We start from the raw sequence: 115,343 nt of genomic DNA, 5'->3' as shown, positions 1-115,343 counted from the left end.
CTCCGCCTGGCTCAACAGCGCCGAGACGTGCGTGGGCCCGCCGGAGGACAGGCCGTTCGCATCGAACGTTTCGCGGTCGTCCATCGCAAGGCCGAAGCTCGCCGTCAGGGGCAGGACTTTGCCATGCGGCAGCGTCAATGCGGTGGCTTCGATACGCCCGCGCAGCAGTTCGGCGAATTGCTGCGCGCGCGACCGATCGAGCACGCGGGCCAGAATGACAAACGCATCCGCCCCCAGCCGCGCCACCACATCGCCGGGCTGACACGTATTGAGGCACACCGCACCGACGCGGCGCAGCACCTCATCGCCGACCCCATGTCCCCACGTCGCGTTGATCTGCGTGAAGTGATCGATATCGAGCTTGATCAACGCCACATGCCCCGGCGACGGTATCGCGCACAAGACCTGTGCCTGTCGCTCGAACGCACGCCAGTTGCTCAGGCGCGTCAGCGGGTCGGTCTCCGCGCTCATCTCAAGCTCGCCCAGCAACCGTGCGTGCTCGCGACGCAGATGCGTCAACTCGAGCGCGTTCTGCCTGAGCACGCCCAGCGCATCGAACACGGCGCGCACCTGCGGGCGACGTATCGGCATGCCTTCGCCCGGCACGGACGCGTCGAGGTTTCCGTGCGCGAGCGCCTCGACGAGACGCGTCGCCACCTCGAACGGCTGAACCACACTGCGTCGGAAATTTCGCAATGCAAAGACGATCGCGAGCACCAGCGCGATTTCGGCAATTGCGGTAAAGATCAACACCTTGAGCGCGCGCGACGATTGCGCGTCGACCTGACGCTGCGCCAGTGTGAGCATGCTGTCGCGAAACTCGGTGATCGGGCGCATGGTGGGCACGTAGCGGCGCGCAAATTCCGCCGTCGTGAGCGAGGCGGGATGTGGCTGGCTCGCGAGCGCGCGTACCGTCGCCACGTAACGCAATCCCGCCGCGAAGTACTGTGAATTCAAGGCATCGAGCGTCTTGAGACCGAGTTCAGGGGGTTCGGCCACGCGCGAGGCGATCATGTCGCGCAGTTGGTCGATACGCCCCAGCGTTCGCTCAATGTTGTGCTGATCCGCCTCGGTGAGCGTCTTTCCGGTGGTGAGCGACGCAGTGAACTGCGAGCCAAGCTGACCGGCATACTCGCGCAGGTCGCCCGCCAAACGAGCGAGCACGACGTAGTGAAGCGCGTCGGGCGCGCCCCGCGAAATCACGTCGATACGCGAAGACGCCACGGAAGTGAAATTTGCAATGACACGGATCATGCGATCGACGGCATCGCGCACCGCTGCGTCGCTGCGCATGTCGCGCGGGCGCTGCGCCAGCAGATCGACGTTGGCGCTCGCCGCCGCGAGATCGAGGCGCGCGCGCTCGACTGTGCGCAGACTGGCGCCACAGTGCTCGCACCCGTCGGCCGAGAGCGACGAGAGCAGGTCCTGCAAACGCGCATTGGTCGCTTCGCGGGCGTTGCGCAGTGCGATCACGGACGCGTTGGGAAGCGGGAGATCCGCACCCAGCACCGCATTGGCCGGCCCCCGTTCAGCGGACGCCTTTTCCATGGCGAGTAGCGTGGCGCGCAGGGACTCAAGCGCGAGCGAAGCGTCGCTGGCGCGCTGATAGGTTCCCCAGGCCCAGACGAGCAGGCTGCCGCAAAGGACGACGACCACGCAGACGACGGCAAGATTTTGCAACCGAAGGCGGCCGGTGAGCGAAACGGCAGTTTGTAACTTGCGCTTCATTGACGATGACACCGTCGGCCACACGGTACGGGCTCCCACGGAGGTCGCTGCGGCGCTCGCCATGACGGCAGCAATCCGCGGCGAGCCTCGGACATGTTGCGCCCGGCACATGGCACACACGCGTTGGCATCGCGACGACGCCGGCAGACGGCGAAAATCGACGAGGCGCCATTGTCGCACACAGATTTGCCACCGCCTGCGCCCCCGCGCCGCGTCACAGGTCGATGGCCAGTTCCGTGCCCTGCTTGATCGCACGCTTGGCGTCGAGTTCGGCCGCCACATCGGCCCCGCCGATCACATGCACGCGCGCCCCCGCCGTGCGAAGGGCCTCGGCCAATTCGCGCAACGGCTCCTGTCCGGCGCACAAAACGACGTTATCGACGGGCAGCACGAGCGGCTTGTCGTCGATGGTGACGTGCAGGCCTTCGTCGTCGATCCTGCGATACGTCACCCCGGGAATCATCTCCACGCCACGATGTTTGAGCGACGTGCGGTGAATCCACCCGGTAGTCTTGCCCAGGCCGTCGCCGACCTTCGAGGCCTTGCGCTGCAACAGGTACACCTTGCGGGGAGATGTCTCGGGCGTCGGCGCGCAGAGGCCTCCCGCGTGAGCGTATTCCCGATCGATGCCCCATTCCGCGTAGAACTTCGCGGGCACTCGCGTGGCGCTTTCTCCGGCTTGCGTGATGAACTCGGCCACATCGAAGCCGATGCCGCCCGCCCCGATCACGGCGACGGTCTTGCCCACTGCGGCACCGCCACGCAGCACGTCGATGTAGCTGAGTACCTTGGGATGATCGACACCGTCGATGGCCGGCGTGCGCGGCACCACGCCGGTCGCCAGCACAATGTCGTCGTACCCGCCGTCGACCAGCGATGTCGCTGTGGCTCGCGTGTTCAGTTGCACGTTGACGCCCGAGGCTTCCAACTCGTGGCGGAAGTAGCGCAGGGTCTCGAAGAACTCTTCTTTGCCGGGAATCCGCTTGGCCATGTTGAACTGGCCGCCAATCTCGGCATCGGCTTCGATGAGCGTGACGTCGTGACCGCGCCGCGCCGCAACGGTTGCCGCTGCCAGACCCGCCGGCCCGGCGCCGACGACGGCCACGCGACGCGTGCGTCCCGCCGGTTCGACGCGCAGTTCCGTCTCGTGGCACGCGCGCGGATTGACGAGACACGAGGTGATCTTGCCGCTGAACGTGTGATCGAGACACGCCTGATTGCAGCCGATACAGGTGTTGATGGACTCGGCACGGCCGGCCGCCGCCTTGTTGACGAACTCGGGGTCGGCCAGCAGCGGCCGCGCCATCGACACCATGTCGGCCTCGCCCTCGGCGAGAATGCGTTCGGCCACATCCGGCATGTTGATGCGGTTCGTCGTGATGAGCGGAATGCTCACATGCCCCTTGAGTTTGCCGGTGACCCAGGTGAATGCCGCTCGCGGCACACTGGTGGCGATCGTCGGGATCCGTGCTTCGTGCCAGCCGATCCCCGTATTGATCAGCGTGGCACCGGCCGCCTCGACGGCGCGCGCCAGTTGCACCACTTCCTCGAATGTCGAGCCGCCTTCGACCAGATCGAGCATCGAAAGCCGGTAGATGATGATGAACTCGCGCCCCACGCGCTGGCGCACGCGCCGCACGATCTCGACCGGGAAACGCATGCGGTTCTCGTAGCGGCCGCCCCAGGCGTCGGTGCGGTGGTTGGTGCGCGCAGCGACGAATTCGTTGATCAGGTAGCCCTCGGAACCCATGATTTCAACGCCGTCGTAGCCGGCGCGCTGCGCCAGCGCGGCACAGTTCACGAAGTCGTCGATGGTGGCCTCGACCTCGTCGCTCGTGAGTTCGCGCGGCTTGGCGGGCGTGATGGGCGCCTGCAAGGCGCTGGGGGCGACCAGATCGGGATGGTAGGCGTAGCGCCCGAAATGGAGAATCTGCATGGCGATTTTGCCGCCTGCCGCATGCACGGCCTGCGTCACGCCCCGGTGCTTGTCGGCCTCCTCCTCGGTGCTGAGCTTCGCACCGCCCGCGTAGGGCCGGCCAGCGTCGTTCGGCGCGATGCCGCCCGTGACCATCAACGCCACACCGCCGCGCGCACGTTCCGCGTAAAACTCGGCCATGCGAGCAAAACCATTGCGGGCCTCTTCGAGCCCGACATGCATCGAACCCATCAGCACACGGTTGCGCAACGTCGTGAAGCCCAAGTCCAGGGGCTGCATCAAGTGGGGATAGCCGCTCATCGTTGTCTCTCTCATTGTCCGGCGTGGACCTTCGGGTTTCGGGGGCATTTTCCAGTCGGCACGGGACCCGCTGCGTGCGTGTCACCGGGCAATGCAACCGGTTGCATAGTTTGTTGGCGATTCTAAGCGGCCGTCGCCGACTATGCAACGGGTTGCATAGTGGAATTAGAGTGCCTACACTGCCGGTCATGCCGCTCGCCCACGCCTTGATGACCTCGTTGCTGGAGAAATCCTCTTCCGGGTATGACCTTGCCCGCCGTTTCGACAAGTCGATCGGCTACTTCTGGCACGCCACGCATCAACAGATCTACCGCGAACTGGCCCGTATGGAGGCGTCCGGCTGGATCGACTCCAAGGCCGCGCCCGACGGCGGACGCACGCGCAAACGCGTCTACGAGGTACTCGACGCGGGGCGCGACGAACTGCTCGCGTGGGCGGCCACGCCTACGGCACCGTCCGATCTGCGTGACGACCTGATGGTCAGGCTGCGCGCCGATGCGGCCATCGGTCCGCTCGGCCTGCGGCCCGAATTTCGCCGCCGCGCCGCGCTCCACGCCCAGAAGCTCGCGGCGTACCGGGCGATCGAAGCGCGCGATTTTCCGTCCGGCGACGTACCGACACGCGAAGCCGCACTGCAACGGCACATCCTCCGGCTTGGCGTGCGTTATGAGCAAGGCTGGCTCGACTGGACGCACGAGGCGCTGGCCCTGCTGGAACAGTGGGATGGCGTCGATGGCGTCGATGGCGTCGACGTAGCGCATGGACCGCCGGTCTGAGCGCCCGCGTCGCCGTCAAGCGCCCTGAGTATTCAAACCACGGCGAATGGCGGCCCTGGCGTCCCATTTTCTTGTCAACGGGCGGGGCAGGTGGCGCGTTTAACGAAGGAATCGACGTACGGCTTACCGGCATGCGTCGCCGTTTTTCGCCCCACCCTAGGCATTCATGGTGTTTTCTATCAAGCCCTCCAAGCTTTTCTGGCTGAGCCGTCGTGTGCGCGCTCTCGCGACACTTTCGGTACTGGCCGCCGCCGGACTCCCGCTCTCGCCCGCCCATGCCGGCACGGTCATCGTGCTCGATTCCGGCGCCGCGCAGCTTTCTCTGATCGATCAAGCCACGCACAAGGTCGTGGGCACGATGCCGACCGGCAAAGAGCCGCATCACCTGATGATTACGCCGGACAAGCGCTCGCTGATCGTCGCGAACTCGGTCTCGAACAGTCTGATGTTCCTCGACCCGCGCACCGGCAAGCTGCAACGCGAGGTCGCGCACATCGACGATCCGTATCAGCTCGGCTTCTCGCCCGACCACAAATGGTTCGTGACGGCGGCGCTGCGGCTCGACCGCGTCGACGTCTATCATTACGACGGTGAGAACGTCTCGGTCGCCAAGCGCATTCCGCTGGCCAAAACGCCCAGCCATATGACCTTTACGTCCGACAGCAAGACGGTGTTCGTCACGCTGCAGAACTCGGGCGAACTGGCTGCCATCGACCTCGCGACGCAGACGGTGAAATGGCGCATGCCGGTTGGCAAGACGCCCGCCGGTCTGTGGATGACGCCGGGCGACAAGTACCTGCTCGTCGGCATGACGGGCGAAGACGACGTGGCCGTGGTGGACTGGCGCGCGCAGAAGGTCGTCAAGCGTATCCCGACCGGGCGCGGCGCACACAACTTCCGCTCGCTCGCCGACGGCCGTCACGTCGCGGTGAGCAATCGCGTCGATAGCACGATCAGCATTCTCGATTACGATTCGCTCACCAAGGTCGCCGACATCACCGGCCTGATGCCCGGACCGGACGATATGGAACTTTCCGCCGACAAGCGCTATCTTTGGGTTACGTTCCGGTTCGCGCGCCACGTGGGTGTGATCGACCTGACGACGCGCCAACTGGTTGACCGGATTGCCGTCAACCGGTCGCCGCACGGTATTTTCTTTGCCGACCGTGCGCCCGTACTCTCGCCGAATCCGGACTGAAAAGGCCGCCCGATGATCCAGGAAGCCATCAACGTCGTAGACAGCGGCATCTCCGCCGCACAGACACTCGTCTACGTCGACGTGGTACAGCCGCTGCTGTTCCACTTCAACCTGATGGGCTATGACGACGACATCTATGACGCGCTGTACTGGGTGCTCGTCGGTGTCTTCCAGATCGGCGTGACGTACGCGCTGTTGCGCCCGCTCGAAGCGCTACGACCGATCGAGCAGTGGCAGGATCGCCGGCAGGTGCGCGCGGATGTGATCTATACATGGATCGCCAAGCTCGGCCTTCTGAACCTGTTCTTCTTCCTGGTACTGCAACCGGTCTTCAACGCGTTGCAGAGTCAGATGGTGATTCACGGGCTGCCGAGCTTCGAACTCGACGGCCTGTACCCGGGCGTGACGGACCAACCGCTGGTGTCGTTCCTGCTCTATCTGATCGTGCTCGACTTCGCCGGCTATTGGTATCACCGCTGGCAGCATCGCTTCGGGGTGTGGTGGGAGCTTCACGCAGTGCATCACAGCCAGCAGCAGATGTCGATGTGGTGCGATGACCGCAACCACTTCCTCGACACCCTCCTGCAAGCCGCTTTTTTTGCCGCCATTGCCCTCTTCATCGGCGTGCAACCGGCGCAGTATGTCGTTCTCGTGGCGGTCGGCAACTTCCTGCAAAGCGTACAGCACGTCAATGCGCGTCTGCCCTTCGGTCCGGTACTCGAACGCCTGATCGTGAGCCCGACGTTTCACCGTCGTCATCATGCCATTGGCTACGGACACGAAGGCACCCGGTACGGCTGCAACTTCGGCGTGCTCTTTCCGTGGTGGGATGTACTGTTCCGCACCGCGTCGTGGGTGCGCGCAGTGGAGCCGACCGGCATTCGCGACCAGCTTCCCGCGCCGGAAGGCCGCGCGCGCCGTTATGGCACGGGTGTGGTTGCGCAGCAAATCCGCGCATTTGGGCGCATCGCCCGGCGCCTCGCCGTGCCGCGCCCGCGCCAGCGACTTCGCTCCGACGCGTCGTAAAGCGGGTCGGCGCTGGCCTGCGCATGGGGACCCGCGGCCCCCGTTGCCGGGCAGCATGCGCGGTCCGCTTGACATCGGACAACGATGACCGGCACGGCGCCCCCTCGCAGGCCTGACTTGCGCTATGCTGCCCGAGAATCACCATCGACTGGTCGAGCCACGCGCCATGCCGTGATCCCGTTCGTGGCTGTCGCCGCACCGAGGGCCCATGATGCATCGCGACGACAACACGCCCCCACAGAGCGACTGGCACACCTTTTCCGTTGAACAGACGCAGCGTGAGCTCGTGACCCGCGCCAACGGGCTGACACTCACCGAAGCGCAATCGCGCATCTCCCGGTACGGTCCGAACCGTCTGGCCGAACCGGCCCGGCGAGGTCCGCTCACGCGCCTGCTCCACCAATTCCACAACGTCCTGCTCTACGCCATGATGGGCGCGGCCGCCATTACCGCGCTGCTCGGTCACTGGCTCGATACCGCCGTGCTCATGACCGCCGTGCTCGTCAACGCGCTCATCGGCTTCGTGCAGGAAGGCAAGGCCGAATCGGCGCTGGCCGCCATTCGCGCCATGCTCGCGCCCCACGCCACCGTCGTGCGCGGCGGCACGCGAAGCGAGATCGATGCGGCCACACTCGTGCCCGGCGACGTCGTCGTGCTCGCGTCTGGCGATCGGGTACCCGCCGACGTTCGCCTCATGGCCTCGCGCGAACTGCGTGTCGACGAATCGGCCCTCACCGGGGAATCCGAGCCGGTGCAAAAAACGCTGGAGACGGTCGCGCAAGACGCCGTGCTCGGCGAGCGCTGGTGTATGGCCTATGCGGGCACGGTGGTGGTCCACGGACAGGCCGAGGGCATCGTGGTCGCCACCGGCACGCGCACCGAACTCGGCCGGATCAACCGCCTGCTCACCGGCGTGGAGAACGGCACGACCCCGCTGCTGCGGCAGATCGAACGCTTCGGACATGGCCTGGCGGGCGTTATCGCCGTCGTGTCCGTGCTGACGTTCATCCTCGGTTGGCTATGGCGCGGCGAACCGGCGGGCGACATGTTCATGGTGGTCGTCGCGCTCGTGGCGTCGGCCATTCCCGAAGGGCTGCCCGCGATCATGACGGTCATTCTGGCCCGCGGAGTACAGCGCATGGCGCGGGAAAAGGCCATTGTGCGACGCTTGCCCGCCGTCGAAACGCTCGGTGCCGTGACCGTCATCTGCACCGACAAGACCGGCACGCTCACCCGTAACGAAATGACTGTGCTGCGCGTCGTTACAGCCGGCCGCCGGTACGACGTCAGCGGCGCGGGCTACTCGCCCGGGGGGAAATTCTCGCTCGACGGGACCGGTGTCGACCCGCACACCGATCCCGAATTGCTGCTGGCGGTGCGGGCGGGCGCGCTTTGCAACGACGCACGCGTGTTGCAGGACGACAATGGGGGGTGGCGCGTCGAAGGCGACCCGACCGAAGGGGCGTTGTTGGTGCTCGGTGCCAAGGCCGGGCTCTCGCAAGAAGCGCTGCACGCCCAATGGCCGCGCAAAGATGCGATCCCGTTCGAATCGCAGCATCGCTTCATGTCGACCTATCACGTCGACCCTGCCGGCACGCCCTGGCTCTTCGTCAAAGGCGCTCCAGAGCGCATTTTCGAGATGTGCAGCGATCAGATCGCCGAACCGGGCGGCCAAGCGGGCGACCAAGCGGTCGCCGCCGTCGACATCGATGGCTGGCGGCGCAAGGTCACCGACGCAGCCGCGCAAGGCCTGCGCGTGCTTGCGCTTGCGTTCAGACAGGCCGCTCCGTCTGGCGCGCGGCTCGAATTCAGTGACGTCGAGCGCGGCTTCACGCTGTTGGCCCTGGTCGGGATGATCGATCCGCCACGCACCGAGGCGATTGCCGCCGTCGCCGAGTGCCACCGGGCGGGTATTCGCGTGAAGATGATTACCGGCGACCACGCTGAGACGGCCAAGGCCATCGGCGCAAAGCTCGATATCGGCGTTGGCAAACCTGCGGTGACCGGCGCCGAACTCGCGCTCATGGGCGAGGCCGAATTGCGGCGCGTGGCGCTGGAGATCGATGTCTTCGCCCGCGCAAGTCCCGAGCATAAACTGCGTCTCGTGCAGGCGTTGCAGGATGACGGGCAGGTCGTGGCCATGACCGGCGACGGCGTGAACGACGCCCCCGCCCTCAAGCGCGCCGACGTGGGCGTAGCCATGGGATTCAAGGGCACCGAGGCCGCCAAGGAGGCCGCCGACATCGTGCTGACGGACGATAACTTTGCCAGCATTGCGAAGGCTGTGCGACAGGGGCGCGGCGTCTACGACAACCTCAAGAAGTTCATTCTCTTCATGCTGCCGGCCGACGGCGGCGAGGCGCTGGTGGTTGTCGCAGGGGTCGTGCTTGCCCTCGGTGTCGCGCCACTCACGCCCGCGCAAGTCCTGTGGATCAACATGGTGACGTCCAGCACGCTGGGCATTGCGCTGGCATTCGAGCGCGCCGAACCGGGCATCATGGAGCGCATGCCCCGACCGTCCGGGGCGCCGCTGCTGTCATGGTACTTCGCATGGCGGGTCGCGTTCGTCTCGGTGCTGATGATGATCGGCACGCTCGGACTGTTTTATCTCGAATGGCGAAACGGCGCGAGCCTGGCGTCTGCGCGCACGATGGCAGTCAACGCGCTGGTCGCGGCAGAAATGTTCTATCTGCTCAATAGCCGGTCGATCTTTCGCACCGCGCTCAGCCGGCAGGGGCTATTCGGCAATCGCATTGCGTTGCTGACCATTGGCGTGTGCTTCCTTCTCCAGATGATCTTCACCTACACGCCGTTCATGCAACGCACCTTCGGTTCCGCCCCGTTGAACCTGCGCGAGTGGTTGGAGGTGCTCGCGGCGGGGCTGCTGGTATTCATCGGCGCCGAGCTTGAAAAATGGGCGGTACGCCGCGCCGGATGGGCCGAGCGGCTGACGATGCAGTAGCGCGCTCGCCCTCAGTCGGGCGACGTCGCACCGATGGCTGACCGACTCACGATACCGCGTTGACCTGAATGTGATAAACGCCCCACGGGCAGAGGGTGAAGCGCTCCTTGAGCGATTTGCCGGCCAGCGCAGGGATCGCTGCCGGATCGTAGACCGCCCAGAGCGGCCCGAGGCCGCCGAGCGCGAGCGGCTTGTCGTCCAGATGCGTGGCAAGCAGGAAGCGGTACTCACGCAATTGCCCGAGGGTGGTCGCGACGACATACCCGTCAATGGCACGCAACAACACCTGCGTCAACGCATCGGTCGGAGCGCCCGTCTGGGCGAGCACGTCGCTCAGGCTTGGGCCACGCAGCGTGTGCGGCCTGGCATCGTATTCCAGCGTCGGACGAATGGACTGCGCGGGCATACGCGTGAGCATGCCGAAGTCGAATGCATACGCGGCGTCGAACCGCACCAGTTGCTTGTGAAAGAGTTGATCGAGCGCGGGGTCGACCGGGCCGCGATTGTGACGCCGGATGTCGCCGCTGATCGTCACCAGCGGTGTTGTGACCGGCGATGCCGACATCGCACCCGCCTTGGCGAACACCGGCATCGACGCACCAAGTGCCGCCGCACCGGCAAGGAATTCTCTTTTTTTCATAACTCTGCAGGACAAAAACAGTTGCACATGCGGACGCAGACACCGCAGCGTCGCACGAGCGTATCACGAAGGCTGCGTAGTCCCGCCCCTACCCACCGAAGTTCGGCGTGTGCCACCGCCCGATCATGAATAAAATTATCGTTAATCGAAAATAAGACCATTTTCATTCATGAAGCGTTCTCTCTATGATCGTCGTCACTGTTTTCATTCATCTGGCGGCGAGCGTCATTAGCGAACATGGCAAAGACACATAACTTGGGATTTCCGCGCATCGGCGCGAAGCGAGAACTGAAGTTCGGTCAGGAGGCGTATTGGAAGGGGCAATCGTCACGCGAAGAACTGAAGGCGCTGGGTGCTTCGCTGCGGCTGCGTCACTGGCAAGACCAAGCCGCATTGGATCTTGTGCCGGTCGGGGACTTCGCGTTCTACGACCAGGTCCTGGACATGAGCTTCACGCTGGGCAATCTTCCCGAGCGCGTGCAGGGCTTTCACGGCGACGTGCTGGACAACTACTTCCGCGTTGCGCGAGGCCGGTCGGCCCAGAGCGCCGAAGCACACGACGGCTGCTGCGGCGGGGTCGCGGCAGGGGAAATGACCAAGTGGTTCGACACCAACTACCACTACATCGTGCCGGAATTCACCGCCGCGACGCACTTCGCGCTCGACCCATCGCGTCTGGTCGAACAGCTCGGCCAAGCCCGCGCCGCCGGGGTGAAGGCCAAGGCGGTCATCATCGGTCCGCTCACGTATCTGTGGCTGGGCAAGGCCAAGGACGACAGCGACAAGCTGGCGCTGCTGCCGCGCCTGTTGCCGGTTTACGTGAAGCTTCTCGAGACGCTCGCCGCGCAAGGCGTGGAATGGGTACAGATCGACGAGCCGATCCTCGTCACCGAACTGAGCGCCGAATGGCAGAATGCCTTTGAGACGGCCTACGCCGCGCTCGCCGCCGTGCCGGTCAAGCGTTTGCTCGCCACCTACTTCGGCGAGTTGCAAGAGAACCTGCCGCTGGCTTGCCGACTGCCCGTCGACGGCCTGCATCTCGACGCGGTGAACGCGCGCAGCGAAGTCGCCAAGGTGATCGACGCACTGCCGGTCGACAAAGTCGTATCGCTGGGCGTGGTCAACGGCCGCAACATTTGGAAGTCGGATCTGGTCGCCCTGCTCGACTGGCTGGCGCCGCTTGCCGAGACGCTGGGCGATCGCCTGTGGGTCGCACCGTCGTGCTCGCTGCTGCACGTGCCGGTCGATCTCGATAGCGAACAGAAGCTCGATGCCGAAGTCAAGTCGTGGCTGGCCTTCGCCAAGCAAAAACTGGCGGAGGTAGATGTCGTGGCGCGCGCCATCAACGAAGGCCGGGAAGCCGTGCGCGCCGAGTTGGCCGCCAATGCCGCCGCCATCGCCAGCCGTCGTGCGTCACCGCGCGTGCACAACCCGGCGGTCAAAGCCGCAGTTGCCGCGATCGACGCCTCGATGGGCCGCCGGCAGAATCCCTACGCAACGCGCGCCGAGAAGCAAGCCGTCAGGCTGAACCTGCCGCGCTACCCGACCACGACCATCGGGTCGTTCCCGCAAACACCCGAAATCCGTACTGCCCGCAGCCAATTCAAGGCGGGCGAACTGGATCGGGCGGGCTATGTCGCCGCGATGCAAGCCGAAATCGCCCGCAGCGTGCGCGAGCAGGAGGCGTTGGGGCTGGACGTGCTGGTGCACGGCGAAGCCGAGCGCAACGACATGGTGGAGTATTTCGGCGAGCAGCTCGAAGGCTATGCCTTCAGCCAGTTCGGCTGGGTGCAGTCGTATGGTTCGCGTTGTGTGAAGCCGCCCATCATGTTCGGCGACATCCGCCGCCCGAATGCGATGACCGTCGATTGGATCAAGTACGCACAGTCTCTGACCCGCAAGCCGATGAAGGGCATGCTGACCGGCCCGGTCACGATCCTGAACTGGTCGTTCGTGCGCGACGATCAGCCGCGCTCGGTGTCGTGCTTCCAACTGGCACTGGCGATCCGTGACGAAGTGCTGGACCTGGAACGCGCCGGTGTGCGCGTCATTCAGATCGACGAAGCGGCCCTGCGCGAAGGTCTGCCGCTGCGCCGCGCGCAATGGCAGAGCTACCTGGACTGGGCCGTCGAGTCGTTCCGTATCACCGCGAACGGCGTGCAGGACGATACGCAGATCCACACGCACATGTGCTATTCGGAGTTCAACGACATCATCGCGGCCATCGCGGAGATGGATGCCGACGTCATCACCATCGAGACGTCTCGCTCGGCGATGGAACTGCTCGACGCGTTCGATGCCTTCCAATACCCGAACGAAATCGGACCGGGAGTGTACGACATCCACTCGCCGAATATTCCGACGCAAGCGCACATCGTTGCGCTCATGCGCAAGGCGGCTGAGCGTATTCCGGCCGAGCGACTGTGGGTCAATCCGGACTGCGGTCTGAAGACACGCCAGTGGGCGGAGGTCATCCCCGCCCTGCAAAACATGGTGGCCGCCGCAAAGACGCTCCGCGCCGCGTAACGGCGGCTTCAATTTGTGTTTGCCATTTTCCCCAAAGAGGCTGGCCATAGCGTGCGCGCGACGGCATTACGTTAAAAAACCCTGCCAAGTCATTGATTAAATGCCTTATTTCATGGCATAGTCGCGCGGGCGTACGCTATCGCGAGCTAAGTTTCTCCTAATTCTCACGCGCTATCGTGCGCCCGTGCCGTCCTCCGTGACTGGCAGGGTCTGGGTGCGCGCCTTGGCGGCCGCACCGAAAAGCGTTCGGGGAACCATGCGGATATTGCTCGTAGAAGACGACACCATGATCGGTGAAGCCATGATGCAGGCGCTCAAAGACGCCTCGTACGCGGCCGACTGGTGTCGTGACGGCGACGCCGCGCTGGCGGCCTTGGCCGCGCACGCCTACGACCTCATGCTGCTCGACCTCGGTCTGCCCGGTCGCGACGGCTGGGAGGTGCTGCGTGCGCACCGAGGCGCGGGTGGACGCACACCGATCATCGTCGTGACGGCGCGCGACGGCGCAGAAGACATCATTCAAGGCCTTGACCTCGGCGCCGACGACTTCGTGGTGAAGCCCTTCGAAGTGGGCGAGCTGCTCGCCCGCATGCGCGCCGTGATCCGGCGGCAGGCGGGCGTGGCCGCGCCGGTGCTCACCAACGGCGCGCTTGCGCTCGACCCCGCGACCCATCAGGCGAGTTACGGCGAGAACCGTTGCGTGCTCTCGGCACGCGAATACGCGTTGCTGCACGCACTGATGCTGCGCCCGGGCACGATCCTCTCGCGCGACGCGCTGGAACACCGTCTGTACGGCTGGGGTGAAGAGATCGAGAGCAACATGATCGACTTTCTGATCCACTCGATTCGCAAGAAGCTCGGCGCCGATGTCATCCGCAATATCCGAGGGGCCGGCTGGCTGGTGCCCAAAACATGATGCGTTCGCTGCAGTCGCGACTGGTGGTCACGCTCTCGGCCTGTGCGCTGGGACTGGCCTTCGTCGCGGGTTTCGTGTCGTATGCGGCCGCCTTTCGCGAGGCCTATCGCTTTCAGGACGACCAACTGCTGCAACTCGCCGCACTCGTCGACACCCGCAATCTCTCGGCCGCCGACAGCGCCATGCACGGCCTGCCGATCGAGGACCACGACTACCGCCTCACGGTGCAGCGGCTAGGCGGCACCTTCCCGATCACCCTGGCCGACGGCTTTCACACGGTCAACACGGGCGACCACACATGGCGTGCGTTCGTGCGCACCATCGCGCCGACATTGCGCATCGTCGTCGCGCAGCCGACGGAAGGCCGTAACGAGATCGCCCGGAACAGCGGTCTGCGGACCGCGCTGCCCTTCGTGGTCTTCGTGCCGCTGCTCATCGGCGCCATCGTGTGGACGGTGCGCCGTGCGTGGCGACCGGTACAGCGGCTGGCCGACGACGTCGACATTCGGCGCGATACCGATTTGCGCGCCCTCGACACGCAAGGCGCGCCTACGGAAATCGAGCCTTTCGTCGTGTCGATCAACCGTCTGCTGGCGCGGCTGGCCAAGGCGCTCGACGAGCAACGCCGGTTCGTCGCCGATGCGGCGCACGAATTGCGCTCGCCGGTCACCGCGTTGGTGATTCAGTCCGAAAACCTCGGCCGGGCGCTCGCCCCGGCGGCCCTCGATCTCGAGACGCGCAACCGCCTGACCAAGCTCAAGAGCGGTCTGCATCGCACGCGCGCACTGCTCGAACAACTGCTCACGCTTGCACGGGTCCAGAGTGCACCGACGGTCGCGGCGACCCCGCTCATGCTGCTGCCCGCCGTGCACGAAGCGCTGGAGGACGTATTCGTCCTGGCCGACCGCAAGCAGATCGTGCTCGATCTGATGGATACGCTCTCGGGCGTGTCCGGCCGAACGGGCTTGCGGGTGACGGGATCGAGACGCGATATTGTCACGCTGCTGAGCAATCTTGTCGGCAATGCCGTACGCTACACGCCAGCGGGCGGCACCGTCTGCGTGCGCCTGTCGGCCACGGGGACCGATGTGGCCATCGACGTGATCGACTCAGGCCCGGGCATCGACGCCGACAAGCGCGAACGGGTATTCGACGCGTTTTACCGTGCCGGCGACCAACGCGAGTCGCGCGATCACGGCAGCGAAGGCACTGGCTTGGGCCTCGCCATCGTGCGGGCGATCGTCGACCGTCTCGGCGGCCAGGTGAGCCTGAACGACGCTCGCCCGACAACACCGCGCGGCCTTCACGTGCGCGTAACATTGCCCAACCCCGACGTGGGCGCCGACGCCTGATTGTCATCCAACCGATTCACGATTTCACCTCCTTCATCAAGACTGGAAGCCTCCCATTCATGTCCACACGCCCTCAACGTGACGCCGAGTTGGAACCCTGGCCGATCTCTACCACCGCCCTGCTCTGGCTACTCGCCGTGTTCGCGCTGGTCTGGTTCGGTGTATTGAACCTGCGCCACCTGGTGCCGAGCGACGAAGGCCGCTACGCCGAGATGGCACGCGAAATGCTCGTCACAGGCGACTGGGTCACACCCCGCTACAACGGTTACCTGTACTTCGAGAAGCCACCGCTCCAGACCTGGATGAACGCGCTGACGTTCATGATCTTCGGCCTTGGCGACTGGCAGGCCCGTCTGTGGACGGCACTGACCGGTTTCGGCGGGGTATTGCTCGTCGGCTACACCGGGCGTCGTGTGTTCGGTGCGCGCGTAGGCTTCTTCGCCGCCCTCACGCTGGCGAGCGCCCCGCTCTGGAGCCTGCTCGGGCACTTCAACGTGCTCGATATGGGCGTGTCGTTCATGATGGCGCTGGTGCTGTGCTCGCTACTGCTCGCGCAACGCCCCGGACTCTCCGAGACGCAGACGCGCAACTGGATGTGGCTGTGCTGGGCGGCGATGGGACTGTCGATCCTGAGCAAGGGGCTGATCGGTGTGGTGTTGCCGGGCGCTGTCCTCGTGATCTACACACTGATCTCGCGCGACTGGGCCTTGTGGAAACGCCTGTACCTCGTGAGCGGTCTGATCGTGATGCTCGCCGTGACGGTGCCCTGGTTCGCGGCCGTCATGGCGCGTAACCCGTCGTTCTTCGACTTCTTCTTCATCAACGAGCATTTCAACCGCTTCCTGAAGCCGGATCACCATCGTCCGGGCGCACTTTGGTATTTCGTGCCGGTACTGATCATCGGCTTCCTGCCCTGGCTGTCGATGATCCCGCGCACCTTCTCGGCTTCGCGGGCGCTCCCGCGTCAAGCCAACGGCTTCCGGCCGGTGCTGATGCTCACGGTCTGGGCCGTGTTCATCTTCTGCTTCTTCTCGGTGTCGCACTCGAAGCTGCTCTCGTATGTACTGCCGGTCGCACCCGCCATCGCCCTGCTGATCGGGCTGGGCCTCGCGGGAATCTCGCGCGAGTCGCTGCGCAAGCATCTCGTCGTCTCCGCCGTGCTGTTCGTCGCAACGATCGTCACATGCCTGGTCTTCCTCTCGCATCACTCGGACAACCGCAATCCGGTGGAGGCGTACCGCAAGTTCTCGTACTACCTGTACGCGGCAAGCTTCGCCGGTTTGATCGGCCTGGGCATCGCGCGCTGGCTGAGCGCGCGCAGCACCAAGCAGGCGCTCGTCGCGTTTGCGGGCACCTGGCTGGCGTTTACGATGATTGGCGGCACGGGACACGAAGCGTTCGGGCGCAGCAGTTCGGGCATCGATCTGGTGCCGGCCGTGCGTGCGGAAATCAATCGCCTCGGACCGGATACGCCGTTCTACTCCGTCGGCACGCTCGATCACACGATGCCGTTCTACCTGCGTCATACGATGATCATGGTGGCGGTGCAGGACGAACTCGAGTTCGGCATCTCGCAAGCGCCCGATAGCTGGATTCCGACCCTCGACAAGTTCGCCGACGTATGGATGGCAGCGCCCAAGGCACTTGCGTTGGTCGATCCTCAGAAATTCACGGTGCTCGAAACGCTCGGCCTCCCGATGAAGGTCATCGCGCGCGACAACCGTCGCGTCATCATCGAGAAGCCGGAGAGCGGACAGCCTGCCGCCGCCGACTGATCGCGCAAATCTCACGAAAAAAGCGGCTGAGAGCGATACGTCGCACTCAGCCGCTTTTTCTTTACAATCAAATGCTTATGCGCGTTACTTCGACTTCTTTCTACGCTCCGCTGACTTGGCCGAACCGACTGAAACACCGGCCTCGGCGCTCAGCATCAGGAACGTGAAGGTCTCTTCGAGGTACAGACGAACGGTCGTCGCCGTATGGTCGAGGTAGCCGATCGAGACGTCTTGACCGATGTGCATCTCGTAGTCGCCGCCACGGGTGGAGAGGATGCACCCGCCGTCGATGGCCGGCGCCCAGATGATCTCACCGCTCACGATGTGACCGATGTGCTCGAGAATCGGATAGCCCTGATCGTTCGCTTCCATCACGGCGGTGTAAGCGTCCGCGCCCAGCAGCACGCTGTACGGGCCGTCGACGCCTTCAAGTCGCAATTGCTCCAGCGCCTTGGCGATCACGGTCGGATAGTCTGCGATATTGCCCGGCAGCGGCAGCACCGGGTTCGAGGTGCCCTCGCGCACTCCCGTGATGCGCGCGGCCTGATAACCGTCGAAAATCGCGCGGTCTTCGGCGTAGGCCAACTTGATGGCAGCGTCCTTCGCCGGTTGCCAGTCGGAGTCGTTTGCGCCACGCTCGACGTCGTCGACGGCTTCGCGCGAGAGCTCGAACGGCACGCGCAGCGCGACGAGCGGCAGCACTTCCCGTTGACGTGCGCCCACGCCGTCGAGCGGCGCGTCGATGGCCTTTTGATGCCCCGTGCCGACGCCCGCGAGGGCGAGTCCCCCCGGCCCCTTGACGTCGACCACGCGACGACCCGCGACCGTGCGCTTGAACGTGCGGGCCACCTCTTCTTCGATCTGCGCCCAGGCGGCGCTCGAAATGGGGGCCAGTTCGCGATGCAGATTATTCATGCCTGAGAAACTCCTTTGAGCGATCCGATGTGTAGCGAGCCATCCGCCAGGGCGGCACTCGGCTGTGTGGGCGACGATTGACCGGGAAACGATGCCGTGACGTCGAGCACCGGCGTTGCCGTCGACGATACGTCGATCAGGCGCGCGAGCGCCGTCGATTCGGCCACCGCCGGGGCCTCGCGCTCGGCGAGCGCTTCGAGCAGTGCCGCCGACGGCGCGAAGAACAGCCCGCCGGTCACGGCCTTGCTGAAGTCGAGCAAGCGGTCGTAGTTGCCGGGCGGGCGGCCCACGAACATGTTCTCGAGCATCTGCTCGATAGGCGCGGGCGAACGGGCGTAGCCGATGAAATAGGTGCCGAATTCGCCAGCACCGGGGCGTCCGAACGGCATGTTGTCCCGCACGATCTTGATTTCCTTGCCGTCTTCTTCTAGCGTGGTCAGCGCGCTGTGCGACCAGCTCGGCTTGACGCCTTCGTCGAGTTCGACGTCAGAGAGTTTGGTGCGCCCGATGATACGTTCCTGTGCCTCGACCGGCAGCGCGTTCCAGGCCGTCATGTCATGGAGATACTTCTGAACGAGGACGAAGCTGCCGCCCGCAAACTCGGGATCCTCGTCGCCCATCACAGTGAAGCCGAGCGCCTCCCGGCCTTCCGGGTTCTCGGTGCCGTCGACGAAGCCGACCATGCTGCGCATGTCGAAGTAGCGAAAGCCATGGACCTCGTCGACCACGCTCACGGCGTCGCCCAACTTGTTCAGCATGAGCGTGGCCAGTTCAAAACACAGGTCCATCTGATCCGCACGAATGTGCAACAGCAGATCGCCAGGGGTCGCCGGCGCAAGACGCTGGCCCGAGCCGAATTCGCGGAACGGATGCAGCTCCGCCGGTCGCGGATCGCCAAACAGGCGATCCCAGGCGTTGTCGCTGAAGGCAACAACGCACGACAAATTACCGGCCGGCACGCGCTTGCCGACGGCACGGACATAGGCGGCAGCGTCGGCGCACCAGCCTCTCACGCTGGCATGGGCAGCCTCGTCGTCGCGCACGGTGGCGACGAGAAAGATAGCACTGCGGGTGACGCTGCCCGCGACGGGCTGAGGTTCAGGGGGACACGTAGGACGTTCGATCATTGTTTTCCTGCTGGGCGCTGGATTTCTCGACGCGAGCGTCCGCAGCCCTGGATCGATGGGTGGACCGAAGGCTATCGGACGGCGACTTTTAGTATGTCAAGGTTATAACGCAACACACCGTAATATGCCACTCCCATTGTAAAAGGCACGGACAGCGCCTTGTGTGACGCGGTGCCAGACGCCAGCCGTCCGCTTTCACCCCGCGGTGCCGCTACCGGAGAATTGTCGGAATCTGGCCGGATTGCACCGGCTACGCTCCCAATTCAAGGCGCCGTCGTTCAGCCCCGCTTGTGAGCGACACCGTGAGAACGTTATCCTTGGCCCATGAACCGCCGCATTCTCATCGCTCCCGAAGACGTCGAACTCACCGCCATGCGCTCCCAGGGCGCCGGCGGCCAGAACGTCAACAAAGTCTCCAGCGCCATCCATCTGCGCTTTGACGTGATACGTTCGTCATTACCCGACGATGTCAAATTCCGCCTGCTTTCCCGTCTCGATCACCGCATCACGCAGGACGGTGTCATCGTCATCAAAGCCCAACAACATCGTTCGCAAGAACTTAACCGCGCCGATGCGCTTGCGCGCTTGCAGGCACTGATCGACGCCGCCACCGTCGCGCCCCGTCGCCGGGTCCCGACCCGACCCACGCTGGCCAGTCAGGTGCGCCGCCGAGACGCGAAGCAGGCACGCTCGCGCGTCAAAGCAACGCGCGGCAAACTGGCGGCCGGCCGCGACGAATAATGATAACTATAAATATCATCACCCAGTAAAAGCTAATTTACGTTATCTTTTACTGAATATCGTCGAAAAATATGCTAATATAAATTATCATTTTTTGAAGAAAGCTTATTGTGATGAGCTTTATCGATCCTCTTGTTGCGGCACGTAGGGCGGCGGACTTGACGCAGGCCGAACTGGCCGATCGGGCCGGGCTGTCGCGCATGACGGTGCAAAAGGTGGAGTCCGGCACGCTCGACCCGCGCATCTCCACGGTGCTCGAGATGGCGCGTGCACTTGGCTTCGAGCCGATGTTCGTTCCGGCCAGCCTGCGAAAGGAGGTCGAAGCCTTCCTTCGCTCTGGCGGGAAATACCTCGCACAGCCGAGCGGCGTCTCCGCCCCGCCTTCCATCGTCGAAACGCTCGCTGGCTAATCGGTTGCGGTCTCGGACGCCTGCCCATGAACATCAAGTATCTGCGCGCCTATCTGCACATGCCCGATGGGGCGCGTCGCGCCATCGGCTACCTGTCGCAATACGGTGACATCCTGCGCATGTCGTTCGACGAGGATTACATCGCCGACGCCCGGCGGCCGGTACTTTCGCTGGCCTTTCGCGGTGCCAACGAGACCGCCACACGCGAGATTCTCGCGTCGCCGCACGATGCCCGCCTCGTGCGCACCGACGGACGCTGGCCAGTGTATTTCGAGAACATGCTGCCCGAGGGCCATAACCGCGAACGTCTCGCCGCCGAGCGCCGCTGCAGCCCCGACGACGAGTTCGAACTGCTCGCCGCCGCCGGTCACGATCTGATGGGCGCGCTCGAAGTCGAACCCGTCCCTGCGCGCGACGGTGTACCAGACGTTGTGCACCGCTGGCACACGGCGCTTGGTTTGGAAATGGTGGAACCCGGCTTCGTCGATACACCGGTCGAAGATGCGGCATCGCTGCCTGGCGTCGTGACGAAGTTCTCGGCCATTCGGGATGGACGGCGCTATATCGTCAAGCGACAAGGGCGAGCGGGTTCCGTCATTCTCAAGTTGCCGACAACACGTCACCCGGATCTCGTGGAGAACGAATTCACGGGCTACCGGCTGTGCGAAGCGCTCGATCTGGATTGTGCAAAAGCCGAGATCATCTCGCGGCGCGATGCCGATTTGCCCGAGGAAGTACCGTTCGAACACATCCTCGCCGTGCCGCGCTTCGACCGGCTACCCGACGGACGCCGCGTGCACATGGAGGAATTCGCACAAGTGCTGCAATATCCGCCGCGCAGCAAGTACGGGCGCGGCCTCGATATCGACTACGCGACGATGCTGCGGGTGCTGGACCAGTTGTCGGGCCAGCCGGTGCGCGACGTGCGCGAGTGCCTGCGGCGTCTCGTCGCCTTCATCCTGCTCGGCAATACCGACGCGCACCTCAAGAACTGGGCCCTGACCTATCCCGACGCCCATACGCCACAGTTGGCGCCCGTGTACGACCCCGTGTGTGTCGCGGCCTTCTTTCACGACGTTCCTGCATCGCACTACGGCGTAAATCGGGCCATCGACAAGACGTTGCGGGCGTTCGACTGGCACGCTCTCGAAGGGCTGCTCAAGGGCGCGGGCCTGCTGCGCGTGAGCCGGTTGACGGCCATTGCCCGCGAGACCGTTCGCGAAGCCCAGGCCAAATGGCCCGCACGCCTCGCCGATGCTCCAGCGGCCGTACGCGCCACCGTGCTCGAGCGCCTGAACGGCGGCGTAGCCCTGACGGCCTGATCCGGCGGCTTATCTTGCCTTGCGGTGCGCGTCATGGCGCGCCCAGAGGAACATCAGCACGCCCGCGCACGACAGCAGCACCCCCACCCAGCCGGTCGACGTCCAGCCGTAACCCGCAGAAATCGCCACGCCGCCAAGCCATGCGCCGGCGGCGTTGGCCATATTGAACGCCGAATGATTGAGCGCCGCCGCGAGTGTTTGAGCGTCGCCCGCCACATCCATGAGACGAATCTGCAAGGCCGGCCCGATGATGATGATCGTGCCGATGGCGAGCACATTGATACCGGCAAGCCAGGGGCTCGACGCGGTGAACGTGAAGGCGCCGAGGAGCAGCGCGGACCAGATCAGCGTGCCGCCAATCGCATGCATGAGCGACACCCTGGCGACCAGACGCGGCCCCAGTACGGTGCCCGCGACCATGCCGACGCCAAACAGCGCCAGGTAGAACGGCACCCACGTTTCGGGAACGCCCGCGACTTGCATGAGCGTCGGCTTGATGTAACTGAACACCGCGAACATCCCGCCGAAGCCGATCGCGCCAATGCCGAGCGTAAGCCACACTTGCGAGTTGCGCAGCGCGCTCAGCTCACGCAACGGACTCGCACCGTGGGGCGCCGGCACATCCGGCACCCAGCGCCAGACCATCACGGCCGTCAACGCTCCGATGAAACCGACGAGTACGAACGCAGCACGCCAGCCAAGCCACTGCCCAAGCCCCGCCGCAAGCGGCACACCGAACAGCGTGGCGAGCGTCAGCCCGAGCATGACTTGCCCCACGGCGTGCACGCGACGATGCGGCGGCACCAGCGACGCACCGACCAACGCCGCAACACCGAAGTACGTGCCGTGCGGCAGACCGCTGAGGAAACGCAGCACAAGCAGCGCGACATCGTTCGGTGCAAGGGCGCTCGCCAGATTGCCGACGGCAAACATTGCCATGAGGGCGATCAGAAACGCGCGACGCGGCAGACGCACGCCGAGTATGGCGAGCAGCGGCGCGCCTACGACGACGCCCAGGGCATAGGTACTGATGGCATGGCCGGCTTGGGGAATGGTGATACTCAAACCGCGCGCGACGTCGGGCAGCAAGCCCATGATGACGAATTCGCCCGTCCCAATAGCAAATCCTCCCATTGCAAGCGCCACGAACGAGAGCCAGATGGGAATGGACGGCGGCGGCAACGCTTCGGTCGCCTGGGCGGACAGGATTTGGGGGGTACTCATTGAGATTCGGTCATGGCAGCCAGCGCAGCGCTGGCCAGGTTGCCGGTAACGACGTGGAAACGGGTATTGGGCGCCGCACGCTGTCGATGTCGAACCATCGTTGCAGCCCCCCCGTTCGAGGAAGCCGATTTTACGTCAACCCGTTGACTTCTGCAGAATGAATGCCGCAACGCAACATTGCCATGACTTCAATGTCGCGCATCAACCATCCGACAGGCTCAGACTCCCCATGGCATGGCGACATGTGCACACCGTCGACATTCGCTGTGTGCATCTGTGTCCCCACCTGTCGTGCGGATCACGGGATCATGGAATCCATTGCACCACCGTATCGATGTATCGATGCATCGATACGTCAATGGAGATACGGCTTTGCGTGCCACTGTCCCGACTGTTCGTCCTTCTCGTAAGTCTTCTTCACTGCGGCCCATGCGACTTTGTGCGCGGCTTCCTCGCGCGATTCGTCGGCGCGCCGCTTTCCGGGCTCACGGTACTCGTCCCAAGCCGAATTGAATGCCTTGAGATAGATCTCCTGCGCGTGGGCCGGCAGGTGATTCTTGACACTGGCCGGTAGATCGTGGGGCTGGCGATAAGGCATGGTGGTTTCTCCTCGCAAACGCCCGCACAAGACGACGCGGGACCATTCGTTGCAGCTCGGTTGACGCTCGGTTGCGCCCGGCGCATGCCGGGCACTGCATCGCCGCGTCGGATTCAGATGCGGCCCATGATGACCAGCAGCACCACGATGAGCAAGATCAAACCGATACCACCAGAGGGGTAGTAACCCCACCCTCTGCTGTGCGGCCAGGCGGGTATCGTACCGAACAACAGCAGAATCAAAACAATCAACAAGATAGTGCCAAGCATATCCTTCCTCCCTTGCCAATTCGACCTTCAGGTTCGTGGGCGTGCCGTGCCGTCATGGACCGTCGAGCGCGTCGCTCAAAGACGACATATTTGCCGGGAGGACGAACCGGGGGCTCCTCGACCGGCGGCTCCAGCGGTCTGTCGGGCGGGGGCATCGGTGTCGGTTCATCCTCGCCGGGCGGATGCTTCGGTGGCGGTGTCCCGGGTGGCTTGCCTGGGTCGTAAGGCTCAGGCAAATGCGCATACAGATGCGAAGCCCGTGTCCACCGGACGGTTTCCGTTTGATTCGACATGCGCAAGGCCCCGTCTGTCTCAATGCCAGTAGGGGTCGACGGTGTAATACGTATGCACCTGTTCGGCCCATTGCACATCGGCCATACTCGGCCAATGGTCCTTGTCGAAGCCCGGCGCCTTCTTGAGCGCGTCCTTGCCGATGTCCAGAATGAAGCGCTTGTTTTCTACGTCGAGCTGCAACGCATGCCAGGGAATGGCGAACAGTTTGTCGCCCATGCCGAGAAAGCCGCCGAACGAGAGTACCGCGTAGGCGACCGTGCCGCGCTGCACATCGAGCATGATGTGCTTGACCTTGCCAAGGCTCTCGCCTGCGGGGTTGACAACGTCGTCGGCATCGAGTGCGTCGGCAGCCATCACCGACGGGCCCGGCCCATCGGGCAGCTTGTGCGTAGCACCCACGATGCGGGCACCTGACTGGGGCGTAGGGCCCCGACCGGTTTGCATGGCCATGATTCGCTCCTTCATCATCCAGTGATGTCAAGTCGAGGCACGAGAAAGCGCGCCGTCGACGTGTCCAGCGTGCGGTTACTTGCCCATGACCTTGATGTCGTCTTTGACGTCGACGACGCCCTCAACGCCCTTGACCGTGTCGACGATGAGGGTCTTCTGAGCGGACTGCGGCACCGAACCCGTCAGATGCACCACGCCGTGACGCGTCTTCACGTGCACCTTGGTCGACGGCACGTCTTTCTTCGCGAGCAGCGCGGCCTTCACCTTGGCAGTCAGCGCCGAGTCGTCGATTTTGCGGCCCGCGTCGCTCATCATGCTGTTGGCACTCCCTTCGTCGGCAACCTTGACGATACCGCCCTGGTCAAGGGCATGCGCTGCGACGCCGATCGTTGCGAGTGCGCCAGCCATCACGAGTTTGATCAGATTGGATTGCTTCATTGTCGAGCTCCCGAAAATGCGTCGTCATAACCACGGCATCGCTGCCTTGGACGTCACCCCTGCACGTCAGACGTGCAGCACCCATGCGACGACGGAGTCATGGGCGATACATCCCCTCGCTCGGAGATGCATGGTCCTGCCTTGCCACCGACGCGCGGCAGGCCCATCTGAATGCAGTTCGCCCCGGGGCCGACTGCATGGCCTGGCGTGCGATTCGCGACAGTCAATGCCCGTCAGATCTTGTGACCTTCCTGGCTCTCGCCCGGGCGGCTCATGGCCTTGCCGCGACGTTCGTGCAAGCGATTGTCGACGCCCCTCACACCGGGCACCTTCGAGACGACCGTCTGCACCACATGCTGCATCCAGCGATCCGGCACATAGCCCGTGAGCAGCGCCAGCCCGGAAATGACGGTGACCTCGACGTGCGAGACATCGAGGTCCTGCGCGTCGACCAGCGCCTTGCGAACGTCGTCGCGCAACGCAGTGTCGGCGGGCGACGGGCCACGCGAGCGGCCCTGCACAGAGCCATGCGCCGTCGCTTGCGGCCTTCCCTGAATAGGTGGGCCCGCGCGCCCCGGTGCGTCCCCCTCGAGGCCTCGACGCCCTGCGACCGGTTCAGCCTCACCGGACAAATGCACCGCACGCGCCTCAGAATGCGCTGGCGCAGCGTCTGCCCCAATCGTTCCGTCAGGCCAGTCGATCTGGCCCGACTGCGATGGACTTCTCACCGGCACCTCAACGCCGCCGACGTCGGGGGCGACGTTGGAAGCGACGTTGGAAGCGACGTCGGAAGCGACGTTGGAGCCGCCGGAGCCACCATGGGCGTCACCTCCACCTGGGCGTCCCAACCGCGGATCCGCGCCGATCGTCTCTGCGTCACCGTCTTCGTGCATCAAAGCGTGCTTTTCCAGCTGTGCCTCACCGTTCGTCGCCCCGCTTTGCGCAGACGACTTTGGCGATGAGGGAATGCGCTTCGCCATGACAACCTCCCTGACTGCCCATTCATGCCTGCGATACATGCTTTTGCAATCGGCCCTCGGCCTGTTGATTTCGATTCTAGGCAGTCCACTCCATCGGCGGCATCAGCGAAGTCTGAAAGATTTGTAGGCGGACGCCGGTAAGCAGCGACTTGCCAAAGTCGGCACAACCTCAAGCACAGAAACAGTCATTGAAATCAACCACTTGAGACAAGATTCGAACGTCATTTGGGAAAACGGACATGACGCATACATAAAAAAGCCGTATCCTCACGCCCACGCACCATCGGACAATTCCTACGCATTGCGCCTCCCACGGCCAATGCGTCAAGCGCGCGCAGCACGCGCCGATACGGTCGGGGTGCGTCTCTCGGCACCCCGCGCAAGCGCTTGGCATCAGGCCGTCGGGCGTCACGCCCTCGCCCCGATCGCGGCTGGCGGCCCTGGCGCGATAGCATCGACACGCTTGAGACTCGGCGCACCGCGCGCGGGCATCGGCCGCTGCCCGCGCGTCCTCCCGGACAGAATCAGCGATGGGCTGTCGGTAAAATTCCGACGCGACCCTCAACTATCGGCTGCTCGGGCCGATAACCAGTTAAGCGGGACTTTTCGGTCGGTTTTCTTATGTCCAGTTCGTACAGTGGTTGGCTCGTTGCGCTATCGCTCGCGGTTGCAGTGCTGGCGTCGTTCACGGCACTCGACCTTTCGGGTCGCATCTATCTCTTGACGCACCGTGGCATGCGCCACGCGTGGCTCGCCGTGGGCGCCGCCGCAATGGGCATTGGTATCTGGTCGATGCACTTCATCGGCATGCTCGCGCTATCGCTCTCGCCCACCTGGTCGCCGCTGGACACTCACGCCACCCTTGCGCTCGGATACGCGCCGGGTATCACGGCAGGCTCGCTGGGCATCGCCATCGTCATCTCGTGGGGGGCGCTCCGGCTGGTCGCCAGCGAACGCCTCACGAAGTGGCGTCTGGCGAGCGCCGGCGTCACGCTCGGTATCGGAATCGCCGCCATGCACTACACCGGCATGGCCGCCATGAAGATGAACCCGGAAATCCAGTACGATCCGGCGATTTTCGCAGCGTCGATCCTGATCGCGATTGCGGCCGCAACGGCCGCGCTGTGGATTGCCTGGACCTTGCGCGATGGCAGCCTGCGCTACGTCATGGCCAAGCGGATCGGTGCCGCCGGCGTCATGGGACTGGCCATCACGGCGATGCACTACACGGGCATGGCCGCAGCCAACTTCGCCCCGGGCGCCATCTGCGGCGCTGCCGGCGGCGTCAGCTCACAGTGGCTGGTCACGACCGTCAGCCTGTTCACTTTCCTGATTCTCGTCACCACATTGCTCGTCTCACGCCTGGACGCGCGCACCAGCTTCCTCGCCAACTCCGTCCTGCAACTGAACACACAAATCGCACGAATGGCGACATTCGACGCACTGACCGATCTCCCCAACCGCCGCGCACTCCATGACGCTGCCGCCCGCATGCTCATCAACTCGCGTCGCGATCAACGCCGCTTCGCCGTGCTGTTCATGGATCTGGACGGTTTCAAGACCATCAACGACTCGCTCGGCCACAACGTCGGTGACGACGTCCTGCGCGCGTTCGCCAAGCGCCTTCGCAAGAACGTCAACGGCGACGACGTGGTTGCGCGGCTCGGGGGCGACGAATTCGTGGTGCTGTTGGGCGCCCTGTCGTCGGCGGCGGTCGCGGGGCGCGTAGCGCAACGGCTGCTCGACGACATGCGCGACGGGCTGCGCGTTGGGGACCAGTCGCTGCACGTCATGCCCAGCATCGGCGTGGCGCTATTCCCCGACGATGGCGACAGCATCGACGTGCTGCTCAAGCACGCCGACACGGCCATGTACGAAGCGAAACGCGCCGGCCGCGGCATCTACCGCTACTTCGAGCCCAGCATGAATGCCGCCGCCCAGCGTACGTGGGAGATCCAGCAGGCATTGCACGACGCGGAACACGAACAACATTTTTCTCTGCATTTTCAGCCGAAATACCGCGGCGACACCGAAGCGCTGGCCGGCGCCGAGGCATTGCTGCGTCTGACACATCCCACTTTCGGCGAACTGCAACCGGCCGACTTCATTCCGGTGGCGGAACGCACCGGCCAGATCGTGCAGATCGGCTACTGGGTCGTGCGCGCCACGTGCCGCCATATCAAGGATTGGGACGCCGCAGGACTCCCGCCGGTCAAGGTCGCGATCAACCTGTCACCGCGCCAGATTGCGCAGTCGTCGCTCGTGGAGAACATCGTGGATATCGTGCGTGAGGCGGGGATCGGCAGCCATCGACTCATGTTCGAAATCACCGAGACGGTGGCGATGTACGACGCCCAGCACACGATCGAAGTGATTCGCGCCTTTCACGAGCACGGCTTCGAAGTCGCCATCGACGATTTCGGCACAGGCTATTCAAGCCTCGCGTACTTGCAGCGCTTCCGGGTCAAGCAGTTGAAGATGGATCGCTTCTTCACGAGCGGGCTGGACACTTGCGGCCGCGAAGGCAGCGCGGTGGTTTCCGCCATCATCGCGCTCGCACATTCGCTCGACATGGACGTGGTGGCCGAAGGGGTCGAGACAGCGTCACAGCGCGAGGCGCTCAAGACACTCGATTGCGACGAACTGCAAGGCTTCCTGCTTGGCAAGCCCCTCACGGGCGACGCCTTCGCCCGGCTGCTCGCCTCGCTGCCCGGCATGCCCGGCATGCCCGGCATGCCAGGCACCCCCGCGATGGCCTGATTTGTCGTTCACGGATGCCGGATGCCGGGTGCAGGGTGCCGGATGCTGGCGCAACCGGGCGCTAGGCGCGAATGGATCATCAGGACACCCGCCCGACCCGCAGCGGACCGCACCGGCGCATGACCGGCGCCAGCATGAACGTTTTGCCTACTTCACCGGGGTCAATATCGGTGCACCTTTGTTCTTGAGCAGGAACACGACAAACTTGGCCGGCTGCGTATCACTGGCATTGCGCCCAACGGTATGAATGTCGTTGGGCCCTTCATAGAACGTGTCGCCAGCCTTGAGCGTCACCGTCTTACCGCCCTTGACACCCATGACGATGCTCCCCTCGAGTACGTAGACGAAAGCATGCGCGTCATGCCGGTGCACCGGGTCGACCGCACCGGGCGGATACTCAACGACAATCATCTGCGCTTCCTTGCCGGGATACTCAGGCAACGGTTCCACGCGCAGCGATTCCACGCTCGCCTCGGGCGCGGCCACGACCGGGCGGGCAACCGTCAGACATACCCCGATCAAGGTCACAGCGACGACGACCATCTTCTTCATAACATCACTCCTGACAGGCACTGTCGTGCCCGAACGTCTTGTCACGCGAGCCGGGCGCCGAGCGGCGCACCCAGCCCGACCGGTGTCGGTTTCAGTGGCCTTTGGCCTGCGCGAGCCATTGATCGAGACCGATACGCCCGATTCGCGCGTCGCCGAGCGGTACCAGCGACAGTTCGTCGACGTGGCCGCCAAAGTACCTTGCATTGCGATCCGTCACGACCGGGCGCGCGTCGCCCATCGTTTTCAGATAGCGCGCCACGATCTCCGCGAGCGGCGCACGATCCGGGCCGGCGATGTCGAGAGTGCCGTTCAGCGGCGCCGCGAGCGTGACCTGGGCAAGGATCGCCACGATGTCGTCTACGGCGATCGGCTGAAACATGCCGTCGCTCACGCGTACGGTGCCGTCTTGCGTGCTGAAATCCGCGATTCCGCCGATGAACTCCATGAATTGCGTGGCGCGCACGATCGTGTAGGGCACGCTGGCGGCTTCGATCGCCTCTTCCTGCGCGACCTTGGCGGTGAAGTACGCGTTGTCCGCCATGCGCTCGGTACCGACGATCGACAGCGCAACGTGATGGCGCACGCCCGCCGCCACCTCGGCCTTGCCCAGATTGCGCGCCGAGGTGCGGAAGAAGTCGAGCACCGCCTGCGGCTCCCAGGAGGGCGCGTTCGTTACATCCACGACCACGTCCGCACCGATGAGCGCTTTGCTCAGCCCCTCGCCCGTCACGGTGTTGACGCCCGTGCGCGGCGACGCAGCGAGCGCTTGATGGCCCGCCTCGCTGAGCAGGGTAACGAGACGTGAGCCGATCAGGCCCGAACCACCGATAACCACGATTTTCATGGCAGCTTCTCCAAATGTGTCTGTGTGAATGAACGCGAGGAACGCGTGGGGGGCGTGGTGGGCGTGGAATCGCGTCAGCGTGTCCCTGCCATGGCATTGCCTGAGAACAGTATGGTTCAAGTCATGACCCAATCAAAAGGGTCAAGAATTGTTAATATGACTAGTCCAAGATGCTCCCCTCCCGCGCCTTGCCCGCGAGACCGTCATGACCGCGCGAACACCCGCATTGGCGATCGAGATCGATCGCCGCAAGCCGTTGCCCATCTACCTTCAGATTTGCGAGCGCTTCAGAACGGCGATTGCAGCCGGGCATCTGCGCCCTGGCGACCGCGTGCCCGCACTGCGCAGCCTCTGCGCGCAGTTGAACACGGCACGGGGCACGGTCGAGCTGGCCTATACGATCCTTGTCGACGAGGGATACCTGCAGATGCGAGGCGCGGCGGGCACGTTCGTTTCTCCTTCGCTTCCGCCGTGCATCGTGCCTTCGACATCCGCAACGGGCCGCCCGCGAGCGCACGCTCACCCCGCCACGGAAGCTGGCGGCTCGACGAAGTCGCCCGATGCGTCTCAAGGTCGACCGATGTCGCATCAGGTGGCGATCACCGTTGCGATGAGCGGTGAGCCGAGGCCATTGCAGCCAGGGCTTCCGGCGCTGGACGCATTTCCGCGCAAAATCTGGAGCCGGCTCGTCTCGCTGCGCGTGCGCAGCGGCGAACGCGCGATGCTCGCCTGTCCTGATCCGATGGGCTACCGGCCGCTGCGCGAGCGGATTGCCACCTACATCGGTCTCTCGCGCGGTGTCGCGTGTGTCCCCGAGCAGGTATTTGTGACCGGCGGCTATCGCGCGACGCTTGAACTCGTGTTGCGCAGTCTCGCGCAAGCGAACGATCGCGTGTGGTTCGAGGATCCCGGCTATCTGCTTGCGCGCAATTTTCTGTCCGAGACTGGCATGCAGTTCGTACCGGTGCCGGTAGACGATGAGGGAATCGACGTGGAACGCGGCATACAAATCGATCCGGAGGCACGGTTCGCGCTCGTCACGCCATCGCATCAGAGTCCGCTCGGGCACACGCTGTCGCTCGCGAGACGCCTGGCGTTGCTGGATTGGGCGGAGAAAGCTGCTCGCTGGATCATCGAGGACGACTACGACAGCGAGTTTCGATACTCGGGCAGGCCCTTGCCGGCCTTGAAGAGCCTTGACCGGCACGATCGGGTGATTTACTGCGGCACGCTCAGCAAGCTGATGTTTCCGGGCCTGCGGCTCGCATACGCGGTGGTGCCGGAGCGGGCTGTCGAGCGCGTCGGGCGGGTGGCATGCAGCATGAACGCCGGCTCCCCGACGCTGTTGCAGGCCGCGGTGGCCGACTTCATGGAACAGGGCCATTTTGCGCGACACGTGAAGCGGATGCGAACGCTGTATGGACAGCGACGCGTGTGGATCACGCAAGCGCTGGAGCAGGCGTTCGGGGAGCGGTTGCGTCTCGATCTACCCCCCGGCGGGATCCAGTTCGCCGTGCAATTCCCGGACGGCCCCAACGGGCCGGTCGACGATGTCGCCGTTGCCTCGCGCGCCAACGAGGCGGGGCTTGCCGTATTGCCCCTATCGACCTGGTATTCGAACAGCCGTACGCCGCGCACGCCGCGTGGCCTCGTCATTGGCTTCGCGAACGTCGCCGACGCTGCGGAAGCGGCCCGTCTCGCGCGAAGGTTGCGTCTGTGCCTGAATGAGTGACTGAATGGCCGAGCTTCCACCGATCGATGACCGTCGGTGAGCCAACGCCCGACTAGCCGCGCCCACCGCGTCGCCAGGCTGTTACGAGCGGCTCTGCGTTGGCACTTGCCTCACGCTTGGGGCGAAGGAGATTGCCCGACGCCACGCCCAGACGATCGCCGCATGTCGTGACAAAGGCAAACGGATCGAATACGGACGTGACCAGGGCTTCATGGGCGGCGTGCACGGCGCAACACCGACGCTGCCGGCGCGACCGTCCTGGTCATGCGACGCTTTCTTCCCGATAGGTTGCCCCGCCCGAGCGCGGGCAACGATGCGGGCGGTGCGGCCAGCATCGACTGATACGTCGCCGCGAGCGCTTCCTGAGTACTGACCTGCTCGCGCAGGCGGGCGACAACGGCATCCTGCAGCGCCTTGGCCGCACGCATCTCATGCTGCGCTTCGGCCATTGCCGCCAACCCCGACTCGGCCTCCTGCAACTGACGCTGCGCCTGTTTGCCCGCCTGTTGCAGCGCCTTGATCGATTCCCGCGCGGCATCGAGCTCCAGCATCAAGCGACGCTCGCTCGCCTCGGCACGCTCGCCGATCCGGGCACGCTCGGCGTCCCATTGGGTGCGTTGCACCGCGTGCGCATCCTGAAGCGCCTGCGTGGCGTCGCGCGCAACACTAAGCGCCTGCCGCGACGCAACGGCGTCCGCCTGCGCCTCGATCAGCAAGGCTTCGGCACGTCGCGCCTGCGCTTGCGCCTCCTCCTTCGCCTGGCGAGCATCGGCCGCAGCCGTCTCGGCAGCGGCAATGCGCTCGTGAAGCACAGCGCGCGACTGTTCCAGCGCCTCACGATCCGCCGCCAACGCCGCTTCGCGCGCGTCCAGCACCGCACGCCGTGCCGCCTCCTCCTCGGCGAGCGCTGCCCGCCCCTCCTGCAACGCCAGCCTCCAGAGATCGTGCGCTGCGCTCGCCACCGGCGCCGACATGGGCACGCCGTCCGGCCATCCGGCCGACGGGTGCGCCGCGCCCTGCACGCGCGCCCCCAACCCGGCAAACCACGCGTCGAGATATGGGCTCACGGTATTGGGCGAACCCCGCCCCAATTGCTGACGAATGCGCTCGATGGTGGGGCGTTGCCCTGCCATCAACAGCGCGTCGGCCGCCGCCCACACGTCGTGCTCGGAAATACCACGCCCACCCTGCCGGGGCGACGGCGTGGACATGGCGTCTTTCGATGTCTGGGGGGAAGTCATCACGAATGGCTCCATAGTGTCGATGACATTGCCAAATAACCCACGATAATGGAAGATTACCGAGAGTTATTCTTTCAATGCGTTATATTTATTACATCTTACATATTAAATCATATGTCTGGTAGGAAAATTACATCCGGGGGCGTATCCGCACGCGACTCGACGCCCGGCGCCGTCGCTCGAGATGCCGCAGCGTCCGGCCTGCCCGCGCCGCTCGATCCGACCCGGCTTCACGCCGATGCCCGCGAAGCCGTTCAAGCGCTCGCCCGCGAAGGCGATTCGCCCAACACGCGCCAGAGTTATCAATCGGCAATGCGGTACTGGTTGGGCTGGTATCGGCTGCGTTACGGTGAGGCGCTCGTTGCGCCACTGCCGCCTGCCGTGATCGTGCAGTTCGTGGTGGACCATGCGCTGCATCAAAGCCAGCGCGGCCTCAGAACCGAGATGCCTGACGCGCTGGACGCCGCCCTGGTCGCACAGCGTCTCAAGGCGCGTCCAGGGCCACCTTCGCTCGCCACGTTGCGCCACCGGTTAAGCGTCATTGCGAAGCTGCATACGTCGCGGAACCTGCCGAATCCGTGTGCCGAACCGGCAGTGCGCGAACTGTTGGCAAAGACTCGCCGCGCCTATGCGAAACGCGGCGTTCGCGCGGCGAAAAAAGACGCACTGACGCGAGAACCGTTGCGCGCGATGCTGGCAACCTGCGACGAGTCCTTGCGCGGCAAGCGCGATCGCGCGCTGCTGCTGTTCGCCTGGGCGAGCGGCGGTCGCAGACGCTCCGAAGTCGTGCGTGCGACGTGCGAAAACGTGCGGCGCACAGGGCCCGACCACTACGTCTACACGCTGGCCTGGTCGAAGACGAATCAGCAGGGCGCAGACCTCCCCGAGAACGAAAAGCCGGTCACGGGGGCCGCTGCTGCAGCACTCTCGGATTGGCTGATGTCAGCCGGCATTGCGCAAGGTCCGATCTTTCGCCGCGTGCGGCGCGGCGGCCATCTGGGCGACCCCCTCTCGGAGGCCGCGGTGCGCGACATCGTGCGCGAGCGATGCGCGCTCGCCGGCCTCGACGGCAACTTCTCCGCGCACTCGCTACGCGCCGGCTTCGTCACCGAAGCCGCGCTTCAACAAGTCCCATTGGCCGAGACCATGTCGATGACGGGACACACCAGCGTGGCGACTGTCGTCGGCTACTTCCGGCGCTCAGACATGCAGCGCTCACGCGCCGCCGACCTGATGGGGACGGACAACCCGCCCGGCGTGCCCGATGAAACGCCCCGGGCGAAAGCCTGACGCCACCGCCCACGGCGAAGTGCCCCTGCCAATTCTGGGGGTAGCCGACATAAAGATGCATTTAAGTGATATCTTTTCCCGCACCGAGTGTATGCCATAGTGAATTGACGGCCTGCTGTGACTGCCACGGTTCCCCCTCCGAACACGCAAAGGTGCAGATCGACATGCCTAGCTCCACTGCCTCCCAATCCCGCCATCGCGCGCTCATGGAACGACTCGGTCTGCTCACGCCGATCGTTCAGGCCCCCATGGCGGGCACGTCCACGCCAGCGCTCGCCGCGATCGTCTCCAACGCCGGCGGGCTCGGCTCGATAGGCGTCGCCGCGATGAATGTCGAGGCCGCCCGCAAGTCCATTCAGGACACGCGTGCGCTGACCCGCAAGCCGTTCAACGTGAATGTGTTCTGTCACGCGCCCGCCACGCTCGACGCCGCGCGCGACGCCGCCTGGCTGGCCTATCTCGCCCCGGAGTTTGCGCGTTTCGACGCCGCACCGCCGGCTACGCTGAGCGAGATCTACAAGAGCTTTGTGGCCGACGACGCGATGTTCGCCATGTTGTTGGAAGAGCGTCCGGCGGTGGTCAGCTTCCACTTCGGGCTGCCACCGCAGGAAAAGATCGACGCGCTGCACGCCGCAGGCATCATGCTGTTCGCCTCGGCGACGAATCTGGCCGAAGCCAAGGCTGTCGAGGCGGCCGGGGTCGACGTCATCGTCGCGCAGGGGTATGAGGCAGGCGGTCACCGTGGCCGCTTCGAAGATCTTGGCGACCGTGTGCCGACCGACGACGAGCAACTGGGTACGCTGGCGCTCGTGCGCCTGATCGTCACGCACACATCGGTGCCGGTGATTGCCGCAGGCGGCATCATGGACGGCGCGGGTATCGCGGCAGTGCTTGCGCTCGGCGCGCAGGCGGCACAACTCGGCACCGCCTTCGTCGCCTGTCCGGAATCGGCGGCGGACGCCGCCTATCGCGAACGGCTGACCGGGCAGAATCCGCCGCGCACCGCCTTGATCCGCGCGATCTCCGGACGCCCGGCGCGCGGCTTTGTGAACCGTCTGTATGCGCTGGAGCAAACGGCGGACCGCCCGATGCTGCCCGCCTATCCCGTCACCTACGATGCGGGCAAGGCCCTCAACGCCGCAGCGAAAGCCAAGGGCAACAGCGACTACGCCGCGCAATGGGCCGGCCAGGCGGCGCCGCTCGCCCGCGCCATGCCCGCCGGCCAACTCATGGACGTGCTACGCGCGGAACTTCGCGAGACGATCGAAGCGCTGCGAGATCTGAGCGCCATGGGCTGAGCGCGGCGCAGCGAAGGCGGTCATCGACGCCAGTACATCGACGTCAGTACATCGACGTCAGTGACTGCCGCCCAGGTACGCGGCGCGCACCTTGTCGTCATTGCGCAGGTTCTCCGCCGGGCCGTGCACGGAAATGCGACCGTTCTCCAGCACGTAGCCATAGTCGGCCACGCCCAGCGCGGCTGCGGCGAACTGCTCCACGAGCAGCATCGTCACACCCTCCGACTTCAGATTGCTGATGATGCGAAAGACCTCGTCGACCAGAATCGGCGCCAGGCCCATCGACGGCTCGTCGAGCAGCACGATGTCCGGGCGCAGCATGACCGCCCGGGCCATGGCGAGCATTTGCTGCTCGCCTCCCGAAAGCGTACCGGCCAATTGATTGCGCCGCTCCTTGAGTCGCGGGAACAGATCCATGGCGCGGTCCAGATCGGCGGCGATATCGCCGCGCGGCCGGCTGCCCGTCAGGCGCGGGAATGCCCCCAGGCGCAGATTGTCCATCACCGTCATGGTGGCGAACACGCGTCGGCCTTCGGGCGAATGCGCCAGTCCAAGCTTCGCGATGCGATGCGAGTCCAGCCCGTCGATACGCTTGTCCCCGAGCGTGATTTCGCCGGAGGTCGGCTTGATCATGCCGGAGACTGCACGCATGGTGGTGGTCTTGCCCGCACCGTTCGACCCGATGAGCGTGATGACCTGACCGCTCGGCACGTCGATATCGATGCCGTGCAGCACCTGCACCTTGCCGTAGCCGGCTTGCAGATTACGAATGGAAAGCATAGTGGTTCCGTTTATCCGTCGTGGCTACGCGGCACACGGCGGCGTTCTCCGCGCCGTGTGCCGCGTGCGCGAATGTCGTCAGTGCGTCGTCGATGCGCCGCCCAGATACGCCTCGATCACCTTCGGATCGGCCTGAATCTGCGCCGGCAGACCTTCGGCGATCTTCTGTCCGAAGTCGAGCACGGAGACCGTCTGGCAGGTGCTCATCACCACGTCCATGTGGTGCTCGATCAGAATGACCGTGATGCCGTGGTCGCGAATCTTGCGAATGATCGCGAGCAGTTCCCGAATGTCGGGCGCCGTGAGGCCGGCAGCCGGCTCGTCGAGCAGCAGCAAACGCGGATCCAGCGCCAGCGCGCGCGCAATTTCCAGCAAGCGCTGTTTGCCGTACGGCAGGTTACGCGCCTCTTCGTCGGCAAGCGACGACAGTCCCACGAACTCCAGCAGTCGCATCGCGCGGGCACGCGCCCCCGCCTCCTCGCGCTTGTAACGCGGCAGACGCAGCGAGACATCGACCAACGTCGAATGGAACGTGTGATGCAAACCGACGAGCACATTCTCCAGCGCCGTCATTTCGCCGAACAGCTGCACGTTCTGGAACGTGCGTGCCACCCCGGAGAGCGCGATGTCCGCCGATGTGCGTCCGGCAATCGATTGGCCGGCGAACTCGATGCTGCCCGCCGTCGGCACGTAAATGCCGGTCAGCACGTTCATCATCGTGCTCTTGCCCGACCCGTTCGGGCCGATCAGCCCATGAATCGTGCCGCGCTTGACCGTAAGATCCACCTGATTGAGCGCCTTCAGGCCGTCGAATTGCATGAGCAACTGACGCACGTTCAGCAGTTCCTCAGGACCGCCCGCCGCTGCCGTCAGCACCGGGTCGCTGTCGCCGGCAACCGTCTCGTCGACCTGCGTGGCCGAGACGGTCGACGCGCGACGGCGATTCAGAATACGCGCGCGCACGAAGCCAATGATGCCGTCCGGCAGGTAGTACACGACGAACAGGATCATCAGGCCGAAGATCGTCAGACGCCAGTCCGTGATGTTGTCGCGCCACCAGGTCACCCCGGCCAGAGCGATCGTGCCGGCGATCGGCACGGCCGCCTTGGCAAGCGAGGTGCGCGCGCGTGCGATGGCCGTCACGGCCACGACCGTGGTCACGGCAGCGATGGCCGTGGCGACGATCCGGAAGGTACCGATGTCGTCGAGCAATTGCGGCAGCAGCACGACGATCGTCGCACCCAGCAACGCGCCGCTGCGCGTCTTGCGCCCGCCCATGATGACAGCCAGAAGGAACAGGATCGTCAGCTCGAAGTTATACGTATTCGGCGAGATGTACTGCTCCGAATACGCGTAGAGGCTACCCGCCAGGCCGGCAAAACCGGCGCTGATCACGAACGCGTATACCTTATAGCGGTACACCGACACGCCCATGCAGTCCGATGCCACGGGCGAATCGCGCAAGGCTTCGAAGGCGCGCCCAAGGTGCGACTTCAGAATCCGGTGGGCGACGACCATGCTCACCAGCAGCAACACGGCAACGAGCCAGTAGTACTCGTTCTCATCGATCGGGTGCCCGCCAATGAGCGGCTTCGTGAGCGTGATGCCCATCGGCCCGTCGGTCAGGAAGTCCATCTCGTTGATGAGAATCTGGATGATGGTGCCGAAGGCAAGCGTCACCATGGCCAGATACGGGCCGATCACGCGCAGCGCCGGTAATGCAAGCACGGCACCGAACGCCGCCGTGATGAGGATCGCGGCCGGAAGCGCCAGCCAGAGCGAGAGGCCGAGCTTGGTGAAGAACACACCCGCCACGTAGGCGCCAATGCCGAACAGGCCCGCATGGCCCAGCGACACCTGCCCGGTGTAACCCACGACGATATCCAGCCCGAAGAGCAGAATCGCGTAGATCATGATCGTCTCGATCATGTGGATGTAATAAGGATTGCCGATGGCCATCGGGAAGCCGAACAGCGCGACAATGCCCACGATGGCGGCGAGCTTCGTGGTCACTCGCAGGCCGCCGGCATCGCTGGCTCCGCGCACGGTAGAGGTCTGTGCGGTCATGGTTACACCTTCTTGATGGCGGTCTTGCCGAACAGGCCCGCCGGCTTCACGGCCAGCACAAGCAGCAGCAGCACGAGACCCGGCACGTCTTTGTAGCCGGTCGAAATGTAGAATGCGGTCGTTGTCTCGGCAATGCCGAGCAGCAGGCCGCCCACGAGCACGCCCATCCCGCTCGACAACCCGCCGATGATGGCCACGGCGAAAGCCTTGAGCCCGAGCACGGCCCCCATCGTGGCGCCGGTGAGCGTGAGCGGTGCAACGAGCACGCCCGCAAATGCGGCCGCCATGGACGACAGCGCGTACGAGAAGGTGATGACCAGGCTGGTGTTGATGCCCATGAGTCCGGCCGCGTCGCGGTCGTTGGCCGTGGCCACCACCGCCTTGCCGTAGATCGTGCGCCGGTTGAAGAACTCGACCGCCGCCATCATGAGCAGCGCGCCCACCACGACGAGCAGTTCCATCGGCAGCACGTTTGCGCCGAACAGGTGAATCGGCGACTCAGGCAGCGGCGACGGAAATTTGAGATCGTCGCGTCCCCACACGTTTTCCGCGACGTTACGAAAGATGATGCCCAGCGCAATGGTGGACATGATCCAGCCGAACTCCGACTTGATCCGCAACGCGGGCTTCACCCCGATGCGCTCGACCAATGCGCCTTGCATCAGACCGAACACGCAGACGATGGGGATCATCAGCCAATAGTTCAGCCCCAGGGTTTCGACCAGGGTAAGGCCGACCAGTGCGCCAAGCATGAGCGCTTCGCCCTGGCCGAAGTTCAGGGTGCCGGACGTCGCGAACGTCAGTTGGTAACCGAAGGCGATCACGGCGTAGATCATCCCCAGCGCGATGCCGCTGTAGATGAGTTGAATCAGGATGGTCATGCGGTCCTCTCTCGCGAGTGCGAGCCTACGAGCGATGCACGGGAGGCATTCAATGCGCGTGCCGCGCGCCGGTCCCGAGTGCCGGCGTCTGGCCCGGGTGGGCAGACGGCGCGCGCGCTGCGCCCGGACGCCCCGTTGCCAGGGACCCCGAACCCAAGCGGCACGCGCCGTCGTTCACCCGTCATGGCTGCGCAGCGCAACCAAAGTACAGTGCTGGGAGGCAGTGCAGCTTACTTCGCTGCCTTCTCACGCACCTTGCTGCCAGCCTTCAGGTCGGTGTCGTAGGCATACACGACGCGATCGCCCTTCACTTCACCCATCACCGGGATGTTCGCGCTGATAGCGTCGTGATCGTCATGCGTGAACGGATGATCGTAGGTCGTGACCACGCCGTCGACCGGGGTCTTCAGGTTCTCGAGCGCAGCACGTACCTTCGGGCCGTCCGTGGTGCCTGCCTGCTTGATGGCCGCGGCCAACAGGTAGATCGAGTCGTAGCCCTGCGCAGCCGACACTGCCGAGTCGATGCGATTGTTCTTCGGCTTGAACATGGCCAGATAAGCGTCGATGAAGGCCTTGCGCTTGGGCGTATTCGGTTCCTGAATGAACGTCTGGGGCATGCGAGCGCCCTCACCGTTCGCACCCGAGTTGTCGATGTAGTTCGCCATCGCGAGCGTCCAGCTACCGACCAGCGGCAGCTTCCAGCCGAGCTTGCCCATGCCGTTGGCGATCTGCGCCAGTTCCGGGCCGATACCGTACGTGAGGATGACGTCGGCGCCAGCCTGCTTGGCCTTGAGCAACTGGGCCGTCATGTCGACGTCCTTGATGTTGAACTTCTCTTCGGCGACCGGCTTGATGCCCTTGGCGGCGAGCGCCTTTTCCAGATCTTCGCGGCCGAGCTGACCGTAGTTGGTCGAGTCGGCGAGAATGGCGGGCTTCTTGAAGCCGCGACGGGTGATGGCCTCTTCCACGATCATCGGCGCCTGGATGCTGTCCTTGGCGGAGTTGCGGAAGACATAGTTATCGGGATACTTCGGCGCCTTGAACTGCTCGGTGATGACCGTGCCGGTCGCCACGTTGTTGAATACCGGAATCTTGGCGTCTTGATAGAAACGCTGCGAGGCCAGTGCAACGCCGGTGTTGATGAAACCGACGGTCGCGACCACGCGTTCCTTGTTGATCAGTTCCTGCGCGATCTGCACACCGCGTTCGTTTTTGGCTTCGTCGTCGCGCTCGACGAGCACGATCTGACGCCCGAGGACGCCACCGGCCTTGTTGATTTCCGACGCGGCCAGGCGCACGCCATCGCGCATGGAAACGCCCATCGACGATGAGCCGCCGGTATACGGACCGGACACGCCAATCTTGATCGGATCGGCCGCAACGGCCATCGAGGCGGATAGAGCGAACGCCACGGCGCCAGCCATGAGCTTGAATCGGAATTGCATAAAGGTCTCCTTCGGTGCGATGCGTTTCGGTATGACGCTTGTGTGCTTCAATTTCCTGATGTCGCAGGCCCTGCCGCAGAACGCGTGACTCGCGAGTAATCCTCCACCCGTCGCACCCCCCCGGTCTTGTATTTCGTGTCAGGGCGATACCGTAAAGCACGCTTCGAACGACCAACCTAGCGCGCCGATTATGTGTTCGCTGAGTTTCGCCCGCAAAGGCGGGAATACCCCTACCGGCACGCGGGTTTACGCGCCGTCATCGCGCATTGGCGCGGACTTCCAAGGTATTTGACGGCGCATGCCATGTACGGCGCATGTCCGGTTATCGACACGGACTGCCAAAGAGTTCGACTCGATGAGCGGGTCGTAAGGCAGGTGTAAGCGACGGCGGTTACCCGCCGGGTGCAATCACGTCGCGCGCGCCATTTCGCCCCATCGCGCTGACCAGTCCGGCCGTCTCCATCTGTTCGATGAGCCGGGCGGCGCGGTTGTAGCCGATGCGCAATTGCCGCTGGACCGCAGAAATCGACGCGCGACGCGAGCTCAGCACGAATGCCGCGGCTTCGTCGTAGAGCGGATCGGCCTCGGCATCGCCCGTCGTCTCGCCGAACAGATCGGCCACGGCGTCTCCCGGATCGCCCGCGAGAATCGCTTCGTCGTAGTCCGGTTCGCCATACTGCTGCCAGTGTCGGACGACGCGGTGCACCTCGTCGTCGGCAACGAAGGCCCCGTGCACCCGCTGGGGATAGCCCGTGCCCGGCGGCAGGAACAGCATGTCGCCCTGTCCCAGCAGCGATTCCGCGCCCATCTGATCGAGAATCGTGCGCGAATCGATCTTCGACGACACCTGAAATGCCACCCGCGTCGGAATATTCGCCTTGATGAGGCCGGTAATGACGTCGACCGAAGGACGTTGTGTCGCAAGAATCAGATGAATCCCTGCTGCGCGTGCCTTTTGCGCGAGCCGGGCGATCAGCTCTTCAATCTTCTTGCCCGCCACCATCATGAGATCGGCCAATTCGTCGATGACCACGACGATGAACGGCAGCCTCTCCAGCGGCTCCGGCGCGTCGGGCGTGAGCGAGAACGGATTGCTCACTTTCTCGCCCGCCGCGCGCGCGGCATCGATCTTCTCGTTGTAGCCGGCCAGATTGCGCACACCGAGCGCCGACATCAACCGGTAGCGCTTCTCCATCTCACCCACGCACCAGTTCAGGGCATGCGCGGCCAGCTTCATATCGGTCACCACGGGGGCGAGCAAATGGGGAATGCCGCCATAGACGGACAGCTCCAGCATCTTCGGATCGATCATGATGAGTCGCACGTCGTCCGGTGTTGCCTTGTAGAGCAGCGACAGGATCATGGCATTGACAGCCACCGACTTGCCCGAACCGGTCGTCCCCGCCACCAGCAGGTGGGGCGCACGCGCCAGGTCGGCGACGACGGGCTGGCCGGTGATGTCCTCGCCCATGGCGAGTGCGAGGTGCGAGCGATGGGTATCGAACGCCGGGGCCGTGAGGATTTCGGACAGGCGAATCATTTGCCGCTGCGCATTCGGCAGCTCCAGCCCCATGCAAGTCTTGCCGGGAATGGTCTCGACCACGCGGATTGACGTCACGCCCAGCGCACGCGCCAGATCCTTCACGAGACCGACTACCTGTGCGCCGCGCACACCCACCGCCGGCTCCACTTCGAAGCGCGTGATGACCGGGCCCGCCGACGCACCGACCACCGTCACAGGCACCTTGAATTCGGCCAGACGCTGCTCGATCAACTGGCTCACAGCGGCGAGCGCTTCGTCTGAGACCACGTTGGCGGTGTCCTGCGACGTCGCGGCCGACAGCAGATCCACCGACGGCAGATCGTAGTCGATGGCGACGCGCGGCGGTGCAAGCGCGTACGGCGTGTCGGCCGAGAAGGTGGCTGGGCGCGGCGTGACACCGGAAGACGCGCCGAACGGCGCGGGCGCGGAGAACGACCCAATGGTCGGCATGACGGCCACCGACGCAGGCGATCTTCCCGCCGACGCGAGCGACGCAGGTGATGCAGGTGATGCAGGTGCGGCCGATGCCGAGACTTCGTCGTCGTGCGCAAGAGATGTCCCATCAACGCGCGCCCAGGTGCCGTCGGCGCGCAAGACGTAGTGTGGCTTCGATAATGGCGCCGTCGCTTCGATGCCACCGGGAACACCGTCATGCGCCGTGTTTAGCATCGGTTCGAACGCGTCGATCGGCTCGGCCGATTCAACCTGTTGCGCGAGTCGAACCGGTTCAACGGGTCCAACCGCTTCAACGGGTTCAACCGCTTCAACCACGCCAACGGGCTCGTCAAGCGACGAATCGGTTGGCGCATCGACGGCTTCCACGCTCGCCAGGACATCCGCAAAGGCGAACGGGCGATGCGGCGCTGCGACCGCCGGGGTGGACGCCGCTCCCGATATTGCGGGTGTCGTAACGCGGGTGTCCACGCGCACGGCAGCGGATGGCGGTTCGACCGCCACGTCCCAAGCGGACGGCGCTTGCGCACCGGAGACAGGCGCGTGCGCATGCGCATTGGCGTTCATCGTCTCCGATGGCACGCGTTCCTGGCTCGGCGCAGCGCGTTCCTCTGGATCGTTGGCCGTCATCGAATGGGTCGGTACCCCCTCGGCAGCATTGCCAACATCGGGCGAGTGCGATGCAGTCCACTCACGCAAATCGCGAAGCAATGCTTGTGCTTCATCGCGCAACGCGGCCAGCGCCTCTACGCCCGCCTGCCCGGCGGCGTGAGCGGCCTCGCCCTCGGCAAGCATTTCAGCGGCCAGTCCCGACGGCAATGCGTCGACAGGCGGTACCCCGATCCCTGTCGTCGAGAGATCGACAGGCGAAAATTCGGAGAGTCCAGCCAGAAGTGGCGTCGCGGCGTCGGAAGCCGACCACGACGCGGCCCCACGGATCATCGGTACCGCTGCACTTGCACCTGCGGCAGCGGCGGGCGGCGTCATGACGTCGGCCGCACGGGTCGAGGCGGTCTGCGCAGCGCCATCAGTCTGCGGCCGCACGCCAGGCTGTGCACCACGCGGCGCAATATCCTCCAGCCCGAGTTGCGGCTTGCGAAAAGGGCTATGCACGATGGTGCCGCGCAGATGTGCCGGTGCGACGCCCACCGGACGACGATAGCCCGTCGCGCCTGGAATCGACGTCGAGTGCAGCGGATCGACGGGTGGACTCGGGGGCATCGGGGAATTCGGGGGCATCGGCGCATTGCGTGCCGTCTGCGCCGGTACGGTGCGCGTCTCTCGCGAGGTCAAGCCGGGCTCGGCACGCACGAACTCCGTCATCCGAAGCGTTTCGCCAGAACCCGTACCGCGCACATACGCGCCGGACGGCAAGCTGGGACGTACGGCCGTCGCAGACGCCTTCACGCTCGCCGCAGAGGCGATCGCGCCGGCGACTGCGGTACCGCCTCGGCCGGCCGAGGCGCCCTTTCCTACCGGGCGAACGCCGGCGCCATTCGCAAACGATGAAAACGACGCAAACGACGGCTCGGCACGCGGTGCGCCGCGAACCGTCAACGGCGGCGGCCGCATCGCATCGAGACGTGCGCGCTCCTCGTCGGACAACTTCCAGCGCGGCTGCGCCGCAAGACCGCGGCGGCGCGGCATTGGATCGTCCGTCAAGCTGCCGACGTTGTGATGCCCTTGGCCGAGCGTGGGTGCGAAGCGCCCGCCTCGCTCGCCCGCATCGAACGACGCGTGCGAAAGTCCCCGCGCCGGCTCGTGCCGCACGCTATCGAAACGTGACTCGTGAGCTGGAATTTCCTCGTCGTCGGACGATTTGCCGCGCGCGAGCATGCCCCACCAAGTGGTGCCGAAGACCAGGGGAAGGCAGAGAAGAAGGACGAAGCCAGCCACGCCCATCGCGAGCGTACCGCCCAGCGCGATGCTCAAGCCGTGGGAAAGAAATTGGCCGACGCGGCCACCCGCGGTGTTGCCGTCGCCGCCGGTCAGTGCCGCCAGCGTGGCGCTCGATATCATCGCGAGCGGCACACCGAACAGCATACGGAGCGTGCCGGGGCCGAAGATTCGAATCTCGCCGCCAAGCAGACCCCGCACGCCAGGCCAGCACAAGGCCAGCAACCAAAACGTCGACAGACCGAACCAGCCAAACCCCATAATCGCTCGTGCTTCAGGAAAACCCGGAGTGCGATTGTAGCAGGTCGATCAGCGCCCAGCGCCCTGCCGGCAAGGACTTTCGCGCGCCGGGACGCGCCGGCGCAGCGCTTCACGCTTGACCGTGCGTCCCCGTCGAACATACGGCTGGCGCCATGCCGATATCGCGGCGGTCGCGATCCGCGTCCGGCACCACCAGACTCAGGTTCCGGCGGCGCAATGCGCGCCAGTCGACCTTCTCGAAGATGTCGTCGCCCAACGCACTGGTGCTCGAAAGATTGTCGACGCGCACGCCACGCGCACGCAAGACGCCCGCCGCGTGACGGAACGACGGCTCGATCAGGTGGGTGAATTCGGCATCCAACCGCGTCGGCGCACGCGTTTGCGCCGTCTCGTAGAACCGGGGCGTGTGCGAGGCGTCCCGCAGATCGACGCCGTGGAGATACATCTGAGTGAAGCCGAGCCACGTCGCGACCTGCAGCGCAAAGTACGCCACCGTGCCACCATGGAAGAAGCCATTGTCAATGTCGAAGCTGAAACCCAGGCCGCCGTCCTCGCCATGGAAAGACGCGCTAGCCGCGACCCTTGGATTCGCGCGCAGCGCCTCGCTCGTACGGGCGGCTTCCATCCCCCGCTTGAAGATGTCGTCCACCAGATAGAACCGGCAGCCGAATGCCGACGCAGGGAACGTCTCCAGCAAACGTGCGAGCACGACCGGCGTGATGAACAACACCAGATCGCGCGCCACGATCCGGCGCGCCAGATCCGGCCGCTGCCGCACGAAACCCGCGTCGAGAATGCAGTAGAAATCGAATTTGACCGGCGCCAGGTCGGTCAGCGCAATGGCTCCGTTCACGCCCATGACGTGATGCATCGGCAGCGCGTCGTAATCAATCTCCGCAATCGACGGGCCGCTCGCAATGATGTGGCAAGGCAACCGGCGCAGCCGTTGCAATTCGGAACGTCGGGCGAGCGGCACATAACGGCCGCGCCATGTAAAGCGCTCGATGGCACCCCTTGCGTCGCGCTCAATGCTTGCGTGCGGCCACAACCGTTCGTTGTGCCGCCACTTCGCCGTATGGCTATAGCGATACACGAGCTTGAGAAGTGTCGAAATCATTGTCGTTGTTCTGGTTAGGTCACCTGGCCGCGCCGCACGCATCTCGTGGATGTGTACGGTCCTAACCCCCGTAGCTTATCGCTTGACTGTCGCTTGACTGTCGTTTGACTATCGCGTGTCTATCGTTTGTCGAGCACCGGTAAGCCGCCTCGAAATCCGCGCCTCACCCCACCGCGCTTCACCCCAAAATGCGGAAACGGTCCGCCGGTGCATGGAGACTTGGCTCCATCACGTCGATGCACAAATTCTGCCACCCTGGCTTCGCCCGGGACAACATTTATTCCCGCTGGAATTCTTACGTCGAGTTACGCTCCAACGACCTTCCGAGCGAAGGGGCTTGACACCGAAATGCCCGATTCATGCGGGTTTTCGGTGTATCACGCTCAGCGAACCATGGCGTTCCGGCGCATTTGCGTGAAACGCACCATTGCACAAAGCAGTGCCAATCCGCCGGGGCAGCGCGACGGTCGACGCCGCTTGCATCAAGCCATTTGCGCGCAACGCAAACGCCCCCCCGTGGATCGAATCAGTGCAACACCGCGCTGTCGCTTTGGCGCGGGTAGAAGGCCTGCCCCAACTCAGCCAGCAACAACGCCAGTTGCGGGTCGCGAACGAAACTGGCCGCCGAGTCGGCCGCCAGAATGGCCTCGGGCGTCTGCGGACGCGCAATCAGGAAGCCTTGTACATAGTCGACGCCCAACTCCGACAACGCTTCGAGCGTTGCCGCGTCTTCCACCCACTCCGCGACGCTGCGAATCCCCAGATTCTTCGCCAGCGCCACAATCGCCTCGACGATCGCCAGATTGGCCGGGTGCGCCGCCATGCTTTGCACAAACGCACCGTCAATCTTGATGGCGTCGACCGCCAGATCCTTCAGGTAGGAAAACGAACTGAAGCCCGCCCCGAAATCGTCGAGCGCGATGCGCCCGCCCAATTGGTGAATCCGGTCGACAAAACGACGCGTATTGTCGAGATCGTGCAGCGCCACGGTTTCCGTGATCTCGATGCACAGCAGGCCGACGGCGCGCTCATGGGCCGCCAGCGACGCAAAGATATCCCGCACGAAGTGCTCGTCGTTGAGCGACGCCCCCGAGAGGTTCACGCACACGAACCGGGTTTTCACGAGACGATCGCGGTTCGCGTCGATCCAGGCGAGCGTGTTCGTGAGCACCCATTTATCGATCATGCCGATGCTGCCGTTCTCCTCTGCCGCGCTGATTACGCGCGAAGCCGGCACGATGTTGCCGTCCGAATCGCGCATGCGCAGCAGCACCTCGAAGTTGAGCGACTCACCAGGAGACGCCATCTCCATGATCGGCTGCATCTCAAGAAACAGCGTGTTGGGTGTGAGTCCGGCGTCGAGCGCGTCGATCAAACGCAATTCGGCCAGCCGCTCACGGAATGCCGCCGCCCCGCGCTCGTAGACGACCAGTTCGCGGCGTCCCTTCTTGGCTTCGCGACAGGCGCGGTCGGCCGACGAGATCGCGTCGGGCACGCGCATGTCGGTCGTCAGCTCGATCACTCCGGCCGATGCACGCACCTGGAACGCGCGCTCCCCGATCTGATAAGGCTCCCCGGCAATTGCGTCGACCAGACGGCGCGTCACGGCAGCCGCCTCCTTGATCGTCGCATCGCGAAAGACCACGATGAACTCGTCGCCCCCGGTGCGCCCAACGCTCTGATCCGCCGACAGACGCGCGCGCATCCGGTCGCATGCCTGACGCAGCACTTCGTCGCCCGCCGCATGACCGAAGAGATCGTTCACGAGCTTGAACCGATCGAGATCGAGATAGGCCAGCGCCGCCGGTCGAGTATCGGAGAGCGTTCGGATTGCTTCGCCGAGCGACTTCTCGATGCCGCGCCGGTTCGATACGCCGGTGAGCGGGTCGTTCTCCGCCAGATAGCGCAGTTGCTCCATGGTGCGAGCGCGTTCGGTGATGTCCTGCAACGAACCTTCGATGCGCCCAGCGGAGAAGATCGCCTTGACGAGATAACGGCTGGTGCGGCCGTCGTCGCGCGGCAGCGACAGAATCTCGAGTTCCGATTCGTCGCTATGCTGGGCGACATCGAGCAACATACGCCACGTGCTCTGACCGAAAAACTGATCCCAGCGATAGGTGAGTCCTTCGGTATTGGGAATGCCGAGCATGGTGTGCAACGCCGCGTTGCCCCGGACGAAGACGCCCTGGTCGTTGAGCGTGAACAGGCCGACGGGCGTCACGTCATACGCGTTGCGAAGCTCCATCTGCGCCTGGAGCTTGCCCTGATGCTCGGCACGCATCTGCTCGGCAATGGCCAGTGCCGCCATCAGGCTGGAGAACAGAGCCGCCGTCACGCTGTTCAGCGCGGACGAGAGCGCACGCGCGTTGAACGCGGCGGCGATCACTTCGGAAAACGTGGCAAACAGAACGATGGCCAGCGATGCGCTATACCACATGGCCACGCGCGAGCGCGTCAGCACCAGAATACGGGTGAGCAGCGCCAGCACGATCACAATGCCCAGCGCGGCGACAGTCCACAGCACGGGAATGAAATGCGCATACGGCAACGCAATCGCCGCGCAGCACAGCACTACACCGGCCCATTGCAGCACCATCACCATCCAGCGCAAGCCCACGCGGAGCAGTTCGCGCTTGAAGAGCTGCGTGAACAGTGAATAGGTCAGCACGTAGTAAATGGCGAACGTCGCCTTGCGCACCAGGGCGTCCCAGTCGGTCGGGATGGTGCGTTCAAGCCATTGCGTGTCCGCGCCGAGCGAGTTTGCCGCGAGCCGAAGATTGCCGATCAACCATGCCGCAAACAGAACGTAGAGCCATTCCTTATTGATGATGGCGGTGACGAGCACGAATGCCGAGAGCGTCAACAGGCCGCCTTCGAGCAGGCCGTTGCTGCGGTGGAACTCCCGCTCGGAGATGCGCAGCTCAGACGCCGGCCAGGCGACCAGCGTCAGATGTGCCGGCCCGGAAAACGTGGCCTCGCACAGGAGCGTCACCGGTGCGACGAGGTGTCCGAGATCGATCGCGAAGCCGGCTTTGGACACGCGGATCGCCCCGCTGACCGCGCCGCGGTCCGCGCGCCCGATGGCCGGGGCGTCAGGATTTCGCCAGCAGGCGAGCGTTTGCGCGTGACGCGAGGGGAATTCGATGACCGTATGCTGCGCTTCGCCCACGGGGGGCACACTCACACGGAACCACACGGGCGCTTCGGACAGATGCGTGCTGAACTGATGAACAGCAGTCGCACGCTCGAGCGAGCCCTGTACCATCGGTGGGCCGAACGTGACAGGAAGGTCGCCTTGCGCCTGAAAGGTCAATGGCGTAGCGCCGCGCACGGCGTACTGGCTCTCCTGAAACACCAACACGATGCCCGAGAGCAGCATGATGGCCGCAGGAACGGCGTATAAAGAAATAGTGCGAAATAGCTCGTCGAGCCTCGCGGTGACGCGCCAACGGCGCCGCGTGCCGGTGAGTCCGGTCAACTCATCGGCGAAATCGTTCGTATTTCGGCTGTGATCGTCACGCTCGTTGCCGAGTTCCCCCGCCATATGAGTCTTAAGCCCTTATCTCGTTGACCACCCCCGCCTGAATCGCCGGGCAAGGCTCGCGTCGCGGCTCGCCTTGCCGGCCGGGCCGGCCCCGTCCCGTGCGGCCTTCTCTCGGGCCGTCACGGGCAGGGATCTCTCGCCCGACTTGCTCGTTATCGCCGCCGCCGCAAAAAGCCAATGCCGCGCACGACGGGATAACGTTAGTTCGATTAACGGCATTACACCGCCAGGCTGTAGCCTGATGCTACGCATCGTACCTCGTCGGCAGCAAAAGATAAATCCCGCAAATGCGCGCCAACACTGGCTTCGCCCGACGAAACACGTCCGCCCGCCTCCATCTCCGGCTCACCCAGACGCAGGTCGGGGTGATGCGTGAGGCACATATAGGCGAACAGCGGATGCCCGGCCGCCTGCCAGCGCGTGCGCGCCTGCGCCACGTTGAGCGCCAGCACCCGGTGCCCGATGCCGCCGACGTGCGCCATCGGGATCAAGCCTTGCGACGGAAAAACATCGGTAAACATCAGCGCTTCGTACTGCCGATGCAACGGCGGACGCGCCGTGATCACCATCCAGTCGATGCCCGAAAGCAGGCAATACTGATAGAACGCCTTGAAGAGCGCCGTCTTGACGACGCGCCCCACCGGCCCGGCCACCACGCCCAACCGCGTTGCCTCCGCCAACGCCGCGCTGTCGAGCCATTCCGGCAACGGTGCCGAATCCTCGAGATGCAACGGATGGTAACGATTGGTCTGAATACGCATCGTGCCGAGCACCGCACCGTCGAGCCGTGCACGCGCCACGAGCACGATCGCGCCCGGCTCGCGGTCACTCGTCTCCGGCTCACTCAACGTGGCAGCCAGATCGGGGAGATGGCGCCCGTACGCGGCCTGACGCATGGCCACCGCGTCGCGCAACGCCCCCTCGTCGCGCGCGATCGTGACGACGAAAGGCAGCCGCTCTTCACGCATCGCCGTGAGATCGGTGAGCGTCGAACGTGCTGCGTCCGGCAATTCCGCCGGACGAGGATTGCCCGACAAACGCTCGGCGTTGGTGATGGAAAGGACATCCGAAGCTTGTGAAAGATCAAACATGAGTGACACTCCTTAAGATCAAAAAAGGGACGGGTGCCATGCACAGGCGATCTTGCCGATGCATCGCACCATTCCTTTCTTGATCCGCAAAGGCGAAGTGTCAAGTGCTTATTTTCCTTGGTTTTTTTCAGACTTTTTCGGACATCCCACCCACGCCCGGCCGGTGAGTGGATAAACCGCCCTGGAACCCCCGTCGCACCGTGCGAAACCGTCCACCCGCCGATAAGTACGCCTGACGGTCCCTCCCGGGTGTCACCTATTTGCGACAGTTGCCGCTCCATGATTGACTCTGGCAAAATCGTAAACCTGTTTACTAGTTGATCGCGACGAGGCGGCCCGACGGCTTGCGCCACGTCGGCTAAATCATGTCGAAAATCGATTGGTCATCTCGTTTTGGCACGCTGGTGCACGACGTCGCGCGCGTCTATTCGCGACTGTTCGACCGGCGTGCCCGTGGCAACTTCGACCTCACGCGCGCGCAATGCCGCGTGCTGGTCATGCTTAACCGCTACGGGGTGCAGACACAGGCGGAACTGGCCGAACGCATGGAGCTGACGCCGATGGCGCTCGTCAGACTGTTGGAGCGGCTCACGGAAAAGGGGCTTGTGCGGCGTGAGCGCGACTCGAACGACAAGCGCGCATACCTGCTCCACCTGACCGACGCCTCGGCGGCGAAGATCGACACGATCGTCGCCTTCGCCAATGTGAGCGAGCGCGAAGCCCTGGCCGACCTCACACCGGCCGAGCGTGCGGAACTGTCCCGGCGGCTGGGCAAGGTGCTGGCGAGCCTGACGCGTGCGCAAGCCGAATGTCCACCGCCAGCGCGCCACACCGAGGAAACGGCGCCGGAGTAGTTCGCCGGTGTCGGACATCGGCGCAAGCCACAACGCGGAGCGACGGGCCCATGCATCGCACCGACATCACGACAAGTACCACGATCTCTCAGAGGCATTACTGTGTCATCCCTCGAAACGACGGGCGATTCGGGCAAGCATCGCGCGCTGGTCAGCGTGTCTGTCATGCTCGCCACGGTGCTGCAAACCCTCGACAGCACCATTGCCAACGTTGCGCTGCCTCATATGCAGGGCAGTCTGGCCGCCTCGCAAGACTCGATTACCTGGGTGTTGACGTCCTATATCGTGGCGGCGGCCATCGCGACACCGCTCACGGGCACGCTCTGCGCGCGCTTCGGGCGCCGTCGCGTCTTCCTTTGGTCCGTGGCTGGCTTCACGATGGCATCGGCCTTGTGCGGCATGGCGCAATCGCTCACGGAAATCGTGGCGGCCCGCCTGTTCCAGGGCATTTGCGGCGCGGCGCTCGTCCCGCTGTCGCAAGCCACCATGCTCGACATCAACCCACCCCACAAGCACGGCTCGGCGATGGCGATCTTCGGCATGGGGGTGATGGTCGGCCCGATTCTCGGCCCCTCGCTGGGCGGCTGGCTCACCGATAGCTACAACTGGCGCTGGGTGTTTTACATCAACCTGCCCATCGGCCTGATCGCGTTCCTCGGCATTGCCGCCTATCTGAGAGAGCCGCCGGAACAGAAAGCCGGAAAGTTCGACGTGCTGGGCTTTGTCACCCTGAGTCTGGCCATCGGCCTGCTGCAGTTACTGCTCGACCGGGGCGAACAACAGGATTGGCTGAACTCCACGGAGATCTGGCTCGAAATGCTCGGCGCCATCGTGTGCTTCGCGTACTTCGTCGTTCATACATGGACGGCCGGCGAGCATTCGTTCTTCGACCGCGCGTTGCTGCGGGACCGGAACTTCAACACGGGCATCGTCTATATCTTCGTGGTCGGCATTATTCTTTACGCCACCCGCGCGCTGCTCCCGCCGATGCTGCAAAATCTGTTCGGCTACCCCGCGATCCTCACCGGGCTGGTGACAGCGCCTTCCGGTGCCGGGACAATGGCGGCCATGCTGATCGTCGGGCGGCTGGTCGGCAAGGTGGACGTACGCTACCTGCTCGGCCTCGGCTTCGCGCTGACCGCCTATTCGCTTTTCCTGATGGCCGGGTACTCGCTCACGCTGCGTCCGACCGACATCGTTTGGCCGGGTGTCATTCAGGGCTTCGGTCTCGGCTTCGTCTTCGTGCCGCTCACCACGGTCACGTTTGCCACGCTCCCCGGCGCGCTACGTGCCGACGGCGCAGCCATCTATAGCCTGTCGCGCAACATCGGCAGCAGTATCGGCATTTCGGTCGTGCAAACGCTGCTCACACAGAACACGCAAGTCAATCATGCGGTGCTCTCCGAGCACATCACGCCATTCACGCAAGGTGTTGAGACTTACGTGCAGACGTACGGTGCTGCGGCAATGGCAGCCCTCAATGCGGAAGTCACGCGCCAGGCCGCGATGATCGCGTATCTCGACGACTTCCGGCTGATGCTGTTGCTCACGCTCATGGTCATGCCGCTGTTGCTCTTTATCCGGCTCAAGAAGAAGCGCCCAGGCGAGGTCGACGCGCCGGTGCATGTGGCGGCCGATTGACGGCAGATTGACGGCAGATTGACGGCCGACGGCCCGACATGCCAGCCCTCCACCGCCGCTCCCCCATGCCGTCGGCTGCTGGCCAATGCGTCAACCGCCTGACGCGATTCGCAGTGGCGCGGGCTCGGCGGCCGGCATGGCCGTCTCCGGGGTGTAACGCACGCAGCGATTCCGACCGGCGGCCTTGGCCTGATACAGCGCGCGGTCGGCGCGTTGCACGAGCGACGACAGCTCGCCGCGCGAGCGCTCCTCGCAGGCGATGCCGATGCTCACCGTCGCGCCCACTGGCTCGCCCTGCACTATGCGGCCTGCCTGCGCGAAGGCTTCGCGCACGCGCTCAGCGATCGACTGCGCCTCGGGCGCGCCGACCCCCGGCAGAAACAGCGCAAACTCCTCACCGCCATAGCGCCCGAAAATATCGTCCGAGCGCAGTTGCTGCGACGCCGTGCGGGCAAACAACAGCAGCACCGTGTCGCCGAACGGATGCCCGTACGTATCGTTGATGCGTTTGAAATGATCCAGATCGAGTAGCAGCAAGGCCACCGGTGCGCGTACTACGCCGTGACGACGCAGTTGCTCGCGCGCAAGCCGAATGAACTCGGGGCGGTTGAACGTCTGGGTCAGGCCGTCGCGCGTCGCCGCGCGGTGGAGCGCGATTTCCGAGCGCTCCTTGCCTAGCGAGACCATCAGGAAGCTCGCGACGACGATCAGCACCAGCATTTCCGTCGTCGCGACCTCGGGACCGAACCCCACCATAAATCGTGGATCGTCCGGTCCGAGCCACACCAGCGCCACCGCGCGGGCCGTGTAAAACGATCCGTGCAGCACGGCAACGACCGTCAGCACGATACTGCTCGGCAGCCTCGATCCCGACGCCTGCCAGAATTCCTTGGCCGCAAGCAGGCTGTAGAGCGCAAGCAGCGCGAAAAATAGAACGCCGCCACTCCACGCGTCCAGCGGGCGGGCGAACAACCACGTTCCCCACAGCAGCACGGCCGGACCGCCGAATACCGCGACCCATTGCACGCTGCGCGCATGAAAGCGCCGCGCACCGCTCCACACCATGGCGAAGGCCAGCGTTGCCACGGCATTGCCCAGCGGATAGAGCACCGCGAGCCTGGGGCCGCGGGCGGCGAGCAGATAGAGAATGGGAGGGAATGTGGCGAGCAGAAAAGCCAGACTCCACCAGCGCGGAGATTCCGATTCGTCACGGCGCAGCGCGTCGAGCATGAACAGAATGCCTGTCGCAATGCTCAACAGAAAGGTCACGAACTGCAGCGTCGGCAGATCCAACGCCGGCAACGACAAACCAAGAGCCATGGCTCCGTCCCCCGTACGCGTCGCGAGTCCACGGGCAGACTCGCCCGGAACGCGATGCGCAGTTTGAAGTACGGGGATTGAAAGGCTGTCTGAGAGAGCAGCGGTTCGCTATGCGGGACGGAAAGTCCAACAGCGGCTTGCGCGCCTTATGTGGCGCACCGTCTGGCCGCCCCGGTCCGGCCATCGGTATTTCTCAGGAATGCCCGGCACTACGTGCCCGAGCGCGCACCGTCTTGCTGCACGCAGGTTTGCGTGCCACGATGCGCGATGCCGGAATTCCCGGAATTTAGCGCTGCTCCATACCCATGCGGCGGGATTCTAACACGCCATTTTGAGAGGTCATGGCGCCAGCGCCCCTCCCGAAAATGACAGGGCAAGCGGCGTCACATTTCCTGCCGACGCCGAGCCGACAACGCGCCGGCGGTCTGGATCACAAGATCGGCGAAGCGCCGCTCGTCGCGCTCGGCATTCCAGCGCACACGGGGGACGGCGATGTTGATAGCCCCGATGGCCCTCCCGTCCTGATTCACCACGGCCGCCGCCGTCGAAATATCGCCCATGAAGAACTCGTCCTCCGTGTGCGCATAACCCTGCTTGCGAATACGGGTGAGCCGCTCCTTGATCTTGCGCGGTTGCGCCACGGTGGCGGGCGTGAACTGCACGAGATTCGTCCGCGCGAGCAGGTCGTCGACCTCGGCCTCGTCGAGCGTGGCGAGCATCGCCAGCCCCGGCGACGTGCAATAGGCAGGCAGTCGCGAGCCGACAATCACGTTCGCATTGAACACGCTGCGACTCACGATACGCAGCACGAAAACAATGTCCGTGTCGAGGCGCACCGTCAGGTTCGTCGCCTCCTCCGTTTCTGCCGCCAATTGCTGTAGATACGGTGCGGCGCGACTGACCAGCTCGTTCGAGACAAGGTAGTGATAGGTGAAATCCAGCAGCTTCGGCGAGAGTTCGTACTTCTTGCTCTGCGGATCCTTGAGCAAGTAGCCCAACGCCGAGAGCGTAAAGGTGAAGCGCTGCGCCGCGCTGATGTCGAAGCCCGTGGCCGCCGCGATCTCGGAAAGCGAAAGATGGCGCTTCGAGCCGTCGAACGCGGTCAGCACCTTCATCGCCTTTTCTACCGACTGAACGTAAAGCGTCGATTCGGCCGACGTGGCAAGCGCGGTTGCCGCGTCGGCGGCAGCCGCCGCTTTGGCTCGGGTACTAGGTGTTTTGGTGGTGGCCACGATCGTTATGGAATGGGGCAGACGGAGGTTGATTATCTCATAAAAATAACAATATATCTTATGCCGATAACAATGGCGGCACCCGTCCCTTCAGACATCGGCGCGCTCACCTGGCCCGCACCGGTCACTTCGTCATCGACATCGCCCACGCCCCACCGGTATCGCGCGAGAGCAAATGCTTGCGAATGCGCTCCGACGGGGTCGTCTCGAAATGTCCGGTCGCGCGATAGTAGCGCGGCCGCTGGTAACTGGCGAGCTTGTCGGCAGCCCATTGCGCAAGCACCGGCCAGTCGACAGTCTGGCCGTCGCGAAATTGTACGTACAGCATCACGTCCTGCTCGCCGATGTCGCTCGCCACACCGATAGCCGCGCACGCCGCCACTGCCGGGTGCCGCGCGAACACGCGCTCGATCTCCCACGCGGATACGTTCTCGCCGCGCACCCGCATGCTGTCCGTGCGGCGGCCAATGAAGATCAGGCTTCCGTCAGCGTTGCGCCGCGCGCTATCGCCTGTGAACAGCTTGCCGTCGCGCAACGCCTTCGAGGTGGCCTCGGGATTGTCGAGGTAGCCGGGCAAGAACACCCCGTCCACCTCGCTCGACAGGGCGATCTCCCCCGGTTCGCCGTCGGCCACCGGTTGCCCGGCATCGTCGAGCAGTTCGAGCGTGAGCCACGGCAATGCGTGGCCGATGGCGCCCGGCATGTTCGCGTCGTTGAGCGTGGCGAAGCTCGAGCACTCCGTCATGCCGTAGCACTCCCGCAACGTGCATTGCAAGCGCGCTTGCGTGGCCTGCCATGCGCTTGCGGACACGCCTGCACCCCAAGCCACGCGCAGGGAGTTCTGCGCCGGTTGTGCCTCGCGTGGCAGTTGCATGAGGATGTCGAGGATACCGCCGAGATAATGCAGATGCGTTGCCTGCGCGGCCGCGCATTGCTGCCAGAAGCGGCTGGCCGAAAATCGCTCCACCACATGCATCTCGACATCGGCCAGGAACGGCAGCAACAGCATTTGTGCGCCGCCGATATGGCATAACGGTTCCCACAGGAACAATCGGTCGCCATCGTGCGCATCGGCCACGCGCAGCGCAGCCTCACTGGCAATGCGCATCATGCGGTGCGTGAACAACACGCCCTTGGGCGCGCCGGTCGTGCCCGACGTGTAGATGATGCACAGCACCGAGGCGGGCGTGACCTGCGCCGCCAGCGGCTTGGCGCCGGCGTAAGCGTCGGCTTGTGCCGTCACCTCGGCCAGCAGGCAACGCACGACGCGCGTCCCGTGATGATCCGGCTGCCGCGCCGCAAGCGCCACACCGGCGTCCAGCACCTCGGCGAAGGCGGGTTCCGCAATGAGCAGCTTCGGCTTGGCATGGCCGAGCAGATACTCGATCCCATCGCCCTTCAGACGCGTGTTGACCGGCACCCACACCAGTCCGGACAGCATGAGGGCGTAGATCAAAGCCACCTGCGCCGCGCTGTTACCCAGCATGACGGCGACCCGGTCACCCGGCACAAGCCCCTGCGCCGCGAACCACGCTTGAAAGGCCCCTACGCGCGCCGCCATCCGGGCACGGTCGATGGCTTCGCCTTCAAACACGACGACCGGCTTGGCCGACGTGCCGTGAAGACCCGCCATCAACAACGGCACGACATCGAGCCGGTCGCCCTCGGCTCGCTGGGGAAAGTACTTCGTGTAAGGATGTGACGCGCAAAGCGACTGCGCATTCACCGGCGCAACTCGGGCAACGTTGAACATGGACATTCGGAATTCCGCTGATATCAATAGCGCTTGCGTTTGAAAATCGAAGACAGCCAGACGATGAACACCATCAGGAACACCAGCGAGGTCGCCACCGCAGCCAGCGTCGGGGTGACGGCCAGTTGGATGTCGTCCCACATCTGCTTGGGCAGCGTGGTGTTGATACCGCCGGACACGAAGATGGCGATCGTCAGATCGTCGAACGACACGATGAAGGCGAACAGAAATGCCGAACCCAGGCTCGCCGCCAGCAACGGCAGCAGTACGGTGCGCACACGGGTGAAGGCCGACGCGCCAAGCATCTTGGCCGCATCGTCGAGCCGCCAGTCGAAGCGCTTGAAGCTCGCCGAGAGCGTGACCACGACATAAGGAATCGCGAGCACCGTGTGACCGATCACGAGGCCGGCGTTCGTGCCCGCGAGTCCCCAGCGCGCAAACAGATACAGCAGCCCGACGGCGACGACGATGCGTGGCACGATCAACGGCGCGATGAACACGGCGAACAGCGGCTTGCGCCAGCGCGAGGGCAGCCGCACGAGCGCCAGGCTCGCACCGAAACCGAGCACCAGCGCGAGCGCGGCGGTTGCGAAGCCCACACCGAGCGAGCGCAACAAGGCCGCCTGCCACACGCTCGACTCGATGAACGCCACGAACCATTTCATCGTGAAGAGTTCCGGCGGGAAGGCCACGAAGGACTGCTTGGTAAAGGCCAGCGGCACCACGAACGCAATCGGCAGCACCAGGGCGAACACGACCGCGCACGCGTAGGCTTTGAGACCGAAGCCCGCCGCCGCGCGCTCGCGCCCTCGCGATGGGGAGCACTTGCCCGCGAGTCGTCCAATGGCGATGAGCGCCGGCAACACGCGCCCGCCTGTGCCGGCGCGTCGCTCAGGCGACTCGCCGGCGAGCGACGAAAGCCCCACGACCCGATCGTAGATGAAGAACACGACGATCGAGCACAGCAGCAACACGCTCGAGAGCGCACCGGCAAAGCGCAGATCGAACAAGTCCAGCACCGACGAGATGACGAGCTGCGCGACCATCGTTTCGCGCGGCGAGCCGAGCAGCGCGGGCACGATGAAAAAGCCCAGGCTGGTGATGAAGACCAGCAGCCCGGCCGCCGCCGCCCCCGCCCCTGACAGCGGGAGAAAGACCGTGAAGAAGCCCGTCGCCCGATCGGCCCCGAGCGTCTGCGCCGCCTGCACGAGTTGCATGTTGATGCCGCGCATGATCGGCAACATGGTCATGACGGCGAGCGGCAGCATCGCGTGCACCATGCCGATCAGCACCCCCGTGAGCGACGGCGCCAGCGTGCCCGCATTGTCGAGCAGTCCCAGATGCGTGGCGACCACCGTCAGCAGGCCAGTCTTGGAGAGGAGCAGCATCCACGCGTAGGTCTTGACGAGATAGCTGGTCCAGAAAGGCAGCACAATCCACAGGAGCCAGCGCTCGCGTGAGCGCGCCGACAACCGGGCGAGCAGGTACGCGACCGGATAGCCCAGCACAACGCAGAGTGCGGCGGTGAGGAATGCTATCCAGAACGTCGTGGCCAGCACTTTGACGTACACGTCTGAGTGCGTCATGCGGGCGAACTGCGCGACGGAGAGCACGCCGTCGGCGTTGTAGAGACCGCCCTGCAAGATCTCCACGACCGGCACGATGAAGAACACGGCGAGAAACAACAACGCGGGCACGGCCGGCAACCACCGCGCCATATGCCGCGGCCAGGCAATACGAGGCCCCGCCTGAGGCAGGCGTTGAACAAGCCACATGACAATGACTCCTGAAACGAATGACGTGGGCGTTGAGTGGAATCGCTGGAATCGCTCAGCGCGTGAGCAGCGTTGCGCGGCCGTGATCCCAGGCCAGCCCGACACGCTCGCCGACGCGCGGCGTGAGCTCGCGCGGGCAACGCACGGTGAAGTCCGCGCCGTCGTCGCCCTCAGCGCCCTGGTTCAACGAGACAATGGCGCGGGTGTCCGCTCCCAGAAACACGACTTCGCGAATCGTGCCCGCGAGTGCGCCGTCGTCGGGCGACGTCAGACGCGCCGCCTCCGGGCGCACCAGCAGACTGGCCGCCCCGGCGGCGGGCACGTCGGCCCCCGGGCCAATCGGCACCCGCCGGTTGCCCACGCGCAGCGCGATACGGCCGTCGTCCGTGCGCTCGACCACGCCGTCCAGCAAATTGGAATGGCCGAGGAAATCCGCGGCAAAACGCGTCGCCGGGCGGTCATACAACTGCGACGGCGTACCGATCTGCTCGATGCGCGCCTGATTCATCAGGCAGATCCGGTCGGAGAGCGTGAGCGCCTCGTCCTGATCGTGTGTGACATAGATGAAGGTCGCCCCCAACTCCTGGTGCAGCCGACGAATTTCCAGTTGCATATGTTCGCGTAACTTCTTGTCGAGCGCGCCGAGCGGTTCGTCGAGCAGGATGATCGAGGGGCGAAACGCGAAGCACCGCGCGAGCGCAATGCGTTGCTGTTGCCCGCCCGACAGCTCCGATGGCAACCGCTGGGCGAAGGACTGCATCTTGACCATCGCGAGCGCAGCGTCGACCGCCGGTCCCAGTGCTGCGCGGGGCAGCTTGCGCATGCGCAGGCCATACGCCACGTTTTCCCAAACGGTCATGTGCGGGAAAAGCGCGTAGCTCTGGAACACCATCCCGATGCCGCGCTTGCCTGGCGCGTCGTGGGTGGCGTCGCGCCCGTCGATGAGCAGCTGCCCGGCGCTGGGCTCGACCAACCCCGCGATCATCTGCAACAACGTGGTCTTGCCCGAGCCGGACGGCCCGAGCAAGGTGAGAAACTCTCCCGCCGCGACCCGCAGGTCGGTCGGCAGAAGCGCGGGGGTCTCGCGATACGTCTTGGCAAGACCGATGGTTTCCAGTTTGGTGCTCATGTTCGTCTCATCCTGCTCGGTGGCCTCTGTCGACTTACGACAACAGCCATGCATTGAACCGCTCGGTGGCCTTCGTGCGGTTCTCGGCCCACCACTGCGGACTCGGCAGACGCATACCCTTCAGATTGGCCGGGGCCGTGGGCAACAGCGGCGCGCGGTCCTTCGCAATGCCATCGAACGCTTTGAGGTTGGTCGGGCCATACGCGAGATCCTGGGTAATGAGCGCCTGACGCGCCGGGTCGCCACAGAAGCGCACGAATTGCCGTGCGAAATCGGCGCGCGGCGTGCCCTTCGGAATGCCCCACCCTTCGATGGAATACAGTCCTTGATTCCAGACGATCTTCACCGGCGCCTTGTTGTCGATGGCCGCCTGCGCGCGGCCGTTCCATGTCGACATCATGTCGACATCGCCGTTCTGAATCGCCTGCATGGCCTGCGCGCCGGAAGTCCACCAAAGGTCGATGTGCGGCTTGATCCTGTCGAGCGACTTGAACGCTCGGTCGAGATCGAGCGGATACAGCTTGTCGATGGGAACACCGTCGGCCATGAGCGCCTGCTCGAGCGTGTCGAGCGGGCTGCGGCGCAGCGAGCGGCGCCCGGGAAAGCGCTTCACGTCCCAGAAGTCGGCCCATGTCTGCGGCGCGGCCTTCGGGAACTTGTCGGTACGGTAGGCCAGCACGGTCGAGTACACGTCGACCCCCAGCCAGTCGGCCGTGACCGCCTCGGGCATGATGCCCGGGAAGTCGCTCGCCTTCATGCCAATGGGCTCGAGAAAGCCCTTCGACTCCAGATAGGGAATGTCGGCCGAGAGCGTGAGCGTCGTCACATCCCACACGAAGTTCTTCGTCTGCACCATCGCCGCGAACTGGGCCACCGGCTGCGAATCGCGCGCCACGCTCACCACCTTGATGCCAGTGGCTTTCTCGAACGGGTCGTAGAAGGCCCGCCGGTACGCGGTGGTGTAAGGCCCACCCGGATCGGAGACGATCAACTGGCGCGCCTGTGCATACGCAGTGCGCGAAGCGGCCAGCGGCAAGGCGCTGGCGAGCGCGGCAGTGCCTGCCATTTGCAGCAGGCGGCGACGGGACGGGTTTTGCGGGTCGAACGGATGGGACATGGGAAACTCCGCTAGCGTGTGGACAGACGCGATGCGCATGTCCTGTCATGGTGGCCGCCCGGTCACGCGGCGCGTAACGCCGGGCGGTGAGACTTCATTCGACGGTGACCGGCAACGCTCAGGCTTTTGCGGTCTCGGCCTTGGCGGCGCGCTTGGCAAAGAATGCCGCCATCATGCGCGCAGGCTCGCCCGACTCGTAAGATTCGCGCTGAATGCGCATGCCGGCTTCGATGGCGTCCTGGAACGTCCCCTCGGTCATCTCTCGGAAGCGCTGCTTGTCCAGGCGCATCGCGACCGGCGGCTTCTCGGCCAACTCGGACGCAATCTCCAGCGCCTTCTCGAAAACCTTCTCTTCCGGCACGAGATGGTGGATCAAGCCAAGACGATGGCACTCGTCGGCGTCCATCAACCGGCCCGTGAGCGTGAGCTCGACGGTGCGCGACAGGCCCAGCATATGGTTCATGATCCACGGACCGGTCGTGCTCGCAATCCCGGCGTTGATCTCCGGCTGCCCCATGCGCACCCCCGGATGGCCAACGCGAATATCGCCCAGCAGCGACACCTGGAAGGCCGAACCGGCCGCCGTTCCGTTCAACGCCATGACGAGCGGCTTCTTCAGGCTGCGAATCACGTCGTAGTAATGCTCCCAACCCTTGATCCACTCAATGGCGGTGTCGCCGTCGAAATGCTTCGCTTCGGCCAGATCCTGCCCGGCCGAAAAAGCGCGCCCTGCTCCGGTCATGATCACCGCCGCCACGCGCTCGTCGGCATTGAACCGCCCAAGCGCTTCGATGATCATTTCGCGCATGGCGATGGTCCAGGCGTTGAGCGCCTGTGGCCGGTTCAGCGTAATCACCGCGACGCGGCCGACCTGGGTGAACAGGACTTCCGGTTCCGTTTGCTTTGTTGTCTCGCTCATTTGAACTCCAAGGGCACGCACGCGTGACATCACACGTGCATTGAGAGGGTGACCATGCGATCGACGCATTTTTCGCTAAACAATTATCTCAGTGCAATAACTGTTATTTGAAAGAAATATAGTTACTTCAAAAAGATGACGCAAGCGGAATCGTTTCAGGGTTTACCGCAGGCGGTTGCACCGCGAGAGCGCGGGCGTGCGGGGTGATCGATAGGGGCGTGCCGCGCCCCGCGGCCGATGGACGGAGTGCGTTAGGGGTCTGGCGAGGGATGGCAAAACTGGGCGGCTTGGGCCGAATGCGGGGCGCAAAAAATACGGGCAGCCCGTGCGGACTGCCCGTCGTGTCGACGCTCACGCGGACGATTCAGCGCAGTGTGGCGGCAAAACGTGCGGTGCGATTGGGGCGTCGCCGTGTCAGCGAGGCTCTTTTTGTTTGCGCAGGCGCCGGATGGCTTGCAATTGCGCCACGGCTTGCGCGAGTTCTGCCTGCGCTTTGGCGTAATCTATATTGCTCGCCTGTGTCTCGAGCAACGCCGTGGCGTCCTCGCGGGCGCGCTGGGCACGCGCTTCGTCAAGACTTTCGGCACGCATCGCGGTGTCGGCCAGAATCGTCACCCGATCCGGTTGAATTTCGACGAAGCCGCCCGCGATGTAGAGAAACGTATCGGCCCCGTCTTCCCCTTCGATCCGCACGGTGCCGGGGCGCACCGCCGTGAGCAAGGGCGTGTGTCCCGGAAGCACGCCCAGTTCGCCCGACGTCCCGGGGACCACGACGAAGCGCGCCTCGCCGGAAAATAGAGCCCGTTCCGTGCTCACCACGTCGACCTTGAGTAACGCCATGCCGTTCATTTCTCCCTGCGATGCCACTGACATCGCCCAAATCGACGCCCCTGGCTCGCACGGTCGACGCAGCCTGATTCGACCGGATGACGCGCAACGTCCAATGCCGTTTCGTCGGCCGCACCTTGCGCAAGCCGCAGTCCGCATGTCTCGGGGAGATGTCACGCGCGAAGTGCGGAACCATCCTAACCGCATTGATCTTGGCGAGGCAAGTCCGCACGACGCGCGTGCGACGGCGACGGCGACGGCGATGGCGATGCGCGCGAACGAGTTGCCGGGCGGGGCGGAACCCAACTGACCGCGGCATGCTTGGCATGCGAACGGCACGTCGCGGTAGACGCTCAGGGCGTTCCGTTGTCGGTGCTCGTGACAGGTGCTAACCGGCACGATTCAAAGGAGATTGCTTCTACGAAGTTAGACAAGAACGTCGATATTTGTGACCCATACTCGCGTTGAGACAACACATCGGCTATCTCGTCCGGAGATTTACCGATGAGTGGGACGCGCAGGAACAGGGGTTCGAGGAAGCGGTCACTAACGGTCGAAAGCACGAGCCGCAGAGATGCAAGCATCTCATCGCCTCGATGGGATGCGTGTGCAAGCACTATGGGCTTTCCAACGACTTCAAATCGAGAAACCATCCAGTCGACTGCATTTTTCAGGCCACCTGGAATCGCTCTTACATACTCGGGACTCGATATGATGATGCCGTCGGAAGCCGATACGAGTTCCAGAAACTCGATGACTTGCGGCGGTGTATTGCTTTCCTCCGCGTCAGGTGAGAAGACCGGCAAGGTGTCCAGACGATGAAAAACAGACAGCTTGACGTCGGCCGGGACGAAGTCCTTCATCGCCATCAGCAACGCAGTATTGGTGGAATTCCGGCGCGAGCTACCGGAAATAGCCAAGAGCTTCATGTCAATGAGATTTGATTGGCGGCCAGCCCCCTGCCGACCAACGTCGAACATCATAATACGGATGGGTAGCGTGTTCGAGCAATGACCTTGCCATCGATGCGGACGGTTTTGTTAGCCACGCTTAAAAATGCAGTCCGAAATATTCAGGTGCGCCGGCGAAGAGCTGCGTGCTTAGCACCGGATTGGAGAGCGCACGATGCCAGACGGTCTGATACAGGCCCGTCAGCCCGGCACGCGGGCCAGCGACGACATCGTAGGTCAGCTCCGTCAGTCCGGCATTGCCAAGCGTGCTGCTCAGGGTGCCGCCACCGACGATGATCGGCTCGGACGCCCAGGCGCCTGCTTGCGTGAACACGTCGTGCCAGGGCGCCGGCGCTACGCCGACGAGTGCCGCCGGCGGCGAGCCAGGCGGCGCGAAGGCCGACGCTCGGGCCGCACGCTTCGCACGTGCGGCCCGAGACGGCCGGGTGCCGTGCCTGACGCCGGTAGCGATGGGCTTCTTGCTGGCCGATCCACGCGAATGACTCGCAGTGCCCGGCGAATTCGCGGCATGTGCCGATGCCGGAATCCAGAAGCAACACAGCAACACCAGCGCCAATGGGGCGCCCATGAGGCGGGAGAGCGACTTCGTCATGACATCCTCGCGTGCCAGCGGTGAATCCCGCCTGTCTTGACAACCTCTCAGCAACTTTCGGACCACTAGGAACAACCTATTGATTCCTATGCACTTCCGCCCCAACCTCTCGCGCCGCGCTGCGACGCCCCCTCGAAAAGTGTTTCATTTCCGAAACGTCGGCCCATCCTGATGACGGGCCGGCTGTGCGCTGTGCTCCGAATCGAGACTCGGACGACGCCGAAAGCACGAGCGCCTCGCAGACGTTCCGGGCGGGTCTCTGGCACAATCGCTCAACGCCAGACGCGATGGCCGTCGTGACGCGATTCGAAGCCCGTCGTCAGTTCGACGTGCCGCATGACCTAGAGGAGTCAGCAATGCCCCAGTTCGATGTAGATCTTTTCGTGATCGGTGCCGGTTCCGGCGGTGTGCGCGCAGCGCGCGTTGCGGCGCAGTATGGTGCTCGCGTGAAAGTCGCGGAGGAATATCGCGTCGGCGGTACCTGCGTCATTCGCGGTTGCGTGCCGAAGAAGCTGCTCGTCTACGCGAGCCGCTTCGCCGATGAGTTCGAGGACGCCGCCGGTTTTGGCTGGCAAGTGCAGGCCCCCAAGTTCGACTGGAACACGCTGATCGCGCGCAAGGACAGTGAAATCGCCCGGCTCGAAGGCATCTATCGGACCAATCTGGAACGCGCCGGCGCCGAGCTCATCGAGGCACGCGCGGTGGTCGAAGGTCCGCACACGGTTGTGCTGCCGGCGACCGGGGAGCGCATCACGGCCCGCCATATTCTGATCGCTACGGGCGGCAAACCGGCGGACCAACCGCATTTCATCGGGCGCGAGCATGCCATCTCGTCGAACGAGGTGTTTCATCTTGCATCGCTCCCCGAGCGCATCACGATCATCGGCGGCGGCTACATCGCGCTGGAGTTCGCCGGCGTGTTCGCCGGACTCGGCTCGAAAGTCACGGTCGTGCATCGCGGCCCGCATCTGTTGCGCGGCTTTGACGAAGAGGTACGCACCGCGCTCGAGGCTGCGTATCGCGAACGCGGCATCGACATCCTGCTCGAGCGCACCGTCACGCATGCGGACAAGGCGCAGGGGCGTTTGCGTATCACGCTGTCGGACGGCAGCACGCACGACGCCGATGCCCTGCTGAGTGCGGCCGGACGCGTGCCGTACACCCAAGGCCTCGGCCTTGCCGCGAGCGGCGTGGCCCTGGACGACAAGGGCGCGGTGATTGTCGACGAATTCTCGCGCACCAACGTGCCGTCGATCTTTGCCGTGGGCGACGTCACCGACCGCGTCAATCTGACGCCGATGGCGATTCGCGAAGGCCAGGCGTTTGCCGATACGGTGTTCGGAGAGCGTACGACGCGCGTGGACCACAAGCTGATTCCGACCGCCGTGTTCAGTACGCCGGAGATCGGCGTGGTCGGATTGACCGAGCACGAGGCACGCACGCTTTATCCACAGATCAAGGTGTATAAGGCGTCTTTCCGCCCGCTCAAGGCGACGCTCTCGGGCCGTCAGGAGAAGATCTTGATGAAGCTGATCGTCGACGGCGCCACCGACAAGATCGTCGGTGCCCACATGGTGGGCGATCACGCGGGCGAGCAAGTGCAGTTGCTGGGCGTGGCGTTGTCGATGGGGGCCACGAAGGCCGACTTCGACCGCACCCTCGCGGTCCATCCGACCGCCGCCGAGGAGTGGGTCACGATGCGAACGCCCGTCGCGTGATTCGGGAGCATCGAGATCGGTTCGGACGGGCGCACGCGCCCGCCTGCCCTGCCCTGTCCTGCCCCGGCCTGGGCTTCAAAGGCTCTGATACCACACGCCGACGATGGCGATGGGCGTGAGCACCAGCAGCAACACTCGCCACACCGGTGCGAACCACTGCGCGCGCGTGCCATCGAGTACGGTACGCGCCTTCGGCCAGATACGCGCACCCACGAAGAACGCCACGCATAAGCCCCCTGCCGGCATCAGCAAATTGACGGTCGCGTAGTCCATCAGGTCGAAAATCGTGCGGTTGAAAATGCGCACGTTCGACCACACGCCAAAGGACAACGCTGCCGGCGCGCCGAAGACAAACGTGGCCACCATCACGGCGACCACCGCCGGCCCACGACGCCACTGGTATTCGTCGATGAGAAATGCCGTGACCGGCTCGAACAGCGAGACGGCAGACGTCAGCGCCGCAAACAGGAGCAGCAGAAAGAACGCAATCGCCACCAAATGACCGAAGGGCATCTGCGCGAAAATCGCGGGCATCGTAATGAAGGTGAGGCCCGGGCCCGCGTTGGGTGCGACACCAAATGCAAAAACGGCGGGCAAAATCATCAGCCCGGCGAGGAAGCAGGCCAGCGTGGCGAGCGTCGCAACCCAGACCGCAGAGCCTGCCAGTCGCGCGTCTTTGGGCAGGTATGAGCCATACACGACGATCATGCCCGCGCCGAGCGACAACGAGAAGAATGCCAACCCCAACGCCTCGAGGAGCGTGCTCCCGGAAATGACGGAGAAGTCGGGCGTCAGGAACCACGCAACGCCAGCCATTGCGCCCGGCAACGTGAGCGCGCGCGCGATCACCAGCAGCATCAACACGAACAGCGCGGGCATGAGCCACTTGCCTGCGCGCTCGATGCCTTTTTGCACGCCGGCGGCCACGATCACGGTTGTCATTCCGAGAAAGGCCGCCATGCTGGCAAGCGATGCCACCGGGTCCGCAATGAACGCCGAGAACTCACTGACCAGACGTTCCGTGTCGTTGGCCAATACCGTACCGGTCATCGCGCGCATCAAGTACGCCACCGTCCAGCCGCCGACCACCACGTAAAACGACAGAATCGCGAATGCATTGAACGTGGCGATGCGTCCGACCCATGCCCAGCCGCGTCCGCCCAACTCGCGCAGCGCAGTCGTCGCCGACTTGCCCGTCAACCGGCCGATGGTCATCTCGGCAAGCAACAGCGCCACGCCAAGCGTCAGCACACAGCCCAGATACATCAGGAGAAACGCGCCGCCTCCATGCTCGCCCACCACATACGGAAATTTCCATACTGCGCCGAGGCCTACCGCAGAACCGGCAGCCGCGAGCACGAAGCCCAGCCGCGATCCCCAGGTAGCGCGGGCGTCAGGTGCCACGGATGTCGCGGCAGCGGGGGGTGCCGCAGGTGTAACGGGCAAATGGGACACGTGTTTCCTCCGGAAACGGTCGTACACGCTCCGCTGAACGTTTTCACGGGAGCGACACGACACTTGTCATGGAATGGCGTCAGGCAGATTACTGGCGCAGCACGGTGTCGCCCTCCGGGCGTTTTCACTCATATGCGCCGGCGCACGACACCACAAGGGCGGCCGGAGAGTCTACGCGGGAAAAGGTGCCCAACCATTTAGGAAAGAACCCAAAATGGTGGGCGGCGCCGGCGCTAGGGACGCCCGGCGCCTGAAGCGTCAATGGCCAAGCGCGACTTCGCCGGCAGATGCCGAGCGTGTGCCCGGCGTGGGCGGGTTATGTTCCCCGCGATACGCAAACACAACCGAGAATTTCGTGGTATCGCCCTCGTTCCGCCCTGCGGCGTGGAACAGGCCGCTATGAAAGAGCACGACGTCGCCCTGCGCCAGTTCCACTTGCCGACCGCGCGCGACGAGCGCCTGGTTGTCGGGTTCATCGGGGCGCAGAAAGTCGAGCGAATCGAGCTGGTGGGGCTTGAGTTGCTCGCGATGCGAGCCCGGGATGAACCGAAGCGCACCGTTATCGCGGGTTTCCGGCCCGAGCGCCAGCCACACGGACACGAGCGAATTCTGCGGGAACGACCAATACCGGATATCGCGATGCCAACCGGTGGCCGTGCCGAAATGCGGATGCTTGGTCATCACGCAATTGTGATGGGCCAGCGTGAGCACGACGTCCTCGCCGAAGATCTGCGCGAGCGACTCGACCAGATCGCGGCGCGTTGCCCATCGACGTAGCGCCTCGCCACGGTCGTACGCCTTGAGCAACCGACGCACGGTCTGCCCCCCTTCGGCTTCGCGCGATGCCGGCGCCCCGGCATAGCCGACATCGGCCTCGAACTCGAGTGGCGACGTGGCCGCCGCCAACTGCGCTCGCGCTTCGGCCAGCATCGCCTCACAGTCAGTCGGCGCCACATAGCGCGGAAGAATCAGATAACCGTCGTTACGGAAGGTTTCGAGTTGCGATGGGGTAAGCGCCATAGGGGTCGGCGAAGCAGCAAGAGAACTGGACGTTGAGGGAGATTCGCTAACGTAACCGGAGTAACTGGAATAACTGGAGTAACTGCATGAATCGGGAGGACGGGCGCGACATCGATCGGGACATCGCGGTCGCGGCGAACCGCTCAGGCGGCGCGCTTGCGTCGTCGGGGCGGCAGGTCGGCGGCCGACGGGGGGCCGAGCGCGGATTCGGGTTGCGGTACGTCGGTGCCGGGCAACGATGCTTGCGGATTTCCCGCAGGACGCGGCGTATCGACCACACTGCGCAGACGATCGAGCTCACGCGTGAGCCTCGCCAATTGATACTCCAACTGGCAATTACGGCGGTAAAGCGTGCGCATTTTCTGGCTGAGCGCCTGCGTCTGTGTCCAGTACTCCGGATACATGACGAAACGCCCATCCGGGCGCTCGACCACGCCCAACCCGCTCTGTCCCATCACATCGATGGTTTCCAGCGCGTAGCGCCGAACTTTTTTTAACGTACCTGCCGCCATTGATTTCCTACAGTCCCAGCCTAAGAGGGTCAGGCGCCGAATTTTGCCACGAATTCGCCCCGCCCGGGCGGCAAACCCGCGCCGGGCCGGAGATTTATTTTCGCCCAAGTCCCCCGCCAGACGGGGCTGTGCGCCAAACATACTTGCATTGGGGCACAATCCGCCGGCATTGGGGCGCAAACCCACCGCAAACGCATCGAACGCGTCAACGTTTTGGTGTCTTCCGAGTATCGATGGACACGGGGTCGCTGGCGGGAAACGTTTCCGTCAGCCCTTCGTCGAGACGCTTCGTCTCGGCAGATTTCGACGCAGGGACGTGCTTCGGCTTGTCAATCCCGATGGAGACGGGGTCACTCGCCGGAAACGTCTCATCGAGTCCTTCGTCGAGGTCGCGCTCTACCTGATCTTCCTCCGGTAGAGGTTGTGGGCCGGGCTTGCGCGTAGGGGTGTCGCTCATCAAGGCCTCCGCAGGTGAGGTCGCGCCAGTGCGCGACCGACACCCCCACTATACCGCGAGCAACGTATGGACACATCGGATGGGCGTCAGCTTGCCGGTGCCAGCGATTCACCATGACGCACCAGCGCCTCGCGCACCAGCGCGTGCAGCTCGGCGGCGGCAGGCGTGTGCGCCATTGCCAGAATCTGTGCGCGCATGCGCGGGTCCCAGAACTTGCGCAGATGCGCGGCGAATTCCGTCAGCGCCTCATCGCGATCGGGCATCGAGTCGAAGAAGTCTGCGATGTGATTGGCCATGCGTACGAGGTTATTACCGTCCATCGAAAGTCTTCCGCTCCTTCATTGCGGTCGGGCGCTGTCGTCGAGCGCCGCCCCGCCGGTGTAGATGACGCATTGTTCACCGCGCACGAACCCCACCAGCGCGACGCCCGCATCGGCCGCCGTACGCACCGCCAAGGCCGTCGCCGCCGAGACGGCCGCGACCATCGGAATGCCGACCTGCGCAGCCTTCTGCACGATTTCGACGCTTGCACGGCTTGTCATGAGGACAAAGCCGCAGTCGAAGGGCCGTGCGTCGCGCGCCAAGGCGCCAATCAGCTTGTCGAGCGCGTTGTGCCGGCCCACGTCCTCACGCATGCACAGGATCTCGCCCTGCACCGAGCACCAGGCGGCACCGTGGACGGCCCCCGTCACCCCGTTCAGCGGCTGATGCCGCGCCAGCCCGGCATAGGCCGATGCCAGCGCGGCGTGAGACACGCGCAGCGGCTCCCCGGCCGCAGGCAGCGCACGCAAGACCTGATCGAGACTCTCCGTGCCGCATAGCCCGCAGCCGGTGCGCCCGGTGAGGTTACGGCGACGTTCCTTGAGTCCGGCAAATGCGCGCGACGAGATCTCGAGATGCACCGTAATGCCCTGCACGGTTGCCGTCACATCCACGCCATAGCATTCGCGCCGGTCGTTGAGAATGCCCTCGGACATCGCGAAACCCAACGCAAAGTCCTCGATATCGGCCGGCGTCGCGAGCATCACCACATGGGAGATGCCATTGAACTCCAGCGCGACGGGCACTTCTTCGGCCAGATCGTCGCGCGCCTGGTGCCACGCCCCATGACGGAAGCGCCGCACGTCGAACGCGGCGCTCGGCGTCAGGCTGTCCGGGTCGATCACACGCGGCGCCACGTCACAGGCCGACGCGACTGTATCGCCGTCGCCACTGCCTTCGCTGGCGCCGACATGGTGCTGCGCCATGTCCATGTCATCGCGAGGCAATTCGCGGACGGGCTGCCGGCCGCCTCGGTCACGTAAAGGGTTGGACATCGTCAAACGCTGACTCCTGGTCAATTCGCCGATCTCACCGCTACTTCGCCGAAACCGGCTCGTGAGGATGGCGGGCCGCATCGAGCAGGTCGAGCTGCTCGCGGTTGAATGTCGAATATTTCGCCTGCCATGCCGAGGGCTGCACCACCGGCAACACCTGGACTGCGGTCACCTTGTACTCGGGACAATTGGTCGCCCAGTCGGAGTTGTCGGTCGTGATCACGTTCGCCCCCGACTCCGGGAAATGGAACGTCGTGTACACCACCCCCGGCTGCATGCGCTCGCTGAGCATCGCGCGAAGTACCGTCTCGCCCGCCCGACTGCGAATGCCGACCCAATCGCTGTCCTTGATGCCACGCTCCTGCGCATCGTGAGGGTGGATTTCGAGCCGGTCTTCATCGTGCCAGTCAACGTTGTGCGTACGACGCGTCTGCGCTCCGACATTGTATTGCGAGAGAATGCGCCCCGTGGTGAGCAGCAGGGGATAGCGCGGCGTGACCTTCTCGTCGGTAGGCACGTATTTCGTGATGATGAAGCGCCCCTTGCCGCGCACGAACGCGCCCACGTGCATGATCGGTGTACCGTCCGGCGCCGCGTCGTTGCACGGCCATTGCAGACTGCCGGCCTCGTCGAGTCGCGCGTAGCTCACGCCACGGAACGTCGGGGTCAGCCGGGCGATCTCGTCCATGATCTGCGACGGATGCGTGTACGGCATCTCGTAACCGAGGCGCTTCGCAAGAGCGATCGTCACCTCCCAGTCCGCCATGCCCGGCAGCGGCGGCATCACACGACGCACGCGCGAGATGCGCCGCTCCGCGTTCGTGAACGTACCGTCCTTTTCGAGAAACGTCGTGCCGGGCAACAGCACATGGGCGTATTTCGCAGTTTCGTTCAGGAAGATGTCCTGCACGACGATGCACTCCATCGCCTCCATCGCCGCAGCAACGTGCTGTGTATTCGGGTCGGACTGCACGATGTCCTCGCCCTGGCAGTACAGGCCCTTGAAAGTGCCGTGGATCGCGGCATCGAACATGTTCGGAATTCGCAGACCCGGTTCGGCTTGCAGCGCGACACCCCACGCCGCTTCGAACTCCTCGCGGACCAACGTATCGGAGACATGCCGGTAACCGGGCAACTCATGGGGGAACGACCCCATATCGCACGATCCCTGTACGTTGTTCTGACCACGCAGCGGGTTCACGCCCACGCCCTCGCGCCCGACGTTGCCGGTGGCCATCGCCAGGTTCGCAATACCCATGACGGCGGTCGAGCCTTGCGCGTGCTCCGTCACCCCCAGTCCGTAATAGATCGCTGCATTCCCGCCTGTGGCGTACAGCCGGGCTGCGCCGCGAATCAGCTCCGCGGCCACGCCGGTGACGACGGACACGGCTTCGGGCGAGTTCTCCGGCAGCGCCGCGAAGTCGCGCCATTGTGCGAACGCGCGGTCTTCGCAGCGCCCGGCGATAAAATCTTCGGCCAGCAGCCCCTCGGTCACGATCACGTGCGCAAAAGCGTTGACCATCGCCACATTGGTCCCGGGACGCAACGCCAGGTGATACGCCGCCTTCACATGCGGCCCGTCCACGATATCGATGCGACGCGGATCGATCACGATCAGGTTCGCCCCTTCGCGCACCCGGCGCTTGAGCCGCGAAGCGAACACCGGATGCCCATCCGTCGGATTGGCGCCCATCACGAGAATGACGTCGGCATGCTCGATCGATTTGAACGTCTGCGTGCCGGCAGACTCGCCGAGGGTCTGCTTCAGTCCATAGCCGGTGGGCGAATGGCACACGCGCGCACAGGTGTCGACGTTGTTGTTGCCGAACGCGGCGCGCACGAGCTTCTGCACGAGATACGTCTCTTCGTTCGTGCAACGCGAGGACGTGATCCCGCCGATGGCGTCGCGACCGTACTTCGACTGAATGCGCCGGAACTCGGACGCCGCGTAGTCCAGCGCCTCGTCCCAGGATACTTCGCGCCACGGATCGGTGATCTTGCGGCGGATCATCGGCCGGGTGATGCGGTCCTTGTGCGTGGCGTATCCCCAGGCGAAGCGCCCTTTCACGCACGCGTGGCCTTCGTTCGCACCGCCCTCCTTGTAGGGCGTCATGCGCACGACTTCGCCGCCCTTCATCTCCGCCTTGAAGGCGCAGCCAACACCGCAGTACGCGCACGTCGTCACCACCGCATGTTCGGGCTGCCCGAGTGCGATCACGGTCTTTTCCTGGAGCGTTGCGGTCGGACAGGCCGACACGCACGCGCCGCACGACACGCACTCCGAGTCCATGAACGGCTGGTCCTGCCCGGCCGACACCCGCGCCTCGAAGCCACGCCCGGAGATCGTCAGTGCAAACGTGCCCTGCGTCTCCTCGCACGCCCGCACACAGCGGTTGCAGACGATGCATTTCGACGGGTCGTACGTGAAGTACGGGTTCGACTCGTCCTTTGCGCTCTGGATGTGGTTATCGCCGTCGAAACCGTATCGCACCTCACGCAGCCCGGTCACGCCCGCCATGTCCTGCAATTCGCAATCGCCGTTGGCGGCGCAGGTCAGGCAGTCGAGCGGGTGATCGGAGATGTAGAGCTCCATCACGTTGCGCCGCAGGTCTTGCAGCCTGGGGGACTGCGTGCGCACCTTCATGCCCGGCTCGACGGGGGTCGTACACGACGCGGGATACCCGCGCCGCCCCTCGATCTCGACGAGGCACAGGCGGCACGACCCGAAGGGCTCGAGCGAATCCGTCGCGCAAAGCTTGGGGATGTTGACGTCGGTGCCTGCTGCGGCGCGCATGATCGACGTGCCGGCCGGCACCGTCACGGCCTGACCGTCGATCTCGAGCGTAACGTCCACTTCGCTCTCACGCAGCGGCGTGCCCATGTCCGGGTCGTGGCCCGGCGTGACTTGCGCGTTCAGATGGTTCATGTGTTCTCCTCCCTGTCTGGCGCTGGCGCGTCAGGCGGCTTCGGCGCACCCGGCGCCATCGGGCAGACCGAAGTCTGCCGGGAAATGTTCGAGCGCGGAGCGCACCGGAAATGGCGTCATGCCGCCCATCGCGCACAGCGACCCCGCCACCATCGTGTCGCAGAGATCGTGCAGCAGTTGCACTTGTCGCGAAGACGTATCCCCGCGCCGGATCCGCTCGATCACTTCGACACCGCGCGTCGCGCCGATACGGCACGGCGTGCATTTGCCGCACGACTCGTGCGCGCAGAATTGCATGGCGTAGCTCGCCAGCGCCGCGAGGTCTGCCGTGTCGTCGTGGACGACCACGCCACCATGGCCGACAACGGCCCCCAGCGCGGCATACGCCTCGTAATCCATCGGCACGTCCCACTGCGCATTCGGTAGATAGGCACCAAGCGGGCCGCCGACCTGAATGGCCTTGGCGGGCCGCCCACTGGCCGTGCCACCGCCAAAGTCGTCGAGCAGTGTGCGCAGCGTGACGCCGAACGCCAGCTCCACAAGCCCTCCGCGCCGCACATTGCCCGCGAGTTGCACCGGCAACGTGCCCTGCGAGCGGCCCATGCCGAACGCACGATAGGCGGGCGCGCCGTGCGCAAAGATGAACGGCACGCTCGCGAGCGTAATCACGTTGTGGATGAGCGTCGGCTCGCCGAAGAGTCCGGCCAGCGCGGGAATCGGCGGCTTCGCGCGCACCACGCCGCGCTTGCCCTCCAGGCTCTCGAGCAATGCCGTTTCCTCGCCACAGATATAAGCGCCGGCTGCCTTGGCGACACGCAACTCGCAAGCGCGGCCCGAGCCGAGCACATCGGCGCCCAGCCAGCCTTGCCGGCGCGCAACGAGAATGGCGGCCTCAAGCGTCGCAATGGCGTGGGGATATTCACTGCGCACGTAGACGATGCCTTCGCTTGCCCCGACGGCGAGCACCGCGATAATCATCCCTTCGATGAGAACGAACGGGTCGCTCTCCATGATGAGCCGGTCGGCAAACGTACCGGAATCGCCCTCGTCCGCATTGCAAACGACGTATTTGCAGGCCGACGCCGCACGGCTGACGGTACGCCATTTGATCCCCGCAGGAAACGCGGCACCACCGCGCCCACGCAGCCCCGAGTCAAGCACTGTCTGGCACGCGGCCTCGGCATCGAGCGCCAGACACGCCCGCAGTCCCGCCAGGCCGCCATGCGCTTCGTAGTCCGCCGGGTCGAGGGGGTCGGTCAAGCCCACACGCGCGAACGTCAGACGTTGTTGCCGCGCCAGATAAGGAATCGCATCGACCCGCCCGACGCATGCGGGCATGAGGGCCTCCCAACTGCCATCGGGGTTGTCGGTGCCGAACTCACGCGAGGCGTCTTCGGTGGCGCACGCAGGCCAGCCGCTATCGAACAGCGCGCCAACCTGGGAGGCCTGCACATTGCTGTACCCGACGCGTCCGGCCGGTGTCGCCACTTCGACGAGCGGCTCCAGCCAGAACAGTCCGCGCGAGCCGTTGCGAACGATCTCGACGGCAATGCCTCGCCGGGTGGCTTCGCTCGCCACGGCGGCCGCGAGCCGATCTGCGCCCAAGGCGAGCGCCGCCGAATCGCGCGGGATATAAAGACGGTACGGACCGCGCTGCGAAAACTCAGCCATGACCACCCTCCGTGCGTATCACCGCCGATGCCAGCGCCACGTCGAACCGCGTCGCACTCATGCGCGCGTGCAATTCGCCATTGATCGTCAGGGCCGGGGACAACGCACACTGACCGAGGCAGTAAACCGACTCGACGCCGACGCCGTCGCACGATGCGCCGTCGATATGCGCCCCCGTGCAGGCTTCGATATGCGCGACGAGCGCTTCACCCCCTCGACTGCGACAGGCCTCCGCGCGGCAGACCTGGACCACGGTGGGCGGCGGCGGCGCGCTGCGAAAGTGGTGATAGAAAGTGATCACGCCGTGCACTTCGGCGCGAGATAGATTCAGGGCTGTGGCGATGGCCGGCACATGGGCCGGGTCGACGTAGCCGTCGGCGTCCTGCAAGGCATGCAGCAGCGGCAAAAGCTCGTGCGCACGACCACTGTGGCGAGCCAGCAGCGGCGCGAGCGTCGCATGCGGGGTGGGCACCATCTCGAATGTCTCCTGGGGCGAAACGGCGCTTCATATGTTTTTTATTGCATATGATCGCAACGCATTTCTGGGGGCTAGGCACTTAGGACATTAGTCCAAACACGGCCACCCAACAAGCCTCGTGGAAACACCGATGGTCGCCTTTCTGGCTTTCGCTGCATGGCAACATGCCACATGGACGCAAGCCGTATCGGCTGGGCATTCGATCGCGCAATTTCATGTGCACATCATATGCAAGAAACGACATATGAAGCATCAACCCAGAGGAGGAAACGCTTCAGCCAGCGGCGTGACATGACCGGTCGCGGCCTCGCTGTAGCCGGGGATGGCATGTACGGCTTGCCGATACTCGGCGCTCTGCAGAATCTTCAGCAACCCCTGCAGATGGGGGGAGTCGCTGGCGGCCTCCGGGAACATGAGGCAGTAGCGCTCGGTGAGGATCGGCAGAAAGTCGAGGCCAAACTGGTTCGCTGCCGCTTCGATGGCGAGTCCGGCGTCGGCCCGGCCGCTGGCAATGTAGGCGGCCACGGCGGCATGCGTGAACTCGATGTTTTCCGCGCCTGCGATGGCGCACGGATCGATCCCGTCACGCGCAAGCAGCAGATCGAAGATGATGCGCGTGCCCGACCCGCGCTCCCGGTTCGCGAACCGCGCGCCGGTACGCGGCAAGTCGGCCAGCGCGTGAATGCCGAGGGGGTTGCCGCGCGCAACGATCAGCCCGAGCCGGCGAGAGGCCACATCCGCCACCCGATACGACTTCCCTTTGAGCAAGGGCCCGTAGTGCGCGAGTACGGGTTCCGCGAGCGCCCCGATCGGTACGTGAAAACTCGCCACCTCGCACTCGTGCTTCGCGAGCGCGGCAATCGCTTCGATACCACCCCGATAGCTCACCTCGATGGGCAGGCCGGCACGCCCGGCGAAATCGACCAGCGCCGCCACCGCCAGCCCGTGACTGGCAAAAAGCCGCAACTGATCGCTGCCCTGCAGCAGCAGATCGTCGAGTTCGGTCTGCAACTCCGACGCCATGGTTTCCAACAACGGCCCCAGCCTCGCCTGCAAGCGCTTTTGCCCCCATAACAGACGCTGCGCGAGCGGCGTGAGCGCTGCACCGCGTCCTCGCGCCATCGTCAGCAAGGGTGCCCCCACGAGCGACTCGACTTCCTTCACATGCCCCCATGCCCCCCGGTAAGACTGTCCCAGCGCCTGACTGGCGGCCTGCAAGTTGCCGTGCACCTGCACTTGCGTGAGCAGCGACAGCACTTTGTCGAGCGGCAGATCGTCGCCGTGATGGCGAAATCGGAGCTGCGGGGCAATCGAGATTCGCTTCATTGACTCACCCTATATGCCATTCGATGCATAAATAAATTTATGCGTAAAAATTGAAAATACACCAAAAATGATGAATTACAGCAGCTTATCGGCCAAAATCTCGACAAAATCACGATGGCGGCAGGATTCAATTATGCACTCACTTGCCTATTCTTCATGAACCCTATTCTTCATAAACCTTTTGACCTTGGCTGACGCGCGACCCTGACGTCCTGCGTCGTGCCAGGGCGACCTGCCCTCGCCGACCGGCTCCCCCACGACCCAAGTGACGTCTGCACACGCTACGTGCGGCGACCTGCCCGCTTGCTTGCCCTCCCGCGTGCCTGGTGTGACATCCCCCTTTGTCCAGGCACGCATCGGGTTCCGAACGAACTATTTCGGGATTCTTCCGAATCGTGATATAAATGCGAATCGTTTTCGTTAACGTTTGCATTTGAATATGTGATGTGAGCGCCGTAGCGCTCAACCAGGACCGTTTGTGGATCTGCCTCGTCAGTCGCGTCGCCCAAGGGGCGGCGTTTTCGCTTGCGGGGCCTTACTTTTTCAGCGATTCCCGAGCATGTTGATTGCATTGGCCATTGCACTGGCATGGCTGGCAGGCGGTGCCTGCTATCTCACTTCGGCGCATCAGCGTGTGCGCGCCCAGCGGCTGCCTGCGCAACCCGCGCGCGCGATAGCACTCGTTGCCGCCTGCGCCTGCCTCGGGTGCTGGTGCCTGGCCGCTGGCGCGTCGGCCGGTATCGCGGCGGCCTTCGTTTCGCTCTCGTTCGGTCTGCTCGCCTGGCCTTACGCGACTGGCGGCTGGCACTGGCTGCGTGGAGGCCCGCATGTGGAGTAGAACCTTCGCGGGCCTGGTGCTCGGCTTCTTCGCAGCGATGGCACTGTGCGCCACCCTGGCTTACCTCACACCCGCCGGTTGGCAATCCGCCGTCATCCCTGTCATCGCCCTCTTCCCGCTCCTGTGGCTCGGCCTGTTCGCCGTGGTCTACGCGAGCCGCACTGCCACGCGCGCGTGGGTCGGCCTCGGCGCCACCACGCTCGTCGCCTGGGCCGCGCTGCTGCTGGCGCGCGCCGTCTGGTAAGGATCGTCCAATGCGCGCGCAAACCCTGCGTCAATACCTGAGTGTTCACACGTGGGCCGGCATCGTCGCCGGCTTCGCCCTGTTCGTCGCCATGCTCGGCGGCGCCCTGACCGTCTTTCATCACGAGATCGAGCGCTGGGAGCAGCCGGCGACGCGTCATGCGCCGCTCTCGCTCGCCCAGACGGAGCAACTCGCGGACATGGTTCGCACGCAATTCCCGGCCGCGCGAGAACAAATGGGCGTGGTGTTGCCCAATCACTCGCCCACGCCGTTCGCGTACTGGCAAGCCGCCGACGGCACATGGATGCAGGCGCGTTTGCGTCTAAGCGCCGACGGCACCGCACCGTCGCTCGCGATCGGCGGCGCAAGACCCGGTCTGTCGAGCACTATCAATGCGCTGCACTACTCGTTGTCGATCCCGACGTACGGACTGTATTTGATGGGGGTGGTGTCGCTGTTCTATGGCATGGCGCTCATCTCTGGCGTCATCGTGCATTTGCCGCGCGTGACGCGCGACATCTTTGCGCTTCGCCCAGGACGCAACCTCAAGCGCTTCTGGCAGGACGCGCACAATGCCATCGGCGTGCTGAGTTTGCCGTTTCACATCCTCTTCGCCCTCACCGGCGCGCTGTTGTGCCTGAGCCTGCCGCTGATGATGGCGTTCAACGTCGTGACGTTCGAAAACCGGTTGATGCCGCAGATTCCGCAAATAACGGGCTCGGTGCCGGCAACGATCGCGCCGGTCGACGGCAAGCCCCTCGATCTGAAGGCGTTGCTCGCCCGCGCCGAGCATGCGGCGCCCGGTCTGGAGACGACGGCCGTCGCGTGGACCCGCTACGGCAAGCCGGATGCGGTGGCCGAAGTATACGGCGAAGCCAACGACTCGCTGGGCGTCTTCTCGGCGGTGGCCGTGCGTCTGAACGATGGTGCGATCGTCGGCCAGCACAGCCCGGGGGCGCGCGACACCAACCATGCTGTGATGAGCATGATTTACGGCGCGCACTTCGGCAACTTCGCGGGCGATGCCATGCGCTGGCTGTACTTCGTGCTTGGCCTGATGGGGGCAGTACTCGTCTATAGCGGCAATCTGCTCTGGCTCGAATCGCGCCGCAAGCGCACCTCGGCCCTTCAGCCCGCCCATCTGCGCTGGATGGCGCGGGCCACTGCCGGCGTGTTTCTCGGGACGTGCCTCGGCATCGCCGTGGCCTTTGTCGGCGCCATCGTCGCACCAAGCCTGACGGCGCTGTCGATTTTCGTCGGCACGCTCGCCGTCTCGGTGCTCTTCGCCGCCGTCACTGCGCCCGCAGTGGCGGCGACAGGTCTGCTGACTGCCACGGCGCTCGCTTGCTTCGCCATTCCCACCGTCGATGCCGTATTCACTTCGGACAATCTCGTGCGCTCGATGGCGGCGGGCGACGGGGTGCTCGCCGGCGTTGACCTCGTTGCGCTCGCTGGCACCTTGATTTTTGCGCTGTTTGCCCGCGCAACCTGGCGCCGCGCCCGTCGCGGCGATCCGAACAGCGTTTGGGCACGGCCACTGCCGCACTGCGCACCGCCCCCCGAAGCGGCCGCGCGAGGGCCGTCGACACCACCGCCCGCCGAATCCATCGACACCGGGCGCAACGCCGCCTGACGCTTCCTCAACATTCATGCCCTTCGGCCCGTTCGGGCACGGGGCAATAACAGTGCGCCCCGTTTGTCGCGGCGGCACACGTGCTTTCGTCACTCTCAGGGAGAGCTTTACCCATGTCGCACCCCCGTTCCCGTCAGGCACGCATTCGCGGATGTGCCATCGATTCGTGCCAGGCCACCCCCATCGCGCATGCTGCCTTTGCGCTTCTGACGGCGACCGCCGCCATAACGTCGTCGAGCGCGTTCGCGCAGACTTCCGCCGGCGACGCTGCCCCGCCTTCTGCGACAGCCCAATTGGCGACCACGACGGTCACGGGAGATCGCGACAACGACACGCTGGACACCAAGCGCGTCACATCCGGCGCGCTCGGCACCCGCAAGCAGGTCGACACGCCGTTCTCCACGGTCGCGGTGAGCAACGAGCAGGCACAGGATCTGATGGCCACATCGATCAATGACGTCTTCAGATATGACCCGGCGGTGACCAACGTGATCAACCCGTCAACGGGCGAAAATGCGCTGTTCAGCGTGCGCGGCATGCCGATCGACATGCTCAACGGCATCAAGGTCGACGGCCAGAGCTTTCCGGTGTGGGACGCCGACCTTGCGCTCGAGCCATTCGAAAAAGTGGAATTGCTCAAGGGCGCGGCGGGCTTCATGTACGGCTTCGGCACACCGGGGGGCATCATCAACTACGTGATGAAGCGGCCCACCGACGACCCGTATTATTCGGCAACCGTCGGCTATACCTCAGCGAATATCTGGTCGCAGAAGATCGACTTCGGCGCGCGCTTCGGCAAGGACAACATGTTCGGCTATCGGCTGAACCTGGTGAACGAGGAAGGCAATTCGTCTGAAGCTGCGCAACACGTTCGCCGCAAGGGCGCGTCGCTCGCACTGGACTGGCGCATCACCCCTGCGCTGACCTGGTCGGCGGACACGATGTATCAGCGCCGCAAGTCGACGGGCACGATCTTCGGCCTGATGTTCGGCACACCGGGCATCCCCGATGCAAAGACGGTATCGCGGAACCTGTCACAGCCGCAGAACTGGTATGAAACCGAGTTTTTCTCGGCGGGTACCGGGCTTGACTACCGCATCTCGAACGACTGGAAAGCGAGCCTCAAATATCGTTTCGCCAAGGAGAATCGCTGGAACTCGGACAGCTTGCTCTACGTCTCGGACGCGGCCGGCAACTACAGCAATACGATTTACGCCGCCCTGACGCGTTACTACTACCAAAACTACGACGCAATGGTGCAAGGCAAGGTCGATACGTGGGGCATCAAGCACGACCTCGTTTTCGGTGCAAGCTATCAGGTGCAGTGGAAAGACTACGACAACAGCACGGGATGGAACGATGGCTACGCGCTCGGCAACGGCAACATCTACGGCACCACGCTGCTGTCGAATCCGGACGTGACGATTGCGCAGAATTTGTACCGCTTCAGCCGCATTACGCAGAACGCCCTGTATGCGAGCGACACCCTGCAGTTCACGCCGCGCGTATCGTTGTTGATCGGCCTGCGCTATACGCAGTATCGTGAGTCGGATTACAACACCGACGGCACGCTGAAAACGAGTTATACGGCGAATCCGGTCTCGCCGACCATCGCAGTGATGTACAAGACCGACCCGAATTCGACCGCGTACGTGAGCTATGTCGAATCGTTGGAACCTGGCGCGTCCGCCGATAGCACGTATGCCAACGCGGGGGCGACCTATGGCCCGCTCAAGAGCAAGCAGTGGGAGGTCGGCTTCAAGACCGATCACAAAACCTGGGGCGCGAACATCGGTGTGTTCCAGATGCGTCAGGGATATGCGTACAAGGACTCGAACAATAATCTGGTACAGAACGGCACGAAGCGATATCAGGGTCTCGACGCGAGCGGATGGGTGTCGCCCGTGCGTGACTGGCGCGTCATGGGGGGTATTTTGTGGATGAACAGCAAGGCCGTCGATGTGGACGACCCGACCGTTTCGGGCAGGCAGATTTACGGTACGGCCAAGTTCGTCGGTACGGCGCGGGTCGAATACAACCCATCGTACCTGCGTGAGTTGACGGTGGCGTTCGGCGGCAAATACGTTGCGCCCATGTTCGTCAATGCGACCAACGCACAGTCAGTGCCCGGCTATACGACGTTCGACCTGAGCGCCAAATATCAGACGCGTGTCGCGGGCAAGGACGTGACGATTCGCGCCGGCATCAACAACCTGTTCGACAAGCGCTACTGGACGGCCGCTTGGGGCTACTACGTCTTCCCAAGCGCAACCCGCACATTCCTGGCCAATGCCACGATCGCTTTCTGAAGCGCAAACGCATGCCTGACCGGCGGGGTCTGCCTCGCAGCCCTCGCCCACCCAAGCCGCATCGCCCGGCACCAGGCAAAAAAAACCGCCCGAAGTCGGGCGGTTTTCTTTTTTTCGCGCCGACGACAGCATGAGCTGTCGAAGGCGTGTATTGCAACGGGGTGTGTCGCGACGGCTTAGCCTACGAAGGCACGCTCGACGAGGTAGTGACCCGGCGCGTGGTTGTGGCCTTCGACGAAGCCGCGCTTTTCCAGCAGCTCGCGGGTGTCCTTGAGCATGGCCGGGCTGCCACACAGCATGATGCGGTCGTTCTCGGGCGTGAACGCCGGCAGACCGATGGCGTCGAACATCCTGCCCGACTCGACCAGCTCCGTGATACGGCCCTGGTTCTCGAACTCTTCGCGCGTGACCGTCGGATAGTAGATCAGCTTGTCGCGGATGTACTCACCCAGATATTCATGCTCCGGCAGATGCTGCGTAATCAGATCGCGATACGCCAACTCGCTGGTGAAGCGGCAGCCGTGCACCAGAACGATGTGTTCGTAGCGATCGTAGACTTCCGGATCGCGGATGATGCTCATGAACGGCGCGAGGCCCGTGCCCGTCGAGAGCAGATACAGGTTCTTGCCCGGCAGCAGATTGTCGTTGATGAGCGTGCCCGTCGGCTTGCGGCCGACAATGACCTTGTCGCCCGGCTTCAGGTGTTGCAGGCGCGACGTCAGCGGGCCGTCCTGCACCTTGATGCTCAGGAATTCCAGCGATTCTTCGTAGTTCGCGCTCGCCATGCTATAGGCACGAAGCAACGGTTTGCCCTCCACCTCCAGCCCGATCATCGTGAACTGGCCATTGACGTAACGGAACGACGCGTCGCGAGTGGTCTTGAAGCTGAACAACGTATCAGTCCAGTGGTGGACTTCCAGCACGGTCTGTTGATTCTGAGTACTCATATTGGCTTGACGTGTGACGGAGGGCGGCGGCGCAGTACACCCGCGAACGAGCGGACGCTCGAGTCGCATGAAATGCGTATGCGCGAGCCATCCTTGATGGCCCCGATGCCCGGACTCCAAGCGCATCAGGTGTACGCACTTCCAGTTTTGGGCGGGAAAACCCGGTTATTTTACCCCAATTGGGAATTGCTTTCATTTGTCCCCGCCGAACCGCAGGGGTTTGGGTGCGCTCATGTGCGCTGGCCCATGTAGGTGTGATATTCGAGCGCGGCAAGGCACCGGGCCAGCCGGTAGGTGCCAAGTCCCAGCACGCACAGCAACGCGAGCGCGAACCCGTAGCCGTAACATGCCGGCCCGTAATGCAGACTGGCCCGGGTGAAGGCGGCGTTGAGCACCACCAGCAACGCGGTGAGCAGCAGCGCGTCGCGCCGCCGGTCCAGGTAGAGCAGGATGTTGAGCACGCCGAGCAGCAGGACCTGCAAGCCTGCCGCGACGACGTCGATACGCAACAACGGTTGCCACGCGTCAGGCATCCCGACTCGCCCCAGAAGGTCGGCACCGCACGCAAAGACCAACAGCGTCACCACGACCTGTACCTTGAGAATCTCGTAGAGTCCCGTGCGCACGGCGCGCACCATCAGCACACGCGCCCCCGAAATCTGGCGCAGCGTGCCCCCTTGCCGCACCGCGTCGTAAAACCCGGCATAGGCTTCGGCAAAATCCGTCTCGATTCGCAGCAGAAACACCGCCATGCCTGGAATGACGCACAGGTACGAGAGGAAGACCGGCAGATCGTAGATGGGCGCGGCGCGCAGCGGCCCGATGACGGCCATGCCGGTGACCGGCGAGGCCCAAAAAATCCACTTGTCGATCCAAACGCCCAGACCGAAGCACACGCCGACACCGACCAGCGACCAGCGCAGGTTGCCCGGCGCAAAGACCGTCCACGACAACCAGGTCGTCGTGCGGTAATGGCGCATGACGACCGCCGTCAGCCCCAATAGCAGGGCCGTGTGTCCGATGACAAAACCGCCGAGCAGCCCCATCAGGCCGAAACGCCCCAACAGTACGGCACTGACCACGCTCAGACTGTAGCCGGCGCAGAACATACCGACAATGGCGCGGTACTGCTTCACGCTCGTGAGGAACAGCACCACGTTCCAAAGATTGCCAAGCAGTACGAAGGCGATCCACATCAGCCAGCGATACGTGAGCGGCTGCCCCGAGAAGAGCGTCTGCGACGCGACGAGTCCGATGGCTCCGAGCACGACGGTCGTGACCAGCGACACGGCGTTGAACGCAGGCATCACCGCCTGCGGCTCGCCCGCGTACAGGCGGTCGCTCAGATACCGTGTGAACGCGAGCTGGATTAGCCCCGTCGCAATCATGCTCGACGCGATCAGATACGTCACCGAGACCTGAAACTGCGTCAGCACGTGCTGCGCATGGACGTGCACCACGCTCATCAGTCCCACCAGCACCACGCTCGCCATCGACAGTACCAGCGGACCCGCGCCGATGATCCCCGCGTAGCCATACGCGGCAAGGGTGCCTGTGAGCGTGTCGCTGCGCAGCAGACGCCGCAGCTCGAAACCGATTCCGGCCATCAGCCCTCGCTCCTCGCCGTGCGCGCAGCGTCTGCGACCCCGGCATAAGGCTTCGGATGGGCGAGATCGCCTTGGGCGGACATCGTCATGCGCACTAGCGCGTCCAGAACCGCACGGCGGACTGCACCGCCGGGGAACCGGTTGCGCTCGCCGACGCCTTCGCCCCGTCAACCGCCGCCGCGCCCGGCGCAAGCCCATCGAGCAGTTGCGTCACCACGCGGTAACGACGCTTCTGAAACGCCGCCTCGGCCAGCCACGGCAACAGGCGCTCTGTCGGAAACCGATGGAACTGTGCTTGACGCAAGTACCGCTCGGCAGCATCGGGCGTCTCGCGCAGCAGCGCACAGCGGCCGAGCAAGTACCACATCGAGGCGTCGTCCTCGTGTTGCGCCAGCGTGTCGTGCGCGAATTGCTCCGCGCGCTCCAGCGTGAAGCGCCGCACTTCGCCACGCACGAGGTCCTGATAGATCAGCTCCCAGTACAGTTGGGCGAGTCGCCGGCAGGCATGGGCACGGTCGTCTTCATGCTGCGACGTTGCATGGTGCGCCCGCGCAGCGAAAATCTGTTGCATGATGCGCTTCTCCATCCCGTCAAGCATGCCGTGTGCCAGCAGACGAACCTCGTCGACGGGATCGGCAAGCAGATCGCGGGCAATTTCGCTCGTCGCCTTCGACGGCAGTGCCCGCACCGAAATTAATGCCGCCAGGCGGTCGTCGCGCTCGCCGTGCAGGTTGCGCAGTCGCGCCCGCAAGCGCGTTCCCGCGCCATGCGGGACTCGCGCCATCAGATGCGCGATGAATCTCGGGGCCGTCACCCGGCCAGCCGCGAGCGGCTCGCGCGGCGTCGGAAACAGGCAACCTATCGACAGCACGCCGAGCACCACGACCAGCCCCGCGACGGGCAGAAAAAAGGCCGTCAGCGCGATGTGGCAGAACACACCACGCCGCTCGCGATAGGCAGGCGGCAGCGCACACGTCATGGCCGCCCCCGCCAGCACCGCCGAGACGGCCTGCCACGCGAGCGCCGCTGACGCTGTGGCACCCCCTGGCGGCGTACCCCACGCGTCGGCGTGAAAGACGAGCCGCAACGCTTGCGCCTGGGCCGACACTGCGAGCGCGGCAAGGCTGATCGTGAACGCGCATCGCAGCATTCGCATGCCCCGCGCAGCACCGTCCGGACGCAGGTGCCGGCCCGCCGTCACACGCTCGCCTTGCAAGGTGCGATCGGAAAGGGTCGGCGTTCGCGCAGGCGATGCGCGATGGCGGTTGTCATGATTCCCCGTTTTCGGAAGGTGCACTGCCCGGCGTCCTGGCCGGGGCCTGGCGTATCGAATCGAGCGTTCTCTCGGGAAGTCCCATCGCGAGCGCCTCCCGATCCGTTGTCGTCGGGGTGGCCCGGGGCCGCTAATTCGAACTGATCTTTTAAGTGTTATGGAAGTGCACTTTACCGATGGCCAGTCCTACTTTCGTCCCCATGTTTTTGCGCCGCAAACCCACGTGAATCCGTCAGGAGACCGATTCACCGTCGAACGTGTATGGACCGTCGTACGGGCCAACGTACGCCAGATGCGTGCGCACGCCCGCCCCCGGCTGCCAGAGGTGCAACGCGAAGCCCGGCGGCTCGAGGGCGATCGACCCTGGTGCGCCGGGCGCGAGCCCCAGCGTGATCTGATGCGCGGTCGACACGCACGTGCTCGCCATGACCTCGGGCGCCCCCGCCACACTCGCCTGGATGCTTCGATGCAGATGACCGCAGATCACGCGTTCGACGTGACGGTGGCGCGACACCACACGCGCGAAGCCCGCGCGGCCGCGCGCCGACAGGCCCAGGCCGTCCATGAATTCAATGCCCGTATCGAACGGCGGATGATGCATTGCGACGAGTGTGGGACGCCCCGCGCACGCCTGCAACTGTTCGTCGAGCCAGGTCAGACGGGCGTCGCACAAATGCCCGCCCGCATTCGGCGGATCCTGCGTATCGAGCACCAAAACCGTCAACGCCCCGAGATCGACGCGGTACTGCACGAATTCGCTACCGGTGCGCAGGTAGGCGTGGTCCGGGAATGCGGCGCGCAGCGCCTCCCGATGGTCGTGATTGCCGACGCACAGATACAGCGGAACCGTCAACTCGGACAGACACGCCCGAAGTACTTCGTATTCCGACGGATGCGACGTGTCGATCAGATCGCCGGTGGCGATGACGGCATCGGGCCGCGGCGACAAGCGGTTGATCGCGGCAATCGCGCGACGCAACGAACGCGCGGTATCGACACGCGCGCAGGCAAGCGCACCGGGCCGCGTGACATGAAGATCGGTGATCTGGCAAAGCAGCATGACGGCGACTCCTTGGATGCAAATGGCGGCGTGTCCAGGTCCATCACCGCCCTTCGAGGATAGGACGCACACAGCGGCGCGTCGTCTGTGAGGAGGCGTTACGCTAGACGCTGCGAATGACATGGCTGTGAATTCCGGACACGTCATGCGACGGGCGCGGCGCAACGCCAATCAAAAGTCGTCCGGGTGCGCAAGCCCCGGAGAGCTAGGGAAACCCCCAAAGCCCGCCCAGCAAGGGATTGCGCGGGCGCATGACCGGAGATGCCCGCAGTTACCGGGGTTTTATCATCAAGAACAAGAAATTACGCGGCATCGCGCAACAAAATCGCCGCAAACCGTTGTCAGGACTGGCCCACAGCCCGCCGATGGCTCTATAATGCGCCTGCCCGGCCAGTGCCGGCGCCCTCGCGATGCGTGACAGGACAGATCTTCGGATCGCGTTTGCGTGACGTGTTGTGAAGGCGACATGCTGGCGTGTGCCGCGTGCCTTATGGCGCGGATACAACACCGACACTCGTCAAATTGCGAAAGTGTTAGAGTTGTCGCCGGTATTCACCACCTCTCAAGGGAAACACACATGAACAAACAGGAACTGATCGACGCCGCCGCCGGTAATACGGGTGCAAGCAAGGCTCAAACCACCGAGACCCTCGACGCTCTGCTCGACGCCATCAAGAAGGCTGTCGCCAAGGGTGATTCGGTTCAGTTGATCGGCTTCGGCTCGTTCGGTTCGGGCAAGCGCGCTGCGCGTACCGGCCGCAACCCGAAGACCGGCGAAGCGATCAAGATCCCGGCCGCTAAAACCGTGAAGTTCACGGCTGGCAAGGCGTTCAAGGACGCCGTGAACAAGAAGTAAAACCAGTTGCGCGCAGGCCGGCCTCCGTGCCGGCCTATCTTTTTGCTCCCATTGCCGCCGTGCGGTATGGGGCGACGGATACGCGTCACGTCATCCTCATGCGAGGTCCACGACTGATGTGACGCTGCGCGCCTCGCGGGTGTCCTGCGCACCGACTCACGGAAACTGGGCGCCCGCGACGAGCCGTCCCGTTCAGCCTTCGGCGGCCTGTGACTGCCAAGTGACGTTAGCGAAGGTAGCGAGGCTTACGTCATCTTCCACCGACACGCCGGTCGGCTCCGCAGCTTGCCCCCACCGAATTCGCCTCTCCCGCCGTCCGCGTCAACTTCGCATCGCGTCCTCGGGTCACGGCATCGCCCTCGCCATTGCGCCACCCCATTGCGCCACCGCATCGCACCGCCGCATTGCACAGTTGCCTCATTGCACTGTTCCCTCGTTTTCTCCGATTCCTCGTTGTCTCATCACGACTTCCTGAGGCGCTGAATTCGCGTCACTGCGACGTCCCGTCGCACCGGCTCGCCTTGGCGCTTTTCCCCCGGCACCTATGCTATGTTGCGTAACATGACACGCGTAACGTCCGCGGCCATCGCCGCTCCCGCCGAGGTATCGCCCGTCGCCAGCCAGCCTGTCGCCGGGGTCGGCACGACGCTGAGCGTCAGGCAGATACGGCGTATGTCGGCCCAGCGTCTGCTCGTCACTCTCACGTCGCTTGCCCTGATGCAATGGCCATCGTTACCGAATGCTGCGCAGGACACCGACAGCGCCGCATCCGTCGACGCCGAAGCCATTCATCAGTTGCGAATTGCGACACGCCGTCTGCGTGCGTTGATCGATGTCTTCTCACCCTGGCTGAAGCCTCGCTGGCACCGCCGGCTCAAAGGGGAATTGCGCTGGTTGGGGCAATCGATGGGGCCGACGCGAGATGCCGATGTGCTCGTGAGCACAACGTTACCGGCACTTCGCGGCGACCATCCTGACATTGACTGGCCTGCGGTCGATGCCCATGTGGCAAGACTGCGTGGCGATGCCCGTGCGCTTGCCGCAGAGGCGTTGACTGGCGAGCGTCTGCAAGCGTTGCATGCCGTGCTCTTGCAGGCATTTGGTATCGGCGCAGATGGCTGGGGCGAGGTCCGGGCGGCCAAGGCATTGCGGCGTCTCTCTCGCACCCCAGGCAAGCGGCCACGCGCGTTGGCAAAGCATGCGCATAACGTGCTTCGCGCCCAGTATGTTGCGCTATTTCCGGATTGCCGCCAGTTGGCGATGCTCGGCACCGAAGAGTTGCACGCACTGCGCGTGAAGATCAAGACGGCCCGCTACAGCGCAGAACTGTTGACGCCGTGGCTTCGCAAAGCGGTCCGAACGCCATACGAGGACATACTGCGCGCTGCCCAGGGGTTGCTGGGTCAAGTCAACGATGCCGTTGTCGCCCAGCGGATCTGCGAGCACATGCCGCTCAGCGCCGAACAGCGCGATGCACTGATCGGGCGTCTCGATTCGGTCATTGTCAACACCACCAGCCGCGCGGCGCATGTGCTGGGTCGGTTGCCCAGCGCTCACAGTCTCGAGCGCGCCATGCGCAAGCACTAAGCGGCAGCCGGCCGACACTCAATCACGCCACGTTCGCGCGCAACAGGCGCATGCCGTTGGCGATCACCAGCAGACTGGCCCCGACATCGGCGAACACCGCCATCCAGAGCGACGCCAGCCCCACCGCTGCCAGGGCGAAAAACACCGCCTTGATGGAGAGCGCCACAGCGATGTTCTGCTTGAGCACGCCTGCCGAGCGCTTGGACAGCGCCAGAAACGCAGGCAGCTTGCGAAGGTCGTCGTCCATCAGCGTGACGTCGGCGGTCTCGAGGGCGCTATCGGTGCCTGTCACCCCCATCGCAAAACCGACGTCGGCGGCCGCAAGCGCGGGGGCGTCGTTGATGCCGTCGCCGACCATGCCCACGTGGCCGAATTCAGTCCGAAGCGACGACACGGCCCGCCATTTGTCTTCCGGCAGCATTTCTGCACGCACGTCGCTCACGCCGGCCTGCTGACCGATCACCTGCGCGGTCGCACGGTTATCGCCCGTCAACATGACCGTGCGAACGCCCATCTGCGTCAACCGTGCAACCGCCTCGCGCGCCCCTTCTCGCAGCGTGTCCGCCACGGCCAGCACCGCAAGCGCCCGCGTTTCACTGGCCAGCACGATGGCCGTGCGCGCTTGCGCTTCGAGACGCGCGAGTTCCGCCTCAACGCTTTCGTTGCATACCCCCAGCGATTCGATCAAACGATGATTGCCAAGGTAGTACAGCGTTTGACCGACGCGCCCCTTCACGCCCATGCCGGCAAGTGCCTCGAAATCCGTGACGCTTGGCAATGCGCCGAGACCGGCTTGCGTATAACCGTCGACAATGGCGCGCGCAATCGGATGGGTCGTTTGCGCGTCGAGCGCGGCGGCGAGGAGGAGCGCTTCGTCGCGAGACGTTTCGCCCAGCGGGACCACATCCGTGAGGTGCGGCTCGCCACGCGTGAGCGTGCCCGTCTTGTCGAGCGCCACCGCCCGAATCAGATGGCCGCTTTCGAGAAACGTCCCGCCCTTGATCAGGATGCCCGCACGCGCCGCCGCCGTCAGACCGCTCACGACCGTCACCGGCGTCGAAATCACCAGCGCACACGGACACGCGATGACCAGCATCACGAGCGCCTTGTAAATCCACGGCGACCAGGCCAGACCGAAGGCCAGAGGCGGCACGAGCGCCACGAGCAATGCGCAGAGCACGACAACCGGCGTATAGATTCGCGCGAACCTGTCGACAAAACGTTGTGTCGGCGAACGTTGCTGCTGGGCGGTCTCGACGATGCGCACAATGCGGGCAAGCGTCGTGTCGCCTGGCGCAACGTTCGTGCGATACACGATGAGCCCGCTCTCATTGATGCTGCCTGCGTAGACTTCGTCGCCCACCGTCTTGTCGACCGGAACGCTCTCACCGGTAATCGATGCCTGATTGAGTGCGGAACTGCCTTGCTCGATCACACCGTCGATCGCAATGCGCTCACCGGGACGTGCACGCACGCGTGCGCCCACTGAAAGCGACACGGCAGGCACGTCCGCCCAACTGCCGTCGGCTTGCTCAACCGACGCATGATCGGGGGCCAGACGCATCAGCGCTTCGACGGCACGGCGGGCACGCGTGAGCGACGCGGCCTCGAGTTTTTCGGATAAGGCGAACAGCGCGATCACCATCGCCGCCTCGGGCCACTGGCCGATGCCTATCGCGCCAATGACGGCCAGCGACATCAGGAAATGAATGTTCAGCGTGAAGTGGCGCAGCGCGATCCAGCCCTTTTTCAGCGTCGGCAAACCGCACGCCAGGATGGCCCCCAACACCATGCCGCCGATCCACGGGCTATGCTCAGGCATGCCGGACCAGGCCGCAACCTCGCTTGCGGCTGCGAGCACGCCCCCCACAGCCAGACGCACGACATCGCCCTTGCGGCGCTCGGGGGGCGGCGCCGCACCCGCATCATCCCCGGCCAGCGGCACCGGCGTCATGCCGAGCTTGCGCAGCGTATCGGCGGCCGCCTCGCCTTGCCGGGAAACCTCAGCCGCCGACGCCCCTTCGTCGAAAACGATCGTCAACTCACGCTTAAGGAGATTGAAGTACAGCGCGTCGACGCCGGGCCGGCGCTCTAGTTGGGCGCGAATGAGCTGCTCCTCCGTCGGGCAATCCATCTGATCGATCCTGAAACGCGCCTGCGGCAGGCCCGCTGCAGGCGGCGGTTCGGCGTGCGACAGGCTTGCGCTGCCGGCACAGCAACTCGCCGCGTCGTGCGCCGGCGTCCCGCCTGGAACACCCGAGGCGGCATGCCCGTGGTCGTGCCCATGCGGATGATCGTGCTGATGGTCATGCTCGTGCCCGTGTGGGTGACCGTGCCGATGCTCATGCGAGTCGTCCTGCCCGCGACTCGCTTGGCATGCAGACGTGCCATGGCGGTGCGCCTTGTGTTCTGCCGTTGCCGATCCCGCCAGACGAGCGGAATCCGAGGGGTTGGACATGTGAACTCCTGGTTTCCCGATTTGTGTTAACCTGCATTCAAAACCCTGTAGTCACTACGGAGTCAAGCATGAAAATCGGAGAATTGGCCCGAGCGGCGGGCACCGACGTCGAAACGATCCGCTATTACGAGCGAGCGGGCCTGCTGGCGGCCCCGCCGCGGACCGACGCCGGTTACCGTACCTACGGCGACGACCATCTCGAAGCATTGCGCTTCATTCGCCATTGCCGCTCGCTCGACATGCCGCTCGCCGACGCGAAGCGACTCGGCGAACTTGCCCACGACACGAATGTGACGTGCGAAGACGCAAATCAATTGATCGAGGCACACCTCGCACGCGTGCACGCTCGCATTCACGAATTGCAGGCGCTCGAGCAACAGTTGCTGCACCTTCAGGCGCAATGCCATAGCCGCCACGACACGAGCGATTGCGGAATCCTGCGCGCCTTGATGCAGGGTGCGCACGGCGAGGCGTGCGCATGTCACACCGAAGCGGACCCGATCGACGTGGCCTGCGACCACGATCCGCTGCGCGCGTGAGATGTGAGGGCGTTACCGCCCGCCCCTCAAATTTCGACGCTCTCGATTCGACACCTTCGAGTCGACACCTTCGAGTCGACACCTTCGATTCGACACCTTCGATTCGACACCCACGTTTCGACACCCTCGAATCGGCAACTCCCGCCCCCACAAGAACGTCCATGACTTATCGGTGCCGAGCACGCGCTCGCCTTTCATTGTCTTTCCATGACGCGCGTCGCGTCGGGCAACGCAAACGATTGTGATGATTCGCGGCTTTTCCCGTGAAACCCGGGGGCAAACCGGCACAGTTTCTATACAATGTCCCGCACGCATCGCGCCAGCCATTGCTCGTTCGTGTGAACCGCCATCGCGCGGCGTTGAGGATGCGCATCGATATGTCGTCATCCGTTCCAATTTTTGCTTATCTGTCGGAGACCTTATGTCCAGCGATGTATCCGCTACGCCCACCCCCGCGACGGAAAGCAGCGCCGACATCGTGATCATGGGGGCTGGCGCTGCGGGAATCTCCGTAGCGGCCAGCCTGCGTCGCCGCCGTCCATCGCTCTCGATCATGATTGTGGACCCGGCCGACACGCACTATTACCAGCCCGCCTGGACGCTGGTCGGCGCGGGCGAGTTCGATCCCGCGCGCACAGCGCGCCCAATGTCCAGCGTGATCCCCAAAGGGGTGACGTGGATTCAGGCGGCGGTGACCGCATTCGCCCCGGAGCGCCAGCAGATCCTGCTCTCGGACGGCCGCCGCCTCGGCTATCGCTATCTCATCGTGGCACCGGGCCTGCAACTCAATTGGGAAGCGATCGACGGTCTGACCGATACGCTCGGGCGCAACGGCGTCACCTCCAACTATCGCTTCGATCTCGCGCCGTACACGTGGTCGCTGGTTCGCGAATTCAAGGGCGGCAATGCCTTGTTCACGCAACCGCCTATGCCGATCAAATGCGCGGGCGCACCGCAAAAGGCGATGTATCTGTCGGCCGATACCTGGCGTCAGAACGGCGTGCTGGACAAAACGAAGATCGAATTTCATCTGGTGGCGCCGGCACTGTTCGGCGTGAAGGATTACGTCCCCGCGCTGATGGAATACGTAAAGCGCTACCACATTTCGCTCAATCATCTCTCGCATCTGCGTGCGGTCGACGGTGAGCGGCGCGTTGCCCGTTTTGAAATTTTCGACGCCGACGGCCAGTCGCAGTTTGTCGACAAGCCGTTCGACTTCCTGCACGTCGTGCCGCCGCAAAGCGCGCCGGATGTGCTGCGCGCGAGTCCGCTGGCCGACGCCGCCGGCTGGTGCGAAGTCGATCCCGCAACGCTACGCCACGCGCGCTTCGCCAATATTTTCGGCGCGGGCGATGCCATCTCCGCGCCCAACGCCAAGACGGCGGCTGCAGCGCGCAAGCAGGCGGTCGTCGTTGCAGAAAATCTGCTCGCCGCCATGGACGGCCGCCCGCTGGCGATGCACTACGACGGCTACGGGGCTTGTCCGCTCACGGTAGAACACGGCAAGATAGTGCTCGCGGAGTTCGGCTACGGTGGCAAACTGCTGCCCACGTTCCCCGTCGACGGCACGCACGCAAGTCGTTTCGCATGGATACTGAAAAAGTACGTGCTGCCAACGGTTTATTGGAATTTCATGCTTCGCGGACGCGAGTGGCTGGCTCAGCCCAGCCGCCCCGGCCATAGGTGAAACCCGGACTTCATTTTCAAGGACGGGTGCCGTTAAAGGTAGAAGGACCCGGTTTCGCGACCGGGCACGAGCTTCTTGTCGGGCCACGCCTTGCGCGCGGTCTGCCTGAGCGCGGGGAATGCGGTGCACCGGCCGGTCAGCCTCTTGCGCCCCTCGCACGAAGGCCGACACATTTACGCGTCTTATGCAGAACATGATTCAAGGGTTTTCTTGCGGCACGACCTGTTCGACGCATGGGATTCATCTGCCGGCAGGACATACACGCGGCGATGACAAACGCTCAACCGTGCGGGCGACGTCTGCCTGCGTGCCGAGATGAACGACACGAACGCGCTGCGACGGCAAGTCGTCCTCGCCGATCTGCTGCTGGATCGCCAGCGGCTGTTGCGCGCCCTCAGCTTGGACTTGCGCACCCCAAGCCCGCCGGGCAGCCACAGTGCCTTGATCGTGCTCCACGTGGGACGCGGGCAACGCACGGCGACCAGTCAAGCGGCCATCTCCGACGCCGATCTGCTCGCAACCGTCGCGTTTCGCATCGGTTCGCGCATTCGTCGCCGCGACCTCGTCGGACGCGTTTCCGATCAGCAGATTGCCATCTTGCTGCGCGATCTCGGCAGTCGCGAGGCTGCGGTACAGGTTGCCCGGCGTTTCATCCGTGCCGCCGAGTCGCCGGTGCCTTGCGGCAACGGTCTGCTCTATCCGATCGTCTCGGCGGGCGTGACGCATCTGCCGCAGGTCCCCGTATGGCCTGCCACCCTGCTCGAGCATACGTCCGATGTCGCCGATCAAGCGATTCGCGAGAGTGCATCGCGCTTTCTTGTCACCGAGGCGCCATCGGCGCCCACCGAAGGTGTCACACCACCGGATGACGCCGGCAACGAACACCACTGGCGCAACGTCATCGGACGCGCCCTTTCGGGATCGGAGTTCCGTCTGCATTACCAGCCGCAGATCGACATGCGCACCCACCGGCTGACCGGCCTGGAAGCCCTCATCCGCTGGCAGCGCGACGACGAACTGATCATGCCGGGCGAATTCATCCCGGCAGCCGAGCGTTGCGACGTCATCGGCCCGATCGGCGAATGGACGTTGCAGGAGGCCTGCCGTCAGCTCGACCAATGGCACACGGACGGCGAGGAGTATCCGCGTGTGGCGGTGAACCTCTCGGCGCAGCAAATGCGCGTGCAGACACTCGACACGATCCACTACGCTCTCAAGCACCATCGTGTGCCGCCCGACAAGCTCGAGATCGAGATCACGGAGTCGTCGCTGATCTCGCACCTCGACGAAGCGGCTACGCTGATGAACGAACTCGTGGCGATGGGGGTTCGCCTGTCGCTCGACGATTTCGGCACGGGCTATTCGAGTTTCGTTCGCCTCAAGCGTTGGCCCTTCGGCACCGTCAAGATCGACTACCAGTTCGTGGCCGGCGTGCTGCTTGGCGGCTACGACACCGAGTTGATTCGCGCCATCATCGCCATTGCCCGCAAGCTCGAGATCGAGACCGTTGCGGAAGGTGTCGAGACGAGCGCTCAGCGCGATGCGCTCGCGTCGATGGGCTGTCACGCGTGGCAGGGGTATCATTGCACGCGTCCCTTGCCGCCCGGGCACATCGAGACATTCATCCGCGATTGGCACGGGCGCATTTGAGCGCATCTGCAAGCGCCCCTGCCATCGCCATGGCCACGGGCTACGCGGCTGAGCGGCTGAGCGGCTGAGCGGCTGAGCGACAATAGCGCTTAACGCTTAACGCTTGGCGCTTGGCGACGATGCGCCGATGCGCCGATGCGCCGATGCGGCGCACGACCGAGCCAAATCTCGCGGGCGCGAACGCCGCGCCCGCGACGCCGACCTCCGAGGACGCCCCCGAGGTCGGCCGTAACAGACTTCGGGCGCACCGCCCGGAGCCGCCAACTCAAACGGACCGATGCCAAAGACGAATCTCGCCGCATTCGCCCCAACGCCGCCGCGCGCCATCCAACTCGGTGTTGCAGCGCTCTGGGTGGCCTTGAGCAGCGCCGCACACGCCGAACTCTCGCTCTTGCAACCGCCTCGCGCCCTCGCTGGCGACGCGCCCCTGCAACTGATGCTTCTGGCCACGCAGGACGGCCAGGGCCGCAAGCCGATCAAGCTGCCCGACGAAATCGTCGTACGCATCTCCAACGACGATTTCAAGCCGACTTTGCTGCCCCTCAAGCGTACGAGCGCCGTGCCCGCTCAGGTAACGCTCGCGAAAGGGCAGTTCCGCCGCGTTTCATATTCCGCCGAATTACCGAAGGAACTGCGCGGCACCGTGCGCGTTGAACCCGTCGACTGGGATGCCTCGACCACGACGATCGTGCTCGATCGTGCCGCACCGGCCGAACCGATGGTCGCCGCCGCGCCGGCCGCGCCTGGCAATGGGGTTGTGCCCACCCGCGCCGACGGCACTTCCGTGTCTGCGCCTACCGTGGCTCCGGCCCCAGGGGCCATCACCAGCGCCGCACCCGACGCAATCGCACCGACAAGCGATGCCGAGTTCGCGCGCCTCTCGTCGAATGAGCCGATGTACATCGCGTTCGGCAAGAACGGCGACGCCAACGCGCGTTTCCAACTCAGCTTCAAATTCCACATTCTCAAGCCGGACAACCCCGCGTCGAAGTCCTTCCTCGACAATCTGTATTTCGGTTACACCCAGTTGTCAATCTGGGATCTGGAAGCGGAATCGGCCCCCTTTCGCGATTCGAACTACCGGCCGAGTCTCTTCTACTACGTCCCGGACACCGGCGCACGCGCGAGCTGGTTCACTTCGCTGGGCATCGCGGCCGGTATCGAGCACGAGTCCAACGGCAAGGCGGGTGACGATTCGCGCAGTATCAACACCCTCTTCTTCAAGCCCATCTTCAAGTTCGGCAACCTTTCGGAGTACCACTGGACCGTGGCACCGAAGCTCTATGCCTATGTTGAGAAGAAAGATAACCGTGACATCCAGAATTATCGCGGCTACATGGACCTGCTCGTCTTGTGGGGCAAGCCGAACGGCTGGCAGATCGGCGCAACGCTTCGCAAGGGTATGAAGCGCAACTATGGCAGCGTGGATTTGCAGGTGACCTATCCGCTCGGCAAGCTGATCCCGGGCACGGGCGGCTATGTCTGGCTCGGCTATTTCACCGGCTACGGCGAAGACCTGCTCGACTACAATCGCCACTCCACCTCACAGGTACGGATCGGGTACAGCGTGTTTCGCTGGTAGCCATGGCACCGGGCGGCCATGGCCGAACACCGACGACGTGTCCGCTCCCCCACGTTCAGAGCACCAGCACGAGGGCCCCCGCAACGATCAACAAACCGCCGAACGCCTCCTTGAGCGAGAACGGCTCGCCCAGTACCCCCCAACCGATCAACATCGCCATCGCAACGCTGAGCTTGTCGAGTGGCGCCACGCCCGACACGGGCCCCAGTTGCAGCGCACGGAAGTAGCAGAGCCACGACAAGCCCGTCGCCACCCCCGAGAGCACGAGGAACAGCCATGTGTTCGCGCTCAGACTCGTCGGCCGCTGCCACTCGCCTCGCATGCCAACGATCGACAACGTCACCACGAAGATGACAACCGTGCGAATCAGTGTCGCCATATTCGAGTTGACCTGCGCCACCCCGAGCTTCCCAAGAACCGCTGTCAGCGCGGCAAAGCAGGCCGAGCCCAGCGCAAATAATTGACTTGGGTCGACGGCCACCGTCGGCCTGCGACCCGCCAGAATATCGACCGTCATCTCACCGCCATAGGGGAATCGCAGCCGATGTGGCCATCGATGCGATAATGGCGGCACCCTTCGACCGCCAACCCGCGCCTGTCCCCCAACGCTGCCCCTATGTCCGAACTGCACGACCGCCCCGACAGCCCCTGCATTGGCGTTTGCTCGACGCTCTTCGACGATGTCTGCAAAGGCTGCGGCCGGACCGCCTACGAAGTCTCCAACTGGGTATGCTTCACCGACGACGAGAAGGCCGCCGTATGGGAGCGCATCACCCGCGAGGGCAAGGCCATGCGTTTTTGCGACAGCCGGTCTACGACCTCGCAGACTTGAATTGAATCGACTTGTACTCGAGGAATTCCTCCAGGCCGTACACGCCGTTCTCACGGCCGTAGCCCGACTGCTTGAAGCCGCCGAAGGGCGCCTGCACATTGAACTCCCCGCCGTTGATGTCCACCTGCCCCGTGCGAATCTGACGCGCGACGCGCACCGCGCGCGCCTCGTCGCCTGACCACACGCCACCGCCAAGTCCGTAGATGGAGTCGTTGGCAATGCGCACGGCATCGGCTTCGTCCCGGTACGTGATGATCGAGAGCACCGGACCGAAAATCTCCTCTTGTGCCACCGTGGCGTCGGGCGCGACACGCCCGAGCACCGTCGGCTGGACAAAGAACCCCGCCTCGAATCCCGGCGGCACCGCATCGCCACCCGCGATCAGCTCAGCCCCCTCCGCCAGCCCCTTCCGAATGTAGGCCTGCACTCGCTCGCGCTGCGCAGCGGATGCCAACGGCCCAAGACGCGTCGTCTCTTCACGCGGATCGCCCAGCGTAAATCGCGCAACGGCATCCTTCGCCAGCGCCTTGACCTCCTCATAACGCGACGCAGGCACGAGCATTCGCGTGTGCGCCGAACAAGTCTGACCGGAATTCAGATAGCAGGCGTTGAGGGTGCCTTTGACGGCGGCGGCAAGGTCCGCATCGTCAAGCACCACCGATGCCGATTTTCCACCGAGTTCCAACGCCACACGCTTGACCGTCTGCGACGCCACTTCGGACACACGTTTGCCCGCCCGCGTCGACCCGGTAAACGACACCATGTCGACGTCGGGATGCCGTGCCAGCGCTTCGCCAACCACCGGTCCGAGGCCCGTCACCAGATTGAACACACCCGGCGGGAGACCGGCTTGCGCGATCACCTCGGCCAGAATGAATGCATTGAACGGCGCCACCTCCGACGGTTTGAGCACCACCGTACACCCTGCCGCCAGCGCAGGCGCAACCTTCAGGGTGATCTGATTCAACGGGTAATTCCACGGCGTGATCGCACCGACCACGCCCACGGGCTCTCGCACCACCAGCGAATTACCCACGCGCGCCTCGAATTCGAACGTCTCGGCAAGCTCCGCGTACTTGTTCCAGTGATAGACAGGCCCGCCGACCTGAATCGCGCGGACGAGCTTGATCGGCATCCCCGTCTCGCCCGTCATGACTTGCGCGAGCATGTCCGTGCGTGCCTTCAGGCCCGCCGCGATCTTGCGCAGGTAGACGGCACGCTCGGCAGGCGGCGTAGCCGCCCAGGCTTCGCGCGCCCTCAGTGCTGCGGCAACGCCTGCCTGCGCATCTTCTGCGGTGCCCTCAGGAATACGCCCCATGAGCGTAGCATCGGCCGAATGAAAGACGTCCAGCGTGGCACGCCCCACCGGCGTCACCCACTGTCCGTCGATGAAAAACTTGTCGAAAGTCATCATGCAATGTCTCCTGCTGGGATGTTCCCATCGAACCGACATTGTAGTGCTCACTCCCTTGAATTTCTCGCGCTCGCGGCGAAATCGGACGGCACCGATCCGCGTCTTCCGAGACTCCCACGGCAATGTCGGACAATACGAGCGACGGACGCGCCCGCAGACATGCCGTAAACGCAAACAGGGCGCCTGCCATGCAAGCGCCCTGTCCGTGGCGGCTCCCGTACCGCGCGAATGTCCCGGCGACCGACACACCGAGACCCGCGAGGCGGTTCCGCTCAAAGGCCCAAACTTCCCGACGTCAGACTTCCACGCCCTGGCTCGCCAGGTATTCGTCGTAAGTACCCTGATAATCGACGAGCGTACCGTTGCTCTTCACCTCGATCACGCGCGTGGCGAGGCCCGACACAAATTCCCGGTCATGCGAGACGAAGATCAACGTGCCCGGATACTTGTCCAGCGCTATCTGGAGCGATTCGATCGACTCCATGTCCATGTGGTTGGTCGGCTCGTCCATCATCAGCACGTTGTGGCGGCCCAGCATCAGCTTGCCCCAGATCATGCGTCCCTTCTCGCCGCCGGAGAGCACGCGCACCGACTTGCGCACGTCGTCGCCGCCGAAGAGCAGACGGCCGAGTGAGCCGCGAATCACCTGATCGTCATCACCTTCCTTGCCCCACTGCGTCATCCAGTCGGTGAGCGTCGTGTCCTCCGGAAACGCTTCCGACGTATCCTGCGGCATGTAACCGATGTTCGCGTTCTCGGCCCACTTCACGCTGCCGGCATCGACCGGCAGCGCCGCCATCAGGCAGCGCAGCAGCGTGGTCTTGCCCGCACCGTTCTCTCCAATGATCGCCACGCGCTCACCAGCGCGCACGGCACCGGAAACGTTCTTGAAAATCTGACGATCGTACGACTTCGCAATGCCTTCGAACTCAAATGCGAGGTTATGCAGCTTCTTCTCGAACTCGAAGCGAATGAAGGGATTCTGACGCGACGACGGCTTGATGTCTTCCACCTTGATTTTGTCGATCTGCTTGAGACGGCTCGTCGCCTGGCGTGCCTTCGACTTGTTCGCCGAGAAGCGGCGCACGAAGTCCTGCAGGTCGGCGATACGCTCCTTCGCCTTCGTGCTCGCCGCCATCTGGCGTTCGCGCGCCTGTGCCGACGCGAGCATGTAATCGTCGTAATTACCCGGGTAGATCGTCAGCGTGCCATAGTCCATATCCGCCATGTGCGTACACACGGCATTCAAGAAGTGGCGATCGTGCGAAATGATGATCATGGTGGAATTGCGCTCGTTGAGCACGTCTTCCAGCCAGCGAATCGTGTTGATGTCCAGGTTGTTGGTCGGTTCGTCGAGCAGCAGGACATCCGGATTCGAGAACAGCGCCTGAGCAAGCAGCACACGCAGCTTCCAGCCCGGCGCGATGTTGCTCATCGGCCCCTGGTGCTGCTCTGTCGGAATGCCCACGCCGAGCAGCAACTCGCCGGCGCGTGCTTCCGCCGTATAGCCGTCGTACTCGGCGAACTTCGCTTCAAGCTCGGCGGCGTGCATGTAGTCGTCATCCGTCGCTTCCGGATTCGCGTAAATCGCGTCGCGCTCGCTCATGGCGGCCCACATTTCCGTGTGGCCCATCATCACGACGTCGAGCACGCGCATGTCTTCATACGCGAACTGATCCTGCTTGAGCTTGCCCAGACGAACGTTCGGCTCGAGCATGACATTGCCGCCGCTCGGTTCCAGATCGCCGCCAAGAATTTTCATGAACGTCGACTTGCCGCAACCGTTGGCACCGATCAGACCATAACGGTTGCCTCCTCCGAACTTGACGGAAATGTTCTCGAAGAGCGGCTTGGCGCCGAATTGCATCGTGATATTGGCAGTTGACAGCACGGGTGGTATCCGGGAGATGAAGTGCGGCGGCACGAAATTGCGCCACGAAACCCGACATTTTAGCACCGATGCGTGGCATGCGCCCCCGGCTACCCGCGGCGCTTGTGAAGCGTCCGAAATGCAGCCTACCCATGATGGGAAGGGATACCGATGGCCTTAGTCTGCCCCTAGCCGCGTGAATCTTCGCAACGTCTCCCGACGTGCCGATCGCCGCGGCCATGCACGCCAGGGCGTCTGTCTTTTTGACGCTTCTCGGCCATCCCATTGCCCTCACTCACACAACCTCCATCCCATGACCGCGATCCGCTTACCGCTGACCCATGCACGTGCGTTGCGTTCTCGCGCCCGCCACGCCCACCACCTCCCCCGCGCTTTCGGGGCCGCCCTGTGCACCGCCGCGCTGTTGACGATCGCCCCGCTCGCATTTGCCGACACTCACCCCACGGGCGTGACGGCCAAAACCCTCGTGAAATCCACGGCTGCGTGGGATCAGACGGGCTATACGGCGTACCCGGCTGGCACGCCCGAACCGACGCTCGTACGCATCACCCTCGCCCCGAACACCCCGTTGGATTGGCACACGCATCCCATGCCCGCCATCGGCTATGTCACGTCGGGTCAATTGACGGTCGAGCGGGCGGATAACGGCGCTCAACGCGCGTTCACCGCCGGTCAGACGATCACCGAGCTGGTCGACGTGGCCCATCGGGGCTGGGCGGGCGACACTGGCGCAGAACTGCTGGTGTTCTACGCGGGCGCAGCGCAGCAACCGCTTTCGGTGAAATCCCCCGACCCGAGGGAACTTGCGCTGGACGAGCGCGTGAAGCAAACCCGTGATTAGCGCGCCCCAAACGCTTGCGGACAAGCGCTTATCGGGCTGATAGGGGCTTTCCGCTATAGAGGTGTCCGCAACTTGTGTTTCATAATGATTTACTTATGCAATCTAGGGTCCGGCATATTCGGATCGTTATATTTATCATGAGCCAGAACCGCGAACCGATCGACACGTATTTGCTGCGCGTCCTTCATACCTTGTTGATCGAGCGCAGTGTCACGCGTGCGGCCGTCAAGCTGAACCAGTCGCAGCCAGCGATCAGCGCGGCCCTGCGGCGGTTGCGCGACATTACCGGCGATCCGCTCCTGGTGCGCGGCAAATCGGGCATGGTGCCCACTGAGTACGGTCAATCGCTGATGGAACCGACGCAGAATGCGCTGCGTGAGATCGAGCGCATCACGGTTCAGCAATCGAATTTCGATCCGGCGACGACGGTACGCACGTTTCGCATCGGCTCACCCGACTATCTGAATACACTGTTCGTGCCGACAGTCGTCGAGCGCTTCCGCCAACAGGCGCCCAATGCGCAACTCGAACTGCATTCGCTGGGGCCCGCCTTCGACTATGAGCATGCGCTCGAAGATGGCAAGGTGGACATCGTGATCGGCAATTGGCCCGAGCCGCCCGAACAGCTCCATCTCTCGAACCTGTTCGTCGACCAAATCGTGTGTCTGGTACGCAATACGCACCCCTATGCCAAACGTGGCCTCACGCTCGATCAGTACCTCGCCAGCCCGCATCTCGCGCCGACGCCCTATTCCGTTGCACAACGCGGCGCCATCGATATGCACCTTGCGCGCGAGCGCCTGAAGCGCAACGTGGTCGTGACGATTCCGTATTTCAACCTGGCGCCTTACGTTCTGCTGAAGTCCGATCTGATCTTCACCACAACACGTCTGTTTGCCGACCACTACGCTGAGTTCCTGCCGCTCACCGTGGTCGAGGCACCCATCGACTTCCCGCCGATGCAGTACTACCAGTTGTGGCACGAACGTACGCATTACTCCGATGAAGTACGCTGGCTGCGCAGCGTCATCTCCGACGCCACACGCACGTTGCTCGAGTCGCGCATACAACCCTGATTCACGGATTCCACCGATTCCACCGATTCCGCAGATTCACCGAGCGATCGCCGCGCGACTTTTACCGGCGGAGCGGCCCCCACCGCTCCGCCGAACCGAACGGCGGCGTCCCCAAACGCACAGGAACGTCACCTGGCTTCCCGCCAGCGCATTGCCACGTCCGGCCACACACCAACTTCATGTGAGCGGTGAGGCAACGCCTTATCGGGAGACCTCGGCCAGTTGCCGCGCCAGCGCGTTGTGACGCGTGACGAGCGATGGCAGATCGAGCGTCGACAGACGCCCTTCGCGCACCACGACCCGCCCGTTCACCACGCTGTAAGCGGCTTGTCCGGGATTGCAGAAGACCAGCGCCGCCACCGGGTCATGCAGCCCTCCAGCCATGCCGATGCCGCGTGTGTCGAACGCCACGAAGTCTGCCGCCATGCCGGCCGCAAGCACGCCAATGTCGTCGCGGCCGAGCACGCGCGCGCCGCCGACCGTGGCGATTTCCAGTGCCTCACGCGCCGTCATCGCACTCGGGCCGAACCCGACGCGCTGCAGCAGTAGCGCTTGACGCGCCTCGCCGATCATATTGCCGGCGTCGTTCGACGCCGAGCCATCCACGCCCAGTCCGACGGGCACCCCGGCGTGGCGCATGCGGCGAATCGGTGCAATGCCCGATGCAAGCCGCATATTCGAACACGGGCAATGCGCCACGCCCGTGCCGGTCCTGGCGAAAAGCGCGATACCGGCGTCGTCGAGCTGCACGCAGTGCGCGTGCCAAACGTCATGGCCGACCCAACCCAGATCCTGCGCATACTCGGCCGGTGTCATGCCGAACTTTTCGCGACTGTACGCAATATCGTTGACGTTCTCCGCCAAATGCGTGTGCAGCGACACGCCATAGTGGCGCGCCATCGACGCCGATTCGCGCATCAGGTCGCGGCTCACGGAGAACGGCGAGCACGGGGCCACGACGACCCGCAGCATCGCGTAGCGACCTTCGTCGTGGTAGGTCTCGATGAGGCGCTGAGTGTCCTTGAGAATGTCGTCTTCGCGCTCCACGACGCGATCGGGCGGCAGCCCGCCCTGACTCTGTCCAACGCTCATGCTGCCCCGGCTCGCATGGAAGCGCATGCCGATCTCGGCCGCCGCCTCGATACTGTCGTCGAGCCTGCAACCATTCGGGTAGATGTACAGATGGTCGCTCGACGTGGTGCAGCCGGAGAGCAACAATTCGGCCATCGCCGTTTGGGTCGAGACGCGGATCATCTCCGGCGTCAGATTCGCCCATACGGGATACAGGCTCGTCAGCCAATTGAACAGTTCGCCGTCCTGCGCAACCGGAATCGCGCGCGTGAGGCTCTGATACATATGGTGATGCGTGTTGACCAGACCGGGAACGACGACATGCCCGCTCAGATCGAGCACTTCGTCGGCGGTGGACGGCAGCGTATCGCGGGTGCCGACCGCCACGATCCGGTTGTCCTCCACGTACAGCCCGCCTCGGGCAATTTCGCGGCGGTCCGCGTCCATCGTGACGAGAACGTCGGCATTCGTGACCAGCAGTGTTTTCATCAATGCGCCTCCAGTCCCACCGCTGCGCCATGCTTCTCGCCGAGGGCGTTGGGGGCCGGGGCCTTGAAGCCATTGAAATAGGCGTTCAAAATCACGGCCGAGAGCGTGGCGAGCAGAATTCCGCTGTGAAGCAACGGCGCGAGCTGCTCCGGCATCTTCGCAAAGAATTTGTTCGACGCCACCGGAATCATCGCCATGCCGATGCTGATGGCCACAATGTACAGGTTGTAACGGTTCTCCGTGTAGTCGACCTTGGACAAGATTTTGATGCCCGTGGCGAGCACCATGCCGAACATGACCACGCCCGCCCCGCCCAGCACGAATTGCGGAATCGAGGCGACAACCACCGACATCTTCGGGATCAGGCCGAACACGAGCAGGATCACACCTGCCGCGACACACACCCAGCGGCTCTTCACCCCCGTCACGCCCACGAGGCCGATGTTCTGCGAGAAAGAAGTATGCGGGAAGGTGTTGAAAACGCCGCCGATCACCGTGGCCACGCCGTCGACGCGCAGTCCGGCCACCAACGCCTTCTCGTCGACCGGCTTGCCCACGATCTCGCCAAGCGCGAGGAACATGCCCGTCGATTCGATGAACGTGATCAGCATCACGATGGTGAGCGTGAGAATGGCCCACGGATCGAACACCGGCATACCGAAATGGAACGGCAGCACGATGTCGAACCATTTCACCTGGTCGAGGCCGTCGAAGTTCACCTTGTGCAGCATCAGTGCAATCGCGAAGCCGAACAGAATGCCGAGCAGCACGGCAATATTCGAGAAGAAACCCTTCACGAAACGCGTCACCAGCAAAATGAAGACGAGCACTGCGAACGACACGCCCAGATAGACCGGATCGCCGTAATCGGGGTTACCTACGCCCCCCGCCGCCCAGTTGATACCCACGCCGATGATCGTCAGGCCAATCGACGTAATCACAATTCCCGTGACAATCGGCGGGAAGAAGCGCAACAGCTTGCCCACGGCCGGCGCGAGCAGTGTCCCGATAATGCCCGCAGCGATGGTCGCCCCGAAAATGCCGGGCAGCCCCAGCGAGGGATTGGTACCGATCGCGAGCATCGGGCCCACGGCAGCGAAGGTCACGGCCATGATGACCGGCATGCGAATGCCGAAGCGCCCGACACCCACGCTCTGGATCAGCGTGGCAATGCCGCAGCACATCAGATCGGCGGAAATGAGAAAGGCCATCTGATCCTTGGGCAAGCCAATGGCGCCACCAATAATGAGCGGCACGGCCACCGCACCTGCGTACATCACCAGCACATGTTGCAGGCCCAGCATGAACAGTTTTCCGATCGGCAGTCGCTCGTCGACCGGATCCACGGCGTTGGTTGTCACACTCATTGCGTCTCCATCCCAGGGGGGCTGTTTGATTGATATTTTTGGGGTGACTCCATGGTGCAGTTCGACGCCTGCTGCGACAAGACCATCGGCGGCTATAGTGTTTTTTTCATGGAACGTATGCGTGGATGCTTATTCTGCATCTCGGGTTTTCCCCGAGCATGCACATCGCCATTGGGCTTTCCGGCTGCCGCATCCCCCGAGCGGGCAGCGCATCATACGAGTCGCGTTATATACCGAATAGCGAAATCGAATAGTGGTCCCCGAAACCGCCATACCGGGGCATGGGGCGTACGCCCGACAGGGCGGCGCACCGTGGCGGAGCGGGCCACTCGTTTGTCTGGCGTGACGGGGTATGTGCACGTTTTTATCTTTGGTATTGCACCCGTTGCCCGGCCGCCATCTCCCTACAATGCATCCATCCATCACAGGAGACACCATGGGACGACTGACTACCCACGTACTTGATACATCGCACGGCAAGCCGGGCGCGGGCATCCGCGTCGAGCTGTGGCGCGTGGACGGCGAACGCCGCCTGCTGCGCGACGTGCAGACCAACCACGACGGGCGTTGCGACGCGCCGCTGCTAGAGGGCGAGGCATTTGTCGCAGGGGAATACGAACTGGTATTCCATGCGGGCGATTATTTCGCCGCGCAAGGCGTGGACGTCCCGTCGCCGCGCTTCGTGGATCGCGTCGTGCTGCGTTTCGGTGTGGCCGAGCCTTCCCAGCATTACCACGTGCCCCTTCTGGTGTCGCCGTGGAGCTTTTCCACGTATCGCGGTAGCTGATAAACGCGAGCGTGAACGTCAGGTAGTTGAGGAGAACATAAGATGGAAGCGTTTATTACCGACTGGGTCAATTTGTTGCTGCGCTGGCTACATGTGGTGGCGGCTATTGCCTGGATTGGCGAGTCGTTCTATTTCGTGATGCTGGACAACGGTCTGAAGCCACCCAAGGCCGCCGAGGACAAGCAAAAAGGTGTGTTCGGTGAAATGTGGTCGGTCCACGGCGGTGGCTTCTACCACGCCCAGAAGTATCTGAACTCACCGCCGCAGATGCCGGCCGAGCTGCATTGGTCGAAGTGGAAGTCGTATACCACATGGCTTTCGGGCTTTGGTCTGTTCTGCGTGCTGTACCTGCTGCAACCGCAGACGTACCTGATCGACAAGAACGTGATGGATCTGCAACCCGGTCAGGCGGTGGGCATTGCTCTGGCATTCCTGATCGGCGGCTGGTTCGTCTATGACTTCCTGTGTCGCATGCTGGGCAAGAACGAGCGCGTGCTTGGCATTGCCGTTGCGCTGTTCGTGGTCGCCGCGACGTATGCCACGACGCATATCTTCTCGGGGCGTGCCGCCTTCCTGATCGTCGGCGCGATGATGGCGACGTCCATGTCGGCCAATGTGTTCTTCTGGATCATTCCGGGACAGCGCAAGAGCGTCGATGCGCTGTCGAGGGGCGAAGTGCCCAATCCGATCTGGGGCAAGCTGGGCAAGCAGCGCTCGGTTCATAACACCTATTTCACGCTGCCGGTCGTGTTCATCATGATCAGCAACCATTACGCGTTCACGTACAGCAATCCGTATAACTGGGTGATCCTGTCGATCATCATGGCCGCGGGCGCGATGATTCGTCAGTTCTTCGTGCTGCGTCATGCGGGCAAGAATCTGTACGCCCTGCCCGTGGCAGGCGCCGCCCTGCTCGCTGCGGTGGCCGTTTTCGCGTCGCCGCGCCCCACGCCGGCGCCGGCCGCCGGGGCACACGGCGAAGGCGCGGCGTCGCCTGTCACGCTCTCGGAAATCCAGCCGATTCTCACGCAACGCTGTGCGACTTGCCACTCGGCCAAGCCGACCATGATGGGCAGCGCACCGGCGGGCGTGATGTTCGACACGCCGGACGAGATCTCGCAGAACGCCCAACGGATTTATCAGCAGGCCGTGGCGCTCAAGTCGATGCCGCTGGGCAACGTGACCCAGATGACTGACGACGAACGCCAGAAGATTGCCGCCTGGTTCAACGGCGGCGCACACCCCTGACGGCCGCGCTCGTCTTTCTTGCTAGACCCATGTTGGGGCGCTTCGGCGCCCCTTTTTTTCATGAGGGTTACGCAGCGCGACGTCCCCGACAAGAACAATCTCTCGGGAACTTCGGTGCAAGTACGCAGGTCTGTAGTACGCGCCCGGCAGTCCGGGCGTGACGTATTTGCGAGGGCGGCATCCGCTCAACCTTCCCATCACGTCAAACTACGGGTGCGATGCTTTTTACGGCAGGCGCATCACGAATCAGACATCATGAATTTCCTGCTTTTCTCCGTTTCCCGGCAAGGCGTTGTCTGGGTGCATCTGCACCAGGCCATGTTTCCGCCGTCCGATCTGACTGCCTGACGACGTCTGTGCGCCACTGCTGCGCGTGATGTTGCGGGCGGGACGGGTGCGCCATCGCTTGCGCGCGCCCGATCGATCTCCCATCTCGAAGTTTCGATGTGCAAGCCACGGTGAGCCGCGTCCCGACACGACGCGGCGATGTGTCATCGGGGGGACCATGTCTCATTCCACTATCAGCCATTCCACGCAGGGCACAAGGACGCCACTGCTCAAACAATTTGCGTCGCTCGCGATCCCAACCATCCTTTCCGGTTGGGTTTACACGGTCTATACGTTGATCGACGGGATCTTCATCGGTCGATACGTCGGCGAACAGGCGTTGGCCGCGCTCAACCTCGTTGTCCCGCTGCTGTATGTGCCGTACGCATTCAGTGTCATGATCGGCGTGGGCGGCGCCACGCTCATTGCGCGTCTGCTGGGAGAGGGACGCGACGCAGAAGCGCGTCGCGCATTCTCGCAGGTGCTCTGGGTGATGCTCGCCTTCGGTATCGCGATGAGCGCCGGGGTGCTGTACTTCCGTCACGAAATCGCCGCCGCGCTCGGCGCGCACGGCGAAATCACGCAACACGTGGTGGGCTTTCTGTCGGGCTGGGGCTGGTTCGTGCTGTTCGCCAACGGTCTTTACGCGATGGAGCTGTTCCTGCGCGTGGAAGGTGCGCCGGCAGCGCGATTCGGACTGTACGCGATGTTTCTTGGCGCGCTCGCCAACGTGGCGCTGGACTATTGGTTCATCGTGGTGAAGGAGATGGGCATGTACGGGGCGTCGCTCGCCACCGGCTTGTCGATGATGGTCTCCAGCAGCGTGATGCTCGCGTATCATTTCGTGCTGGCCAAGCAGGTCGTGCCCGCACGGCGGGCTTTCGCAGGCGCCGAGGTCCATATCTGGCGCGTCATGTACAACGGTGCCTCGGAGTTTCTGGGGGCGATCGCCCCGGCGGTGACCGTGTTCGCGTTCAACCGCGTCATTCTGTGGAACTTCGGCGAGCCTGGGCTGGCCGCCTACGCCATTCTGGAATACATGACGCTCGGCGCCACGGTGACGATGGTTGCGCTCGTGCAGAGCATGCAGCCGATGATCAGCTACTATCGCGGCTCACGCGATCTGAGCGCGTTGCGCGAGTCGTTCCGGCTAGGCGTGATGGCGGTGACGGGTTTCTCGGTGCTGGTGGCTGTCGCGATGGCCACACTCGCACGCCCGCTCACGTTCCTGTTCCTGCCGGCGGGCGTTCAGGCGTGGTCGATTCTTGAGCACGCGGTGCTTTGGTACGCGCTGGCATTTCTGCCTGCCGCTGGCAATTTGATCGTCGCGGGCTTTCTGACCGCCGTGGAATCGCCTGGCCCATCGGCGGCCATTGCCATGCTGCGAAGCTGGGTGTTGCTGCTGGGTATTCTTTGGCTGCTCAATGCCGGGTTCGGCGGCGCGGCGATCTGGTACACGCTGTTGATTACCGAAGTGCTCACGCTCGCGATCAGCGTGTGGCTATATTGGCGCAGCGACCGGGGCGAAGCGCTGCTGGCGCCGGCAGCGTCTCGTTGAGGCACTGGCATCCGACAATCCGGCTATCCGGCATCACGGCGTGACTTGACGGTCACGCCGTTTTTCATTGTCATGCCGCGACGCTTCAGCTCGGCATCTTCAGCGAGAACGTTTGCGCGAGCGACTGCATGTTGGCGGCGTCGTCCGCGCCGGGTGCACCTTCGGGCGGCGCAGCGCGCGGCGGCAGCGATGCGGGCACGCTGACTTCGCTGGCGGCCCACTGCGGTTCGGGCAGTTCGTCGAACACCTGACGCAGGCGCGCCCCCCACGATTCGTGGATCATCTTGTAGTAGACATTTTCGTCGTCGAGCGACGCGAACCGCGTTACGCGCAGGCTATTTTCTTCATACACGAGAAGATCGAGCGGCAACCCCACGGAGACGTTGGAGCGAAGCGTGGAATCCATGGAAATGAGCGCGCACTTGGCGCCGTCGTCGAGCGAGGTCGCGGGTGTGACGAGCCGATCGATGATGGGCTTGCCATACTTCGACTCTCCGATCTGGAAGTACGGATTGACCGACGACGCTTCGATGAAGTTACCTGCGGAATACAGTTGATACAGGCGACTCGGCGCGCCCGCGATTTGGCCGCCCAGCAGGAAGCTGCAATTGAAGTCGACACCGAACGCTTCGAGCGCCTTGGCGTCGCGTGTGTAGACGTCGCGAATTGCCTGACCGACGACGCGCGCGACGTCGGTCATGGTTTTGGCGTTCCACAGGGTTTCGGTGTCCCGCGCTTCGACCAGTTGCTGGCGCACGGCTTGGGTGAGCGCAAGGTTGCCAGCCGAGAGCAGCACGAGCACGCGCTCGCCCGGGCGCTCGAACACCAGCATCTTGCGAAAGGTGCTGACGTGATCGACGCCCGCGTTGGTGCGGGTATCGGAGAGAAAGACGAGCCCGGCATCGAGCTTCATGGCCACGCAGTACGTCATGTCGTTCCTGTCCTGCCGTGCGGGGCCCTCGGCCCAGGCACGCTGAAAGCTATTGTTGTTGATCTGGCGGCACGGTATCGACTTTGACCGATACGTGCAGCGCTTCCGTCGCCCCACCACTGCGCATCCCTCTCACGGGCGCGGCGGACTCATAATCGCGCCCCACGGCCAGCCGGCAGTAGTTGCCACTGGCGAAGCAGGCGTGGGTCACGTCGATGCTGACCCAACCCGCCCCGTCGAGCCATACGTCAACCCATGCGTGACTGGCCGCGTGCGGCACGTCGCCCGGATCGATATACCCACTGACGTATCTCGCCGGTACGCCGCGCGCGCGGCAAACGGCGAGCATCAGGTGAGCATGATCCTGGCAGACGCCTCGCCCGAGCGCAAGTGCCTGTGCGGCGGTACTGGTCACGCCGGTGATTCCGGATTCGTAGTCGACTCGTTCGCAGAGGGTGGCCGCAAGCGCCAGCAGTTCGCCCGGCGTGGTCACCCCGGCGCTGGCGGCGAGCGCGTCGATGGCGTCGCTGCGCGCTGTGAGCGGTGTCGGGCTGGCGAAGGATAACACCGGTACGGTATGGTTTGTCTCGCCCAGCCTGCCGTCGATGAGCGGTGTGGTTTCGACTTCTCCCTCGGCGGTGAGGCGGATTTCGCTGTGCGGTTGATGCAGCACGAGCGTGTGCATGTCGTTGCCGAAGGCGTCGCGCGCGGGCGTGAGTTTGCCGGGCGCGCCCAGCCGCCATTGGACGATGCGCTGCACTTCGGACGCCGCGGGCGTGAGTCGAAGTTGCTGGATGGTGTAGCGCACCGGCATGTCGTAGCGATAGGTGGTCTCGTGGCGGATGATCAGGCGCATGGCGTCAGGCGGCGAGCGGAATCAGGAATGTCTGGCTGATCTTGTTGCCGAGAACGGAGACTCGCTCAAGGAATTCAGTCAGGACGGGGTGCAAGCCTTGTTGCTGTATTTGCTGGATGTCGGTGTACTTGAGTTCGGCCTGGAGTTTGCCGGCGTAGCGTTCGACGTCGCCTGACTGCGCGTTGGACAGGGTGGCGAGGTTTTCGCACACGCCGTTGAGCGACGCGAGCAACGAGCGCGGCATGTGGGCATTGAGCATGAGCAGTTCGACGACGCGCTCGGGGGTAATGACGTCTCGGTAGACTTTTCGGTAGATCTCGAAGCCCGATACGCTGCGCAGCACGGCGGACCAGTAATAGAAGTCGGTGGGATGGGAAGCATCCGGTCCTGCCCGATCGGTGCGAACGGCTTCGTGAAAACGTACGTCGAGGATCCGCGCGGTGTTGTCGGCGCGCTCGAGAAAGAGGCCCAAGCGGGTAAAGTAGAAGGCATCGTCCTGAAACAAGGTGCCGAAGCTCACGCCACGCGAGAGGTGGGAGCGCACTTTGACCCATTCGAACAGGTGGGCCGGATCGCGCTCCAGCAGGTCGAGTGCGCGCGGGAATTCGAGCCAGGTGCTGTTGACGGTTTCCCACAATTCTGTGGTGAGCGTGCCGCGCACGGCGCGCGCATTTTCCCGGGCAGCCTCAAGGCAGCAGGCAATACTCGACGGGTTGTCGCGGTCGCGCACGACGAAGTCGAGGACGTTGGCACGGGTGGCGCGCGCATGCTTGCGATTGAACGCGGGCTCCAATTCCGAGATCCGCAAGGTGGCGCGCCAACCGGCCTCGTCATGGAAACTGCTGGCGTGCGCACGCACGCTTTCGGCGTCGTCTTCTTCGTCAATGGCGTCCTGCGGCAGCAGCAGGTTCTGAAGGTTGACGTCGAGCAAACGTGCGGTATTTTCGGCCCGCTCCATGTAGCGAGCCATCCAGAACAGGTGGTCGGCGGTACGGCTGAGCATGTTCTCTTCCCGATGTGATTTTTGTCGTGTCCCGCAGGCGCAGGCTATCGCTCGAGGACCCAGGTATCTTTGGTTCCCCCACCCTGCGAGGAGTTGACGACGAGCGATCCTTCGGTGAGCGCAACTCGGGTGAGTCCGCCCGGCACCATGGTGACCCCCTTGCCGGACGAAAGCACGAACGGACGCAGATCGATGTGTCTCGGTGCAATGCCCGCCTCGACAAAGGTCGGGCATGCGGACAGCGCGAGGGTGGGCTGCGCGATGTAGCCATCGGGCTTGGCGATGAGCCGTTGGCGGAAGGCCTCGATCTCGGCTTGGGTGGACGCCGGCCCCACGAGCATGCCGTAGCCGCCCGCGCCATGCACTTCTTTGACGACGAGTTGGCCGAGGTTATCCAGGGTGTAGGCAAGATCGTCGCGCCGACGGCACTGATAGGTCGGTACGTTGCTCAGGATGGGCTTCTCACCCAGGTAGAACTCGATCATGTCGGGCACGAACGGGTAGATGGATTTGTCGTCGGCAACGCCAGTGCCGATGGCATTGGACAAGGTGACGCGTCCCGCCCTGTAGACGCTCAGCAAACCCGGCACCCCCAAGGTGGAATCGGCACGGAACGCCAACGGATCGAGGAAGTCGTCGTCGATTCTGCGATAGATGACGTCGACGCGCTTCGGGCCATTGGTGGTCCGCATGTAGACGAGATTGTCTTCGACGAATAAATCTTGCCCCTCGACCAGCTCGACACCCATCTGCTGCGCCAGGAACGCGTGCTCGAAGTAGGCGGAGTTGTAGATGCCCGGCGTCATGACAACGACGGTAGGGTCGTCTACACCCATCGGCGCTACGGCGCGCAGACTGTCGAGCAAGAGGTCAGGATAATGCTCGACCGGCGCAATCCGGTTTCGCGCAAACAGTTCGGGGAATAACCGCATCATCATTTTGCGGTTCTCAAGCATGTACGACACGCCCGACGGCACTCTCAGGTTGTCCTCCAACACATAGAACACCCCGTCATCTCCCGCCCCCGCCCTCACCACGTCCACACCCGCGATATGCGCATAGATGCCGCCCGGCACGTCCACGCCCTGCATCTCTGGTCGATACTGCGCGTTCTTCAATACCTGCTCCGCCGGTATTACGCCCGCACGCAGGATGTCCTGCTCATGGTAAACATCGTGGATGAACCGGTTCAGCGCCTCCACCCGCTGACGCAATCCACTCTGCAAGGTCTGCCACTCGGGAGATGGGATGATTCTTGGAATCAGGTCGAATGGGATCAGACGCTCCGTTCCCGCCTCGTTGCCATAAACCGCAAACGTTATCCCGACGCGCCGAAACGCCAGATCAGCCTCAGCCCGCTTGTGATGCAAGACATCGTCAGATTGACACCTGAGCCAATCGTCAAACCGCCGGTAATGCGCCCGCGTCGCACCCGTGATGCTCGCCATCTCGTTATAGCTCTCGACCATACGCTTCTCCGCAGATTGCCGTGTCGAGATCGAGCAATAAACATGCCCATGCCGCTTTTCTCCCCTTTCCGCACGCTTTCAGTGCACCACGCACCCAGCCCGCACCACACCAGTGATTCACCCCGTCGATGTCGGCGCTATTTCGGGCCTTTTTTGTCGCTTCGTCGCTTCGTCGCTTCGCTTCTTCCTCGGGGGGGGGGGGGGG

Annotated in this window: 89 protein-coding genes and 2 pseudogenes (1 of these 91 running past the window's edge); 35 read left to right on the top strand and 56 right to left on the bottom strand. The window is 64.0% G+C overall.

The window, feature by feature from the left end:
* Together ACE3UG_RS14460 and ACE3UG_RS14455 are read right to left on the bottom strand one after the other, a co-directional pair.
* Positions 1-1,728 carry the 5' portion of a diguanylate cyclase domain-containing protein gene (locus tag ACE3UG_RS14460; protein WP_374624995.1) on the bottom strand. Its footprint begins 48 nt before the window's first position, so only the first 1,728 of its 1,776 coding nucleotides appear in the window; it begins with the start codon at positions 1,726-1,728; the stop codon falls past the left edge of the window.
* A gap of 214 nt (positions 1,729-1,942) precedes the next feature.
* On the bottom strand, positions 1,943-3,964 hold the full coding sequence (locus ACE3UG_RS14455) for an NADPH-dependent 2,4-dienoyl-CoA reductase (protein ID WP_374624993.1): 2,022 nt from the start codon (positions 3,962-3,964) through the stop codon (positions 1,943-1,945).
* 188 nt (positions 3,965-4,152) lie between these two features.
* On the opposite strand from ACE3UG_RS14455, the gene ACE3UG_RS14450 reads away from it, so the two are divergent.
* The 4 genes from ACE3UG_RS14450 to ACE3UG_RS14435 all read left to right on the top strand — a co-directional run bounded on the left by ACE3UG_RS14450 (position 4,153) and on the right by ACE3UG_RS14435 (position 9,926).
* Positions 4,153-4,740 carry a PadR family transcriptional regulator gene (locus tag ACE3UG_RS14450; protein ID WP_374625045.1) on the top strand — a complete coding sequence of 196 codons (588 nt, stop codon included), beginning with the start codon at positions 4,153-4,155 and terminating at the stop codon, positions 4,738-4,740.
* Between the two features lie 166 nt (positions 4,741-4,906).
* A complete protein-coding gene (locus tag ACE3UG_RS14445; protein WP_374624991.1) occupies positions 4,907-5,938 on the top strand; it encodes a beta-propeller fold lactonase family protein in 1,032 nt (343 codons plus the stop codon).
* Between the two features lie 12 nt (positions 5,939-5,950).
* The gene (locus ACE3UG_RS14440; RefSeq protein ID WP_374624988.1) at positions 5,951-6,964 is read left to right on the top strand and encodes a sterol desaturase family protein; all 1,014 of its coding nucleotides are present in this window, start codon (positions 5,951-5,953) and stop codon (positions 6,962-6,964) included.
* 208 nt (positions 6,965-7,172) lie between these two features.
* Positions 7,173-9,926, top strand: coding sequence for a cation-transporting P-type ATPase (locus ACE3UG_RS14435; RefSeq protein WP_374624986.1), 2,754 nt, complete (start codon positions 7,173-7,175; stop codon positions 9,924-9,926).
* A gap of 46 nt (positions 9,927-9,972) precedes the next feature.
* On the opposite strand, the gene ACE3UG_RS14430 is transcribed toward ACE3UG_RS14435, so the two are convergent.
* Positions 9,973-10,566 (bottom strand): molybdopterin-dependent oxidoreductase, encoded by a 594-nt coding sequence (locus tag ACE3UG_RS14430; protein WP_374624984.1) that lies wholly within the window; start codon positions 10,564-10,566, stop codon positions 9,973-9,975.
* A gap of 237 nt (positions 10,567-10,803) precedes the next feature.
* Between ACE3UG_RS14430 and metE the strand changes: the two genes are divergently transcribed.
* The 4 genes from metE to ACE3UG_RS14410 all read left to right on the top strand — a co-directional run bounded on the left by metE (position 10,804) and on the right by ACE3UG_RS14410 (position 17,135).
* A complete protein-coding gene (gene metE / locus ACE3UG_RS14425) occupies positions 10,804-13,092 on the top strand; it encodes a 5-methyltetrahydropteroyltriglutamate--homocysteine S-methyltransferase (protein ID WP_374624982.1) in 2,289 nt (762 codons plus the stop codon).
* Between the two features lie 256 nt (positions 13,093-13,348).
* The gene (locus ACE3UG_RS14420) at positions 13,349-14,008 is read left to right on the top strand and encodes a response regulator transcription factor (protein ID WP_374624980.1); all 660 of its coding nucleotides are present in this window, start codon (positions 13,349-13,351) and stop codon (positions 14,006-14,008) included.
* A complete protein-coding gene (locus ACE3UG_RS14415) occupies positions 14,005-15,360 on the top strand; it encodes a sensor histidine kinase (RefSeq protein ID WP_374624978.1) in 1,356 nt (451 codons plus the stop codon). Before ACE3UG_RS14420 ends, ACE3UG_RS14415 begins: the two co-directional genes overlap by 4 nt.
* Before the next feature lie 59 nt (positions 15,361-15,419).
* Positions 15,420-17,135 carry a glycosyltransferase family 39 protein gene (locus ACE3UG_RS14410; protein WP_374624976.1) on the top strand — a complete coding sequence of 572 codons (1,716 nt, stop codon included), beginning with the start codon at positions 15,420-15,422 and terminating at the stop codon, positions 17,133-17,135.
* Between the two features lie 84 nt (positions 17,136-17,219).
* On the opposite strand, the gene ACE3UG_RS14405 is transcribed toward ACE3UG_RS14410, so the two are convergent.
* A complete protein-coding gene (locus ACE3UG_RS14405; RefSeq protein WP_374624974.1) occupies positions 17,220-18,050 on the bottom strand; it encodes a family 1 encapsulin nanocompartment shell protein in 831 nt (276 codons plus the stop codon).
* Positions 18,047-19,177: a Dyp-type peroxidase gene (locus tag ACE3UG_RS14400; protein WP_374624972.1), complete on the bottom strand. Its 1,131-nt coding sequence runs from the start codon at positions 19,175-19,177 to the stop codon at positions 18,047-18,049. The genes ACE3UG_RS14405 and ACE3UG_RS14400 overlap by 4 nt, the downstream gene beginning before the upstream one ends.
* Before the next feature lie 324 nt (positions 19,178-19,501).
* On the opposite strand from ACE3UG_RS14400, the gene arfB reads away from it, so the two are divergent.
* The 3 genes from arfB (at position 19,502) to ACE3UG_RS14385 (ending at position 21,650) form a co-directional block, all read left to right on the top strand.
* A complete protein-coding gene (gene arfB, locus ACE3UG_RS14395; RefSeq protein WP_374624970.1) occupies positions 19,502-19,918 on the top strand; it encodes an alternative ribosome rescue aminoacyl-tRNA hydrolase ArfB in 417 nt (138 codons plus the stop codon).
* Positions 19,919-20,031: 113 nt separating this feature from the next.
* Entirely contained in the window at positions 20,032-20,328 is a 297-nt protein-coding gene (locus tag ACE3UG_RS14390) for a helix-turn-helix transcriptional regulator (RefSeq protein WP_374625043.1), read from the top strand.
* Between the two features lie 26 nt (positions 20,329-20,354).
* Positions 20,355-21,650 (top strand): type II toxin-antitoxin system HipA family toxin, encoded by a 1,296-nt coding sequence (locus ACE3UG_RS14385; protein ID WP_374624968.1) that lies wholly within the window; start codon positions 20,355-20,357, stop codon positions 21,648-21,650.
* A gap of 9 nt (positions 21,651-21,659) precedes the next feature.
* Here ACE3UG_RS14385 and ACE3UG_RS14380 read toward each other — a convergent pair whose 3' ends face one another.
* From ACE3UG_RS14380 to ACE3UG_RS14355, 6 genes are all read right to left on the bottom strand, one after another.
* Positions 21,660-22,874, bottom strand: a complete 1,215-nt coding sequence (locus ACE3UG_RS14380) for an MFS transporter (RefSeq protein WP_374624966.1) — start codon at positions 22,872-22,874, stop codon at positions 21,660-21,662.
* A gap of 355 nt (positions 22,875-23,229) precedes the next feature.
* Positions 23,230-23,472, bottom strand: coding sequence for a ChaB family protein (locus ACE3UG_RS14375; protein WP_374624964.1), 243 nt, complete (start codon positions 23,470-23,472; stop codon positions 23,230-23,232).
* A 113-nt stretch (positions 23,473-23,585) separates the two neighbouring features.
* Positions 23,586-23,741 carry a DUF3309 family protein gene (locus ACE3UG_RS14370; protein ID WP_374624962.1) on the bottom strand — a complete coding sequence of 52 codons (156 nt, stop codon included), beginning with the start codon at positions 23,739-23,741 and terminating at the stop codon, positions 23,586-23,588.
* Positions 23,742-24,053: 312 nt separating this feature from the next.
* Positions 24,054-24,485 carry a PRC-barrel domain-containing protein gene (locus ACE3UG_RS14365; protein ID WP_374624960.1) on the bottom strand — a complete coding sequence of 144 codons (432 nt, stop codon included), beginning with the start codon at positions 24,483-24,485 and terminating at the stop codon, positions 24,054-24,056.
* Between the two features lie 75 nt (positions 24,486-24,560).
* Complete coding sequence (locus ACE3UG_RS14360) at positions 24,561-24,923, bottom strand: BON domain-containing protein (RefSeq protein WP_374624958.1); 363 nt, start codon at positions 24,921-24,923, stop codon at positions 24,561-24,563.
* A gap of 233 nt (positions 24,924-25,156) precedes the next feature.
* On the bottom strand, positions 25,157-25,402 hold the full coding sequence (locus ACE3UG_RS14355) for a BON domain-containing protein (RefSeq protein WP_374624956.1): 246 nt from the start codon (positions 25,400-25,402) through the stop codon (positions 25,157-25,159).
* Positions 25,403-26,524: 1,122 nt separating this feature from the next.
* On the opposite strand from ACE3UG_RS14355, the gene ACE3UG_RS14350 reads away from it, so the two are divergent.
* Positions 26,525-28,663 carry a putative bifunctional diguanylate cyclase/phosphodiesterase gene (locus ACE3UG_RS14350; protein ID WP_374624954.1) on the top strand — a complete coding sequence of 713 codons (2,139 nt, stop codon included), beginning with the start codon at positions 26,525-26,527 and terminating at the stop codon, positions 28,661-28,663.
* Between the two features lie 147 nt (positions 28,664-28,810).
* Here the strand turns inward: ACE3UG_RS14350 and ACE3UG_RS14345 are convergent, their stop codons facing one another.
* Both ACE3UG_RS14345 and ACE3UG_RS14340 read right to left on the bottom strand, forming a co-directional pair.
* Positions 28,811-29,206 (bottom strand): cupin domain-containing protein, encoded by a 396-nt coding sequence (locus ACE3UG_RS14345; protein ID WP_374625041.1) that lies wholly within the window; start codon positions 29,204-29,206, stop codon positions 28,811-28,813.
* A gap of 100 nt (positions 29,207-29,306) precedes the next feature.
* Positions 29,307-30,059 carry an SDR family oxidoreductase gene (locus tag ACE3UG_RS14340; protein ID WP_374624952.1) on the bottom strand — a complete coding sequence of 251 codons (753 nt, stop codon included), beginning with the start codon at positions 30,057-30,059 and terminating at the stop codon, positions 29,307-29,309.
* A gap of 205 nt (positions 30,060-30,264) precedes the next feature.
* Between ACE3UG_RS14340 and ACE3UG_RS14335 the strand changes: the two genes are divergently transcribed.
* On the top strand, positions 30,265-31,791 hold the full coding sequence (locus ACE3UG_RS14335; protein ID WP_374624950.1) for a PLP-dependent aminotransferase family protein: 1,527 nt from the start codon (positions 30,265-30,267) through the stop codon (positions 31,789-31,791).
* A gap of 209 nt (positions 31,792-32,000) precedes the next feature.
* On the opposite strand, the gene ACE3UG_RS14330 is transcribed toward ACE3UG_RS14335, so the two are convergent.
* Positions 32,001-33,032, bottom strand: coding sequence for a DNA-binding protein (locus ACE3UG_RS14330; protein WP_374625039.1), 1,032 nt, complete (start codon positions 33,030-33,032; stop codon positions 32,001-32,003).
* A gap of 114 nt (positions 33,033-33,146) precedes the next feature.
* Between ACE3UG_RS14330 and ACE3UG_RS14325 the strand changes: the two genes are divergently transcribed.
* Complete coding sequence (locus ACE3UG_RS14325; protein WP_374624948.1) at positions 33,147-34,322, top strand: site-specific integrase; 1,176 nt, start codon at positions 33,147-33,149, stop codon at positions 34,320-34,322.
* A gap of 164 nt (positions 34,323-34,486) precedes the next feature.
* Positions 34,487-35,620, top strand: coding sequence for an NAD(P)H-dependent flavin oxidoreductase (locus ACE3UG_RS14320; RefSeq protein WP_374624946.1), 1,134 nt, complete (start codon positions 34,487-34,489; stop codon positions 35,618-35,620).
* A 57-nt stretch (positions 35,621-35,677) separates the two neighbouring features.
* On the opposite strand, the gene ACE3UG_RS14315 is transcribed toward ACE3UG_RS14320, so the two are convergent.
* The 8 genes from ACE3UG_RS14315 to ACE3UG_RS14280 form a co-directional block, all read right to left on the bottom strand.
* Positions 35,678-36,400: an ABC transporter ATP-binding protein gene (locus ACE3UG_RS14315; RefSeq protein ID WP_374624944.1), complete on the bottom strand. Its 723-nt coding sequence runs from the start codon at positions 36,398-36,400 to the stop codon at positions 35,678-35,680.
* Positions 36,401-36,478: 78 nt separating this feature from the next.
* Complete coding sequence (locus ACE3UG_RS14310) at positions 36,479-38,359, bottom strand: ATP-binding cassette domain-containing protein (RefSeq protein ID WP_374625037.1); 1,881 nt, start codon at positions 38,357-38,359, stop codon at positions 36,479-36,481.
* 110 nt (positions 38,360-38,469) lie between these two features.
* Positions 38,470-39,348, bottom strand: a complete 879-nt coding sequence (locus ACE3UG_RS14305) for a branched-chain amino acid ABC transporter permease (protein ID WP_374624942.1) — start codon at positions 39,346-39,348, stop codon at positions 38,470-38,472.
* Positions 39,349-39,578: 230 nt separating this feature from the next.
* Positions 39,579-40,793, bottom strand: coding sequence for an ABC transporter substrate-binding protein (locus ACE3UG_RS14300; RefSeq protein WP_374624940.1), 1,215 nt, complete (start codon positions 40,791-40,793; stop codon positions 39,579-39,581).
* A gap of 391 nt (positions 40,794-41,184) precedes the next feature.
* Positions 41,185-44,946, bottom strand: a complete 3,762-nt coding sequence (locus ACE3UG_RS14295) for a DNA translocase FtsK (RefSeq protein ID WP_374624938.1) — start codon at positions 44,944-44,946, stop codon at positions 41,185-41,187.
* A gap of 109 nt (positions 44,947-45,055) precedes the next feature.
* Positions 45,056-46,063, bottom strand: coding sequence for a hypothetical protein (locus tag ACE3UG_RS14290; protein ID WP_374624936.1), 1,008 nt, complete (start codon positions 46,061-46,063; stop codon positions 45,056-45,058).
* A gap of 526 nt (positions 46,064-46,589) precedes the next feature.
* The gene (locus ACE3UG_RS14285) at positions 46,590-49,607 is read right to left on the bottom strand and encodes a putative bifunctional diguanylate cyclase/phosphodiesterase (RefSeq protein WP_374624934.1); all 3,018 of its coding nucleotides are present in this window, start codon (positions 49,605-49,607) and stop codon (positions 46,590-46,592) included.
* 218 nt (positions 49,608-49,825) lie between these two features.
* Positions 49,826-50,698, bottom strand: coding sequence for a hypothetical protein (locus tag ACE3UG_RS14280; RefSeq protein WP_374624932.1), 873 nt, complete (start codon positions 50,696-50,698; stop codon positions 49,826-49,828).
* 365 nt (positions 50,699-51,063) lie between these two features.
* Between ACE3UG_RS14280 and ACE3UG_RS14275 the strand changes: the two genes are divergently transcribed.
* Together ACE3UG_RS14275 and ACE3UG_RS14270 are read left to right on the top strand one after the other, a co-directional pair.
* Entirely contained in the window at positions 51,064-51,552 is a 489-nt protein-coding gene (locus ACE3UG_RS14275; protein WP_374624930.1) for a MarR family winged helix-turn-helix transcriptional regulator, read from the top strand.
* 102 nt (positions 51,553-51,654) lie between these two features.
* Positions 51,655-53,193, top strand: coding sequence for a DHA2 family efflux MFS transporter permease subunit (locus tag ACE3UG_RS14270; RefSeq protein WP_374624928.1), 1,539 nt, complete (start codon positions 51,655-51,657; stop codon positions 53,191-53,193).
* 90 nt (positions 53,194-53,283) lie between these two features.
* Here ACE3UG_RS14270 and ACE3UG_RS14265 read toward each other — a convergent pair whose 3' ends face one another.
* The 8 genes from ACE3UG_RS14265 to ACE3UG_RS14230 all read right to left on the bottom strand — a co-directional run bounded on the left by ACE3UG_RS14265 (position 53,284) and on the right by ACE3UG_RS14230 (position 63,278).
* Positions 53,284-54,513, bottom strand: a complete 1,230-nt coding sequence (locus ACE3UG_RS14265; RefSeq protein ID WP_374624926.1) for a diguanylate cyclase — start codon at positions 54,511-54,513, stop codon at positions 53,284-53,286.
* 383 nt (positions 54,514-54,896) lie between these two features.
* Positions 54,897-55,748: an IclR family transcriptional regulator gene (locus ACE3UG_RS14260; RefSeq protein WP_374625035.1), complete on the bottom strand. Its 852-nt coding sequence runs from the start codon at positions 55,746-55,748 to the stop codon at positions 54,897-54,899.
* Between the two features lie 121 nt (positions 55,749-55,869).
* A complete protein-coding gene (locus ACE3UG_RS14255) occupies positions 55,870-57,504 on the bottom strand; it encodes an AMP-binding protein (protein ID WP_374624924.1) in 1,635 nt (544 codons plus the stop codon).
* Positions 57,505-57,521: 17 nt separating this feature from the next.
* Entirely contained in the window at positions 57,522-59,273 is a 1,752-nt protein-coding gene (locus ACE3UG_RS14250) for an ABC transporter permease subunit (RefSeq protein WP_374624922.1), read from the bottom strand.
* 55 nt (positions 59,274-59,328) lie between these two features.
* A complete protein-coding gene (locus ACE3UG_RS14245; protein ID WP_374624920.1) occupies positions 59,329-60,402 on the bottom strand; it encodes an ABC transporter ATP-binding protein in 1,074 nt (357 codons plus the stop codon).
* Positions 60,403-60,436: 34 nt separating this feature from the next.
* Positions 60,437-61,519: an ABC transporter substrate-binding protein gene (locus tag ACE3UG_RS14240; protein WP_374624918.1), complete on the bottom strand. Its 1,083-nt coding sequence runs from the start codon at positions 61,517-61,519 to the stop codon at positions 60,437-60,439.
* A 118-nt stretch (positions 61,520-61,637) separates the two neighbouring features.
* Positions 61,638-62,438, bottom strand: a complete 801-nt coding sequence (locus tag ACE3UG_RS14235; RefSeq protein ID WP_374624916.1) for an enoyl-CoA hydratase/isomerase family protein — start codon at positions 62,436-62,438, stop codon at positions 61,638-61,640.
* Positions 62,439-62,852: 414 nt separating this feature from the next.
* Complete coding sequence (locus ACE3UG_RS14230) at positions 62,853-63,278, bottom strand: F0F1 ATP synthase subunit epsilon (RefSeq protein ID WP_374625033.1); 426 nt, start codon at positions 63,276-63,278, stop codon at positions 62,853-62,855.
* A gap of 281 nt (positions 63,279-63,559) precedes the next feature.
* Here ACE3UG_RS14230 and ACE3UG_RS14225 point away from each other — a divergent pair.
* Positions 63,560-63,671, top strand: a pseudogene (locus ACE3UG_RS14225) (IS5/IS1182 family transposase); the annotation flags it as partial.
* Here ACE3UG_RS14225 and ACE3UG_RS14220 read toward each other — a convergent pair.
* Both ACE3UG_RS14220 and ACE3UG_RS14215 read right to left on the bottom strand, forming a co-directional pair.
* Complete coding sequence (locus ACE3UG_RS14220; protein ID WP_374624914.1) at positions 63,620-64,249, bottom strand: NADPH-dependent FMN reductase; 630 nt, start codon at positions 64,247-64,249, stop codon at positions 63,620-63,622. The pseudogene ACE3UG_RS14225 and the gene ACE3UG_RS14220 overlap by 52 nt on opposite strands.
* 67 nt (positions 64,250-64,316) lie before the next feature.
* Positions 64,317-64,829 carry a hypothetical protein gene (locus tag ACE3UG_RS14215; protein WP_374624912.1) on the bottom strand — a complete coding sequence of 171 codons (513 nt, stop codon included), beginning with the start codon at positions 64,827-64,829 and terminating at the stop codon, positions 64,317-64,319.
* 356 nt (positions 64,830-65,185) lie between these two features.
* Between ACE3UG_RS14215 and gor the strand changes: the two genes are divergently transcribed.
* Positions 65,186-66,547: a glutathione-disulfide reductase gene (gene gor / locus ACE3UG_RS14210; protein WP_374624910.1), complete on the top strand. Its 1,362-nt coding sequence runs from the start codon at positions 65,186-65,188 to the stop codon at positions 66,545-66,547.
* 75 nt (positions 66,548-66,622) lie between these two features.
* On the opposite strand, the gene ACE3UG_RS14205 is transcribed toward gor, so the two are convergent.
* The 10 genes from ACE3UG_RS14205 to ACE3UG_RS14160 all read right to left on the bottom strand — a co-directional run bounded on the left by ACE3UG_RS14205 (position 66,623) and on the right by ACE3UG_RS14160 (position 77,708).
* Positions 66,623-67,951 carry a sodium-dependent transporter gene (locus ACE3UG_RS14205; protein WP_374624908.1) on the bottom strand — a complete coding sequence of 443 codons (1,329 nt, stop codon included), beginning with the start codon at positions 67,949-67,951 and terminating at the stop codon, positions 66,623-66,625.
* 309 nt (positions 67,952-68,260) lie between these two features.
* The gene (locus ACE3UG_RS14200) at positions 68,261-69,022 is read right to left on the bottom strand and encodes a phytanoyl-CoA dioxygenase family protein (RefSeq protein WP_374624906.1); all 762 of its coding nucleotides are present in this window, start codon (positions 69,020-69,022) and stop codon (positions 68,261-68,263) included.
* A 143-nt stretch (positions 69,023-69,165) separates the two neighbouring features.
* Positions 69,166-69,534 (bottom strand): hypothetical protein, encoded by a 369-nt coding sequence (locus tag ACE3UG_RS14195; protein WP_374624904.1) that lies wholly within the window; start codon positions 69,532-69,534, stop codon positions 69,166-69,168.
* A 205-nt stretch (positions 69,535-69,739) separates the two neighbouring features.
* Positions 69,740-69,991, bottom strand: coding sequence for a hypothetical protein (locus ACE3UG_RS14190; RefSeq protein ID WP_374624902.1), 252 nt, complete (start codon positions 69,989-69,991; stop codon positions 69,740-69,742).
* A gap of 86 nt (positions 69,992-70,077) precedes the next feature.
* Positions 70,078-70,311 (bottom strand): formate dehydrogenase subunit delta, encoded by a 234-nt coding sequence (locus ACE3UG_RS14185; RefSeq protein WP_374624900.1) that lies wholly within the window; start codon positions 70,309-70,311, stop codon positions 70,078-70,080.
* Between the two features lie 18 nt (positions 70,312-70,329).
* Positions 70,330-71,238 carry a formate dehydrogenase accessory sulfurtransferase FdhD gene (fdhD, locus tag ACE3UG_RS14180; protein WP_374624898.1) on the bottom strand — a complete coding sequence of 303 codons (909 nt, stop codon included), beginning with the start codon at positions 71,236-71,238 and terminating at the stop codon, positions 70,330-70,332.
* A 109-nt stretch (positions 71,239-71,347) separates the two neighbouring features.
* A complete protein-coding gene (gene fdhF, locus ACE3UG_RS14175; RefSeq protein WP_374624896.1) occupies positions 71,348-74,233 on the bottom strand; it encodes a formate dehydrogenase subunit alpha in 2,886 nt (961 codons plus the stop codon).
* Positions 74,234-74,263: 30 nt separating this feature from the next.
* Complete coding sequence (locus ACE3UG_RS14170; protein ID WP_374624894.1) at positions 74,264-75,904, bottom strand: formate dehydrogenase beta subunit; 1,641 nt, start codon at positions 75,902-75,904, stop codon at positions 74,264-74,266.
* On the bottom strand, positions 75,897-76,379 hold the full coding sequence (locus ACE3UG_RS14165; protein WP_374624892.1) for an NAD(P)H-dependent oxidoreductase subunit E: 483 nt from the start codon (positions 76,377-76,379) through the stop codon (positions 75,897-75,899). Before ACE3UG_RS14165 ends, ACE3UG_RS14170 begins: the two co-directional genes overlap by 8 nt.
* A 255-nt stretch (positions 76,380-76,634) precedes the next feature.
* Positions 76,635-77,708 carry a substrate-binding domain-containing protein gene (locus ACE3UG_RS14160; RefSeq protein ID WP_374624890.1) on the bottom strand — a complete coding sequence of 358 codons (1,074 nt, stop codon included), beginning with the start codon at positions 77,706-77,708 and terminating at the stop codon, positions 76,635-76,637.
* 559 nt (positions 77,709-78,267) lie between these two features.
* On the opposite strand from ACE3UG_RS14160, the gene ACE3UG_RS14155 reads away from it, so the two are divergent.
* From ACE3UG_RS14155 to ACE3UG_RS14140, 4 genes are all read left to right on the top strand, one after another.
* A complete protein-coding gene (locus ACE3UG_RS14155; protein ID WP_374624888.1) occupies positions 78,268-78,546 on the top strand; it encodes a hypothetical protein in 279 nt (92 codons plus the stop codon).
* The gene (locus ACE3UG_RS14150) at positions 78,536-78,790 is read left to right on the top strand and encodes a hypothetical protein (RefSeq protein WP_374624886.1); all 255 of its coding nucleotides are present in this window, start codon (positions 78,536-78,538) and stop codon (positions 78,788-78,790) included. The genes ACE3UG_RS14155 and ACE3UG_RS14150 overlap by 11 nt, the downstream gene beginning before the upstream one ends.
* Before the next feature lie 10 nt (positions 78,791-78,800).
* Entirely contained in the window at positions 78,801-80,423 is a 1,623-nt protein-coding gene (locus tag ACE3UG_RS14145; RefSeq protein ID WP_374624884.1) for a PepSY-associated TM helix domain-containing protein, read from the top strand.
* A gap of 113 nt (positions 80,424-80,536) precedes the next feature.
* Entirely contained in the window at positions 80,537-82,732 is a 2,196-nt protein-coding gene (locus ACE3UG_RS14140; protein ID WP_374624882.1) for a TonB-dependent siderophore receptor, read from the top strand.
* Between the two features lie 176 nt (positions 82,733-82,908).
* On the opposite strand, the gene ACE3UG_RS14135 is transcribed toward ACE3UG_RS14140, so the two are convergent.
* The 4 genes from ACE3UG_RS14135 to ACE3UG_RS14120 form a co-directional block, all read right to left on the bottom strand.
* Positions 82,909-83,679 (bottom strand): ferredoxin--NADP reductase, encoded by a 771-nt coding sequence (locus ACE3UG_RS14135; protein WP_374624880.1) that lies wholly within the window; start codon positions 83,677-83,679, stop codon positions 82,909-82,911.
* A 230-nt stretch (positions 83,680-83,909) separates the two neighbouring features.
* Positions 83,910-85,286 (bottom strand): exopolysaccharide Pel transporter PelG, encoded by a 1,377-nt coding sequence (pelG, locus tag ACE3UG_RS14130; protein WP_374624878.1) that lies wholly within the window; start codon positions 85,284-85,286, stop codon positions 83,910-83,912.
* A 94-nt stretch (positions 85,287-85,380) separates the two neighbouring features.
* A complete protein-coding gene (locus ACE3UG_RS14125) occupies positions 85,381-86,442 on the bottom strand; it encodes a lipopolysaccharide N-acetylglucosaminyl transferase (RefSeq protein WP_374624876.1) in 1,062 nt (353 codons plus the stop codon).
* Positions 86,443-86,791: 349 nt separating this feature from the next.
* Positions 86,792-87,619, bottom strand: a complete 828-nt coding sequence (locus ACE3UG_RS14120) for a phosphodiesterase (RefSeq protein WP_374624874.1) — start codon at positions 87,617-87,619, stop codon at positions 86,792-86,794.
* Between the two features lie 577 nt (positions 87,620-88,196).
* Between ACE3UG_RS14120 and ACE3UG_RS14115 the strand changes: the two genes are divergently transcribed.
* Both ACE3UG_RS14115 and ACE3UG_RS14110 read left to right on the top strand, forming a co-directional pair.
* Positions 88,197-88,475, top strand: a complete 279-nt coding sequence (locus ACE3UG_RS14115; RefSeq protein ID WP_374624872.1) for an HU family DNA-binding protein — start codon at positions 88,197-88,199, stop codon at positions 88,473-88,475.
* 561 nt (positions 88,476-89,036) lie between these two features.
* On the top strand, positions 89,037-90,062 hold the full coding sequence (locus tag ACE3UG_RS14110) for a CHAD domain-containing protein (RefSeq protein WP_374624870.1): 1,026 nt from the start codon (positions 89,037-89,039) through the stop codon (positions 90,060-90,062).
* Positions 90,063-90,084: 22 nt separating this feature from the next.
* Here the strand turns inward: ACE3UG_RS14110 and ACE3UG_RS14105 are convergent, their stop codons facing one another.
* The gene (locus tag ACE3UG_RS14105) at positions 90,085-92,520 is read right to left on the bottom strand and encodes a heavy metal translocating P-type ATPase (protein ID WP_374624868.1); all 2,436 of its coding nucleotides are present in this window, start codon (positions 92,518-92,520) and stop codon (positions 90,085-90,087) included.
* A 68-nt stretch (positions 92,521-92,588) separates the two neighbouring features.
* On the opposite strand from ACE3UG_RS14105, the gene ACE3UG_RS14100 reads away from it, so the two are divergent.
* From ACE3UG_RS14100 to ACE3UG_RS14085, 4 genes and pseudogenes are all read left to right on the top strand, one after another.
* Positions 92,589-93,059: a Cd(II)/Pb(II)-responsive transcriptional regulator gene (locus ACE3UG_RS14100; RefSeq protein ID WP_374624866.1), complete on the top strand. Its 471-nt coding sequence runs from the start codon at positions 92,589-92,591 to the stop codon at positions 93,057-93,059.
* Positions 93,060-93,510: 451 nt separating this feature from the next.
* A pseudogene (locus ACE3UG_RS14095) lies at positions 93,511-94,746 on the top strand (FAD/NAD(P)-binding oxidoreductase); the annotation flags it as partial.
* A 315-nt stretch (positions 94,747-95,061) separates the two neighbouring features.
* The gene (locus tag ACE3UG_RS14090) at positions 95,062-96,396 is read left to right on the top strand and encodes a putative bifunctional diguanylate cyclase/phosphodiesterase (protein WP_374624864.1); all 1,335 of its coding nucleotides are present in this window, start codon (positions 95,062-95,064) and stop codon (positions 96,394-96,396) included.
* Positions 96,397-96,673: 277 nt separating this feature from the next.
* Entirely contained in the window at positions 96,674-97,978 is a 1,305-nt protein-coding gene (locus ACE3UG_RS14085; protein WP_374624862.1) for a phospholipase A, read from the top strand.
* 55 nt (positions 97,979-98,033) lie between these two features.
* Here the strand turns inward: ACE3UG_RS14085 and ACE3UG_RS14080 are convergent, their stop codons facing one another.
* Positions 98,034-98,495, bottom strand: coding sequence for an EamA family transporter (locus tag ACE3UG_RS14080; protein WP_374624860.1), 462 nt, complete (start codon positions 98,493-98,495; stop codon positions 98,034-98,036).
* Positions 98,496-98,594: 99 nt separating this feature from the next.
* Between ACE3UG_RS14080 and ACE3UG_RS14075 the strand changes: the two genes are divergently transcribed.
* On the top strand, positions 98,595-98,810 hold the full coding sequence (locus ACE3UG_RS14075; RefSeq protein ID WP_374624858.1) for a DUF1289 domain-containing protein: 216 nt from the start codon (positions 98,595-98,597) through the stop codon (positions 98,808-98,810).
* Here ACE3UG_RS14075 and ACE3UG_RS14070 read toward each other — a convergent pair.
* The gene (locus ACE3UG_RS14070; protein ID WP_374624856.1) at positions 98,791-100,224 is read right to left on the bottom strand and encodes an aldehyde dehydrogenase family protein; all 1,434 of its coding nucleotides are present in this window, start codon (positions 100,222-100,224) and stop codon (positions 98,791-98,793) included. The two genes, ACE3UG_RS14075 and ACE3UG_RS14070, sit on opposite strands and share 20 nt — an antisense overlap.
* Before the next feature lie 295 nt (positions 100,225-100,519).
* Positions 100,520-102,115 (bottom strand): ABC-F family ATPase, encoded by a 1,596-nt coding sequence (locus ACE3UG_RS14065; protein WP_374624854.1) that lies wholly within the window; start codon positions 102,113-102,115, stop codon positions 100,520-100,522.
* Between the two features lie 292 nt (positions 102,116-102,407).
* Here ACE3UG_RS14065 and ACE3UG_RS14060 point away from each other — a divergent pair, with 292 nt between their 5' ends.
* On the top strand, positions 102,408-102,956 hold the full coding sequence (locus ACE3UG_RS14060; RefSeq protein WP_374624852.1) for a cupin domain-containing protein: 549 nt from the start codon (positions 102,408-102,410) through the stop codon (positions 102,954-102,956).
* A gap of 137 nt (positions 102,957-103,093) precedes the next feature.
* Positions 103,094-104,032 (top strand): LysR substrate-binding domain-containing protein, encoded by a 939-nt coding sequence (locus ACE3UG_RS14055; RefSeq protein ID WP_374624850.1) that lies wholly within the window; start codon positions 103,094-103,096, stop codon positions 104,030-104,032.
* A 201-nt stretch (positions 104,033-104,233) separates the two neighbouring features.
* Here the strand turns inward: ACE3UG_RS14055 and ACE3UG_RS14050 are convergent, their stop codons facing one another.
* The gene (locus ACE3UG_RS14050; RefSeq protein ID WP_374624848.1) at positions 104,234-105,592 is read right to left on the bottom strand and encodes an 8-oxoguanine deaminase; all 1,359 of its coding nucleotides are present in this window, start codon (positions 105,590-105,592) and stop codon (positions 104,234-104,236) included.
* The gene (locus ACE3UG_RS14045; RefSeq protein WP_374625031.1) at positions 105,592-106,953 is read right to left on the bottom strand and encodes a nucleobase:cation symporter-2 family protein; all 1,362 of its coding nucleotides are present in this window, start codon (positions 106,951-106,953) and stop codon (positions 105,592-105,594) included. The genes ACE3UG_RS14050 and ACE3UG_RS14045 overlap by 1 nt, the downstream gene beginning before the upstream one ends.
* 442 nt (positions 106,954-107,395) lie before the next feature.
* On the opposite strand from ACE3UG_RS14045, the gene uraH reads away from it, so the two are divergent.
* The 3 genes from uraH (at position 107,396) to ACE3UG_RS14030 (ending at position 110,879) form a co-directional block, all read left to right on the top strand.
* Positions 107,396-107,746: a hydroxyisourate hydrolase gene (uraH, locus tag ACE3UG_RS14040; RefSeq protein WP_374624845.1), complete on the top strand. Its 351-nt coding sequence runs from the start codon at positions 107,396-107,398 to the stop codon at positions 107,744-107,746.
* Positions 107,747-107,788: 42 nt separating this feature from the next.
* The gene (locus tag ACE3UG_RS14035) at positions 107,789-108,994 is read left to right on the top strand and encodes a urate hydroxylase PuuD (protein WP_374624843.1); all 1,206 of its coding nucleotides are present in this window, start codon (positions 107,789-107,791) and stop codon (positions 108,992-108,994) included.
* A gap of 505 nt (positions 108,995-109,499) precedes the next feature.
* Positions 109,500-110,879, top strand: coding sequence for an MATE family efflux transporter (locus ACE3UG_RS14030; protein WP_374624841.1), 1,380 nt, complete (start codon positions 109,500-109,502; stop codon positions 110,877-110,879).
* A gap of 85 nt (positions 110,880-110,964) precedes the next feature.
* On the opposite strand, the gene ACE3UG_RS14025 is transcribed toward ACE3UG_RS14030, so the two are convergent.
* The 4 genes from ACE3UG_RS14025 to ACE3UG_RS14010 are packed head-to-tail and all read right to left on the bottom strand — an operon-like array spanning position 110,965 to position 115,138.
* Positions 110,965-111,810, bottom strand: coding sequence for a peptidase (locus tag ACE3UG_RS14025; protein ID WP_374624839.1), 846 nt, complete (start codon positions 111,808-111,810; stop codon positions 110,965-110,967).
* Between the two features lie 49 nt (positions 111,811-111,859).
* Entirely contained in the window at positions 111,860-112,666 is an 807-nt protein-coding gene (locus ACE3UG_RS14020) for a transglutaminase domain-containing protein (protein WP_374624837.1), read from the bottom strand.
* 4 nt (positions 112,667-112,670) lie between these two features.
* Entirely contained in the window at positions 112,671-113,669 is a 999-nt protein-coding gene (locus ACE3UG_RS14015) for an alpha-E domain-containing protein (protein ID WP_374624835.1), read from the bottom strand.
* Between the two features lie 44 nt (positions 113,670-113,713).
* The gene (locus tag ACE3UG_RS14010) at positions 113,714-115,138 is read right to left on the bottom strand and encodes a circularly permuted type 2 ATP-grasp protein (RefSeq protein WP_374624833.1); all 1,425 of its coding nucleotides are present in this window, start codon (positions 115,136-115,138) and stop codon (positions 113,714-113,716) included.
* Positions 115,139-115,343: the final 205 nt, after the last annotated feature.

This window comes from Pandoraea sp. (assembly GCF_041919235.1).
Taxonomy (GTDB): Bacteria; Pseudomonadota; Gammaproteobacteria; order Burkholderiales; family Burkholderiaceae; genus Pandoraea.
This window is presented reverse-complemented; position numbering and strand designations above follow the sequence as displayed.

Excerpts from the sequence above, each read along its gene's own strand:
- ACE3UG_RS14455 (WP_374624993.1), bottom strand. The coding sequence starts at position 3,964 with ATGAGCGGCTATCCCCACTTGATGCAGCCCCTGGACTTGGGCTTCACG.
- ACE3UG_RS14450 (WP_374625045.1), top strand. The coding sequence starts at position 4,153 with ATGCCGCTCGCCCACGCCTTGATGACCTCGTTGCTGGAGAAATCCTCT.
- ACE3UG_RS14445 (WP_374624991.1), top strand. The coding sequence starts at position 4,907 with ATGGTGTTTTCTATCAAGCCCTCCAAGCTTTTCTGGCTGAGCCGTCGT.
- ACE3UG_RS14440 (WP_374624988.1), top strand. The coding sequence starts at position 5,951 with ATGATCCAGGAAGCCATCAACGTCGTAGACAGCGGCATCTCCGCCGCA.
- ACE3UG_RS14435 (WP_374624986.1), top strand. The coding sequence starts at position 7,173 with ATGATGCATCGCGACGACAACACGCCCCCACAGAGCGACTGGCACACC.
- ACE3UG_RS14430 (WP_374624984.1), bottom strand. The coding sequence starts at position 10,566 with ATGAAAAAAAGAGAATTCCTTGCCGGTGCGGCGGCACTTGGTGCGTCG.
- metE (WP_374624982.1), top strand. The coding sequence starts at position 10,804 with ATGGCAAAGACACATAACTTGGGATTTCCGCGCATCGGCGCGAAGCGA.
- ACE3UG_RS14420 (WP_374624980.1), top strand. The coding sequence starts at position 13,349 with ATGCGGATATTGCTCGTAGAAGACGACACCATGATCGGTGAAGCCATG.
- ACE3UG_RS14415 (WP_374624978.1), top strand. The coding sequence starts at position 14,005 with ATGATGCGTTCGCTGCAGTCGCGACTGGTGGTCACGCTCTCGGCCTGT.
- ACE3UG_RS14410 (WP_374624976.1), top strand. The coding sequence starts at position 15,420 with ATGTCCACACGCCCTCAACGTGACGCCGAGTTGGAACCCTGGCCGATC.
- ACE3UG_RS14405 (WP_374624974.1), bottom strand. The coding sequence starts at position 18,050 with ATGAATAATCTGCATCGCGAACTGGCCCCCATTTCGAGCGCCGCCTGG.
- ACE3UG_RS14400 (WP_374624972.1), bottom strand. The coding sequence starts at position 19,177 with ATGATCGAACGTCCTACGTGTCCCCCTGAACCTCAGCCCGTCGCGGGC.
- arfB (WP_374624970.1), top strand. The coding sequence starts at position 19,502 with ATGAACCGCCGCATTCTCATCGCTCCCGAAGACGTCGAACTCACCGCC.
- ACE3UG_RS14390 (WP_374625043.1), top strand. The coding sequence starts at position 20,032 with ATGAGCTTTATCGATCCTCTTGTTGCGGCACGTAGGGCGGCGGACTTG.
- ACE3UG_RS14385 (WP_374624968.1), top strand. The coding sequence starts at position 20,355 with ATGAACATCAAGTATCTGCGCGCCTATCTGCACATGCCCGATGGGGCG.
- ACE3UG_RS14380 (WP_374624966.1), bottom strand. The coding sequence starts at position 22,874 with ATGAGTACCCCCCAAATCCTGTCCGCCCAGGCGACCGAAGCGTTGCCG.
- ACE3UG_RS14375 (WP_374624964.1), bottom strand. The coding sequence starts at position 23,472 with ATGCCTTATCGCCAGCCCCACGATCTACCGGCCAGTGTCAAGAATCAC.
- ACE3UG_RS14370 (WP_374624962.1), bottom strand. The coding sequence starts at position 23,741 with ATGCTTGGCACTATCTTGTTGATTGTTTTGATTCTGCTGTTGTTCGGT.
- ACE3UG_RS14365 (WP_374624960.1), bottom strand. The coding sequence starts at position 24,485 with ATGGCCATGCAAACCGGTCGGGGCCCTACGCCCCAGTCAGGTGCCCGC.
- ACE3UG_RS14360 (WP_374624958.1), bottom strand. The coding sequence starts at position 24,923 with ATGAAGCAATCCAATCTGATCAAACTCGTGATGGCTGGCGCACTCGCA.
- ACE3UG_RS14350 (WP_374624954.1), top strand. The coding sequence starts at position 26,525 with ATGTCCAGTTCGTACAGTGGTTGGCTCGTTGCGCTATCGCTCGCGGTT.
- ACE3UG_RS14345 (WP_374625041.1), bottom strand. The coding sequence starts at position 29,206 with ATGGTCGTCGTCGCTGTGACCTTGATCGGGGTATGTCTGACGGTTGCC.
- ACE3UG_RS14340 (WP_374624952.1), bottom strand. The coding sequence starts at position 30,059 with ATGAAAATCGTGGTTATCGGTGGTTCGGGCCTGATCGGCTCACGTCTC.
- ACE3UG_RS14335 (WP_374624950.1), top strand. The coding sequence starts at position 30,265 with ATGACCGCGCGAACACCCGCATTGGCGATCGAGATCGATCGCCGCAAG.
- ACE3UG_RS14330 (WP_374625039.1), bottom strand. The coding sequence starts at position 33,032 with ATGACTTCCCCCCAGACATCGAAAGACGCCATGTCCACGCCGTCGCCC.
- ACE3UG_RS14325 (WP_374624948.1), top strand. The coding sequence starts at position 33,147 with ATGTCTGGTAGGAAAATTACATCCGGGGGCGTATCCGCACGCGACTCG.
- ACE3UG_RS14320 (WP_374624946.1), top strand. The coding sequence starts at position 34,487 with ATGCCTAGCTCCACTGCCTCCCAATCCCGCCATCGCGCGCTCATGGAA.
- ACE3UG_RS14315 (WP_374624944.1), bottom strand. The coding sequence starts at position 36,400 with ATGCTTTCCATTCGTAATCTGCAAGCCGGCTACGGCAAGGTGCAGGTG.
- ACE3UG_RS14310 (WP_374625037.1), bottom strand. The coding sequence starts at position 38,359 with ATGGCCATCGGCAATCCTTATTACATCCACATGATCGAGACGATCATG.
- ACE3UG_RS14305 (WP_374624942.1), bottom strand. The coding sequence starts at position 39,348 with ATGACCATCCTGATTCAACTCATCTACAGCGGCATCGCGCTGGGGATG.
- ACE3UG_RS14300 (WP_374624940.1), bottom strand. The coding sequence starts at position 40,793 with ATGCAATTCCGATTCAAGCTCATGGCTGGCGCCGTGGCGTTCGCTCTA.
- ACE3UG_RS14295 (WP_374624938.1), bottom strand. The coding sequence starts at position 44,946 with ATGGGGTTTGGCTGGTTCGGTCTGTCGACGTTTTGGTTGCTGGCCTTG.
- ACE3UG_RS14290 (WP_374624936.1), bottom strand. The coding sequence starts at position 46,063 with ATGATTTCGACACTTCTCAAGCTCGTGTATCGCTATAGCCATACGGCG.
- ACE3UG_RS14285 (WP_374624934.1), bottom strand. The coding sequence starts at position 49,607 with ATGGCGGGGGAACTCGGCAACGAGCGTGACGATCACAGCCGAAATACG.
- ACE3UG_RS14280 (WP_374624932.1), bottom strand. The coding sequence starts at position 50,698 with ATGTTTGATCTTTCACAAGCTTCGGATGTCCTTTCCATCACCAACGCC.
- ACE3UG_RS14275 (WP_374624930.1), top strand. The coding sequence starts at position 51,064 with ATGTCGAAAATCGATTGGTCATCTCGTTTTGGCACGCTGGTGCACGAC.
- ACE3UG_RS14265 (WP_374624926.1), bottom strand. The coding sequence starts at position 54,513 with ATGGCTCTTGGTTTGTCGTTGCCGGCGTTGGATCTGCCGACGCTGCAG.
- ACE3UG_RS14255 (WP_374624924.1), bottom strand. The coding sequence starts at position 57,504 with ATGTCCATGTTCAACGTTGCCCGAGTTGCGCCGGTGAATGCGCAGTCG.
- ACE3UG_RS14250 (WP_374624922.1), bottom strand. The coding sequence starts at position 59,273 with ATGTGGCTTGTTCAACGCCTGCCTCAGGCGGGGCCTCGTATTGCCTGG.
- ACE3UG_RS14245 (WP_374624920.1), bottom strand. The coding sequence starts at position 60,402 with ATGAGCACCAAACTGGAAACCATCGGTCTTGCCAAGACGTATCGCGAG.
- ACE3UG_RS14240 (WP_374624918.1), bottom strand. The coding sequence starts at position 61,519 with ATGTCCCATCCGTTCGACCCGCAAAACCCGTCCCGTCGCCGCCTGCTG.
- ACE3UG_RS14235 (WP_374624916.1), bottom strand. The coding sequence starts at position 62,438 with ATGAGCGAGACAACAAAGCAAACGGAACCGGAAGTCCTGTTCACCCAG.
- ACE3UG_RS14230 (WP_374625033.1), bottom strand. The coding sequence starts at position 63,278 with ATGGCGTTACTCAAGGTCGACGTGGTGAGCACGGAACGGGCTCTATTT.
- ACE3UG_RS14220 (WP_374624914.1), bottom strand. The coding sequence starts at position 64,249 with ATGATGTTCGACGTTGGTCGGCAGGGGGCTGGCCGCCAATCAAATCTC.
- ACE3UG_RS14215 (WP_374624912.1), bottom strand. The coding sequence starts at position 64,829 with ATGACGAAGTCGCTCTCCCGCCTCATGGGCGCCCCATTGGCGCTGGTG.
- gor (WP_374624910.1), top strand. The coding sequence starts at position 65,186 with ATGCCCCAGTTCGATGTAGATCTTTTCGTGATCGGTGCCGGTTCCGGC.
- ACE3UG_RS14200 (WP_374624906.1), bottom strand. The coding sequence starts at position 69,022 with ATGGCGCTTACCCCATCGCAACTCGAAACCTTCCGTAACGACGGTTAT.
- ACE3UG_RS14195 (WP_374624904.1), bottom strand. The coding sequence starts at position 69,534 with ATGGCGGCAGGTACGTTAAAAAAAGTTCGGCGCTACGCGCTGGAAACC.
- ACE3UG_RS14190 (WP_374624902.1), bottom strand. The coding sequence starts at position 69,991 with ATGAGCGACACCCCTACGCGCAAGCCCGGCCCACAACCTCTACCGGAG.
- ACE3UG_RS14185 (WP_374624900.1), bottom strand. The coding sequence starts at position 70,311 with ATGGACGGTAATAACCTCGTACGCATGGCCAATCACATCGCAGACTTC.
- fdhD (WP_374624898.1), bottom strand. The coding sequence starts at position 71,238 with ATGGCGCAGCACCATGTCGGCGCCAGCGAAGGCAGTGGCGACGGCGAT.
- fdhF (WP_374624896.1), bottom strand. The coding sequence starts at position 74,233 with ATGAACCATCTGAACGCGCAAGTCACGCCGGGCCACGACCCGGACATG.
- ACE3UG_RS14170 (WP_374624894.1), bottom strand. The coding sequence starts at position 75,904 with ATGGCTGAGTTTTCGCAGCGCGGTCCGTACCGTCTTTATATCCCGCGC.
- ACE3UG_RS14165 (WP_374624892.1), bottom strand. The coding sequence starts at position 76,379 with ATGGTGCCCACCCCGCATGCGACGCTCGCGCCGCTGCTGGCTCGCCAC.
- ACE3UG_RS14160 (WP_374624890.1), bottom strand. The coding sequence starts at position 77,708 with ATGAAGCGAATCTCGATTGCCCCGCAGCTCCGATTTCGCCATCACGGC.
- ACE3UG_RS14155 (WP_374624888.1), top strand. The coding sequence starts at position 78,268 with ATGTTGATTGCATTGGCCATTGCACTGGCATGGCTGGCAGGCGGTGCC.
- ACE3UG_RS14150 (WP_374624886.1), top strand. The coding sequence starts at position 78,536 with ATGTGGAGTAGAACCTTCGCGGGCCTGGTGCTCGGCTTCTTCGCAGCG.
- ACE3UG_RS14145 (WP_374624884.1), top strand. The coding sequence starts at position 78,801 with ATGCGCGCGCAAACCCTGCGTCAATACCTGAGTGTTCACACGTGGGCC.
- ACE3UG_RS14140 (WP_374624882.1), top strand. The coding sequence starts at position 80,537 with ATGTCGCACCCCCGTTCCCGTCAGGCACGCATTCGCGGATGTGCCATC.
- ACE3UG_RS14135 (WP_374624880.1), bottom strand. The coding sequence starts at position 83,679 with ATGAGTACTCAGAATCAACAGACCGTGCTGGAAGTCCACCACTGGACT.
- pelG (WP_374624878.1), bottom strand. The coding sequence starts at position 85,286 with ATGGCCGGAATCGGTTTCGAGCTGCGGCGTCTGCTGCGCAGCGACACG.
- ACE3UG_RS14125 (WP_374624876.1), bottom strand. The coding sequence starts at position 86,442 with ATGCGAATGCTGCGATGCGCGTTCACGATCAGCCTTGCCGCGCTCGCA.
- ACE3UG_RS14120 (WP_374624874.1), bottom strand. The coding sequence starts at position 87,619 with ATGCTGCTTTGCCAGATCACCGATCTTCATGTCACGCGGCCCGGTGCG.
- ACE3UG_RS14115 (WP_374624872.1), top strand. The coding sequence starts at position 88,197 with ATGAACAAACAGGAACTGATCGACGCCGCCGCCGGTAATACGGGTGCA.
- ACE3UG_RS14110 (WP_374624870.1), top strand. The coding sequence starts at position 89,037 with ATGACACGCGTAACGTCCGCGGCCATCGCCGCTCCCGCCGAGGTATCG.
- ACE3UG_RS14105 (WP_374624868.1), bottom strand. The coding sequence starts at position 92,520 with ATGTCCAACCCCTCGGATTCCGCTCGTCTGGCGGGATCGGCAACGGCA.
- ACE3UG_RS14100 (WP_374624866.1), top strand. The coding sequence starts at position 92,589 with ATGAAAATCGGAGAATTGGCCCGAGCGGCGGGCACCGACGTCGAAACG.
- ACE3UG_RS14090 (WP_374624864.1), top strand. The coding sequence starts at position 95,062 with ATGAACGACACGAACGCGCTGCGACGGCAAGTCGTCCTCGCCGATCTG.
- ACE3UG_RS14085 (WP_374624862.1), top strand. The coding sequence starts at position 96,674 with ATGCCAAAGACGAATCTCGCCGCATTCGCCCCAACGCCGCCGCGCGCC.
- ACE3UG_RS14080 (WP_374624860.1), bottom strand. The coding sequence starts at position 98,495 with ATGACGGTCGATATTCTGGCGGGTCGCAGGCCGACGGTGGCCGTCGAC.
- ACE3UG_RS14075 (WP_374624858.1), top strand. The coding sequence starts at position 98,595 with ATGTCCGAACTGCACGACCGCCCCGACAGCCCCTGCATTGGCGTTTGC.
- ACE3UG_RS14070 (WP_374624856.1), bottom strand. The coding sequence starts at position 100,224 with ATGATGACTTTCGACAAGTTTTTCATCGACGGACAGTGGGTGACGCCG.
- ACE3UG_RS14060 (WP_374624852.1), top strand. The coding sequence starts at position 102,408 with ATGACCGCGATCCGCTTACCGCTGACCCATGCACGTGCGTTGCGTTCT.
- ACE3UG_RS14055 (WP_374624850.1), top strand. The coding sequence starts at position 103,094 with ATGAGCCAGAACCGCGAACCGATCGACACGTATTTGCTGCGCGTCCTT.
- ACE3UG_RS14050 (WP_374624848.1), bottom strand. The coding sequence starts at position 105,592 with ATGAAAACACTGCTGGTCACGAATGCCGACGTTCTCGTCACGATGGAC.
- uraH (WP_374624845.1), top strand. The coding sequence starts at position 107,396 with ATGGGACGACTGACTACCCACGTACTTGATACATCGCACGGCAAGCCG.
- ACE3UG_RS14035 (WP_374624843.1), top strand. The coding sequence starts at position 107,789 with ATGGAAGCGTTTATTACCGACTGGGTCAATTTGTTGCTGCGCTGGCTA.
- ACE3UG_RS14030 (WP_374624841.1), top strand. The coding sequence starts at position 109,500 with ATGTCTCATTCCACTATCAGCCATTCCACGCAGGGCACAAGGACGCCA.
- ACE3UG_RS14025 (WP_374624839.1), bottom strand. The coding sequence starts at position 111,810 with ATGACGTACTGCGTGGCCATGAAGCTCGATGCCGGGCTCGTCTTTCTC.
- ACE3UG_RS14020 (WP_374624837.1), bottom strand. The coding sequence starts at position 112,666 with ATGCGCCTGATCATCCGCCACGAGACCACCTATCGCTACGACATGCCG.
- ACE3UG_RS14015 (WP_374624835.1), bottom strand. The coding sequence starts at position 113,669 with ATGCTCAGCCGTACCGCCGACCACCTGTTCTGGATGGCTCGCTACATG.
- ACE3UG_RS14010 (WP_374624833.1), bottom strand. The coding sequence starts at position 115,138 with ATGGTCGAGAGCTATAACGAGATGGCGAGCATCACGGGTGCGACGCGG.